The organism is Pseudomonas sp. 9.2(2024), assembly GCF_039695385.1.
Classification (GTDB): domain Bacteria; phylum Pseudomonadota; class Gammaproteobacteria; order Pseudomonadales; family Pseudomonadaceae; genus Aquipseudomonas; species Aquipseudomonas paraglycinae.
The window spans coordinates 1-111,988 of record NZ_CP155585.1 but is presented as its reverse complement, the minus strand read 5'-3'; the positions used below and the strand labels follow the sequence as shown (position 1 = coordinate 111,988).

At 60.1% G+C, this 111,988-nt stretch carries 108 protein-coding genes and 1 pseudogene (1 of these 109 cut by a window edge); 70 read left to right on the top strand and 39 right to left on the bottom strand.

Going from position 1 to position 111,988, the window contains the following annotated elements; all coding sequences use genetic code 11:
* The 4 genes from purE to ABFB52_RS00530 form a co-directional block, all read left to right on the top strand.
* On the top strand, window positions 1–127 hold the 3' portion of the coding sequence (gene purE, locus ABFB52_RS00545; RefSeq protein WP_007954291.1) for a 5-(carboxyamino)imidazole ribonucleotide mutase. Its footprint begins 365 nt before the window's first position; 127 of the gene's 492 nt are visible here — the last part of the coding sequence; its start codon lies off the left edge, out of view; its stop codon occupies window positions 125–127.
* 10 nt (window positions 128–137) lie between these two features.
* A complete protein-coding gene (locus ABFB52_RS00540) occupies window positions 138–1,220 on the top strand; it encodes a 5-(carboxyamino)imidazole ribonucleotide synthase (protein WP_085747949.1) in 1,083 nt (360 codons plus the stop codon).
* Between the two features lie 113 nt (window positions 1,221–1,333).
* Window positions 1,334–1,579, top strand: a complete 246-nt coding sequence (locus ABFB52_RS00535; RefSeq protein WP_003229635.1) for a GlsB/YeaQ/YmgE family stress response membrane protein — start codon at window positions 1,334–1,336, stop codon at window positions 1,577–1,579.
* A gap of 103 nt (window positions 1,580–1,682) precedes the next feature.
* Window positions 1,683–2,219 carry a DUF3299 domain-containing protein gene (locus ABFB52_RS00530; RefSeq protein WP_064379774.1) on the top strand — a complete coding sequence of 179 codons (537 nt, stop codon included), beginning with the start codon at window positions 1,683–1,685 and terminating at the stop codon, window positions 2,217–2,219.
* Between the two features lie 48 nt (window positions 2,220–2,267).
* On the opposite strand, the gene ABFB52_RS00525 is transcribed toward ABFB52_RS00530, so the two are convergent.
* Both ABFB52_RS00525 and ABFB52_RS00520 read right to left on the bottom strand, forming a co-directional pair.
* Window positions 2,268–3,167: a D-hexose-6-phosphate mutarotase gene (locus tag ABFB52_RS00525; RefSeq protein ID WP_085747948.1), complete on the bottom strand. Its 900-nt coding sequence runs from the start codon at window positions 3,165–3,167 to the stop codon at window positions 2,268–2,270.
* A 57-nt stretch (window positions 3,168–3,224) separates the two neighbouring features.
* Window positions 3,225–3,629 (bottom strand): acyl-CoA thioesterase, encoded by a 405-nt coding sequence (locus ABFB52_RS00520; RefSeq protein ID WP_003229628.1) that lies wholly within the window; start codon window positions 3,627–3,629, stop codon window positions 3,225–3,227.
* Window positions 3,630–4,007: 378 nt separating this feature from the next.
* Here ABFB52_RS00520 and ABFB52_RS00515 point away from each other — a divergent pair, with 378 nt between their 5' ends.
* The 8 genes from ABFB52_RS00515 to ABFB52_RS00480 all read left to right on the top strand — a co-directional run bounded on the left by ABFB52_RS00515 (window position 4,008) and on the right by ABFB52_RS00480 (window position 14,682).
* On the top strand, window positions 4,008–5,306 hold the full coding sequence (locus tag ABFB52_RS00515) for an MFS transporter (RefSeq protein WP_085747947.1): 1,299 nt from the start codon (window positions 4,008–4,010) through the stop codon (window positions 5,304–5,306).
* Between the two features lie 238 nt (window positions 5,307–5,544).
* Window positions 5,545–6,546, top strand: coding sequence for a phosphate ABC transporter substrate-binding protein PstS (locus tag ABFB52_RS00510; protein WP_007954316.1), 1,002 nt, complete (start codon window positions 5,545–5,547; stop codon window positions 6,544–6,546).
* Window positions 6,547–6,970: 424 nt separating this feature from the next.
* A complete protein-coding gene (locus ABFB52_RS00505; protein ID WP_170844920.1) occupies window positions 6,971–9,004 on the top strand; it encodes an ABC transporter permease subunit in 2,034 nt (677 codons plus the stop codon).
* Between the two features lie 16 nt (window positions 9,005–9,020).
* Window positions 9,021–10,691: a phosphate ABC transporter permease PstA gene (gene pstA / locus ABFB52_RS00500; RefSeq protein WP_129972439.1), complete on the top strand. Its 1,671-nt coding sequence runs from the start codon at window positions 9,021–9,023 to the stop codon at window positions 10,689–10,691.
* Window positions 10,692–10,791: 100 nt separating this feature from the next.
* A complete protein-coding gene (pstB, locus tag ABFB52_RS00495; protein WP_007954333.1) occupies window positions 10,792–11,625 on the top strand; it encodes a phosphate ABC transporter ATP-binding protein PstB in 834 nt (277 codons plus the stop codon).
* Between the two features lie 124 nt (window positions 11,626–11,749).
* Window positions 11,750–12,511 carry a phosphate signaling complex protein PhoU gene (phoU, locus tag ABFB52_RS00490; RefSeq protein ID WP_007954334.1) on the top strand — a complete coding sequence of 254 codons (762 nt, stop codon included), beginning with the start codon at window positions 11,750–11,752 and terminating at the stop codon, window positions 12,509–12,511.
* Between the two features lie 177 nt (window positions 12,512–12,688).
* Complete coding sequence (locus ABFB52_RS00485) at window positions 12,689–13,645, top strand: response regulator (RefSeq protein WP_064379783.1); 957 nt, start codon at window positions 12,689–12,691, stop codon at window positions 13,643–13,645.
* A gap of 140 nt (window positions 13,646–13,785) precedes the next feature.
* Window positions 13,786–14,682, top strand: a complete 897-nt coding sequence (locus ABFB52_RS00480; protein WP_085747943.1) for a M23 family metallopeptidase — start codon at window positions 13,786–13,788, stop codon at window positions 14,680–14,682.
* Between the two features lie 6 nt (window positions 14,683–14,688).
* Here ABFB52_RS00480 and ABFB52_RS00475 read toward each other — a convergent pair whose 3' ends face one another.
* From ABFB52_RS00475 to phoB, 3 genes are all read right to left on the bottom strand, one after another.
* Window positions 14,689–16,029 (bottom strand): hemolysin family protein, encoded by a 1,341-nt coding sequence (locus ABFB52_RS00475; protein ID WP_007954342.1) that lies wholly within the window; start codon window positions 16,027–16,029, stop codon window positions 14,689–14,691.
* Between the two features lie 111 nt (window positions 16,030–16,140).
* On the bottom strand, window positions 16,141–17,427 hold the full coding sequence (phoR, locus tag ABFB52_RS00470; RefSeq protein WP_236190588.1) for a phosphate regulon sensor histidine kinase PhoR: 1,287 nt from the start codon (window positions 17,425–17,427) through the stop codon (window positions 16,141–16,143).
* A 74-nt stretch (window positions 17,428–17,501) separates the two neighbouring features.
* Window positions 17,502–18,191 carry a phosphate regulon transcriptional regulator PhoB gene (gene phoB, locus ABFB52_RS00465; RefSeq protein ID WP_003229608.1) on the bottom strand — a complete coding sequence of 230 codons (690 nt, stop codon included), beginning with the start codon at window positions 18,189–18,191 and terminating at the stop codon, window positions 17,502–17,504.
* 151 nt (window positions 18,192–18,342) lie between these two features.
* Between phoB and ABFB52_RS00460 the strand changes: the two genes are divergently transcribed.
* A complete protein-coding gene (locus tag ABFB52_RS00460) occupies window positions 18,343–18,726 on the top strand; it encodes a hypothetical protein (protein WP_007954346.1) in 384 nt (127 codons plus the stop codon).
* Window positions 18,727–18,789: 63 nt separating this feature from the next.
* Here ABFB52_RS00460 and ubiA read toward each other — a convergent pair whose 3' ends face one another.
* Both ubiA and ABFB52_RS00450 read right to left on the bottom strand, forming a co-directional pair.
* Window positions 18,790–19,680, bottom strand: a complete 891-nt coding sequence (ubiA, locus tag ABFB52_RS00455) for a 4-hydroxybenzoate octaprenyltransferase (RefSeq protein WP_085747942.1) — start codon at window positions 19,678–19,680, stop codon at window positions 18,790–18,792.
* Complete coding sequence (locus ABFB52_RS00450) at window positions 19,680–20,231, bottom strand: chorismate lyase (protein WP_129972437.1); 552 nt, start codon at window positions 20,229–20,231, stop codon at window positions 19,680–19,682. The genes ubiA and ABFB52_RS00450 overlap by 1 nt, the downstream gene beginning before the upstream one ends.
* Before the next feature lie 199 nt (window positions 20,232–20,430).
* On the opposite strand from ABFB52_RS00450, the gene ABFB52_RS00445 reads away from it, so the two are divergent.
* The 3 genes from ABFB52_RS00445 (at window position 20,431) to ABFB52_RS00435 (ending at window position 22,231) form a co-directional block, all read left to right on the top strand.
* On the top strand, window positions 20,431–20,598 hold the full coding sequence (locus ABFB52_RS00445) for a rubredoxin (RefSeq protein ID WP_127800683.1): 168 nt from the start codon (window positions 20,431–20,433) through the stop codon (window positions 20,596–20,598).
* A gap of 18 nt (window positions 20,599–20,616) precedes the next feature.
* Window positions 20,617–21,765, top strand: a complete 1,149-nt coding sequence (locus ABFB52_RS00440) for an FAD-dependent oxidoreductase (protein ID WP_129972436.1) — start codon at window positions 20,617–20,619, stop codon at window positions 21,763–21,765.
* A 190-nt stretch (window positions 21,766–21,955) separates the two neighbouring features.
* Window positions 21,956–22,231 carry an HU family DNA-binding protein gene (locus tag ABFB52_RS00435; protein ID WP_003213368.1) on the top strand — a complete coding sequence of 92 codons (276 nt, stop codon included), beginning with the start codon at window positions 21,956–21,958 and terminating at the stop codon, window positions 22,229–22,231.
* Window positions 22,232–22,365: 134 nt separating this feature from the next.
* Here the strand turns inward: ABFB52_RS00435 and ABFB52_RS00430 are convergent, their stop codons facing one another.
* From ABFB52_RS00430 to tssI, 4 genes are all read right to left on the bottom strand, one after another.
* Complete coding sequence (locus ABFB52_RS00430; RefSeq protein WP_236187597.1) at window positions 22,366–22,614, bottom strand: hypothetical protein; 249 nt, start codon at window positions 22,612–22,614, stop codon at window positions 22,366–22,368.
* A gap of 233 nt (window positions 22,615–22,847) precedes the next feature.
* The gene (locus ABFB52_RS00425; protein ID WP_129972435.1) at window positions 22,848–23,519 is read right to left on the bottom strand and encodes a DUF2931 family protein; all 672 of its coding nucleotides are present in this window, start codon (window positions 23,517–23,519) and stop codon (window positions 22,848–22,850) included.
* A gap of 169 nt (window positions 23,520–23,688) precedes the next feature.
* Complete coding sequence (locus ABFB52_RS00420; protein WP_129972434.1) at window positions 23,689–24,357, bottom strand: DUF2931 family protein; 669 nt, start codon at window positions 24,355–24,357, stop codon at window positions 23,689–23,691.
* Window positions 24,350–27,709 carry a type VI secretion system tip protein TssI/VgrG gene (tssI, locus tag ABFB52_RS00415; protein ID WP_129972433.1) on the bottom strand — a complete coding sequence of 1,120 codons (3,360 nt, stop codon included), beginning with the start codon at window positions 27,707–27,709 and terminating at the stop codon, window positions 24,350–24,352. Before tssI ends, ABFB52_RS00420 begins: the two co-directional genes overlap by 8 nt.
* A 715-nt stretch (window positions 27,710–28,424) precedes the next feature.
* Here tssI and tssA point away from each other — a divergent pair.
* The 36 genes from tssA (at window position 28,425) to ABFB52_RS00235 (ending at window position 67,640) form a co-directional block, all read left to right on the top strand.
* A complete protein-coding gene (tssA, locus tag ABFB52_RS00410) occupies window positions 28,425–29,987 on the top strand; it encodes a type VI secretion system protein TssA (protein WP_102688427.1) in 1,563 nt (520 codons plus the stop codon).
* A 32-nt stretch (window positions 29,988–30,019) separates the two neighbouring features.
* The gene (gene tssB / locus ABFB52_RS00405; RefSeq protein ID WP_003229587.1) at window positions 30,020–30,523 is read left to right on the top strand and encodes a type VI secretion system contractile sheath small subunit; all 504 of its coding nucleotides are present in this window, start codon (window positions 30,020–30,022) and stop codon (window positions 30,521–30,523) included.
* 28 nt (window positions 30,524–30,551) lie between these two features.
* Window positions 30,552–32,027 carry a type VI secretion system contractile sheath large subunit gene (gene tssC, locus ABFB52_RS00400; RefSeq protein WP_011336600.1) on the top strand — a complete coding sequence of 492 codons (1,476 nt, stop codon included), beginning with the start codon at window positions 30,552–30,554 and terminating at the stop codon, window positions 32,025–32,027.
* A gap of 9 nt (window positions 32,028–32,036) precedes the next feature.
* Window positions 32,037–32,444, top strand: coding sequence for a type VI secretion system baseplate subunit TssE (tssE, locus tag ABFB52_RS00395; protein WP_064379801.1), 408 nt, complete (start codon window positions 32,037–32,039; stop codon window positions 32,442–32,444).
* A gap of 11 nt (window positions 32,445–32,455) precedes the next feature.
* A complete protein-coding gene (locus ABFB52_RS00390) occupies window positions 32,456–32,980 on the top strand; it encodes a PAAR domain-containing protein (RefSeq protein WP_102688425.1) in 525 nt (174 codons plus the stop codon).
* Window positions 32,981–32,991: 11 nt separating this feature from the next.
* Window positions 32,992–33,978, top strand: a complete 987-nt coding sequence (locus ABFB52_RS00385; protein WP_085747933.1) for a DUF6402 family protein — start codon at window positions 32,992–32,994, stop codon at window positions 33,976–33,978.
* Entirely contained in the window at window positions 33,975–34,361 is a 387-nt protein-coding gene (locus ABFB52_RS00380) for a hypothetical protein (RefSeq protein WP_129972432.1), read from the top strand. Before ABFB52_RS00385 ends, ABFB52_RS00380 begins: the two co-directional genes overlap by 4 nt.
* Window positions 34,362–34,625: 264 nt before the next feature.
* Entirely contained in the window at window positions 34,626–35,048 is a 423-nt protein-coding gene (locus ABFB52_RS00375) for a hypothetical protein (protein WP_102688424.1), read from the top strand.
* A gap of 69 nt (window positions 35,049–35,117) precedes the next feature.
* Entirely contained in the window at window positions 35,118–36,905 is a 1,788-nt protein-coding gene (gene tssF / locus ABFB52_RS00370) for a type VI secretion system baseplate subunit TssF (protein WP_011336593.1), read from the top strand.
* Window positions 36,869–37,876 (top strand): type VI secretion system baseplate subunit TssG, encoded by a 1,008-nt coding sequence (gene tssG / locus ABFB52_RS00365; RefSeq protein ID WP_039765146.1) that lies wholly within the window; start codon window positions 36,869–36,871, stop codon window positions 37,874–37,876. Before tssF ends, tssG begins: the two co-directional genes overlap by 37 nt.
* An 11-nt stretch (window positions 37,877–37,887) precedes the next feature.
* Window positions 37,888–40,545, top strand: a complete 2,658-nt coding sequence (gene tssH, locus ABFB52_RS00360; protein WP_129972431.1) for a type VI secretion system ATPase TssH — start codon at window positions 37,888–37,890, stop codon at window positions 40,543–40,545.
* A gap of 10 nt (window positions 40,546–40,555) precedes the next feature.
* Window positions 40,556–42,082, top strand: a complete 1,527-nt coding sequence (locus ABFB52_RS00355) for a sigma 54-interacting transcriptional regulator (protein ID WP_129972430.1) — start codon at window positions 40,556–40,558, stop codon at window positions 42,080–42,082.
* A 93-nt stretch (window positions 42,083–42,175) separates the two neighbouring features.
* On the top strand, window positions 42,176–42,316 hold the full coding sequence (locus ABFB52_RS00350) for a hypothetical protein (protein WP_003229566.1): 141 nt from the start codon (window positions 42,176–42,178) through the stop codon (window positions 42,314–42,316).
* 18 nt (window positions 42,317–42,334) lie between these two features.
* Window positions 42,335–43,528: a type VI secretion system-associated FHA domain protein TagH gene (tagH, locus tag ABFB52_RS00345; RefSeq protein WP_085747928.1), complete on the top strand. Its 1,194-nt coding sequence runs from the start codon at window positions 42,335–42,337 to the stop codon at window positions 43,526–43,528.
* 5 nt (window positions 43,529–43,533) lie between these two features.
* The gene (tssJ, locus tag ABFB52_RS00340; RefSeq protein ID WP_011336587.1) at window positions 43,534–44,034 is read left to right on the top strand and encodes a type VI secretion system lipoprotein TssJ; all 501 of its coding nucleotides are present in this window, start codon (window positions 43,534–43,536) and stop codon (window positions 44,032–44,034) included.
* A 2-nt stretch (window positions 44,035–44,036) separates the two neighbouring features.
* Window positions 44,037–45,368 carry a type VI secretion system baseplate subunit TssK gene (gene tssK / locus ABFB52_RS00335; RefSeq protein WP_039765155.1) on the top strand — a complete coding sequence of 444 codons (1,332 nt, stop codon included), beginning with the start codon at window positions 44,037–44,039 and terminating at the stop codon, window positions 45,366–45,368.
* Window positions 45,369–45,373: 5 nt separating this feature from the next.
* Window positions 45,374–46,249, top strand: coding sequence for a type IVB secretion system protein IcmH/DotU (gene icmH / locus ABFB52_RS00330; protein ID WP_011336585.1), 876 nt, complete (start codon window positions 45,374–45,376; stop codon window positions 46,247–46,249).
* A gap of 13 nt (window positions 46,250–46,262) precedes the next feature.
* On the top strand, window positions 46,263–49,802 hold the full coding sequence (tssM, locus tag ABFB52_RS00325; protein ID WP_129972429.1) for a type VI secretion system membrane subunit TssM: 3,540 nt from the start codon (window positions 46,263–46,265) through the stop codon (window positions 49,800–49,802).
* Window positions 49,802–50,530, top strand: a complete 729-nt coding sequence (locus ABFB52_RS00320; protein WP_039765158.1) for a PP2C family serine/threonine-protein phosphatase — start codon at window positions 49,802–49,804, stop codon at window positions 50,528–50,530. Before tssM ends, ABFB52_RS00320 begins: the two co-directional genes overlap by 1 nt.
* A complete protein-coding gene (locus ABFB52_RS00315) occupies window positions 50,527–51,528 on the top strand; it encodes a serine/threonine-protein kinase (RefSeq protein ID WP_129972428.1) in 1,002 nt (333 codons plus the stop codon). Before ABFB52_RS00320 ends, ABFB52_RS00315 begins: the two co-directional genes overlap by 4 nt.
* Window positions 51,529–51,556: 28 nt before the next feature.
* On the top strand, window positions 51,557–53,611 hold the full coding sequence (locus ABFB52_RS00310; protein ID WP_346836112.1) for a type VI secretion system tip protein VgrG: 2,055 nt from the start codon (window positions 51,557–51,559) through the stop codon (window positions 53,609–53,611).
* Window positions 53,612–53,662: 51 nt separating this feature from the next.
* Window positions 53,663–56,314: a pesticin C-terminus-like muramidase gene (locus tag ABFB52_RS00305; RefSeq protein ID WP_085746822.1), complete on the top strand. Its 2,652-nt coding sequence runs from the start codon at window positions 53,663–53,665 to the stop codon at window positions 56,312–56,314.
* Window positions 56,296–56,886 carry a lysozyme inhibitor LprI family protein gene (locus ABFB52_RS00300; RefSeq protein ID WP_085746821.1) on the top strand — a complete coding sequence of 197 codons (591 nt, stop codon included), beginning with the start codon at window positions 56,296–56,298 and terminating at the stop codon, window positions 56,884–56,886. The genes ABFB52_RS00305 and ABFB52_RS00300 overlap by 19 nt, the downstream gene beginning before the upstream one ends.
* Window positions 56,847–57,515: a hypothetical protein gene (locus ABFB52_RS00295; RefSeq protein WP_236192139.1), complete on the top strand. Its 669-nt coding sequence runs from the start codon at window positions 56,847–56,849 to the stop codon at window positions 57,513–57,515. Before ABFB52_RS00300 ends, ABFB52_RS00295 begins: the two co-directional genes overlap by 40 nt.
* Before the next feature lie 9 nt (window positions 57,516–57,524).
* On the top strand, window positions 57,525–57,986 hold the full coding sequence (locus ABFB52_RS00290) for a hypothetical protein (protein WP_085746820.1): 462 nt from the start codon (window positions 57,525–57,527) through the stop codon (window positions 57,984–57,986).
* A 20-nt stretch (window positions 57,987–58,006) separates the two neighbouring features.
* Entirely contained in the window at window positions 58,007–59,371 is a 1,365-nt protein-coding gene (locus ABFB52_RS00285) for a lysozyme inhibitor LprI family protein (RefSeq protein ID WP_085746819.1), read from the top strand.
* A 138-nt stretch (window positions 59,372–59,509) separates the two neighbouring features.
* Complete coding sequence (locus ABFB52_RS00280; RefSeq protein WP_129974246.1) at window positions 59,510–60,904, top strand: TIGR01777 family oxidoreductase; 1,395 nt, start codon at window positions 59,510–59,512, stop codon at window positions 60,902–60,904.
* A 9-nt stretch (window positions 60,905–60,913) separates the two neighbouring features.
* Window positions 60,914–63,364 carry an alpha/beta fold hydrolase gene (locus ABFB52_RS00275; protein ID WP_129974245.1) on the top strand — a complete coding sequence of 817 codons (2,451 nt, stop codon included), beginning with the start codon at window positions 60,914–60,916 and terminating at the stop codon, window positions 63,362–63,364.
* Entirely contained in the window at window positions 63,361–63,549 is a 189-nt protein-coding gene (locus ABFB52_RS00270) for a hypothetical protein (protein WP_256656692.1), read from the top strand. The genes ABFB52_RS00275 and ABFB52_RS00270 overlap by 4 nt, the downstream gene beginning before the upstream one ends.
* A 75-nt stretch (window positions 63,550–63,624) precedes the next feature.
* Complete coding sequence (locus ABFB52_RS00265) at window positions 63,625–63,870, top strand: hypothetical protein (protein WP_256656691.1); 246 nt, start codon at window positions 63,625–63,627, stop codon at window positions 63,868–63,870.
* 55 nt (window positions 63,871–63,925) lie between these two features.
* Window positions 63,926–64,375: a hypothetical protein gene (locus ABFB52_RS00260; protein ID WP_219733709.1), complete on the top strand. Its 450-nt coding sequence runs from the start codon at window positions 63,926–63,928 to the stop codon at window positions 64,373–64,375.
* Window positions 64,376–64,403: 28 nt separating this feature from the next.
* A complete protein-coding gene (locus tag ABFB52_RS00255) occupies window positions 64,404–64,949 on the top strand; it encodes a hypothetical protein (RefSeq protein WP_102685882.1) in 546 nt (181 codons plus the stop codon).
* Window positions 64,936–65,784, top strand: coding sequence for a tetratricopeptide repeat protein (locus ABFB52_RS00250; RefSeq protein WP_102685881.1), 849 nt, complete (start codon window positions 64,936–64,938; stop codon window positions 65,782–65,784). Before ABFB52_RS00255 ends, ABFB52_RS00250 begins: the two co-directional genes overlap by 14 nt.
* A 2-nt stretch (window positions 65,785–65,786) precedes the next feature.
* Window positions 65,787–66,596, top strand: coding sequence for a lysozyme inhibitor LprI family protein (locus tag ABFB52_RS00245; protein ID WP_129974244.1), 810 nt, complete (start codon window positions 65,787–65,789; stop codon window positions 66,594–66,596).
* Entirely contained in the window at window positions 66,593–67,192 is a 600-nt protein-coding gene (locus tag ABFB52_RS00240) for a lysozyme inhibitor LprI family protein (protein ID WP_129974243.1), read from the top strand. The genes ABFB52_RS00245 and ABFB52_RS00240 overlap by 4 nt, the downstream gene beginning before the upstream one ends.
* Before the next feature lie 22 nt (window positions 67,193–67,214).
* Entirely contained in the window at window positions 67,215–67,640 is a 426-nt protein-coding gene (locus tag ABFB52_RS00235; RefSeq protein WP_129974247.1) for a hypothetical protein, read from the top strand.
* 58 nt (window positions 67,641–67,698) lie between these two features.
* Here ABFB52_RS00235 and ABFB52_RS00230 read toward each other — a convergent pair whose 3' ends face one another.
* Window positions 67,699–68,058, bottom strand: a complete 360-nt coding sequence (locus ABFB52_RS00230) for a DUF6124 family protein (RefSeq protein WP_236192312.1) — start codon at window positions 68,056–68,058, stop codon at window positions 67,699–67,701.
* A 435-nt stretch (window positions 68,059–68,493) separates the two neighbouring features.
* On the opposite strand from ABFB52_RS00230, the gene ABFB52_RS00225 reads away from it, so the two are divergent.
* A complete protein-coding gene (locus ABFB52_RS00225) occupies window positions 68,494–68,880 on the top strand; it encodes an SCP2 sterol-binding domain-containing protein (protein WP_129973040.1) in 387 nt (128 codons plus the stop codon).
* Between the two features lie 114 nt (window positions 68,881–68,994).
* Here ABFB52_RS00225 and ABFB52_RS00220 read toward each other — a convergent pair whose 3' ends face one another.
* The 6 genes from ABFB52_RS00220 to exbB form a co-directional block, all read right to left on the bottom strand.
* Window positions 68,995–70,395 (bottom strand): aminoacyl-tRNA deacylase and HDOD domain-containing protein, encoded by a 1,401-nt coding sequence (locus ABFB52_RS00220; RefSeq protein ID WP_085696810.1) that lies wholly within the window; start codon window positions 70,393–70,395, stop codon window positions 68,995–68,997.
* 79 nt (window positions 70,396–70,474) lie between these two features.
* Window positions 70,475–72,550, bottom strand: coding sequence for an ATP-dependent DNA helicase RecG (gene recG, locus ABFB52_RS00215; protein ID WP_011336566.1), 2,076 nt, complete (start codon window positions 72,548–72,550; stop codon window positions 70,475–70,477).
* A 9-nt stretch (window positions 72,551–72,559) separates the two neighbouring features.
* Complete coding sequence (locus tag ABFB52_RS00210; protein WP_007954418.1) at window positions 72,560–73,489, bottom strand: hydrogen peroxide-inducible genes activator; 930 nt, start codon at window positions 73,487–73,489, stop codon at window positions 72,560–72,562.
* Between the two features lie 175 nt (window positions 73,490–73,664).
* The gene (locus tag ABFB52_RS00205) at window positions 73,665–74,411 is read right to left on the bottom strand and encodes an energy transducer TonB (RefSeq protein WP_129973039.1); all 747 of its coding nucleotides are present in this window, start codon (window positions 74,409–74,411) and stop codon (window positions 73,665–73,667) included.
* Complete coding sequence (gene exbD, locus ABFB52_RS00200; RefSeq protein ID WP_011336565.1) at window positions 74,408–74,836, bottom strand: TonB system transport protein ExbD; 429 nt, start codon at window positions 74,834–74,836, stop codon at window positions 74,408–74,410. Before exbD ends, ABFB52_RS00205 begins: the two co-directional genes overlap by 4 nt.
* A 6-nt stretch (window positions 74,837–74,842) precedes the next feature.
* Window positions 74,843–75,793 (bottom strand): tonB-system energizer ExbB, encoded by a 951-nt coding sequence (exbB, locus tag ABFB52_RS00195; RefSeq protein WP_085746806.1) that lies wholly within the window; start codon window positions 75,791–75,793, stop codon window positions 74,843–74,845.
* Between the two features lie 188 nt (window positions 75,794–75,981).
* Here exbB and ABFB52_RS00190 point away from each other — a divergent pair, with 188 nt between their 5' ends.
* Window positions 75,982–76,839, top strand: a complete 858-nt coding sequence (locus ABFB52_RS00190) for an SDR family oxidoreductase (RefSeq protein ID WP_129973038.1) — start codon at window positions 75,982–75,984, stop codon at window positions 76,837–76,839.
* Window positions 76,840–76,902: 63 nt separating this feature from the next.
* Here the strand turns inward: ABFB52_RS00190 and ABFB52_RS00185 are convergent, their stop codons facing one another.
* The 6 genes from ABFB52_RS00185 to ABFB52_RS00160 form a co-directional block, all read right to left on the bottom strand.
* Complete coding sequence (locus ABFB52_RS00185) at window positions 76,903–77,643, bottom strand: hypothetical protein (protein WP_129973037.1); 741 nt, start codon at window positions 77,641–77,643, stop codon at window positions 76,903–76,905.
* A gap of 72 nt (window positions 77,644–77,715) precedes the next feature.
* Window positions 77,716–78,096, bottom strand: a complete 381-nt coding sequence (locus tag ABFB52_RS00180; RefSeq protein ID WP_003229509.1) for a RidA family protein — start codon at window positions 78,094–78,096, stop codon at window positions 77,716–77,718.
* 24 nt (window positions 78,097–78,120) lie between these two features.
* Window positions 78,121–80,226: a bifunctional GTP diphosphokinase/guanosine-3',5'-bis pyrophosphate 3'-pyrophosphohydrolase gene (spoT, locus tag ABFB52_RS00175; RefSeq protein ID WP_007954439.1), complete on the bottom strand. Its 2,106-nt coding sequence runs from the start codon at window positions 80,224–80,226 to the stop codon at window positions 78,121–78,123.
* Between the two features lie 57 nt (window positions 80,227–80,283).
* Window positions 80,284–80,547 (bottom strand): DNA-directed RNA polymerase subunit omega, encoded by a 264-nt coding sequence (gene rpoZ / locus ABFB52_RS00170; protein WP_003229503.1) that lies wholly within the window; start codon window positions 80,545–80,547, stop codon window positions 80,284–80,286.
* Window positions 80,548–80,715: 168 nt separating this feature from the next.
* A complete protein-coding gene (gene gmk, locus ABFB52_RS00165; protein ID WP_003229498.1) occupies window positions 80,716–81,336 on the bottom strand; it encodes a guanylate kinase in 621 nt (206 codons plus the stop codon).
* A 13-nt stretch (window positions 81,337–81,349) separates the two neighbouring features.
* Complete coding sequence (locus tag ABFB52_RS00160) at window positions 81,350–82,213, bottom strand: YicC/YloC family endoribonuclease (RefSeq protein ID WP_007954440.1); 864 nt, start codon at window positions 82,211–82,213, stop codon at window positions 81,350–81,352.
* 267 nt (window positions 82,214–82,480) lie between these two features.
* On the opposite strand from ABFB52_RS00160, the gene rph reads away from it, so the two are divergent.
* Together rph and ABFB52_RS00150 are read left to right on the top strand one after the other, a co-directional pair.
* Window positions 82,481–83,203, top strand: a complete 723-nt coding sequence (gene rph / locus ABFB52_RS00155; RefSeq protein WP_003229494.1) for a ribonuclease PH — start codon at window positions 82,481–82,483, stop codon at window positions 83,201–83,203.
* Between the two features lie 29 nt (window positions 83,204–83,232).
* A complete protein-coding gene (locus ABFB52_RS00150) occupies window positions 83,233–83,601 on the top strand; it encodes a DUF4870 domain-containing protein (protein WP_007954441.1) in 369 nt (122 codons plus the stop codon).
* 63 nt (window positions 83,602–83,664) lie between these two features.
* Here ABFB52_RS00150 and ABFB52_RS00145 read toward each other — a convergent pair whose 3' ends face one another.
* Entirely contained in the window at window positions 83,665–84,444 is a 780-nt protein-coding gene (locus tag ABFB52_RS00145) for an exodeoxyribonuclease III (RefSeq protein WP_007920349.1), read from the bottom strand.
* Window positions 84,445–84,526: 82 nt separating this feature from the next.
* On the opposite strand from ABFB52_RS00145, the gene pyrE reads away from it, so the two are divergent.
* Window positions 84,527–85,171: an orotate phosphoribosyltransferase gene (gene pyrE, locus ABFB52_RS00140; RefSeq protein WP_007954442.1), complete on the top strand. Its 645-nt coding sequence runs from the start codon at window positions 84,527–84,529 to the stop codon at window positions 85,169–85,171.
* Window positions 85,172–85,240: 69 nt separating this feature from the next.
* Here the strand turns inward: pyrE and argB are convergent, their stop codons facing one another.
* The 4 genes and pseudogenes from argB to coaBC all read right to left on the bottom strand — a co-directional run bounded on the left by argB (window position 85,241) and on the right by coaBC (window position 89,474).
* Window positions 85,241–86,146, bottom strand: coding sequence for an acetylglutamate kinase (gene argB, locus ABFB52_RS00135; RefSeq protein ID WP_007954443.1), 906 nt, complete (start codon window positions 86,144–86,146; stop codon window positions 85,241–85,243).
* 24 nt (window positions 86,147–86,170) lie between these two features.
* Window positions 86,171–87,547 (bottom strand): annotated as a pseudogene (locus ABFB52_RS00130) (phosphomannomutase/phosphoglucomutase); the annotation flags it as partial.
* 257 nt (window positions 87,548–87,804) lie between these two features.
* Entirely contained in the window at window positions 87,805–88,260 is a 456-nt protein-coding gene (gene dut, locus ABFB52_RS00125; protein ID WP_129973036.1) for a dUTP diphosphatase, read from the bottom strand.
* A 5-nt stretch (window positions 88,261–88,265) separates the two neighbouring features.
* On the bottom strand, window positions 88,266–89,474 hold the full coding sequence (gene coaBC / locus ABFB52_RS00120) for a bifunctional phosphopantothenoylcysteine decarboxylase/phosphopantothenate--cysteine ligase CoaBC (protein ID WP_085606127.1): 1,209 nt from the start codon (window positions 89,472–89,474) through the stop codon (window positions 88,266–88,268).
* Between the two features lie 136 nt (window positions 89,475–89,610).
* Here coaBC and radC point away from each other — a divergent pair, with 136 nt between their 5' ends.
* Window positions 89,611–90,285 carry a DNA repair protein RadC gene (gene radC, locus ABFB52_RS00115; RefSeq protein WP_129973035.1) on the top strand — a complete coding sequence of 225 codons (675 nt, stop codon included), beginning with the start codon at window positions 89,611–89,613 and terminating at the stop codon, window positions 90,283–90,285.
* Window positions 90,286–90,417: 132 nt separating this feature from the next.
* Here the strand turns inward: radC and ABFB52_RS00110 are convergent, their stop codons facing one another.
* Window positions 90,418–92,004 (bottom strand): ABC transporter substrate-binding protein, encoded by a 1,587-nt coding sequence (locus tag ABFB52_RS00110; protein WP_102685871.1) that lies wholly within the window; start codon window positions 92,002–92,004, stop codon window positions 90,418–90,420.
* Between the two features lie 446 nt (window positions 92,005–92,450).
* On the opposite strand from ABFB52_RS00110, the gene rpmB reads away from it, so the two are divergent.
* A complete protein-coding gene (gene rpmB, locus ABFB52_RS00105) occupies window positions 92,451–92,684 on the top strand; it encodes a 50S ribosomal protein L28 (protein WP_003177273.1) in 234 nt (77 codons plus the stop codon).
* An 11-nt stretch (window positions 92,685–92,695) separates the two neighbouring features.
* A complete protein-coding gene (gene rpmG, locus ABFB52_RS00100; RefSeq protein WP_003177274.1) occupies window positions 92,696–92,851 on the top strand; it encodes a 50S ribosomal protein L33 in 156 nt (51 codons plus the stop codon).
* Window positions 92,852–92,935: 84 nt separating this feature from the next.
* On the opposite strand, the gene ABFB52_RS00095 is transcribed toward rpmG, so the two are convergent.
* The 3 genes from ABFB52_RS00095 to ABFB52_RS00085 form a co-directional block, all read right to left on the bottom strand.
* On the bottom strand, window positions 92,936–93,139 hold the full coding sequence (locus ABFB52_RS00095) for an I78 family peptidase inhibitor (protein ID WP_129973034.1): 204 nt from the start codon (window positions 93,137–93,139) through the stop codon (window positions 92,936–92,938).
* 170 nt (window positions 93,140–93,309) lie between these two features.
* Window positions 93,310–93,513 (bottom strand): hypothetical protein, encoded by a 204-nt coding sequence (locus ABFB52_RS00090; RefSeq protein ID WP_129973033.1) that lies wholly within the window; start codon window positions 93,511–93,513, stop codon window positions 93,310–93,312.
* Window positions 93,514–93,598: 85 nt separating this feature from the next.
* Window positions 93,599–93,961 (bottom strand): cupin domain-containing protein, encoded by a 363-nt coding sequence (locus ABFB52_RS00085; RefSeq protein ID WP_129973032.1) that lies wholly within the window; start codon window positions 93,959–93,961, stop codon window positions 93,599–93,601.
* A gap of 235 nt (window positions 93,962–94,196) precedes the next feature.
* Here ABFB52_RS00085 and ABFB52_RS00080 point away from each other — a divergent pair, with 235 nt between their 5' ends.
* On the top strand, window positions 94,197–95,690 hold the full coding sequence (locus tag ABFB52_RS00080) for an aldehyde dehydrogenase (RefSeq protein WP_007954454.1): 1,494 nt from the start codon (window positions 94,197–94,199) through the stop codon (window positions 95,688–95,690).
* Between the two features lie 184 nt (window positions 95,691–95,874).
* Window positions 95,875–97,020: an MFS transporter gene (locus ABFB52_RS00075; RefSeq protein ID WP_007954456.1), complete on the top strand. Its 1,146-nt coding sequence runs from the start codon at window positions 95,875–95,877 to the stop codon at window positions 97,018–97,020.
* A gap of 21 nt (window positions 97,021–97,041) precedes the next feature.
* Here the strand turns inward: ABFB52_RS00075 and ABFB52_RS00070 are convergent, their stop codons facing one another.
* Window positions 97,042–98,610, bottom strand: a complete 1,569-nt coding sequence (locus ABFB52_RS00070) for a phospholipase D family protein (protein ID WP_085746798.1) — start codon at window positions 98,608–98,610, stop codon at window positions 97,042–97,044.
* A 60-nt stretch (window positions 98,611–98,670) separates the two neighbouring features.
* The gene (locus ABFB52_RS00065) at window positions 98,671–100,092 is read right to left on the bottom strand and encodes a PLP-dependent aminotransferase family protein (RefSeq protein WP_102685868.1); all 1,422 of its coding nucleotides are present in this window, start codon (window positions 100,090–100,092) and stop codon (window positions 98,671–98,673) included.
* A gap of 179 nt (window positions 100,093–100,271) precedes the next feature.
* On the opposite strand from ABFB52_RS00065, the gene ABFB52_RS00060 reads away from it, so the two are divergent.
* Window positions 100,272–100,517, top strand: a complete 246-nt coding sequence (locus ABFB52_RS00060; RefSeq protein WP_007954481.1) for a DUF1127 domain-containing protein — start codon at window positions 100,272–100,274, stop codon at window positions 100,515–100,517.
* A gap of 34 nt (window positions 100,518–100,551) precedes the next feature.
* Here ABFB52_RS00060 and ABFB52_RS00055 read toward each other — a convergent pair whose 3' ends face one another.
* The gene (locus ABFB52_RS00055; RefSeq protein WP_102717314.1) at window positions 100,552–101,862 is read right to left on the bottom strand and encodes an FAD-binding oxidoreductase; all 1,311 of its coding nucleotides are present in this window, start codon (window positions 101,860–101,862) and stop codon (window positions 100,552–100,554) included.
* A 145-nt stretch (window positions 101,863–102,007) separates the two neighbouring features.
* Between ABFB52_RS00055 and ABFB52_RS00050 the strand changes: the two genes are divergently transcribed.
* The gene (locus tag ABFB52_RS00050; RefSeq protein WP_129973031.1) at window positions 102,008–102,361 is read left to right on the top strand and encodes a YkgJ family cysteine cluster protein; all 354 of its coding nucleotides are present in this window, start codon (window positions 102,008–102,010) and stop codon (window positions 102,359–102,361) included.
* A 114-nt stretch (window positions 102,362–102,475) separates the two neighbouring features.
* Here ABFB52_RS00050 and ABFB52_RS00045 read toward each other — a convergent pair whose 3' ends face one another.
* Entirely contained in the window at window positions 102,476–102,964 is a 489-nt protein-coding gene (locus ABFB52_RS00045) for an Lrp/AsnC ligand binding domain-containing protein (RefSeq protein ID WP_003177284.1), read from the bottom strand.
* Window positions 102,965–103,118: 154 nt separating this feature from the next.
* Here ABFB52_RS00045 and dadA point away from each other — a divergent pair, with 154 nt between their 5' ends.
* From dadA to ABFB52_RS00015, 6 genes are all read left to right on the top strand, one after another.
* Window positions 103,119–104,423: a D-amino acid dehydrogenase gene (dadA, locus tag ABFB52_RS00040; protein ID WP_007954487.1), complete on the top strand. Its 1,305-nt coding sequence runs from the start codon at window positions 103,119–103,121 to the stop codon at window positions 104,421–104,423.
* Window positions 104,395–104,748, top strand: coding sequence for a RidA family protein (locus ABFB52_RS00035; RefSeq protein WP_039765240.1), 354 nt, complete (start codon window positions 104,395–104,397; stop codon window positions 104,746–104,748). The genes dadA and ABFB52_RS00035 overlap by 29 nt, the downstream gene beginning before the upstream one ends.
* Before the next feature lie 95 nt (window positions 104,749–104,843).
* A complete protein-coding gene (alr, locus tag ABFB52_RS00030) occupies window positions 104,844–105,917 on the top strand; it encodes an alanine racemase (protein WP_129973030.1) in 1,074 nt (357 codons plus the stop codon).
* Between the two features lie 88 nt (window positions 105,918–106,005).
* On the top strand, window positions 106,006–106,554 hold the full coding sequence (locus ABFB52_RS00025; RefSeq protein WP_003229444.1) for a cupin domain-containing protein: 549 nt from the start codon (window positions 106,006–106,008) through the stop codon (window positions 106,552–106,554).
* A 181-nt stretch (window positions 106,555–106,735) separates the two neighbouring features.
* Window positions 106,736–107,152, top strand: a complete 417-nt coding sequence (locus ABFB52_RS00020; protein ID WP_085746794.1) for a c-type cytochrome — start codon at window positions 106,736–106,738, stop codon at window positions 107,150–107,152.
* Window positions 107,153–107,288: 136 nt separating this feature from the next.
* On the top strand, window positions 107,289–109,211 hold the full coding sequence (locus ABFB52_RS00015; RefSeq protein WP_129973029.1) for an acetyl-CoA hydrolase/transferase C-terminal domain-containing protein: 1,923 nt from the start codon (window positions 107,289–107,291) through the stop codon (window positions 109,209–109,211).
* Window positions 109,212–109,348: 137 nt separating this feature from the next.
* Here ABFB52_RS00015 and ABFB52_RS00010 read toward each other — a convergent pair whose 3' ends face one another.
* Window positions 109,349–109,921 (bottom strand): xanthine phosphoribosyltransferase, encoded by a 573-nt coding sequence (locus tag ABFB52_RS00010; protein ID WP_003229440.1) that lies wholly within the window; start codon window positions 109,919–109,921, stop codon window positions 109,349–109,351.
* A 57-nt stretch (window positions 109,922–109,978) separates the two neighbouring features.
* A complete protein-coding gene (gene rep, locus ABFB52_RS00005; RefSeq protein WP_085731399.1) occupies window positions 109,979–111,988 on the bottom strand; it encodes a DNA helicase Rep in 2,010 nt (669 codons plus the stop codon).

Genomic DNA, 111,988 nt, shown 5'->3' with positions numbered 1-111,988 from the left:
CAACGCAGCCCTGCTGTCGGCGAGCATCCTGGGCGCCAAGCATCCACAATTCCACGCGGTACTGAAAACCTTCCGTGCCGAGCAGACAGACAGCGTCCTGGACAATCCAGACCCACGTATTGCCTGAGGTTGTTGAGATGAAGATCGGTGTAATCGGTGGCGGCCAGTTGGGTCGCATGTTGGCCCTGGCGGGCACCCCGCTGGGCATGAACTTCGCTTTCCTCGACCCTGCGCCGGACGCTTGCGCCGCCGCGTTGGGCGAACACCTGCGGGCCGATTACGGCGATCAGGATCACCTGCGCCAGTTGGCCGATGAAGTCGATCTGGTGACCTTCGAGTTCGAAAGCGTCCCGGCGGAAACCGTGGCGTTCCTTTCGCAATTCGTGCCGGTCTACCCGAGTGCCGAAGCCCTGCGCATCGCTCGCGACCGCTGGTTCGAAAAGAGCATGTTCAAGGACCTGGGGATTCCGACCCCGGCGTTCGCCGACATCCAGTCGCAAGCCGACCTGGACGCCGCCGTCGCTTCGATCGGCCTGCCTGCTGTGCTGAAAACCCGCACCCTGGGTTACGACGGCAAGGGTCAGAAAGTCCTGCGCAAGCCGGAAGACGTGGTCGGTACGTTCGCCGAGCTGGGCAGCGTGCCTTGCCTGCTGGAAGGCTTCGTGCCATTCACCGGCGAAGTGTCGCTGATCGCCGTGCGCGCCCGCGATGGCGAGACGAAGTTCTATCCACTGGTGCACAACACCCATGACAGCGGCATTCTCAAGCTGTCGGTTGCCAGTTCCGATCACCCGCTGCAGGCCCTGGCTGAAGACTACTCCAGCCGCGTCCTCAAGCAGCTGAACTACGTCGGCGTGATGGCGTTCGAGTTCTTTGAAGTCGACGGTGGCCTCAAGGCCAACGAAATTGCCCCGCGCGTGCACAACTCCGGGCACTGGACCACCGAAGGCGCCGAGTGCAGCCAGTTCGAAAACCACCTGCGGGCCGTTGCCGGTCTGCCGCTGGGTTCGACCGCCAAGGTCGGCGAGAGCGCGATGCTCAACTTCATCGGCGTTGTTCCGCCGGTCGAGAAGGTTATCGCCATCGACGATTGCCACCTGCATCACTACGGCAAGGCCTTCAAGGCCGGGCGCAAGGTCGGTCACGCCAACCTGCGCTGCAAGGACAAGGCGACCCTCGAGCAGCAAATCCTCAAGGTCGAAGCGCTGATCGCCGAGTAACGACAGTTTCATCCGGCAGCGGCGGAACCATTGCGGGGCCGCCGTTCTCTGATGGCAGGATGCGAAAGTCTGGCTAGGCTTCATCGCATATCTACCATTCAGAGGGAAATGCCATGGGAATTATCGGAACCATCTTTATCGGCCTCATCGTCGGCTTGCTGGCGCGGTTCCTGAAACCGGGCGATGACAGCATGGGCTGGATCATGACCATCCTGCTCGGTATCGGCGGTTCGCTGGCAGCCACTTACGGCGGCCAGGCCCTGGGCATCTATCAGGCGGGTCAGGGCGCCGGCTTCATCGGCGCGCTGGTTGGCGCGATCGTGCTGCTGGTGATCTACGGCCTGATCAAAAAGAACTGATTCAAAGCGACAAAGTCCTCTCCGCCAATCCGGCGGGGAGGGCTAAAATGCTCGGCGATTCAGCGTCCCCTCCCTTTTCGAGCATCCTTTACCGAGCACCTTCATGCGCCGTCTTCTGTTGACTCTCCTTTTGCTGGGCAGCGGTCTGGCCCACGCCGGCGAACTGCCGGAAACCGACTGGCTGGAACTGATGCCCAAGTCGGACCAGAAAGCCCTCGAGGCCATGCCTGAAATCGACCACAACTCCCCGGAAGCCACCGGCACCTTCACCCAGAAAGGCGGGATGAAGCAGGCCAAAGGTTTGCCGGCGGTGATGTATTCGACCAAGACCGTGGCGTCGATGAACGACAAGCACATCCGCATCGGCGGTTATCCGGTGCCGCTGGAATCCGACGCCAAGGGCCGCAGCACACTGTTCTTCCTCGTGCCGTACCCGGGCGCGTGCATCCACGTACCACCACCGCCACCGAATCAACTGGTGCTGGTGCGTTATCCAAAAGGCTTGAAGCTGGATGACATCTACACGCCGCTGTGGGTGACCGGCACGCTGAAGATCGAGAAGGTCAGCAATGACCTGGCCGATGCGGCGTACGCGCTGGAAGCGGACAAGGTGCGGGTGGTGCAGGAATCGGATCTGTAATTCAGAGCCGCAAAAAAAAACGCAGCCTCAGGGCTGCGTTTTTTGTTTTCAGAGCGGCTCGCTGCCAATACTGACACCCATTGTGTGACCGGCATCCGGCGCCAGAGTCATCACATCACTCATCACGTTCGCCGTCTCGATGCACAGCATGCGCTGCCAGCCGTCGTTATCCATGTCGCTGAGCGCGGCGGCGCGGTCGATCCACGGGTTCCAGATCACCGCCGTGCGTGAACCGGTAGCGGTCAGCACGATGCGCCGTTCCCAGGCCGGATCGACAATGCTCAGTTGCGGCGGAACGTCGAGGTAGATACGGTCGGTTTCCCCGGCAAAACGCAGGTCGCCTTGCTGGGTGTGGGTTTTCCAGTCATCCAGAGTCTCGATGTAATCGAGGCCATCCACACCTTCGACGCGAACGTTGCGCACATCGCTGACGGCGAAATAGCTGTGCAATGCCTGGCTGATGCTGACGCTGTCTGTACCACGGTTGTGGCTGGTCAGGCTGATGTGCAGTTGATCGTCGAGGCGCAGGGTCAGGGTCAGATCGACCTGATGCGGCCAGCCCGGAAAACCGCCTTCAGGGTAGGGCAGCTTGAACTCCACCTTCAGGCTTTCACCTTCGGTTTCAATACCGCCCAGCTCCCAATCCATCGTCCGGACAAACCCGTGGGCGGCGGCCGGTTCTTCGCTGACACGCATCACCTGCACGCTCTGCGGGTTGCGTTCGAACTTGCCGAACCACGGCCAGCACACCGGCACGCCGGCGCGGATGCTCTGGCCGGTCTTGAACATGGCCTTGTCGTTCAGCCAGATGATCGGCGGCTGGCCGTCCACCTGATAACTGAGGATGTGCGCGCCTTGCTGGGCCACCAGCACTTCGGCCTGACCGTGGCGGATGCGCCAGCAGTTCAGTTCATCCAGTTTCACGGCTTCAACGTTGGGCGTGTTCATGGGACAACTCTCGATCAGCAACTTGGACGACTATCGACCGTGAAACGGCCGCGAGGTTTAACGTGCGCGTGGCGGAACCGAACGGGTGCGGCCGCTGCCATCGATGGCAACGAACACGAACACCGCTTCGGTCACTTTACGCCACTCGCTGGACAGCGGATCGTCGCTCCATACCTCGACCATCATCTGGATCGAGCTGCGGCCGATTTCCAGGGTCTGGGTGTAAAAGGACAATTGCGCGCCGACAGCCACCGGCACCAGAAACGCCATGCGATCGATGGCGACGGTCGCAACACGGCCGCCGGCAACACGACTGGCCATGGCAGTGCCGGCCAGGTCCATCTGCGCCACCAGCCAGCCGCCGAAAATATCGCCGAAGCCGTTGGTTTCGCGGGGAAGCGCGGTGATTTGCAGGGCCAGGTCGCCTTGCGGGATCGGATCTTCTTGTTCGAGCTCTATCATGCCGGGGGTGCCTCTGACCCGTGACTCTTCGTTGGGTATTGCTGGTGGTAGCCGTCTTCGGGAAAAACGATTCAGCACCGAACATACTACGTTCGTCACGTTTTCCATCAGGCGCCTAAGGAGAAACTCTGCGAAACCGGCTAATCCCGAGCAAGGGTCGGGCCAACGACGTTTTCGCACAGCAACCCCTTACAAACCGGAGCAAGGTTGCGAGTATATCGGTCGGTAGACTCCGCGACGACCGTCCGGTTCTGATTTCGACCGGCAAATACGCGCCTCTATGTGCTTTTTCGAACAATTTGCTATGGTGCCGAACCTGCCCGAGCCACAGCCAGCGTTGTTGTGGCGGCAGATCCGACTATAAGAGAAGACCTTGCCATGACCACAGCGCCCTCGAGCCTCGCGCAGCCCGACCAACCCGCACGACCGTTGACCCGCAATGACTACAAGACTCTGTCGCTTTCGGCCCTGGGGGGCGCGCTGGAGTTCTACGATTTCATCATCTTCGTGTTCTTCGCCACCGTGGTCGGCAAATTGTTCTTCCCGGCCGACATGCCCGAGTGGCTGCGCCTGATGCAGACCTTCGGCATCTTCGCCGCCGGCTACCTCGCGCGGCCGCTGGGCGGGATCGTGATGGCGCACTTCGGCGACCTGCTGGGGCGCAAGAAGATGTTCACCCTGAGCATTTTCATGATGGCCGTGCCGACCCTGATCATGGGCCTGCTGCCGACCTACGCCCAGATCGGCCTGTGGGCGCCGATTCTGCTGCTGTTGATGCGCGTCATTCAGGGCGCGGCGATTGGCGGCGAAGTGCCGGGGGCGTGGGTCTTCGTTTCCGAACACGTACCCGGCAAGCACATCGGCTACGCCTGCGGCACCCTGACCAGCGGCCTGACGGCGGGCATCCTCCTCGGTTCGCTGGTCGCCACCGCGATCAACAGCATTTATACGCCAACGGAAGTTTCGGATTACGCCTGGCGAATCCCGTTCCTGCTGGGTGGCGTTTTCGGTCTGTTCTCGGTCTACCTGCGCCGCTGGCTGCACGAAACTCCGGTGTTCGCCGAACTGCAACAGCGCAAGGCGCTGGCCGAAGAGGTGCCGTTGCGCGCCGTGCTGCGTGACCATCGCGGTGCAATCGCGGTGTCGATGCTGCTGACCTGGCTGCTGTCCGCCGGTATCGTTGTGGTGATCCTGATGACGCCGACCGTGTTGCAAACGGTCTATCACTTCTCGCCGACCACCGCGCTGCAATCCAACAGCCTGGCGATCGTGTTCCTGAGCTTCGGCTGCATCATTTCCGGCGCGCTGGCCGATCGCTTCGGTGCCGGTCGGGTGTTCGTGTTCGGCTGCCTGGGTTTGCTGGCCAGTTCCTGGACCTTCTATCACAGCCTCGCCGATCATCCGAACTGGCTGTTCCCGCTGTATGCGCTGACCGGTTTTCTGGTCGGCACCATCGGCGCGGTGCCTTATGTCATGGTGAAAGCGTTCCCGCCGGTGGTGCGCTTCAGCGGTCTGTCCTTCTCTTATAACGTCGCTTACGCGATCTTCGGTGGCCTGACGCCGATGGTGGTCAGCCTGCTGCTGAAAGAAAGCGCGATGGGGCCTGCCTACTATGTGGCGGTGCTGTGCGGGATGGGGATCCTGGTCGGCGCGTGGTTGTGGAGCAAAGGTCGCTAAGCCACCTCACACTGATCGTTCCCACGCTCCCGCGTGGGAATGCATCCTGTGACGCTCCGCGTCACGTCTTGAAGCGGACGCGGAGCGTCCATGGCGGCGTTCCCACGCAGAGCGTGGGAACGATCTGTCACGACATGCTGGCCTTTCATCCAATTGTCATATTTCAGCCATAGAGTGTTCACACGGCCTGCTGATACTTGGCCCCGACTTAACACACCCTATCTGCTAGGAGTAAGGCATGAAACTGAAGCGTTTGATGGCGGCAATGACTTTTGTCGCTGCTGGCGTTGCGACTGCCAACGCGGTTGCCGCTGTTGACCCTGCTATCCCGAGCTACACCAAGACCACTGGTGTGTCGGGCAACCTGTCCAGCGTCGGTTCCGATACCCTGGCCAACCTCATGACCCTCTGGGCTGAGAACTACAAAAAAGAATACCCGAACGTAAACATCCAGATTCAGGCCGCTGGCTCCGCCACCGCGCCACCTGCGCTGACTGAAGGCACCTCCAACCTGGGCCCGATGAGCCGCAAGATGAAGGACACCGAACTGGCTGCCTTCGAACAGAAATACGGCTACAAGCCAACCGCTATCCCGGTTGCCGTGGACGCCCTGGCTGTTTTCGTTCACAAGGACAACCCGATCCAGCACCTGACCATGGAACAGGTTGACGCGATCTTCTCGTCCACCCGTCTGTGCGGCGCCAAGACCGACGTGAAAACCTGGGGTGACCTGGGCGTGACCGGCGACCTGGCCAACAAGCCGGTTCAACTGTTCGGTCGCAACTCGGTATCCGGCACCTACGGCTACTTCAAAGAAGAAGCCCTGTGCAAAGGCGACTACAAGCCTAACGTCAACGAACAACCAGGCTCGGCTTCGGTCGTGCAGTCGATCAGCTCCTCGCTGAACGGCATCGGTTACTCGGGCATCGGCTACAAGACCGCCAGCGTGAAAACCGTTGCTCTGTCGAAGAAGGGCAGCACTGACTTCATCGAAGACACCGAAGAAAACGCCCTGAACGGCAAGTACCCGCTGTCGCGTTTCCTGTACGTGTACGTCAACAAAGCCCCGAACAAGCCTCTGGCCCCGCTGGAAGCCGAGTTCGTGAAACTGGTTCTGTCGAAACAGGGCCAGGAAGTGGTCGTGAAAGACGGCTACATCCCGCTGCCAGCCAAGGTCGCTGCAAAAGCACTGGCTGACCTGGGTCTGCAGGAAGGCGGCGCTGAAGTCGCAAAAAAGTAACAAACTGAGTCAGGGGTGAACCCCGCCTGACTCACGTGTGGGGCCCGGCCCGCAAGCGGCCCGGCCCCCACACTCCCCGAATTCTTCTATCCACTGCCAGTGCCCTGCTGGCGGCGGATTTGGTGCGTCACTGCATTGTCATCTTTCTGTCATACAGGATCGCTAGGGTGTGCGCATGAATGATCTGGCCAATTCCAAAATGACTACGAACCCTCCCAAGCGCATTGACTTCAATACGCCTGAGTTGCAACGCAAGCGCCGCATTCGCGCGCTCAAGGATCGCTTCACTCGCTGGTACGTCCTCGTCGGCGGTCTGGCGGTGCTGGCAGCCATCACCCTGATCTTCTTCTTCCTCGCCTACGTGGTCGCGCCGCTGTTCAAAGGTGCTGACCTGACTGCGAAAGATGCAATCACCCCGGCCTGGATGCAGGACGCCGGCAAGCCGCTGATGATTTCGCTCGAAGAGCAGAATCAGGTGGCCATGCGCGTTTCCGACAAGGGCCAGGCGCTGTTCTTCGACATCGACAGTGGCGCTGAATTGAAGCGCGTCGATCTGCCCTTGCCGGCAGGCGCCAGTGTGACCTCCATCGGCGAAGACCAGCCGGGCCATCCGCTGGTGGCCGTGGGCCTGTCCAACGGTCAGGCGCTGGTGTTCCGTCACACTTATAAAGTCAGCTACCCGGATGGCAAGAAGACCATCACTCCGGCCATCGAGTACCCGTACGGCGAGACACCGATCGCACTCAACGAAAGCGGCGGTGCGCTGGAGCATGTCAGCCTCAATGCCACCGATTCGACCCTGATGCTGGTCGGCTCCACCGGTTCGCAACTCAATGTGCTGTCGCTGACCAGCGAAGAAAACATGATGACCGGCGAAGTCACCAACGAGCAGAAGCGTATCGATCTGCCGCAGATGACTGAACCTGTGAAAAACATCTTCGTCGACCCGCGCCAGCAGTGGCTGTACGTGGTCAACGGGCGTGCGCAGGCCGACGTGTTCAGCCTGCGCGACAAGAGCCTCAACGGTCGCTACAAACTGCTGGAAAACGCTGACGCTGAAGTCACTGCGACCACGCAACTGGTCGGTGGTATCTCGCTGATCGTCGGTGACTCCAAGGGTGGCCTGGCCCAGTGGTTCATGGCCCGCGACACCGACGGCGAGCTGCGCCTGAAGCAGATCCGCACCTTCCAGATGGGCACCACGCCGATCGTTGAAATTTCTGCCGAAGAACGTCGCAAGGGCTTCCTGGCCCTGGATGCCAGCGGCAAGCTCGGCGTGTTCCACAGCACCGCGCACCGCACCTTGCTGGTCGATCAAGTCGTCGAAGGTCAGGGCCTGTTCGGTCTGTCGCCGCGCGCCAACCGTGTGATCGTCGAAGCCGGCGGCAAGCTGCAACCGTTGCTGCTCGACAACCCGCACCCGGAAGTCTCGTGGAGCGCGCTGTGGAGCAAGGTCTGGTACGAGAACTACGACGAGCCTAAATACGTCTGGCAATCGACTGCGGCCAACACCGATTTCGAACCGAAACTGAGCCTGTCGCCACTGACCTTCGGCACCCTGAAAGCCGCGTTCTACGCGATGCTGCTGGCTGCTCCGCTGGCCGTCGCCGCGGCGATCTACACCGCGTACTTCATGGCCCCGGGCATGCGCCGCAAGGTCAAACCGGTGATCGAGCTGATGGAAGCGATGCCGACGGTGATCCTCGGCTTCTTCGCCGGCCTGTTCCTCGCACCGTATGTGGAAGGGCATCTGCCGGGCATCTTCAGCCTGCTGATGCTGCTGCCGATCGGCATCCTGATCGCCGGTTTCACCTTCAGCCGCCTGCCTGAGTCGATCCGCCTGAAAGTCCCGGACGGTTGGGAAAGTGCGCTGCTGATCCCGGTGATTCTGTTTGTGGGCTGGCTGTCGCTGTACATGAGCCCGTTCATGGAGAACTGGTTCTTCGGCGGTGACATGCGCATGTGGATCTCCCACGACCTGGGCATCACCTACGACCAGCGCAACGCCCTGGTGGTCGGTCTGGCCATGGGCTTTGCGGTGATTCCGAACATCTACTCGATCGCCGAAGACGCCGTGTTCAGCGTGCCGCGCGGCCTGACCCTGGGCTCGCTGGCCCTCGGTGCCACGCCGTGGCAGACCATGACTCGTGTAGTGATCCTGACCGCCAGCCCGGGCATCTTCTCGGCGCTGATGATCGGCATGGGCCGTGCGGTCGGCGAAACCATGATCGTGCTGATGGCCACCGGCAACACTCCGGTCATGGAAATGAATCTGTTCGAAGGCCTGCGCACCCTGGCCGCCAACGTCGCGGTGGAAATGCCGGAGTCGGAAGTCGGCGGCAGCCACTACCGCGTGCTGTTCCTCTCGGCGCTGGTGCTGCTGTTGTTCACCTTCGTCATGAACACCCTCGCGGAACTGATTCGTCAGCGTCTGCGCAAGAAATACTCGTCGCTTTAAGCAAAGGTAGAAGTCTGTGAAACAGAACTCCCTGAAAGGATGGTTCAAGAGCGGCGCCCCCGGCGTCTGGATCAGCGGCGGCGCGGTGTCCATCGCGGTCATCATGACCATTGGCCTGCTGGCGGTGATCGCCGTGCGCGGTCTGGGTCACTTCTGGCCGGCGGATCTGATCCACGCCAGCTATGACGTACCGGGCCAGGGCCAGCATCTGGTCGTGGGCGAAGTGGTGCAGAAAGAAGAAGTGCCGCGCGCCCGTCTGAAGAGCGCCGGCCTGCCGGTGCCGGACGAAGGTCCGGAATTCATGACCCGCGAGCTGATCAAGGTCGGCAACCGTGACCTGAATGGCAACGACTTCACCTGGATCGTCGGCGAGTGGCTGACCAACCAGACCACGCCGGTGGAACTGATGGCGCTGGAGCGTCGTGAGTGGGGCAACTTCTACGGCTACCTGGTCAACGTCAAACAGGACGGCAAGGTGATCGCCGAAGGCGAAGCCGCCTGGCCTGAGCTGCAAGCGCGGATCGATCGCGTGAACAAACTTGCCGCCCAGCTCAAGACTCTGGAAAAAGTCGATATCGGTGCGATCAACGCCGGCCTCGAGCGCATCCGTCTGCACGGTCGCAAGCTGGAGCTGGAAGGCAAACTCGACGCCACCGCGCAAGCGGACATGGAATCCGAGCGCGTCGAGCTGAACGCCCGCTATCAGGACATCGAAGCCCGTCTGGCCGATCTGCACGCGCAGTTCAACCGTGACGCCTTGACCGCTCGTGATGCGAACGGCAAGGAAATCGAAATCGGCCTGGGCAAAGTGGTTCACGCCTACCAGCCGAACGCGATGGGTACGTTCACCAAGATCGGTTTCTACTTCAGCAAGGTCTGGGAATTCCTGTCCGACGACCCGCGTGAAGCGAACACCGAAGGCGGGATTTTCCCGGCGATCTTCGGCACCGTGATGATGACCCTGATCATGGCGATGATCGTGACCCCGTTCGGCGTGCTGGCGGCGGTGTACCTGCGTGAATACGCCAAGCAGAACACCCTGACCCGGGTGATCCGGATCGCGGTGAACAACCTGGCGGGTGTTCCGGCCATTGTTTACGGCGTATTTGGTCTGGGCTTCTTCGTCTACGTGCTGGGTGGTTCGCTCGACCGTCTGTTCTTCCCGGAAGCGCTGCCGGCACCGACCTTCGGTACGCCGGGTCTGCTCTGGGCTTCGTTGACTCTGGCGCTGCTGGCGGTGCCGGTGGTGATCGTGGCCACCGAAGAAGGTCTGGCGCGGATTCCTCGCACCGTGCGTGAGGGCTCGCTGGCTCTGGGCGCGACCAAGGCTGAAACCCTGTGGAAGATCGTTCTGCCGATGGCCAGCCCGGCCATGATGACCGGCATGATCCTCGCCGTGGCTCGCGCCGCCGGTGAAGTGGCGCCGCTGATGCTGGTGGGTGTGGTGAAACTGGCGCCGTCGCTGCCGGTGGACGGCAACTACCCGTACCTGCACCTGGATCAGAAGATCATGCACCTGGGCTTCCACATCTACGACGTCGGCTTCCAGAGCCCGAACGTCGAGGCCGCGCGGCCGCTGGTATACGCCACGGCGCTGCTGCTGGTGCTGGTGATCGCCACCCTGAACCTGTCGGCGGTGTACATCCGTAACCACCTGCGCGAGAAGTACAAAGCTCTAGACAGCTAAAGCCATTAGCCACAAGCGGCAAGCTACAAGCTACAAGCCGCTTTTGCTCAAACTTGCAGCTTGCAGCTAGAAGCTTGCAGCTACGAACGGAGTGAGACCCATGCAGCACGAAACACATACCCACGGCATCAACATGTCTGCCCTGGGCCGCGACAAGCAGAGCCTGAACCTCGAGCAGGAAACCGTGGCCATCGAAGTGCCGGGCCTGAGCCTTTACTACGGCGAGAAACAGGCGCTGTTCGATGTCAGCATGAACATTCCGAAACAGCGTGTGACCGCCTTCATCGGCCCGTCCGGCTGCGGCAAGTCCACGCTGCTGCGCACCTTCAACCGCATGAACGACCTGGTGGACGGCTGCCGCGTCGAAGGCGCGATCAACCTGTATGGCAACAATATCTACCGCAAGGGCGAAGACGTGGCCGAGCTGCGTCGCCGGGTCGGCATGGTGTTCCAGAAGCCTAACCCGTTCCCGAAAACCATCTACGAGAACGTGGTCTACGGCCTGCGCATCCAGGGCATCAACAAGAAACGCATCCTCGACGAAGCCGTCGAGTGGGCACTGAAAGGCGCGGCACTTTGGGACGAAGTCAAAGACCGTCTGCATGACTCGGCACTCGGCTTGTCCGGTGGTCAGCAACAGCGTCTGGTGATCGCCCGTACCATCGCCGTGGAACCGGAAGTGCTGCTGCTCGACGAACCGTGCTCGGCCCTCGACCCGATCTCGACCCTGAAGGTCGAAGAGCTGATCTACGAGCTCAAATCCAAGTTCACCATCGTCATCGTGACCCACAACATGCAGCAGGCGGCGCGGGTGTCCGACTACACGGCGTTCATGTACATGGGCAAACTGGTGGAATTCGGCGACACCGATACCCTGTTCACCAATCCGGCCAAGAAGCAGACCGAAGACTACATCACAGGGCGATACGGCTAGCCGTACAGCTGCAAGCGGCAAGCTTCAAGCGGCAAGTTAGAAGCGATGCGGCAGGGAACACCACATAACAGCTTGCAGCTCGTAGCTTGCAGCTCTTGGTTAAACGCTTTTTCGGAGCGAACGCATGATTTCCAAAGAAGGCCTCACTCATCACATTTCCGCGCAGTTCAACGCCGAACTGGAAGAAGTGCGCAGCCACCTGCTGGCCATGGGCGGGCTGGTCGAGAAGCAGGTCAACGACGCGGTCACCGCGCTGATCGAGGCCGACTCGGGCCTGGCCCAGCAAGTGCGCGAGATCGACGACCAGATCAACCAGATGGAACGCAACATCGACGAAGAATGCCTGCGCATTCTGGCCCGTCGTCAGCCGGCGGCTTCCGACCTGCGTCTGATCATCAGCATCTCCAAGTCGGTGATCGACCTGGAGCGCATCGGCGACGAAGCGACCAAGATCGCCCGTCGTGCGATCCAGTTGTGCGAAGAAGGCGAAGCGCCGCGCGGTTACGTCGAAGTGCGTCACATCGGCGACCAGGTGCGCAACATGGTCCGCGATGCGCTGGACGCCTTTGCCCGTTTCGACGCCGATCTGGCGCTGTCGGTGGCGCAGTACGACAAGATCATCGACCGCGAATACAAGACCGCCCTGCGCGAGCTGGCGACCTACATGATGGAAGACCCGCGCTCTATCTCGCGGGTCTTGAGCATTATCTGGGTGCTGCGTTCGCTGGAGCGGATCGGCGACCACGCGCGCAACATCTCGGAGCTTGTGATTTACCTGGTGCGCGGCACCGATGTGCGCCACATGGGTCTCAAGCGCATGAAGGAAGAAGTTGAAGGGACAAGTGGCGAAACCGCTAATGTTCCGGGCGATGCTGACGATAAGTAAGATTGCCTGAGAAAAGCGCCCGGCCCTTTGGCCGGGCGTTTTTGTTTCTGCTTTTCATGGGCAGAACCGAATTAAAAAGCAGCACCCGCGAACGAAAAGTCCCGGCGTGACTGAAGAGTTTTGGCAATGTGCCATCAGCCAGCGTTATGCTTGCCGGGATTTTAATAGGGGTGTTGGATGAGCAAGATCAGTGTGTTGGTCGTGGACGATGCATCGTTCATTCGTGACCTGGTGAAAAAGTGCCTGCGTAATTACTTCCCGGGGATCCGCACCGAGGACGCCATCAACGGCAAGAAGGCCCAGGCCATGCTGGCCAAGGAAGCCTTCGACCTGGTGCTGTGCGACTGGGAAATGCCGGAAATGTCCGGCCTCGAACTGCTGACCTGGTGCCGTGAGCAGGACAACCTCAAGACCATGCCGTTCATCATGGTCACCAGCCGGGGCGACAAGGAAAACGTCGTGCAGGCGATCCAGGCCGGTGTTACCGGTTACGTCAGCAAGCCGTTCACCAACGAGCAACTGCTGACCAAGGTCAAGCAGGCCCTGAACAAGGTCGGCAAGCTCGACACCCTGATGAACAGCGCCCCGACCAAGATGAACTCGGCGTTCGGCAACGACTCTCTGAGCGCGTTGACCGGCGGCAAGGCTGCCGTGGTTGGTTCCGCACCGACGGCTGCGGCAGTGAATCCGTTTGCCAAGCCTGCCGCTGCGGCCCCGGCACCTGCCGCCGCGCCACAGCGTGGCCTGCTCAACAGCCCGCCCGTGAAAGCCCCGGCAGCCTCCAGCGCTCCGGCCGGCGGTCGCGGTCAGGGTCAACTGCGCCTGCCAAGCGGCACCCAGCAATGCGTGATCAAGGCCCTGAGCATCAAGGAAGCGCTGCTGGTGGTGAAACGCACCGACACCCTGCCGCAGATCCTCGATAGCGCCGTGCTCGATCTGGAGCAGGGCGACAACGCCGAAATCGCCCGCCTCAACGGCTACCTGCACGCCGTCGTCGCACACGAGCCGAAACCCGACAGCGACTGGCTGCAACTGACCTTCCGCTTCGTCGACCAGGACGCGCAGAAGCTCGACTACATCTCCCGCCTGATTGCTCGCGGTACGGCGCAGAAGCACTTCGTTCCGGGCGCATAATCTTCGTCGCCTGACATTGATCGTTCCCACGCAAAGCGTGGGGACGATCATTCACGCCATTTTGAAACATCTGTCGACTAGCCTGGTCTGCTTCAGCTGCTAGGCTCATTCCCAGGCCTTACTCGACAGAACTTTTGCCCATGCCCCTGCGCCTGCTGTTTTTCTGTGGTCTGTTCATGGCCTCCACCTCGACTGTGGCCATGACGATCTACAAATCCACCGATGCCAACGGAGTGGTTTCGTACAGCGACCGTCCGAGCAAAGGCTCCCAGGTGTTCGTGTTTCAGGACCGGATGGTCGAGCGCCTCGAGCGCCAGGTCTATCTCGACATCAAGAAGCAGAAGGGCGCGGACGTGGTGTTCGTGCGCAACGACCTGTACGCGCCAGTCGAGGTTGCACTGGCGTTTACCGGGATGAGCAACGTGCGTGGCGCACCGGCGCAAACGATCCGCCGGGTACTGCCGGCGCGCAGCAATACGCGGCTGGCGTTGCTGACGGCGGTGTCCGGTGGCAAGCCGCTGGTGTATACGCCGATGTTCCAGTATTCCCTCGGTGACCCTGCTGGCGCGGCTCAGGGCTATCGCTATCCGTTTCCGTGGCGAGGCGGTCCGTTCCGTCTCAGCCAGGGCGCCAATGGCGATTACAGCCACTTCGGGCCGAAGAACAAATACGCGATGGACATCGCCATGCCGGTCGGCACGCCGATCATTGCGGCGCGCGCCGGTGTGGTGGTGAAGACCGAAAATTCCCAGAACGGGCGCGGCACCGATCCGTCCGGCAATTTCGTGCGGATCCTGCACGACGACGGCACGATGGGCGTGTACCTGCATCTCAAGCAAGGGTCGGTGAGTGTGCGTGAGGGGCAGCGGGTGACGGTGGGCAGTCCGCTGGCGCTGTCCGGCAACACCGGCAACAGCAGCGGCCCGCACCTGCACTTTGTGGTGCAGCGCAATACCGGGATGGGGCTGGTGTCGATTCCGTATCAGTTCAACCAGCCGCTGGGGGCGTTGCCCAACTTTGCGTTGGGCAAGCAGTAAACCCCGTCAGTCGAGCATCAGCACCTTGGCCAGAATGATCTTCGGACCTTTCATCTTCTTGATGATGATCCGCAGGCCTTCGACTTCAAGCACTTCTTCCTCTTCCGGCACCCGTTTCAGGGTTTCGTAGATCAGCCCGGCGAGGGTTTCGGCTTCGATGTGATCGAGGTCGATCCCTAGCAGGCGCTCGACCTTGAACAACGGCGTATCGCCCCGTACCAACAGTTTGCCCGGCTGGTAGGCGAGGATGCCGCGCTCGGCCTTGCGGTGTTCGTCCTGGATATCGCCGACCAGCACTTCCAGCACGTCTTCCATGGTCAGGTAGCCGATGATGTTGCCGTCGGCTTCTTCAACCACAGCGAAGTGCGAGCCGCCCTTGCGGAACTGCTCCAGCAGCTGCGACAGCGGCATGTGCCGGGAAACGCGCTCCAGCGGGCGGGTCAGTTCGGCGAGGTTGAACGACTCGGGAATGTGATCCAGCGCCGCCAGTTCCAGCAGCAGGTCTTTGATATGCAGCAGGCCGACGAATTCTTTGCGCTCGCTGTCGTACACCGGATAACGGCTGAACTTGTGGCGACGGAACATCGCCAGGATCTCTTTCAGCGGGGCGTTGAATTCGAGGGTGATCAGGTCTTCCCGGGAGTTGGCCCAGTCGACTACTTCCAGCTCGCCCATTTCCACCGCCGAGGCCAGCACGCGCATGCCCTGGTCGCTCGGGTCCTGACCACGGCTGGAGTGCAGGATCAGTTTCAGTTCTTCACGGCTGTAATGGTGCTCGTGATGCGGACCGGGTTCACCTTGACCTGCGATGCGCAGGATGGTGTTGGCGCTGGCGTTGAGCAGGTAGATCGCCGGGTACATGGCCCAGTAGAACAGGTACAGCGGCACCGCCGTCCACAGCGACAGCAGCTCGGGTTTGCGGATCGCCCAGGATTTGGGTGCGAGCTCGCCGACCACGATGTGCAGGTACGAAATGATGAAGAACGCAGTGAAGAACGAGATGCCTTTGACGACTTCGGCCGATTGCACGCCAACCGCGCTCAGCAGCGGTTCGAGAATATGCGCGAACGCCGGCTCGCCGACCCAGCCCAGGCCCAGGGAGGCGAGGGTGATACCGAGCTGGCACGCCGAGAGGTACGCATCGAGCTGACTGTGTACCGTGCGCAGGATGTGCCCGCGCCAGCCGTGCTGCTCAGCGATGGCTTCGACCCGGGTCGAGCGCAGTTTGACCATGGCGAATTCCGCCGCAACGAAGAAGCCGTTGAGCAAAACCAGGATCAGAGCGAAAAGAATCATGCCGAAATCGGCGAATATGGTTGCGAGGGACAAGCCAGGGGAAGGGTCCATGATGGAGTTTTGCGGGTTCCGTGTGATTCGAAAGAAAGAAAAATCCGCACCTGAAAGGCAGGCGCAAGTCAGCCAATGTAGCGGCTGACCTGGCGATTGCCTAGTCCGGCATTACTCAGCGGCGCTGATGACCCGTGCCTGGGCGACCTGGGCCGGGGCGAAATGGCAGGTGAAGGTGCTGCCATGACCGGGCACGCTGCTGATCTCCATACGTGCGCGATGGCGCAGCAGTACGTGTTTGACGATGGCCAGACCCAGGCCCGTGCCGCCGGTGTTGGAGTTGCGGCTGGAGTCGACGCGGTAGAAACGTTCGGTCAGGCGCGGCAGGTGTTTGCTGTCGATGCCGATCCCGGAATCCTGCACGCTGAGGTGCGCGCCTTGATCGTCGCCCCACCAGCGGATGCGGATGTTGCCCTCGGCAGGGGTGTATTTGACGGCGTTGAACACCAGGTTGGAAAACGCACTGCGCAGTTCCGCCTCGCTGCCCTTGAGCAGAATGCTGGTGTCGGCTTCCAGGGTGATGAGCTGATTCTTTGAGCCGGACAACTGCTGCGCGTCGCTCTTGATCGACTGCAACAGTGTGTCGATGTGCACCGGCTGGTTGTCCGACGGGTAATCGGTGGCTTCCAGCTTGGCCAGCAACAGCAAGTCGTTGAGCAGGGTCTGCATGCGTCCGCCCTGTTGCTGCATCTGCTGCAGGGCACGGCTCCAGCGCGGGTTCACTTCCTCGACGTTGTCGAGCAGGGTTTCCAGGTAGCCGCAGATCACCGTCAGCGGGGTGCGCAGCTCATGGGAGACGTTGGCGATGAAGTCTTTGCGCATCTGTTCCAGCTGATGGATACGCGTGACGTCGCGCACCAGCATCAGGTGTTCGTTGTTGCCGTAGCGCGTGAGGTACAGCTGGATGCGTACGCGATCGTTGGTCGGCGAGGGGATTTCCAGCGGTTCGGCGTAGCTTTCCTGCTCGAAGTATTCCTTGAAGCGCGGATGACGGACCAGGTTGGTTACCGGTTGGCCGCTGTCCTGTGGCGTCTTGAGGCCGAGCAGGGTTTCGGCGGCGCGGTTCCACCATTCCAGGTTGCCGTCGCTGTCGAGCATGATCACCGCGTCTTTCAGCGCGGCGGTGGACTCCTGAACGCGGTCGATCACCGCTTGCAGGCGTCCGCGTACCCGTTGGTCGCGGCGTTGCAGGTGGTAGATGCTGTCGAACACCTCGCCCCACAGGCCATAGCCGTCGGGCGGTGCTTCATCGGGTTGGTGCAGGCGCAGCCATTCGTGCAGACGCAGCAGTTGCTTGAGCGTCCAGGCCAGGTACAGGCCCAGTCCCGCCGCCAGACTCCAGCCGTAGTAGCCGGTGATCAGGCCGATCACCAGGCAGCCGGTGACCAGCAACAGCATGTGGCGAATCAGGGTGCCATGCCAGTTTTGGTTCACGGAAAATGCGGTCCTTGTCTACGGGGCTGGCGCTCGGCTCAGGCTTTGGTGGAGAACCGGTAGCCGGTGCCGCGCACGGTTTGTACCAGATTTTCGTAGGCGTCGCCGAGGGCCTTGCGCAGGCGCCGGATGTGCACGTCGACGGTGCGCTCTTCAACATAGACGTTGCCGCCCCAGACCTGGTCCAGCAACTGGCCACGGGTGTAGGCGCGTTCCTGGTGGGTCATGAAAAATTGCAGCAGACGGTATTCGGTCGGGCCCATCTCTGCCGGACGGCCATCGATGGTCACGCGGTGGCTGATCGGGTCAAGGAGCAGGCCGCCGACTTCGATCGGCGCTTCGCCATCGGTCGGGCCGGCGCGACGCAGCACAGCCTTGAGGCGTGCCACCAGTTCGCGTGGGGAAAACGGTTTGGTGATGTAGTCGTCGGCGCCGACTTCCAGGCCCTGGATCTTGTTGTCCTCTTCGCCCTTGGCAGTGAGCATGATGATCGGGATGTCCCCGGTCAGCTCGTCACGCTTGAGGCGGCGGGCCAGCTCGATGCCGGAGGTGCCGGGCAGCATCCAGTCGAGCAGGATCAGGTCCGGTTTGCGGTCGACGATGATGGCGTGGGCCTGCTGCGAGTTCTCTGCCTCGAGGCAGTCATAGCCGGCCATTTCCAACGCAACGGCGATCATTTCGCGAATGGGCGCTTCGTCGTCGACGATCAGAATGCTCCTGCCAACCATGCCTTAATCCTCTTGTCATTTAACTGTCTTGCGCCGCATTAGATAACGGAATTATTGCAGTCGTGTGACAGTATTTTAGTCCGGCGGCGATTGTGCGAATCCTGAACTAAGCTCTAAGTCCGAATCCTGACAACCACAAGAGAAGGTTTCCATGACTCAAATGACTGCTTCCTTTAAGGCTTTGCTGATGGCTGCCGCCCTGACTCTGCCTGGACTGGCGATGGCGGCCGAGCCGGCCATGATGAAAGACGGAATGATGGTCGACCACAAGGGCATGACGCTTTACACGTTCGACAAGGACAGTGGCGGCAAGTCGATGTGCAACGGCGATTGCGCCAAGAACTGGCCGCCGTTGATGGCGCCGGCGGATGCCAAGGCTGAAGGTAAATGGACGGTCATCAAACGTGATGACGGCATGATGCAGTACGCCTACGACGGCAAACCGCTGTACACCTTCGTGAAAGATGCCAAGCCGGGCGATATGACCGGCGACAAGATGAAGGACGTGTGGCACGTGGTTCACGAGCACAAGTAAGTCACCGGCAGTGAAGCAGGATCGCGGCCCGCAGGCATAGCCTCGGGCCGCGATTCCTTGAGATCAGCGCAACGCGTAATCCAGCACGATCCCGACAAAAATCGCCAGCCCGGCCCAGTGGTTGTGCAAAAACGCCTTGAAGCAGCGCATCCGGTCCCGGTCGCGGGTGTACCAGAATTCCCAGGCATAGCACCCGGCCGCCACCAGCAGGCCGAGGTGGAACCAGATCCCCAGCTCGAATTTCGACCCCGCCAGCAGCAGACAGCCCAGCGACAGTACCTGCAAGGTCAGGATGATCACCCGGTCGGCATCGCCGAACAGGATCGCCGTGGATTTCACGCCGATCTTCAGGTCATCGTCGCGGTCGGTCATCGCGTAATAAGTGTCGTAACCCACAGTCCACAACAGGTTGGCGATCCACAGCAGCCAGGCCGTTGCCGGCAGCTCACCGGTTTCGGCGGTGAACGCCATCGGCATGCCCCAGGAAAACGCCGCGCCCAGCACCACTTGCGGGTAGTAGGTGTAGCGCTTCATGAACGGATAAGTGAACGCCAACGCGAGACCACCCAGCGACAGCCAGATCGTCGCGGCGTTGGTGCACAGCACCAGCAGGAAACTCACGCCCATCAGCAGCGCGAAGAACACCAGCGCCTCTTTCGAGCTGATCTTGCCGGCAGCAATAGGCCGCTGCGCGGTGCGTTTGACGTGGCCGTCGACCTTGCGGTCGGCCCAGTCGTTGATCACGCAGCCGCCGGCACGGGTCAGCACCACGCCGAGGACGAAAATCACGATATTGGCCAGGGATGGCGAGCCTTTGCCGGCAATCCACAGGGCCCAGAGCGTCGGCCACAGCAGCAGGTAAATGCCGATCGGCTTGTCCATCCGGGTCAGCTGGATGAAGTCCCAGGCGCGCGGGTTCAAGCGATTCAGGGATTTGAGCAGGCTTTGGTACATCAGCAGTTCTCCGGACGGGCGCGGACGGCTTTCCACAGCGCAGGCAGGAAAATCTCCGCCACCAGTACGCTCAATGCCCCACGGTCGAAACGCGAACGCCGTCCCCACAGGCCGGCAGCCCGGGAACCTTCGGGCAGCCAGTGCTCAGGGTAATGACAGACTTCAATGGCGCGCCGCTGGAACGCGTGATCGCAGAACAGCAGTTCGCCCAGCGAGCGGCTGCCCAGTTCATCCATGTGCAAGCCGTCGCCCTGCAAGGCACTGCGCGACGCCACGCTGCGGGCGAACACCCAGGCCTGGCCATGCCCGCGCAGATACACCTCACGCACCCAGCCTTCGCTGCCTTCGGCCAGATCCAGCGCGGCGCATTCGTCGTCGCGCAGGGTCTGCCAGCCTTCGAACAGCGGCGTCACGCTGAAGCCGTCATCGGACAGGCGCGTCAGCCGGCGGGTCAGGGAGCCTTCGTCGAACAGCCAGTCGAGCGTGGATGTGTCGGGGAGGGGTGTCAGTTCGCTTTGCGGGCGCCACAGCGGAGCGTTTGTGTGTTGCACAATGAGTCATTATTGGCAGCAAATGAGGCGGCGAGCTTACCATGCTGCACCGCGAGTTTGATTGATCCGGGTCGCCGCTGCGCCGAACAGGCTTGCATCTGCCCGGCACGATCAGTACAAAACGCCCTGAGCCGGACGGCAGCGCTGCACCATCGACCGTCCGCGCCGGTTAAAGCCTGAACCCTGAGGAAGTACCTGAATGAAAAAGTGGCAATGCATCGTTTGTGGCCTGATCTATAACGAAGCCGACGGCTGGCCGGACGATGGCATCGCGCCGGGCACCCGCTGGGAAGACGTTCCCGCAGACTGGCTGTGCCCGGACTGCGGCGTCAGCAAGGCCGATTTTGAAATGATTGCAATCGATTAATAAAAAAGGGAGTAGGCAATGAGCGCACCTGTCGTAATCGTCGGTACCGGGCTTGCGGGTTACAACCTGGCTCGCGAGTTTCGCAAACTCGATGGCGAAACCCCGTTGCTGCTGATTACCGCCGATGACGGTCGCTCCTACTCCAAGCCGATGCTGTCCACCGGCTTCGGCAAGAACAAGGACGCCGACGGCCTGAGCATGGCCGAGCCGGGCGCCATGGCCGAGCAGTTGAAGGCCGAAATCCGCACCCACACCCGCATCAGCGGCATCGATCCCGGCCACAAGCGGTTGTGGATCGGTGAGGAAGCAGTGAGCTATCGTGACCTGATCCTCGCCTGGGGCGCCGAAACCGTACGCGTGCCGATCGAAGGCGATGGCGGGGATCTGGTGTTCCCGATCAACGATCTCGAAGACTACGCACGCTTTCGCGCAGCAGCGGCCGGCAAGCGTCGGGTGTTGCTGCTCGGCGCCGGGCTGATCGGCTGCGAGTTCGCCAATGACCTGATTCTCGGTGGCTACGAGGTGCAACTGGTTGCACCGTGCGAACAGGTGATGCCGACCCTGCTGCATCCCGCGGCGGCGGCTGCGGTGCAGGCCGGGCTGGAAAGCCTCGGCGCACGTTTTCATCTCGGCCCGGTGCTGACCCGCCTGCAAAAAGTCGCGGATGGGCTGGAAGCGCACCTGTCCGATGGCCAGGTTGTCCCGTGCGATGTGGTGGTCTCGGCCATCGGCCTGCGCCCGCGGATCGATCTGGCGGCGGCCGCCGGCATCCAGACCAATCGCGGCGTGGTGGTCGACCGTCATCTGCAAACCTCTCACGCCAACATTTACGCCTTGGGCGACTGCGCCGAGGTCGACGGGCTGAATCTTCTGTACGTCATGCCCCTCATGAGTTGTGCGCGAGCGCTGGCACAGACCCTGGCCGGCAACCCGACCGTGGTGAACTACGGACCGATGCCGATCACCGTGAAAACCCCGGTCTGCCCGCTGGTGGTTTCCCCGCCGCCACGGGGCCGCGAAGGCGTCTGGACGGTCGAAGGGCAGGGCGCCGACGTCAAGGCGCTGTGCCACGACGCCGAAGGGCAATTGCTCGGTTACGCCCTGACCGGCGCGGCGGTGATGGAAAAACTCGCGCTGAACAAACAGCTTCCGGCCTTGCTGGCGTAAATACCGGTCGTTCTGTCGGAATCACCCCGCTTTTGCCCCCACAAACGTCGCGGGGAGACTGGCGCCGCCCTTAACCGCGTGCCATCCTCACTCCCGTCTGCCGCAGAGTAGAGCCTGCGGCGCCTTGGGCGCTGTTCCAACGAGAACAGCACGGACATAACAACAAAAAACCGTCAAAGGGGCTTCACTAATGCGTAAACCAGAACTCGCCGCTGCAATCGCTGAAAAAGCGGATCTGACCAAAGAGCAGGCCAACCGCGTTCTCAACGCCGTTCTCGAAGAAATCACCGGCGCCCTGCACCGCAAGGACAGCGTCACGCTGGTGGGCTTCGGCACCTTCCTGCAACGCCACCGCGGTGCCCGCACCGGCAAAAACCCGCAAACCGGTGAACCGGTGAAGATCAAGGCCAGCAACACCGTTGCGTTCAAGCCAGGCAAATCGTTGAAAGACAGCGTCAATCCATAATCGCGGCGAACGCCCGGTCAGCCGGGCGCGCTGCATGAAAAATGGGCATACCGATTGCGGTCGGATGCCCATTTTTTTGGCTGATGGCGAGCCGAGCTGGTCTTGGTGGATCGTTATGGGATTCGTCTAGCCGGTTACCCGTAGGTGGCCAGCACCATTCTGGCGAACTCGTTCTTGCTTGGCTGGTGTCCATAAGATTTCAGGTATTTACGCCACTCGGACTCGAGTATGGGACTTTCGTATTCGCCCTCCGTCGCCAGATGCGCAGCTGCATCGTCTATCAAGGCTTGGGTGTAATGTTTCGAGGGGCCGTCCGAACTGGCGTCTGAAGTTGAAATGAACGGTCCAACCGTTGTGAATAGCAACCCGATCCCGGTCAGCATCGAGAACTCCAAGGGGCCACCGTTCAATAGGCATCCAAATCCGATGCAGCCCTCAGCACGAGCAGAGGTGCTGGTTGTGAGCGTTAGCATGACAACCAAAGCGCATCCAAACCCTGATATTGATCGTTTATTGTGTCTGCCGCTCATGATGGTTTAACGCTCCCTGACGTTACTTATGGATCCCTTTGTTCAGTGATTGCAGATTGGCAAGTGACTGGAGGGGGTGAGATGCCTTACCAGCTCCCGAAGGGGATGCCGTATTTTTCGATGTAGGTTTTGGACTCCGGTGAAAGAGGTAGCGCGTAGCGTCCTCCATTTTTCCCTTGATACGGCCCCTGCTTGACGATGCTCCCTTCAACCCGAGTTATCTCGACAGACTTGAGACAAGGCGCTCCCAGCCAGACCTTGGCGATGCCGCCGGGCGCCAAGCCAATACCTATGCGGTCGCGGTAGTCTGTGATCCATTTGCCATCCAGTCTGCAAAAAGCCTTTTCCGGTTTGCGCATGATTTCCCGCGCGGACTCGGGAATAACAATGTAGGCCTCGTAGGTTTGAGGCTCTGCCAATGATTGCCATCGCACATAGATCAAGCGGGGAAGATCGGCACCGGTGACGTCACGTCCGGCGCCGCTGCCGGGGCTGTCAGGCCATCCTGCGGGCTTGCCCTTGTTGTCGGCGGGGGTGTTCACCGAGGCAATCCCGGCGCCGGCGCGTTTGAATACACGTTCGCGGATATCCACCACGTCGGCCGTTTCAATCCAGACCTCCATGTAGGCGGGTGCACCGAAGCCAAGATACCAGGGCTGTTTGGTGATCGGCTGTGCATTGCTTGGAGTGCAGAGCAACAACAGCAATCCGAAGATGAAACCTGTTTTTTTTTTGATGGGACGAGTGGGTTTATTCATGGGGGGTGCACCACTCGTTGTTTGTCTTTTGTCGGTCGGTTTATGAAAACAATGCTCATGTCGCTGTTGTTGAAATCTTTGGCTGCGTTCCAGTGCGCAGATAGGTGGACATAGCGACTGCGTAACGAAAATGAACGGTCGCACCACTGAATGAAGGGGATGTGATGCCTTACCAGCTCCCGAAGGGGATGCCGTATTTTTCGATGTAGGTTTTGGATGCATCTTTGAGAGGGCGATGTTGACCTCCGGATTTACCGTCATAGGGACCTTTGGGATTGATAGTTCCTTCGACTCGGGTAATTTCGACTGGCTTCAAGCACGGCCCCCTCAGCCACACCTTGGCAATGCCGCCAGGCGCCAAGCCAATAGTTACGCGGTCGCGGTAATCCGTGATCCATTTGCCATCCAGTCTGCAGTAAGCCTTTTCCGGTTTGTGCATGATTTCCCGAGCAGATTCGGGAATCACAATGTAGGCCTCATAGGTTTGAGGCTCTGCCAAGGATTGCCAACGCACATAGATCAGGCGGGGGAGATCGGCTCCGGTGACGTGACGCCCCGAGCCGCTACCTGGGCTTTCTGGCCAGCCCGCAGGCTTGCCCTTGTTGTCGGCGGGGGTGTTTACCGAGGCAATCCCGGCGCCGGCACGTTTGAACACACGTTCACGTATATCCACCACGTCTGCTGTTTCAATCCAGACCTCCATGTAGGCTGGTGCTCCGAAGCCAAGATACCAAGGCCGTTTGGTGATTGGTTGTGCGTGGCTTTGACTGCAAAGTGCCAACAGCAATCCAAAGACCAACCCCGTGTTTTTTTTGATGGACCGAGTGAATTTATTCATGGGGGTGCACCACTCGTTGTTTGTCTTTTGTCGGTCGGTTTATGAAAACAATGCTCATGTCGCTGTTGTTAAAGGCCTTGGCTGCGTTCCAGTGAGCAGAAAGATGGATATAGCGACTGCGTAACAAAGCCCGTTCTTTGATGGTCAGTCTCTCAACGGATGAATTTCCAAGCGCATAAGCCTCAAGTTTGGTGTGGATCGGGATCAGTTCCTCAGGCAGCGAAAGTTTTGAATCATTTTTGTCAATCGCTTCAAATGGCACACCATGTCTGACCCCCAGCTCACGCATGATGCGTAAATAAACCAGCGACAACTCACCGTGTATCGGGCGTTCAATCATGGCCGCAGCATAAACCCGCTTCTGGGGATCCGATGTGGATCTGCCCCTTTCCAATCGTTGAATGACAGGGGCTTCCCAGAGTGCAACCCGCAGTTGATTGCCTGGAGCGTCATCTTCGATGACGCCTTTCGTATACCAGGCAAACGCCTCCTTTTCGGCAGCGACATAGGCTGCGCTGCGGGTCGCTTCCTTGCTTTGGCTGATGGTGCTGGTGATCGGACTGCTCAACAGAAGTTTCTCCCTGGCTCTGGGCAGATAACCACCTCCCAGATCCGAGTGGGCGCCGGGTAATACCAGATCAATCTCACCCAGGCTGTTAAGGGCAAAGTTCTCGCGATGTTCATCACGCGCCACCAAGTGCACCACTTTGTTGGCGCAACCCTCCGGCAGCTTCAAGTTCAGTCCCGGATTTCTGCTGTTGGCGCCAGTGAAGTCGAGCAACCATGGATTGGCGATTGCCGCGACGGTATCAAACAGACCAATGAAATTGATGCTGATACTGGATTGTGAAACCCAGTCAAAGCTACTGACCAAGAACGGAGAGCCCGCTGGCAACGCCTTTGCGAGAATGCTGCGCTTGCCTTTTAGCACCTCGTTTGCGAAGTGCCGTGCAGCGGCGGCGCCTCGACTGAAACCGAAAATATCGAATTCGATTCTTTCTATTAGCGTGTTGGGGTTGCTATCAATCAGTGACCGAATTTGCTCCATGATTTTTTCAGGGCTCTGCTCCACACGAGCCAGAACACCCGTTTCGCCTCGGCCGGTTGCCTGTGCGTAAAGTGAGTCGTCTCCGTCAGCGGTTGTACCGATGCCTTCGATGTATACGCGCAAAGAAGCCTGTTTCGTGTTCTCTGGTAATACGTCAAAGGCATGGTCTGTATACAGCTCATGCAACCGCACGATATTGCTTACATCATTGCCGTAGCTGTTATCCGGTGAGTTGCCATTTCCGTCATAGCCATAAGCGGCGCAGTGCTTCTGAATCTCTTCGGCTGCCTCCGCCAGATTGGCATCTGGCGCATAGCAAGCCGCGACCGTTTCGCTGTTGGCCTTGTTGTTCCCCGTCCCATCGAAAAACACGCCGATCCGCAAGGTGATGCCGGCAGGCATTTCATCTTCCAGTTCAACTTCTTCCTCCTCTTCTTCGAGTTCGGCGACTTCCGGGTCTTGAGTGGATGAGGCCGTCAGTCCGGCCGCCAAGGCTCCCGCCATTGCGGCTTCTGGATGATCAGCGGCTCCGCTGGCGGACGTCTTTCCTCCCGCCACCATCTCGGTACTGCTGAAGATCCCGCCGCTGTCGATCACGATGTTGTGACCGCCCGCCTTCAGCGTGATGCTGGCGCCGGCATCCAGCACCACGCTGGCGCCGGCCTTGATCTGCACCTGCTGGCCCGCCTCGACGGTAATGATTTTCCCGGCCGTCGTCTGGCTGCTGCCCTGGATGCTTTCCCAACGATCGCGCCCGACCGCCAGCCGGCTGTCATGGAGAACCTGCCGCTCCATGTCGCGCTGGGCGCGCAGGTAAACCAGTTCCTGACCGGCGCGGTCTTCAAGCGTCAGTTCGTTGTAGCCACCCGTGTCAGGCGAGCTGCGACTGCGCAGCACGGTTCGGGTTTTGTGCTCGGGAAGCTTGTACGGCGCGGGAGTGATCTTGTTGATCACGCAGCCGGTAATCAGCGGCTTGTCGGGATCACCTTCCTCGAAGGTCACCACCACTTCCATCCCGATGCGGGGGAGGGTGACGACACCGAAACCGTTCCCGGCCCAGCTCGACGAGACCCGCACCCAGCAACTGCTGCGCTCACTGTTTAATTCGGTCCGGTCCCAGTGGAATTCGACTTTTACGCGACCGAACTCATCGCAGTAGATCTCTTCGCCTTTGGGGCCGGTCACCCGGGCGGTCTGGCTGACCAGTGGTGGCCTGCGTGCGGGAAGCGGCGGACGGAAAACTACCTCGGCCGGAATGGCGTGGAAGGTGTTGCGATAGCCTTGGGTAAAACCGTCCGCCGATTGAGTTTCGCTGCTAACCGACTCTTCGAGCACTTGCGGCTGCCGCCCGGTGTGGGTGATCCCGAGCAGCAGCCACAGACTGTTGTATTTCTGGCGAGGGTGTTCGGTCAGTTCAAGCAGATGGCCGCAGCGCAAGGTAGGTTGGTTGCTTTGACCCTCTGCCATTTCATAGTCTGCGCGATGGCGCTCCAGGGCCTGACGGGCCAGTTGCTTGCCACGCTTTTCGTTGTCCAGCGGCAACGGGTATTGGTAGTCCTCAAGCGTCGGGGTGAATTCGGCGCTGAAGCGGCTTTCGATTAAAAGCGTCGGTCGCCTCAGGTCATAGTCGCGTCGCGTGACCCGGCTTGTCCGGGTGGCGGCGCGCAAGGAGAACCTGCTGACTACTGGATATTCCGGGACCATCCCGCTATCCCGGCGATAGGGTGTGGCACGCAATGTCGGGAGGAACACCGAGTCATCGGTGAACACCAGCAAATGGCCTTGTGCGGAGTGCTGGTGATGCCAGGCGATTCCGTCCTCGGCACACACGCGCTGAATGAACTCGAAATCGCTTTCGTCGTATTGGGTGCAGTAATCCCGTGCTGCTAGGGGCTGGACATGGAACGTGAACGCATCGGCGAGGATGCCGTGTCGCTTGAGTGTTTGCGTGATGATCTGCGGGACAGTCTGCCCCTGGTAAATCCGTTGATCGTGACTGAACTGCAAATAGTGCAGGCTCGGCACCAGAGTCAGGCGATAACGGGTCAGGCGTTTGTCGGATTCACCCGCCAACACATCGTCGATGCGTCCATGAATGCCTTCACCGTTCAGGCCGAACTGCAGGAAGGCAGGCTGACTGAGCAGGCCTTCCATATCGAAGTCGGGGTCTTCACTGACCAGTTCGACGTGGATGGCATAAAGGGTGCTGATGGTCTCGGTGCCTTCGAAGGCCAGCACCTTGAAGTCGTTGCGAACAGCGGGAATCTGCAGCGTAAAGCGCGCAGAACTGACAGCTCCAGACATACGCTTGTCCTTAAGCAGAGAGGGGAAGACGGCGTGATGTCGAAACCCTCCCTGGTCAGCGCACGCGAACATTGGCCGGCACGCTAACAAGGCGTTAAACAGATTTATGTAAGAAGGATCGCTTGTTTAAGTCGGAGCTTTCCGGGTTGTAAAACAACGTGGAAATTGTGGGAAATGGCTGTGAGAAACTGACGGCGAATGATTGGAATCCTGCGTAATAGTCTTATGCAGGCAAGGATCCAGGACTATTAAACATATAAATGCCATCAAATTGATGGCACTTTTAATGTTGTCTGTTGTCGCCAGTCATTTGTTAATAAATGGCGGTGTATTTTCGGAAGCGTCCTACTTCAAATTTTTTCGGGGTTTGTCATGCTTTCGCCGCTTACTTGTGGAACGAGCGTGCAGATGTTCTCGATGCCGCGCGCCGGCCGCTCTGGCCCAATGCTTTCGGAAGGGATAGGCTTAAAGGTGAAATATAAAGGGACATCAGGGAATCCCCTGTCACATATAGGGCGATCTCCTACAGCGCCCAATGAACAGTTCGTCTTGTTGTTTAATCGGATGCTTGCTAGTGGCCATCATAGTGATTACGATGCGCGCACTTGAAAGAGCAAGCACTCAATTGGATGAGTCTTCCGACTGCTCTTCGATACTGTCCCGCGCCGCTGCAACTCCAATAGGCGCACGACCGTAATCCTAATAAAGGCCATGGATGTCCTACTCAAGCAAACTTTCCGCCCATTACCTCGAACTCGCTAAAGTCTCTGTTTCCAAAGAGAATTTTGCGGGCGAAGACGTTCGTTTCTCGAGCGAATTCGAGGCCTTGGAAAGCGAGCTGGCCAAAGCCTCGTCGATGCACGAAAGCGGGCAGATCGACTGGCTGAAAATTCGCGAAAACAGCGAAAACCTCCTGCGTACCCAATCCAAGGATTTGCGTGTCGGCGCCTGGCTGACCTGGTCGCTGTACCAGCGTGAATCCTTCCCCGGCCTGCTGGCCGGCCTCGGTTTTCTGCACCATTTGTCGGAAAACCACTGGGCCGAGATTCACCCGCTCAAACCCCGCACCCGGGCCGCCGCCATCGGCTGGCTGGTGCCGCGTCTTGAGCAGGTGATCACCGAGAACATCGCGATCAAGGAACAGCTGCCGATGTTCCGGCAGTTGTCCGAGCATCTGTCCGGTCTCGACGCCGCCTGCACCGAGCACCTGGGCGATGATGCGCCGCTGCTGCTGCCGCTTTCTCGCCGCCTGAAAACCATGATCCAGCGTGCCGCTGACAATCAGCCGGCACCCGGCGTGGTGGGTGCGGCGGTGGCGCAGGTCAAGCAGGCCGCCAGCCAGTTACTGGCCCCAGGTGCGCCGATTGACAACGAAAAAGAAGCCCACAAAGCCCTGCGCGCCCAGCAGGAAAGCGCCCGCCCGCTGTGCGCCTGGTGGCTCAAGCAGAAAGCCACCGACCTGCGCGCGCTGCGCCTCAACCGCACCTTGCTGTGGATGACGATCGATGCGGTGCCCGAGCGCAACGCCGAGCAGATTACCGTGCTGCGCGGGTTGCCGGTCGACAAGCTCAAGCAGTATCAGGACCGCTTCGATCAGGGCAAATATGCCGACCTGCTGGTGGAACTGGAGGCGAGCCTGGCGAAGGCGCCGTTCTGGTTCGATGGCCAGAGGATGGTCTGGGAATGTCTCCAGAACCTCAACGCCGAGCTGGCCATGCGCGAAGTGGAAATCCACTTCGCGCTTTTGATTCAGCGCCTGCCCGGCATCATCGAGCTGCGTTTCCATGACGGCGCGCCGTTCGCCGATCCGTCCACCCGGGCGTGGATCGCCGGCAACGTCATGCCGCACCTGCAAAGCGCCAGCGCGCCGCGCAAGGTCGAGACCGAGAACGTCGAAACCCAGCCAGCCTGGGAAAAGGCCTTGGAGGAAGTCCAGCCGATCCTGCGCAAGGAAGGCCTCAAGCCTGCCGTGCAGATCCTCAAGCAGGGTCTGCAATCGGCGCACGGCGGGCGCGAACGCTTCTTCTGGCAGTTCGCCCTCGCGCGGCTGTGCTTTCTGGCCAAGAAATACGAACTCGCCAAGAACCAGCTCGAAACCCTCGATCAGACATTACAGGACTCAGGCCTGCACGCCTGGGAGCCCGATCTTGCATTGGAAGTGCTGCACCTGCTGCACAGTTGCTGCGAGTTGTTACCGCAGAACCATGCCGTACGTGAACGCAAGGAAGAGATTTATCGCAGGCTGTGCCACCTCGACCTCGAAGTGGTACTCGAATAGGCCCCAGGGCCACAACCGCAAGGAGAAAAGCCATGGCCAAAGAAGGCTCGGTAGCCCCCAAGGAACGCATCAACGTCACCTTCAAACCCGCCACCGGCGGTGCTCAGGAAGAGATTGAACTGCCGCTGAAGCTGCTGGCAATCGGTGACTACACCCACCGCAAGGACGATCGCAAGATCGAGGATCGCAAGCCGATCAGCATCGACAAGATGACCTTCGACGAAGTGCTGGCCAAGCAAGAGCTGGGTCTGACGCTGAGCGTGCCGAACCGTCTGCAGGAAGATGGCGAGGCCGACGAGCTGGCTGTGCAACTGCGCGTCAACTCCATGAAGGACTTCAACCCGGCCAGCCTGGTCGAGCAAGTGCCTGAGCTGAAAAAACTGATGGAACTGCGCGACGCGCTGGTGGCCCTCAAAGGCCCGCTGGGTAACGCACCTGCGTTCCGTAAAGCCATCGAAGGCGTGCTCGCCGACGATGAATCCCGCGGTCGCGTACTCGGTGAGCTGGGCCTGAACGCCGCAGCTCCGGACGCTTGAGACTCCAGCAGCCAAGGAAGCCAACACAATGAGCACTAGCGCAGCACAACAGAACGCCGCAGAAAACGGCGAGTACAGCATTCTCGACAGCATCATCGCCGAAACCCGCCTGACGCCGGACGACGAAGCCTACGACATCGCCAAGCGCGGTGTGTCGGCGTTCATCGAAGAGCTGCTCAAGCCGCAGAACAACGGTGAGCCGGTCAAGAAAGCCATGGTTGACCGCATGATCGCCGAGATCGATGCCAAGCTCAGCCGTCAGATGGACGAAATCCTGCACCACCCGGACTTCCAGGCGCTGGAATCGTCGTGGCGTGGTCTGCAACTGCTGGTCGACCGCACCAACTTCCGCGAAAACATCAAGATCGAAATCCTCAACGTCTCCAAAGAAGACCTGCTGGACGATTTCGAAGACTCGCCGGAAGTCATGCAGTCCGGCCTGTACAAGCACATCTACACCGCTGAATACGGCCAGTTCGGTGGTCAGCCGGTTGGCGCGATCATTGCCAACTACTACATGTCCCCAAGCTCGCCGGACGTGAAGCTGATGCAGTACGTGTCCAGCGTAGCCTGCATGTCCCACGCGCCGTTCATCGCCGCCGCCGGCCCGAAATTCTTCGGTCTGGAAAGCTTCACCGGTCTGCCGGACCTGAAGGATCTGAAAGATCACTTCGAAGGCCCGCAATTCGCCAAATGGCAGAGCTTCCGTACCTCCGAAGACTCCCGCTATGTCGGCCTGACCGTTCCGCGTTTCCTGCTGCGTAACCCGTACGACCCGGAAGAAAACCCGGTCAAGTCGTTCGTGTACAAGGAAAACGTTGCCAACAGCCACGAGCACTACCTGTGGGGCAACACCGCTTACGCGTTCGGCACCAAGCTGACCGACAGCTTCGCCAAGTTCCGCTGGTGCCCGAACATCATCGGCCCACAGAGCGGCGGCGCGGTTGAAGACCTGCCTCTGCACCACTTCGAAAGCATGGGCGAAATCGAAACCAAGATTCCTACCGAGGTTCTGGTTTCCGACCGTCGTGAATACGAACTGGCCGAGGAAGGCTTCATCTCCCTGACCATGCGCAAAGGCTCCGACAACGCGGCGTTCTTCTCCGCAAGCTCGGTGCAGAAGCCGAAGTTCTTCGGCATCAGCGCAGAAGGCAAGGCTGCAGAGCTGAACTACAAGCTCGGCACCCAACTGCCGTACATGATGATCGTCAACCGCCTGGCTCACTACCTGAAAGTGCTGCAGCGCGAGCAACTCGGTTCGTGGAAAGAGCGTACCGACCTCGAGCTGGAGCTGAACAAGTGGATCCGCCAGTACGTGGCCGACCAGGAAAACCCGAGCGCCGAAGTGCGTGGCCGTCGTCCGCTGCGCGCTGCGCAAGTGATCGTCAGCGACGTTGAAGGCGAGCCGGGCTGGTACCGCGTCAGCCTGAACGTGCGTCCGCACTTCAAGTACATGGGTGCCGATTTCACCCTGTCGCTGGTTGGCAAGCTGGACAAAGAGTAAGAGCGACTCATGGACGGATACGGCAGCCTTTTCGAGCGCCTCAACGGCGACGCGGAACAGCGCAAGGGCAAGAGCCTCGAGGCTTCGGCCATGGCGTCGGTGGCTGCCCATCTGGCCAAAATGCTCAGCACCCGGGCCGGCAGCGTGCAAACGCTGTCCGACTACGGGTTGCCCGATCTCAATGACATGCGCCTGAGCCTGCACGACTCCCTGAGTCAGGCCCGCCTGGCCATCGAAAGCTTCATCGAAGCCTACGAACCGCGCCTGAGCAACGTGCGTGTCATTTCCCTGCCGCGTGACCACGACCAGCTTCGCCTGGCCTTCAGCATCGAAGGCCTGCTGGAAGTCGAGGGTTTCAAGCGTCAGGTCAGTTTCGCCGCGCGCCTGGATGGCAGCGGTCAAGTGAAGGTCAACTAAGGAGAACCCCGATGTCTGGCAAACCTGCAGCACGCGTATCCGACCCCACCGCTTGCCCGCTCCCCGGCCACGGCACCAACCCGATCGCCGCCGGTTCCGGCGACGTGTTCTTCGACGGCCTCCCGGCCGCTCGCCAGGGCGATGCCTCGGCGTGTGGTGGTGCGTTGGTCGGCGATCTGGCGACGACGGTTCTGATCAATGGCAAACCGGCCGCCACGGTCGGTTCGGTTGGATCTCATGGCAATAAAGTCACGGCTGGATCCGGGACGGTGATTATCGGCAATTCGCATTCGCCGGCGCCGTTTGTGCCGCCGTTGCCGGTGGAAATTCAGTGGCCGTTTAGTCAGCACTTTGTGGTTCGTAATCCTAGAACCGGCGCACCGGTTGCTGACCGGCCGTACACCTTGCGTACAGCCTCCGGTAAAGAGGTCAGGGGCGTTACTGATGCACAAGGTCGAACGAGACCTATTGCTTCCCACCTCGCTGAAAGTGTCACGCTTATCGTCGAAGAACAGACTTCGCTCGTGATTGCTTAAGGGACTATCACATGCCGGCACCCACTCCTGTAACAGCTCAACTCACCCCTTCCTCTGACAAGAAGCCAGCGGAAGCGGCCGTCGATCATTTCCAGATCACAGATATTCCAGGTGTGATGAGAAAAATGGGCTGGAAGGAAAGCGCTCGAATCATGCAGCGTTGGTTCGACGGTGCGCCTTTCGTGATGTCCTCAAGTGAGAAGCGGGGACGTCTTGCCGTTGACAAGATCACCCAAGAAAAACTGTTTGATGATTTGGATTTTGAATGGCTTACCTCCTCCTCGCCCCACACAGGTGAAACCATCAAAGAGCTTATTGCGAAGGCCGCAAGCCCCAGTCAATACAATGAGCTTATTGGCCGTCAAAAGGGACTGACGCAATTAGCACCGGGGCTTTTGCAATTTATGACTTGCATGAGAACGCTTGGAGTTCTTGATGAGGCTAACCAGGACCTTGCTAGGGGTGCTCATGACTACAGTGCCCTGAGTGCAAGAATGCTGGAGTCTGCTACGCAATATAATTTTCGATCTATCGGGATTACCACTTCGGAAAAGAAGAATAATCCATTGGATGATGTGTACGGCACATTGGGTGGATTTGTTATTAAATTTGCAGTCACAAAATTCAGCACTACACCCAAGACGAAAAAAATGGCTGCTACATTAACGATTGAAGAAATTGGTTGTTATGTACGTGATACATATGAGTTTCTGAATGAAGATGGCAGCGACCAACTGCTTGGGTATTGGAATCACGACGGCGTTGTCAGGCCGAGCATTTTTGCATATTTAACTTCGCCAGAAACATATGAATCTGAGGGGAAGGTTTACTTCAAAGTGACCAACGATAGTTACAATAATTACCGCAGCAAGCTTGGCAAGGGTGGTGATTTGTTTGTTTACTCTACGGTCAAGAAAATTCCTGTATCCATTCATCATCGTTTTACCTCTGCAGATTTTGCAGAGTTTTCGCAACGATCAGCTAAGGCAATGCCATGAAAGCGTCCCTTAGAAAGTGCTTTTTACTTTTTTCGTTGTGCGTGCTTGTGCCAGTTTTGGTTCTTTTGGGCTTGAAGGTGCTTAGCTCAAAGGCCGCGGAGCCTCTTTTCATTGACTGGAATGACTCAGGAAGCTGCTATATCGCAACGTATTCACCGAATTACAATTTTTTGGGTGTAGTGGCTGGTCGTGCGTTTAAGTACTTTAGCAGCCCGTATTTTTATCGCGTTTATACAAAAAATAACGATCTACTAAAAACATCAGAATGGTATCTCTGGCGGGATGAGGGGAGTCCCGGCATTGCACCCGAGTTTCGCGGAGAGATGATTGTTTATCCAGGCTCTGAAGGCTGGGAAAGTTGGATAGTTTCAGAGTGTCGTTGATGCCTGATTTAAAGGCGGCCTCGCTACCTGAGAAAGTTGGAGAGCGTTATTCATGCACGCAATGAGTTTGCAGGGGTATCTGGCCAGTGTTGCTGACAGTGATCTGTTTGGCTGCCTGGCCTTGTTGAGCTTTGTATTGCTCCTGACTGCCTCACATCGGGCGGCTCGAAATTCACGCCTTCACCGCGCACTAACGCTCTCGGTTTTGGCTGCTGTTGTAGCTATCCATGGCCTTGGATCGTGGTACGGAAATCTGAGACCAGCATGAGCAACTACTACCGTATCGCCATGTGCCTGTTTGTCCATGCCTTCGGATGTGTGGCCTACGTGTTTTTGAATAATGCAGTAGTACATGCCTACAAGCATCTGAACGGCGGGTTCACCACGCGTGGGGTCGCGATCGGTATTGCCAGCTACGCGATGTTTTACATTTTTCTCGGTGTCAATTTTATTGCTGCGCTGATTCCAAGCCTCGTTGCCAAACTGGTGATTCTGAGCCTTATGGTGGGCTTCATCCTGCTTTGGATGCTCCCCGACAACCCATTGAGAGCCTTGTTTTATGGCGTCGCTCAAGGTTGCGTCACCTTGCTGGCAATCCTCGCTTCTCAAGTCATCGAGTTGCGCTGGGTATTAAGAAACATCGCTGGACGCATCCAGCCGAACCAGCCTGAGAGTGCCATCCAATGATCAGGTCAGGTATCGAGCGTAATCCACAGGACAGTTATTCCATGAGTTCCACTACCAGGCAGGTAACCCGTGTCCTTTAACCACTACTACCAAAGCGAACTCACCGCACTGCGCCAGCTGGGTCGCCGTTTCGCCGAGCGTAGTCCGGCGTTGGCGCCGTTCCTGGGGCAGGCCGGGCGGGATCCGGATGTGGAGCGGTTGCTGGAAGGCTTTGCGTTTCTGACCGGGCGGCTGCGCCAGAAGCTCGATGACGAGTTGCCGGAGCTCAGCCATTCCCTGATGCAGTTGTTGTGGCCGAACTACATGCGGCCGCTGCCGGCGTTCAGCATTCTGCAGTTCGACCCGCTCAAGCGTTCCGGGCCGGCGCTGAAGGTCGAGCGTGACACGCCGATCGAAAGCGTGCCGATCGAAGACGTGCGCTGCCGCTTCCGCACCTGCTACCCGACCGAAGTCATGGCGCTGGATCTGGCCGCGCTCAACTACTCGGTGAAGGGCGACGGTTCGCTGCTCAGCCTGCGCCTGGAGATGAGTGCCGACGGCCACCTCGGCGAGCTGGAGCTGAGCAAACTGCGCCTGCACTTTGCCGGCGAGCGCTACATCAGCCAGATGCTCTACCTGAGCCTGCTGCGCAACCTCGACGGCATCGAACTGATCCCGCTCGACGGCGCCGGCAAGCCGATCGATGGCGTGAGCGGCAAGCCGATGGCGTTCAAGATCCCGGGTGACCGGGTCAAACCAGTGGGCTTTGCCGAAGAAGAAGCGTTGATCCCGTATCCGCTGAACACCTTCCGCGGCTATCGCTATCTGCAGGAATACTTTGCCTTCCAGGACAAGTTCCTGTTCGTCGATGTCCACGGTCTGGACATTCTCAAGGCACTGCCGGAAGACACCCTCAAGCAGATGCGTGGCCTGGAATTGCGCTTCGACATCCGCAAGAGCGGCATCATGCGCATGCGTCCGACCCTGGATAACGTGAAGCTGTTCTGCACGCCGATCGTCAACCTGTTCAAGCACGACGCACTGCCGATCCGCCTCGACGGCAAACAGGATGAATACCTGCTGCTGCCGGCTGAATACGATCTGGAAAACTGCGGCGTGTTCTCGGTGGAAACCGTGACCGGCTGGAAGCCCGGCGGCCTCGGCTATCAGGAATACGTGCCGTTCGAATCCTTCGAGCACGATCCGAGTTTCGACGTGCCCAACAGCCGTCCGCATTACAGCATCCGCCAGCGCTCGTCGCTGCTGCACGACGGCCTCGACACCTACCTGAGCTTCGGCATCCGCCACACCGAAGCCCATGAAACCCTGTCGATCGAGCTGGTCTGCACCAACCAGAACCTGCCGCGCAAACTCAAGCTCGGGCAGATCTGCATGGCCTGCGAAGAGACCCCGGAGTTCCTGAGTTTCCGCAACATCACCCCGGCCACTTCGAGTTTTGCGCCGCCGCTGAACCGTGACTTCCTGTGGAAGCTGATCAGCAACATGTCGCTTAACTATCTGTCGCTGGCCGACGTCAATGCACTGAAGGTGATTCTCGAAACCTACGACCTGCCGCGCTACTACGACCAGCACGCGGAGAAGGTCAGCAAACGGCTGCTGGGCGGCCTCAAGCACATCAAGCATCACCACGTGGACCGCTTGCACCGTGGTCTGCCGGTACGCGGTTTGCGCACCGAACTGACCATCGACCCGGAAGGGTATATCGGCGAAGGCGATCTGTTCGTCTTCGCCTCGGTTCTCAACGAGTTTTTCGCGCTTTACGCCAGTCTCAATTCATTCCACGAGCTGCGGGTAAAAAGCACACAGGGAGAGGTGTACCAATGGACACCACGTATGGGCCTGCAGCCCCTGCTTTAAGCGGGCTGACGAAGGTAATACGCGAGTACTCGCTGTTTCAGGCCGTGCTGCTGGTGATCGACCGGCTGCGCGATGCGCACCCGTACCTGAGCGAAGACGATTTGTACGACCAGCTGGAATTCCAGGCCAACCCGAGCCTCGGATTTCCGCGCAGCGACGTCGATCGCGTGGAGTTTTTCGAAGAGCACGGGCAGATGCGCGCGCGCCTGCGGTTCAACCTGATCGGCCTGGTCGGTTCCGGCTCGCCGCTGCCGGCGTTCTACGGCGAGCAAGCTTTGGGCGACAGCGAAGACGGCAACCCGACGCGCAATTTCCTCGACTTGTTCCACCATCGCCTGCAACGGCTGATGCTGCCGATCTGGCGCAAGTACCGCTATCGCGCGAGCTTCCAGAGCGGTGCGGTCGACCCGTTCTCGTCGCAGCTGTTCGCCCTGATCGGCCTCGGCGGCGACGAGATCCGCAAGGCCAAGGAACTGAACTGGAAACGCCTGTTGCCGTACCTCGGCCTGCTCAGCTTGCGGGCGCACTCGGCGGCGTTGATCGAAGCGGTGCTGCGTTACTACTTCAAGCACGAAGACCTGGTCATCGAGCAATGCATCGAGCGCCGCGTGGAAATCCTCGAAGAACAGCGCAACCGCCTCGGCTTCGCCAACAGCGTGCTGGGTGAAGACCTGGTGCTGGGCGAACGCGTGCGCGATCGCAGCGGCAAATTCCGCATTCACATCACCGAACTCGACTGGGAACGCTTCCACGAATTCCTGCCCATCGGTTTCGGTTACCAGCCGCTCTGCGCGCTGGTGCGGTTCACCTTGCGTGACCCGCTCGATTACGACATTCGCCTGGTGCTGCGTCCGGAAGAAATCCGCGAACTGCGCATTGGCGAGAAGAACGACTGTCGCCTGGGGTGGACCAGTTGGCTGGGCTGCGAGAAAGCAGACGGCGTGGTGACCCTGGGCAGCAAAATTCATTAAGGACGTGAGCCATGATCAACGTAGACCTGCAACAACTCATCCAGGCGCTGGACGCCGAAACCCGTCGCGATCTGGAGCGTTCGGCCGAGCGCTGCGTGGCCCGTGGCGGCAGCAAGATTCTGGTCGAAGACTTGCTGCTCGGCCTGCTGGAGCGCCCGAACGGTCTGCTCTCCCGCGCGCTGCAGGATGCCGATGTTGATGCCGGCGAGCTGAGCGCCGCCCTGCAATCGCGGGTCGAGCACAGCGCTTCGCGCAACCCGGTGTTCGCCCCGGAACTGGTGCAGTGGCTGCAGGACGCGCTGCTGGTGGCCAACCTTGAACTGGGCCAGACCTCGGTCGAAGACGCGGCGCTGATCCTCGCGCTGCTGCGCAACCCGATGCGCTACGCCGGCAGCCGCTACCAGCCGTTGCTGGCCAAACTGAACATTGATCGCCTGAAGGAATTTGCTCTGTCGCAACAGCCTCAGGCAGCGGCCAACGGCAAACCGGCCGCCCAGGGCGAATCGCTGCTCGAGCGCTTCACCCACAACCTGACCCAACAGGCCCGCGACGGCAAACTCGACCCGGTGCTGTGCCGCGATGGCGCGATCCGCCAGATGGTCGACATCCTCGCCCGTCGTCGCAAGAACAACCCGATCGTGGTCGGTGAAGCCGGTGTCGGTAAAACCGCCATCGTCGAAGGCCTGGCCTCGCGCATCGCTGCCGGTGAAGTGCCGCAAGTGCTCAAGGGCGTCGAGCTGCTGTCGCTGGACATGGGCCTGTTGCAGGCCGGTGCCAGCGTCAAAGGTGAATTCGAGCGTCGTCTGAAAGGCGTGATCGACGAGGTCAAAGCCTCGCCGAAGCCGATCATCCTTTTCATCGACGAAGCCCACACCCTGATCGGCGCGGGCGGCAACGCCGGCGGTTCCGACGCGGCCAACCTGCTGAAACCGGCACTGGCTCGGGGCGAACTGCGCACCATCGCCGCGACCACCTGGGCCGAGTACAAGAAATACTTCGAGAAAGACCCGGCACTGGCCCGTCGTTTCCAACCGGTTCAGCTGCACGAACCGACCGTGAGCGAAGCCGTCACCATCCTGCGTGGCCTGGCGCAGGTCTACGAGAAGAGCCACGGCATATACCTGCGCGATGACGCGGTGGTTTCTGCAGCGGAACTGTCCGCCCGTTACCTCGCCGGACGCCAACTGCCGGACAAGGCTGTCGACGTGCTCGACACCGCCTGCGCCCGTGTTCGCATCAGCCTCGCTGCCGCCCCGGAAAGCCTGGAGCGCCTGCGTGGCGAACTGGCTGAAGGTGGCCGTCAGCGTCAGGCCCTGCGCCGCGATGCCGAAGCCGGTCTGCTGATCGACCACGAAGCGCTGGAGGCACTGGAAGCGCGTCTGGACGAAGCCGAAGCCGAAAGGGTCGCACTGGAAACCCAGTGGACCGAGCAGAAACAACTGGCCGAGCGCCTGCTGGAACTGCGTCAGCAACTGGCCAAGGCCCGCGAAGCCGCTGCGGTCGAGCCGGTGGTCACCGTTGAGGAAGACGCCGAAGGCACCGTGATCGAAACCCACGCCGCCGACGTCGACGAAGCCCTCAGCGTTGAAGCGCTGGAAGCGCAACTCAACGAAACCCACAGCGCCCTGACCGCCGCACAGGTCAAGGAGCGTCTGGTCAGCTTCGAAGTCTGCCCGCGTCTGGTGGCCGAAGTGATCAGCGCTTGGACCGGCGTGCCGCTGGCGCAACTGGCCCGCGAACACAACGCCAAGGTCGCGAGCTTCGCCACCGACCTGCGCACCCGCATCCGTGGTCAGGAACAAGCCGTGCACGCACTGGATCGCTCGATGCGCGCCACCGCTGCCGGCCTGAACAAGCCTGACGCACCGGTCGGCGTGTTCCTGCTGGTCGGCCCGAGCGGTGTCGGCAAGACCGAAACCGCCCTGGCACTTGCCGACCTGCTGTACGGCGGCGATCGTTTCATCACCACCATCAACATGTCCGAGTTCCAGGAGAAACACACCGTTTCCCGCCTGATCGGTGCACCGCCAGGCTACGTCGGTTACGGCGAGGGCGGCATGCTCACCGAAGCCGTGCGCCAGAAGCCGTACTCGGTGGTGCTGCTCGATGAAGTCGAGAAGGCCGATCCGGACGTGCTCAATCTGTTCTACCAAATCTTCGACAAAGGCGTGGCCAACGACGGCGAAGGGCGCGAGATCGACTTCCGCAATACGTTGATCCTGATGACCTCGAACCTGGGCAGCGACAAGATCAGCGACCTCTGCGAAGACGGTGCGCGTCCGACCGCCGAAGTGCTGGAAGAAACCATTCGCCCGGTGCTCAGCAAACACTTCAAGCCAGCGCTGCTGGCGCGGATGAAAGTGGTGCCGTACTACCCGGTCGGCGGCCCGGTGCTGCGCGAGCTGATCGAGATCAAGCTCGGTCGTCTGGGCGAGCGTCTGAACCGTCGCCAGCTGGATTTCACCTGGTGCCAGAACCTCGTCGATCACCTGTCCGAGCGCTGCACCCAAAGCGAAAGCGGTGCGCGCCTGATCGACCATTTGCTCGACCAGCACGTACTGCCGCTGGTGGCCGACCGCTTGCTCGACGCCATGGCCACCGGTGAGAGCCTCAAGCGCGTGCATGCGACGCTCGACGGTGAAGCCAGCGTGACCTGCGAGTTCGCCTGAGGTGAGTGTGATGTTCACTCAAGTGCCGCAGCCACTGCTCTATGCCGAAGCCTTGCTGGCGCAGTTCGCCAGCCTGTCGCGCGCGGCGGACGGTGCTGCGCTGCTGGGTGACTTCGTGCGCGGTCTGGCCGGGCTGAGCGGTTGCGAACTGACGCAGCTGTACTTGCTGGACGCCACGCACACGTCGCTGGGGATGAACGCCGAATGCCTCGACGGCGTGCTGCAACCGCGCAGCGCGGCGAGCCTGCCGGCGGACTACAACGGCGAGCAACTGTTGCAGTTCGCCCTGTGCCAGAACCGCGTGGTGAGCTTCGACGACCTGGGCGGCAGCCTGCACGAAACCAGTTTCCTGCCGGCGTCGTCCACGCCGTGGCAGTCGCTGTTGTGCGTGCCGCTGGTCAATCAGCAGAAGGCTGTCGAAGGCCTGTTGCTGTGCGCCAGCCGTCGCCATATCAACCTGCAAGGCTTCGCCGATTCTCTCGGCCAGCTCGGCTCGTTCGTGCTTGGTCAGTTGCACTTGCTGCAACGCCTGCGCCAGCCAGTGGATGCGGCCGCGCCGGTCGTGCGCAGTCTGCCGAGTGCCAGCGGCTACGGCCTGATCGGCAAGAGCGCGGCGATGCGTCAGACCTACTCGCTGATCAGCAAAGTCCTGCACAGCCCGTACACCGTGCTGTTGCGTGGCGAGACCGGCACCGGCAAGGAAGTGGTCGCACGTGCGATCCACGATTGCGGCCCGCGCCGGTCCCAGGCGTTCATCGTGCAGAACTGCGCGGCGTTCCCGGAAAACTTGCTGGAAAGCGAGCTGTTCGGCTATCGCAAAGGCGCGTTCACCGGGGCCGATCGCGACCGCGCCGGGCTGTTCGACGCGGCCAACGGCGGCACTCTGTTGCTCGATGAAATCGGCGACATGCCGCTGTCGCTGCAAGCCAAGTTGTTGCGCGTGTTGCAGGAAGGCGAGATCCGCCCGCTGGGTTCCAACGACACCCACAAGATCGACGTGCGCATCATCGCCGCGACGCACCGCGATCTGTCGGTGCTGGTCAGCGAAGGCAAATTCCGCGAAGACCTGTACTACCGTCTCGCGCAATTCCCGATCGAGTTGCCGGCCCTGCGTCAGCGCGAAGGCGACATCCTCGACCTGGCCAAACACTTCGCCGACAAGGCCTGCAGCTTCCTGCAACGCGATCCGGTGCGCTGGTCGGAAGCGGCGCTGGAGCACCTGTCCGGTTACACCTTCCCCGGCAACGTGCGCGAACTCAAAGGCCTGGTCGAACGCGCAGTGTTGTTGTGCGAGGGCGGCGAGTTGCTGGCCGAGCATTTCTCGCTGCGCCTGGAATCGGCGCCGGCGTCGGAAGACCACTGCGGCCTCAATTTGCGCGAACGACTGGAAGCGGTCGAACGCAATCTGCTGCTCGATTGCCTGCGCAAGAACGACGGCAACCAGACGCTCGCCGCCCGGGAACTGGGCTTGCCGCGACGCACGCTGCTGTACCGGCTCGGTCGCTTGAACATCAATCTGGGAGATTTCGATGGGTAGGCAAAAGTCCGTCGGATTCACCTCGAAAACCTATTTCAGCGCCGCCCGTGAGGGTCGGCGCTTTGTGCTTTGTCTACACCTGGAGACCCTCTGATGTCTGTTCGTCACTGGCACGCTGTCCTGCTGACCCTCGTCGTTCTATGCGGCCTCGGCGGTTGCAGCGGCAATTACAAATTCAACGATAACGATTACCGCCCGTTGGGTGATCCGCAGGCGGTCAATCGCGGCAAGTGACCGCAAGGAGCATCAAACATGGAATTGGTTTTCGAAATGCTGAACACCAAGCAGTTCGTGCCCACCGAGCTGTGCCAGCGGACCTTCAAACAGGCCGGTGGCGTGATCGGGCGGGGCGAGGACTGCGACTGGATCATCCCTGACCGCAAGCGTCACTTGTCCAATCACCACGCGATTGTCAGCTATCGCGAGGGCACGTTTTTCCTGACCGACACCAGCAGCAACGGTGTTCAGGACGGCGACAGCGGCGCACGCCTGCACAAGGGCGAACCGGTGCGCATCGAGCACGGCAGCACCTACGTGCTGGGCGACTTCGAGATTCGTGCGCGACTGGTGCGCGACCCGGCGACGTTCGACGGTGAAGTCGGCCAGCCACGCGCCGCCGGCACCATCATCCCGGACGACGCGTTCCTCGACCTCGACCCGCTGAAGTCGCTGGAGCAGCAAGAGCGCGTGTACTCGGAATTCGAGGAGATGCTCGCGCCGGTTACCGATCCTGAAGACTCCCGTCAGCGCGCCGACTACGCGCGCATCGACATGGAAAGCCTGATGGTGCCGGAGCTGATCGTCGAGCCCAAGCCTGAGCCTGCGCCGGCACCGAAAGCGGTCGAGCGTCAGAGCGAAACCTTCTGGGATAAATTCGGCGCGGCCCTCGGTGTCGATCTGAAAGGCCTGAGCCATGACGAGCGCGAAGCACTGGCGGTCAATGCCGCACGTCTGCTGCGCCAGAGCATCGGCGGTCTGCAACAGAGCCTGCGCACCCGTTCCGAGCTGAAGAACGAGCTGCGTCTGGCCCAGACCACCGTGCAAGGCACCAACAAGAATCCGCTGAAATTCGCCGTCGATCCGAGCGAAGCGCTGGACATCCTGTTGCAACCGCACAAGCCGGGCCATTTGCCGGCCGAGCAGGCGATCTCCCGGGCGTTCCGCGATTTGCAGGCGCATCAGGTGGCGCTGCTGACCGCCAGCCGCGCGGCGGTGCGCGGCACTCTGGAGCACTTCTCGCCGGAGCAGTTGACCCTGCGTTTCGAGCGCGACAACAAGCCGTTGCTCGCCACCGCCGGCGGCCGCTGGAGAGCGTTCAACCGCTACCACCATGCGCTGCGTCAGGACGACGACTGGAGCGAGCGCCTGCTGGCCCGCGACTTCGCCCAGGCCTACGAAGAACAGATCCGCCTGATCTCCACCCTCCACACCGACCACCAAGGATGATGCGCATGTCTCGCCGCTCGACCGCTTTTTTCAAGACGCTGACCGCGCTCACCCTGTTGGTGCTGCTCGCCGGTTGCTCGTCGCTGTCGCCGTATTCGAAAGTGACCAAGATCAACCTGAAGCTGACCGGCAGCGATCAGTTGAACCCGGACCTCAACGGTCGTCCGTCGCCGATCGTGGTGCGCCTGTTCGAACTCAAGCACCCGGTGACCTTCGAGAACGCCGATTTCTTCAGCCTCTACGAGCGCGCCAAGGAATCCCTCAACCCGGATCTGGTGGCCAGCGAAGAACTCGAACTGCGCCCGGGTGAAACCGTGGAACTGAAACTCAGCGTGGAGGAGGGCAGCCGCTTCATCGGCATCCTCGCCGCGTACCGCGACCTGCCGGAAACCAAATGGCGCCACACGTTCCCGATCACACCGCTGGAAGTCACCGAAGCCGATCTGACCCTGGATCAGGCCGGTATCCGCAAGACCAACGAAGTGCTCGCCAAGGCGGATGACTGATCATGAATACCCATAAAGTCATCTGGCAGGAAGGCATGCTGCTGCGTCCGCAGCACTTCCAGCACAACGACCGCTACTACGATCACCAGATGAAGACCCGCACCCGGTTGCTGGGCGGTTACACCTGGGGTTTCCTGAACCTTGAGATCGACTTGCAGTTCCTCAACATGGGCAAACTGGTAATCAGTGAAGCCTCGGGGATCCTGCCGGACGGCAGCCTGTTCGAACTCGGCGGCAACACCGAACCGCTGGCCCTGGACGTGCCGCCGAACACCGGCAACACGCCGATCTACCTGGCGCTGCCATTGGTCACCGGTAACCACATCGAGGCCCGTCGCCCGGAGCAGTCCGACGTTCTTGCGCGGTACACCGCGTATGACGCCGAAGTCGCCGACTCCAACGCCGGCGATGATTCCGCCAGCCAGGTCAGCTGCGGCCGTCCGGATTTCAAGCTGTTGCTCGGCGAGCAGCAGAGCGACCAGGCCTACGTGAAGCTGAAAATCTGCGACGTGCTCGACACCACACCGGACGGCGTGATCAGCCTCGATCCGGATTTCGTGCCGACCTACATTCAGGCCCACGCCTCCAGCTACCTGCTGTCGTGCCTGAAAGAAGTGATCAGCATGCTCGGTCACCGGGGCGACACCATTGCCGAGCGCATCCGTTCGAACGGCAAGGTCGGCGGCGCGGAAATCGGCGACTTCATGATGCTGCAACTGATCAACCGCACCGAACTGCTGCTGCGCCACTACCTGGGTCTGGAGCAGGTTCACCCGGAAGAGTTGTACCGCACGCTGCTGACTATGCTCGGCGATCTGGCGACCTTCTCCAGCGACAGCAAACGCCCGCGTCTGGACAGCCGTTACTCCCACGCCGACCAGGGCGCGAGCTTCCGCAAACTGATGGAGTCGATCCGTCAGGTACTGTCGATGGTGCTGGAACAGCACGCCATCGAACTGATCCTGCAAGCGCGTCAGTACGGGATCATCGTGTCGCCGCTGCACGACCACAAACTGCTGGGCTCGGCGTCGTTCGTGCTGGCAGCCAGTGCCAACTGCGACTCCGAAGAACTGCGCAATCGCTTGCCTGCGCACCTCAAGGTCGGCCCGGTGGAGCGCATCCGCCAACTGGTCAACCTGCACCTGCCGGGGATCAAGGTCAAACCGTTGCCGGTGGCCCCGCGGCAGATCGCGTTCCACTCCAACAAAACCTATTTCATCCTCGAACTCAGTTCCGAAGACCTGGCACAACTCGAGCGCTCCGGCGGCTTCGCGTTCCACGTGTCCGGCGAATTCGCCGAGCTTGAACTGAAATTCTGGGCCATCAGGAACTGACCGACATGATCAAGGACATGGAACACAACCAGGACGACAAAACCGTCCTGCTCGACCGTCAGGGCCATGGCCCTGCGGCGAGTCCGCTGACCGACTTCGCCGCGCCACCGCGCTTCGAACAACTGGAAGAACGGATGATCTACGCCGCGCGCCTGCGCCCGGCGGAAGCCTTCAACATCAGCCTTAATTCGCTGGTGGCGGCGTCCTCCGAACTGCTGTCGGAAGTGGTGCGTCTCAAGCACAGTGAAACCCGCGAAGACCTCTACGCGCTCAACGAGCGCCTGACCGCCGGGCTCAAGCTGTTTGAAGTGCGCGCCCTGCACAACGGCGCCGAAAGCAGCCAGGTGATGGCCGCCCGTTACGTGCTCTGCACCGTGGTCGACGAAGCCGTCGTGACCACGCCGTGGGGCAACGAAAGCGAGTGGTCGCAGATGAGCCTGCTCAGCAGCTTCCACAACGAAACCTTCGGTGGCGAGAAGTTCTTCCAGCTGCTCGATCGGCTGTCGAAAAACCCGGTCAAGCACCTGCCGATGCTGGAACTGATGTACCTGTGCCTGTCCCTCGGTTTCGAGGGCAAGTACCGCGTGCAGGCGCGCGGCATGCTGGAACTCGAAGGCATCCGTGACGCCCTGTACCGGCAGATCCGTCAGTTGCGTGGCGACGTGCCGCGCGAATTGTCGCCGCAGTGGGAAGGCCTCAACGATCAGCGCCGCAACCTGGTGCGCATCGTGCCGGCGTGGATGGTGGTGCTGTTCACCTTCGTCTGCCTGGTGATGATGTATTCGGGCTTCGCCTGGGTCTTGGGCGAGCAGCGCGACACCGTTCTGCAACCATATCAGCCGCTTGATCCGGCCGCGGCCCAGCCGCAGTCGCAGCCGTAAACAGGGACGTGTGATGAAAAAGTTTTTCAAGAAAGTCGGCGCCTTCCTGCGCCAGACCTGGGTCTGGACCCTGCTGCTGGTGCTGTTCGTGGCGCTGCTGGTGTGGTTCGTCGGCCCGCTGTTGGCAGTGGATGACTACAAGTTCTGGGAAAGCGCGACTTCGCGCCTGCTGACCATCAGCGTGCTGTTCCTGATCTGGGGCCTGACCATGGTCTTCGTCAGCTGGCGCGCCGGTATCCGCAAGAAAGCCGTCGAAGAAACCGAAGACGGCCAGGACCGTATCCGCCGCGAAGAGTTGATCGACGAAGAGCAGAAAGAGTTGAAGGAGCGTTTCAAGGACGCCCTGAAAACCCTCAAGACTTCGAGCCTGTATCGCGGCCGCAGCGAGCGCTGGCGCAATGACTTGCCGTGGTACTTGCTGATCGGCCCGCAGGCCAGCGGCAAGACTAGCCTGCTGGACTTCTCCGGGCTGGAATTCCCGATCAACAAGATCGACCGCAAGCTGACCCGTGATACCCACGGCACTCGTCATTGCGACTGGTACTTCGCCGATCACGGTGTACTGATCGACACCGCCGGCCGCTATCTGACCCAGCCGGATGCGGAAGTTGACGGCAGCGCCTGGACCACCTTGCTGGAGCTGCTGCGCAAGCGTCGTCGCGGTCGTCCGCTGAACGGCGTGCTGGTGACCATTCCGGTGGAAACCCTGACCGGTGGCAGCGAACAGGACATCGAAACCCTGGCCCGTCAGGTGCGTGCGCGTCTGCAAGACGTCTATCAGAAGCTGCACGTCGATGTGCCGGTGTATCTGGTACTGAGCAAGGCCGACAAGCTGCTGGGCTTCGACGAGTTCTTCGATCAGCTGACCCGCGAAGAAAGCGATCAGGTGCTGGGCACCAGTTTCCGCAAGGATCAGGTCGGCACCGACGTGACGGTGCTGCGCAACGAGTTCGAAGAGTTGCTGCGTCGCCTCAACAGCCAGGTGATCATGCGCATGCACTCCGAGCGCGACACCCAGCGCCGTGGCCGCATCCTCGACTTCCCGCACCAGATGGGCCAGATCGGCGAGCGTCTGTGCCTGCTGGTCGACATGGCGTTCACCGGCAACCGCTACCAGCGTGCGACGCAACTGCGTGGTTTCTACCTGACCAGCGCACCGCACCTGACTCAGGAAATGGATTCGACCACCGCCGGCATCGGCGCGAGTCTGGGCATGAGCGCCGGCGTGCTGCCGACATTGCGCAGCGGTCGTTCGCGTTTCATCCATCACTTGCTCAGCCGGGTGATTTTCCCCGAGGCCGATCTGGCCGGTCTGGACAAGCGCGAGCGCAGCCGCATCCACTGGGGGCAGCGTGCGTTGTACGTCGGCGCACTGGGTGCGCTGGTCCTGTTCGGCATGCTCTGGGCCGGTGGTTTCTCGGCCAACTACGAGCGTCTGGAAAACCTGCGCAATCTGGCGCAGAACTGGACGCAGCAACGCACGGCACTGTCGCCGCGCGATGACGCCATGGGCGCACTGAAAACCCTCGACACCAGCTACGCTGCCACCCAGGTGTTCCCGAAAAAAGGCGACGCGGCGTACCACGAACGGATGGGTCTGTATCAGGGCCAGGACGTCAATCCGGTGGTCAAGGAGGCTTACGAGCACGAGCTTGAAAAGCAACTGCTGCCGCGCGTTGCAACGATGCTTGAAGGCCAGATCCGCGCCAACATGAAGGACCGCGAAAAGCTGATCAACAGCCTGCGCGCGTACCTGATGTTGAACATGAAGGATCGTCGTGACGCGGCATGGCTCAAGGACTGGATCGCGGCGGACTGGTCGCAGCGCTACACCGGCAACACCGCGGTGCAGAACGGTCTGAACACGCACCTCGAGCGTCTGTTGCAGCAGCCGTTTATCTATCCGCTCAACGAGCAACTGGTGGCCCAGGCGCGTCAGATCCTGCGCAGCGAGTCGCTGGCGACCGTGGTTTACCGCATGCTCCGCGAGCAGGCGCGCAACCTGCCGGATTACCGTTTCAGCCAGCACCTCGGGCCGCAAGGCTCGCTGTTCATCGGTACCGAATACGTGATCCCGGGCTTCTACACCCAGACCGGTTATCAGCAGTATTTCTCGGTACAAGGCGCGTCGCTGGTGACCGACATCCTGCGTGACAACTGGGTGCTGGGCGAAGGCGCCGGCATCAGCGACATGGACTTGCGTCGCCTGATGGTCGAGCTGGAGCAACTGTACTTCCGCGACTATGCCAACTACTGGAGCGAGGCCGTTGGCCAGGTGGCGCTGCCGCCGATCAGCGATGCCGGTGAAGGCGCAGAGCAACTGGCGGGCCTGACCTCGGCCAACTCGCCGGTGCTGGCGCTGCTGACCGAAGTGCGTGAGAACACCCGCTTTCCGGCAGCTCCTGAACCGGTGGATGAAGCCGGTGACGCTGCCGATGCGCTGGCGGGGCAGAAGGGCAAACTGGGCAAGGTCGGCAAACTCGCTTCGGCGTTGACGGACAAGGCTGCGGCCATGAACGTGGCGAAGAACCTGCCGGACACGGCCAAGAAGTCCCTGCAACGTCGCTTCGAGCCGCTGCATAAACTGCTCGACGACAACAACGGGCCGGCCGCTGACCTGACCCCGGCCTTTACCGCGCTCAACGACCTGCAACTGCAACTGGCGGGCCTTGCCCGTTCCAGCACATCGGAGCAAGCCGCGTTCGAACTGGCCAAGACCCGCATGAGCGGCCAGCGTGATGCGCTGACCAATCTGCGCAATGCGTCCGGTCGTCTGCCGCGTCCGCTGAGCGTGTGGTTCAACGTGCTGGCCGAAGACTCGTGGCGCCTGGTGCTCAACGATGCCTACCAATACCTGAACGGCCGTTATCAGAACGAGCTGTACAGCGTGTATGGCAAAACCATCAACAAGCGTTACCCGTTCAGCGCCTCGAGCACCAGCGATGTGGCGATCAGCGATTTCCGCGAGTTCTTCCGGGCTCAAGGCACCATCGACCGCTTCTTCGACAGCTACATGCGTCCGTTCGTCAGCGGTGATCCGGGCAACTACCGGATGCGCAGCGTCGACGGCCGCAGCCTGCCGGTATCCAAGGTCTTCCTCGATCAGATGGCGGCGGCCCTGAACATTCGCCAGAGCTTCTTCTCGATCAACCCGGCCGAGCCGACCGTGCAGTTCAAGCTGGAACCGTACACCCTCGATCCGGCGGTCAGCCGTTCCGAGTTCAAGTTCGGCGACAAGACCATGGAGTACCGCCACGGTCCGATCCTGCCCATGAGCTTCAAGTGGCCGACCGATGCTGAAGACGGTCGCACCAGTCTGGTCATGGACAAGATGGCCGGACGCCCGATCGGCATCGAGAAAAACTCCGGCCCGTGGTCGCTGTTCCGTCTGTTCGACCTGATGCAGACCGAGTACCTGACCGGTCGCGACGTGCTGGTGCTCAAAGCCGACGTGGGTGGCCTGCGCGCCAACTACCTGCTGACCAGCCAGCGCACGCCGAACCCGTTCGACATGGGCGTGCTGCGTACCTTCCGTATGCCGGTGCAGCTCTGATGCTGGTGGCCAGTCCCTGGCGCAGCGCGGCGCGAACCGACCCGGGCAAGGTGCGGTCGCGCAACGAAGATGCCTTCCTCGACACCCCGCAGCATGGGCTGTGGGTGGTCGCGGACGGCATGGGCGGTCATCAGGGTGGCGACATCGCCAGCCAGTTGATCGTCGCCAGCCTGGCTGAACTGCCGCAGCACGAAGACTTCGACGAACGTCTCAAAGCCATCCGCCAGTGCCTGCACTGGCTGAACCGGCGCCTGGGGCAGGAGTTGACCGTCACCGCCGGGCGTCACGACAGCATCATGGGCAGCACCGTCGTGGCGCTGCTGGTGGAAGGCAATCGCGCGGCCTGCATCTGGGCCGGCGACAGCCGTTGCTACATGTGGCGCGGGCAGCGGTTGTATCAGCTGTCGAAGGATCACTCGCTGCAACAGCAACTGATCGATGAGCAGCAGATGAGTGTCGAACAGGCGGCGGCGCACCCGGCAGCCCAGGCGTTGACCCGGGCGGTCGGCGCGGCGGAACAGTTGACCCTGGATGTGCTGGAACTCGAGGTCTATCCCGGTGATGTGTTCCTGCTGTGCAGCGATGGTTTGTATCAAGGCCTGAGCAGCGATGCCCTCGGCAACGCCCTCAGCCTGGCGGCGCCGCATGTGGCGCTGGAACGTCTGTTCGACGGCGCCCTGCGTGGCGCCGCCCGCGACAATCTGACGGCCGTGGTGATCCGCCAATGACTGAAATCGAATCCTCAGTCGATGACTTGCTGATGAGCGAGGAGCAGGCCAACAACCTGACCTATTTCGCTTTTGCAAAGCAGCACAACGCCGAACCCGCGCTGGCGCCAACCAAGGCCAGCGTCGGCGCACTGCCGGATGTTCTGGCAGGCCGCTACCACCTCGAGCGCCTGCTCGGGGCCGGCGGCATGGGAGCGGTTTACCGGGCCCGGGATCTGCTGCACGAACAGTTCGGCGATCCCGATCCTTACATTGCGCTGAAAATCCTCAGCGAAGAATTTGCCGAGTCGCCGGACGCCAGTGCCTTGCTTTACAGCGAGTTCGCCCTGACCCGACGCCTGCGCCACGACAACGTGCTGCGACCGCACACGTTCGAAGTCGACACCGATTGCCAGCAGGCCTTCATCACCATGGAACTCATGCGTGGCCTGACCCTGGACAAACTGCTCTGCGAGCGGCCGCTGGGCCTGCCGTGGAAAGAACTGCGCGACATCGCGCTGCCGCTGCTCGACGCGCTGGCCTACGCCCACCGTCGCGGGGTGCTGCACGGTGACATGAAACCGAGCAACGTCATGCTCAGCGAAGACGGCGTGCGCCTGTTTGACTTCGGTCTCGGGCAGGCCGAGGAGGGCATCCTGCCCGGCCTGCCGCACCTGAGCCGCGAGCGCTTCAACGCCTGGACTCCGGGCTACGCCGCCCCCGAACTGCTTGAGGGCCAACCGCTGTCGGCCAGCGCGGACGTGTACGGCGTGGCCTGCGTGATCTATGAACTGGCGGGCGGCAAACACCCGTTCCGCCGCTTGCCCTCGACCCAGGCCCGTGACGAACACCTGGATCGCGAACTGCAAGCCCCGGCAAATCTGCCGACACACTGCTGGCCCGCGCTGCGCACCGCGCTGGCCTTTGACGCGGCGGAGCGCAACATTTCTGCCGAACAATTGCGTGACGCCTTGGGCGCCACTTCGTCCTGGCTGCAGCGTTTGCGGCTGAGGGCGTAACGGATGACATTCGAACAGGGAGCACTTTATGTTCAACCCAGCTAACGAAACGCACTTCAGCCTGACTGTTGAAGATTACGTAGGCGACCTGCAAGTCCTGTCGTTCACCGGCACCGAAGGCATCAGCCAGCCGTTCCGTTTCGACCTGGAACTGGTCAGCGAAAACCCGGATCTGGACCTGGAAAAACTCCTGCACAAACAGGCCTTCCTCGCCCTCGATCCGCAGGGCTCGGGCATCCACGGCCAGATCTACCGCGTGGCCCAGGGCGATGCCGGCAAGCGCCTGACCCGCTACAAGGTTTCGCTGGTGCCGCAGCTGCAATACCTGCATCACCGCACCAACCAGCGCATCTACCAGCAGATGTCGGCGCCGAAAATCATCGCGCTGATCCTCGACGAGCACGGCATCAAGGGCAACGCCTACAGCTTCCAGCTCAGCCAGCCGTGCCCGGATCGCGACTACTGCGTGCAGTACGACGAAACCGATCTGCACTTCGTCCAGCGCCTGTGCGAAGAAGAAGGCATTCACTACCACTTCCAGCACAGCCAGAAAGGCCACCTGCTGGTGTTCGGCGATGACCAGACGGTTTTCCCGAACCTCGGCCAACCGACCGCGTACGTGCAAGGCAGCGGCATGGTCGCCGAAGAACCGGTGATCAAAGGCTTCAAGCTGCGCCTGGAAACCCGTACCAGCCGCACCACCCGCCGCGATTACGACTTCGAGAAACCGCGCCTGCAAATGGAGGCCGCGTACAAACCGGACGGCGCTCTTGATAGCAAAGACGCTGAACCGGATCTGGAAGACTACGACTACCCCGGCCGCTTCATCGACCGCGCCCGCGGCAAGTTCCTCAGCCAGCGCGCCCTCGAACGCCACCGAGCCGACTACCGTCAGGCCGAAGGTCGCGGCGACCAGACCAGACTGGTCAGCGGCCACTTCATGGAAATGTCCGACCACCCGCGCAGCGAGTGGAACGACCTGTGGCTGCTCACCGAAATCTTCCACGAAGGCAAACAACCGCAAGTCCTCGAAGAGTCGGTAACCAGCGACACCACCGACAACAAGGATGACTTCCACCAGGGCTACCGCAACACCTTCCTCGCCACCCCGTGGGACGTGTTCTACCGCCCCGCGCTCGAACACCCGAAACCCCGCGTGCTCGGCAGCCAGACCGCGATGGTCACCGGCCCCAAAGGCGAAGAAATCCACTGCGACCAGTACGGCCGCATCAAGGTGCAATTCCACTGGGACCGCGAAGGCCAGGCCGACGACAAGACCAGCTGCTGGCTGCGCGTCTCCAGCTCCTGGGCCGGCGACCGCTACGGCGCCATCTCCATCCCGCGCATCGGCATGGAAGTCCTCGTCACCTTCCTCGAAGGCGACCCCGACCAGCCACTGGTCACCGGCTGCCTGTACCACAAGGAAAACCCGGTGCCGTACGCCCTGCCGGCGAACAAAACCCGCAGCGTCTTCAAAACCCTCAGCTCCCCGGGCGGCGGTGGCTACAACGAACTGCGCATCGAAGACAAAAAAGGCGCCGAACAAATCTTCATCCACGCCCAGCGCGACTGGGATGAAAACGTTGAGCACGACCAGAAGATTCGGGTCGGCAATGAACGCCACGACACCGTGGTGAAGAACACCTACACCGAGCTGAAGGCCGAAGAACACCGCACCACCATCAGCGACCGCAAGATCGAAGCACGGATGGATGACCACCTGACTATTGGCGAGAGCCAGCATGTGAAGCTCGGGACTGCGCAACTGACGAGTGCAGGGAAAGAGATTCACATCAAGGCTGGGGACAAGATTGTCATTGAGGCTGGGACTGAGCTGACGATTCTCGGCGGTGGCAGTTTCATCAAGCTGGATGGCGGTGGTGTGACGGTGGTTGGGCCGGTGGTGAAGATTAATGCTGGCGGGTCGGCTGGGTCGGGGACCGGGATCGGGATCAAACCGCCGGTGCTGCCGGGGGCGGCGGATAAGGATAAGGCGGGGAGTTTGATGGATCAGGCGTTGTTGAATGCGCCTGAAGAACAGGTCAAACGCAAGCCAAAACGCATGCTCAATTTTTCTGGGTAATACATCGACGGCAATCCAAGCCACCAGGGATCAGAATTCAGGTAATTGGTAATGACAGAGACAACCAGCAAGAAAGTAGAAAAATGGTCGTATCCATTGAAGGTGGGAGCTGCAGAAGCTACGGATCCGCAGCAGTTTTATAAGGCGTTAGCCAAGGCGAAAGATGGTTACTACCCGTTGGGGGCGAATGGCCTCTGGCACGGAGGGGTACATTTCGATGAGGCATCTGGTTTGGTGCAGGATTTGGCGGAAGTCAGGTGCATCGCGGACGGGGAAGTTGTCGCTTATCGTATTGATAGTACTTATCCAAAGTCAGCTTTTGATACCAATGGGGCGGTGTATTCAACGGGTTTTGTACTCGTTAAACATCGTTTAGAGACGCCTGTTCCTCCTGCACCCGCCCCTGCGGCTGGGGGAACACCAGCTGCAGTAACTCCGGGGCCTAGTCTGACTTTCTTTAGTCTTTACATGCACCTCCTGCATTGGGACACGTATGAAAAAACTCCTGCATTGGGTCGGCCTTCATTTTGGAGTGGTGGCACATGGCAGGTGATGGCTACGGCAAAGGATGAAATTCTGGGCTTGAGAGTTCGACAGGAAAGGCGCGGAAAACCGGGATATAGCACGGTGTTGACTGTTTTGCCTCGCGGCACAGTTGTCGAAACTGCTGAAGAAGAAAACGGTTGGCTCAAAGTGGTTAGTGTTACGCCTCCGGATGCCAACCTCCCCGCTGGGAACGGCTGGGTGTTTAAGCGAGAGTTGACTGCAGGGGCCACACCAAATAGCTATAAGGTGGGCACTGCAGCAAAAGATCCGATGACTCCCCCTAAAAAAGGGCTGGCGGTACACGCTTCTCCTAATCAATCCAGTACGACGACCGCTATTTTGCCGATTGGAACTCAGGTGAAAATTGGCAGTGATGGGACGCGCGGTAAATACCAAAAGCTATTGGAAATTTTGGGAGGAAACGCTGTACCTCCGTTGGCAGCAGCGGAGGTTCTTGGCTACGTTTGGGAGGGCCTGCTTGAAACCAAGAGCGAGCCAGCCGAAAAAGACGCTGTCCACGTGTTGGCTACTCCTGTTTTCATAAAAGCAGGGAGTTTGGTGGGGCACGTCGGCAAATATCAGAGCTACTCAGACTCTGCTCCAAGAAATCTTCTGCACTTGGAGGTTTTTAGTTGCGAGGACGTCAAGGCTTTTACTGAGCTAAGTAAACAGAAGGCATCAGGTCTGCCAAAAGCCGAGAAAACTCTGCTTAAAATTCCAAAAGACAGTCTATTAATCACTCATGTTGAAGGCATGAGTGCGAGTAATCCGCCTAGGGTGACTGATCCCCATAAAAAAGTTGGGTACGATTTCATGGTCCCGGTCGGGGTACTGGAAGCATTGCCGGCGGACAGAAAAATCAAGGTTCCTGTCGTAATGGGCGGAACGACAAGTTATACGCTTTGGTGGCGCCTGGATGGTCTTCTTGGTGACGAAAATGGCAATGAAATTGGCGGATGGTTTTCGGAGCCGGACGTGACGTTGTCTCGTCATTCGCCCTTTGAGTGGGAGGGATTCCGTTTTATTGAGGAGACCGTCAGCAACGTGGATCATCTGGCTGCCTCTCTCCATGCTCAAGAAAACCTGACTGAGGAGGAGAAGGCAAGTTATACGCCTAACGTGGGAGCTGCCAATGACGGCCCTGCCAAGCAGCATCTGTTCAAGATGCTGGATAAAAATGGTGATAATAAACTTACGCCTTCGGAGATAAGGGAAGCGTTAGAGAAACCTTGGTTCTCGCAGCCGATATCTCAGATGGTTACACGTTACGAAAGTGAGTGGCAGTACAAGGGGGAGAAATGGAGCGCCCTAGATGAGTTGATGGGGCATAGTGACGCCGATCCGCATAAACAATGGGTGGAAGAGAAACTTCGAATCGAGCGACTCGGTTGGTGGGATAAGCTAGTCGGAAAATTCGGAATAACTGGTGATGCTAACGTCCAGCATATCCATCCCCTAGGGTTGTTGGGGGGGTTCTTATCGGGCTGTCCTGAAAAGTGTAAGGCGGAAGTTTATACTCTGGACACAACTGTCGGTCCTTATGTCGTTTCCAAAAAGCTGTTTGAGTTTTTATTGGCAATTGAAGCGTATAGAGAACATCCGTATGCGCTTCCTGATAATAATAGCGGCATAACAATTGGCTATGGCTATGACTTGGGGCAGCAGACTGCCGCCAGGGTCGATGCGGAGCTTAAAGACCTTTATACGCCTCAGGAAATCGAAAGCTTGAAAGGGGCGTTAGGCAAAAAAGGTCAAGATGCAAGAGACTATGTTCATAATGTCAGCTCAATATCTATAAGCAAAGATAACGCTCTTAAGTTGGCCGTGATTATGAAGAAGAGATATGCACAACAAGTTGTTGATGTATATCCCAAGGCTGTCAATCTACATCCGGATTGTCAAGGTGTATTGCTTTCTCTTGTTGTGAACCGAGGCAACGCGTTAACCGGTAATACCCCGGCTAAAGCTCAGAAGCGCTTAGAGATGAAGCAAATAAAAGAAGATTTTGATAACGATCAACCCGAACTGATACCTTCACGTCTTCGCAGTATGAAGCGCTTGTGGGAAAACGATCCCAGCACGGCTGGGGTGGCGACAAGACGTGAAAAGGAAGCGGTATTTTTTGAGGAGGCATTAAAATGCAACTGCTGGAAGTAATTAGCAAGTCACTGATTGCGTTATCAGTTGTTTGGATATCTATAGGCGGTGCATCGGCGGACGTCAGTTGTAGCTCTGCCACCTTGGCGGCCCCTGATATTATCAACTGCTCACAGAAATCATTTGAAAAAATTGATAAGGTGCTTAATGAGCAATACAAGGCGCTGTCAATTGAGCTGGATGCGTCGACAAAAGCAGAGCTGATATCTGCGCAGAAGAAATGGATTAAATTAAAAGATAGTTATTGCAGAGATGATGGTGACGAAGGTGAAGAGTCGCCTATCGAAAAGCTTTCATGTGTAAAGCAGTTCACTAGTTTTCGGGTGAGTGAGCTCATTTATCTTCGTACTGGCGTTATAGGCGATGGCTTTTACAAGGCAGTGTCGTTAGTGAACGAAAAAGCTACATCTATGAACTACCCAAAAGCTATTGAGTTTGTTGGTGGAAGCGAAAATTTTGGTTCAGCTTGGAAAGAATACGCAGATGGAAATTGTGCTATGACTTCTAAGCTGTTTGGCGAAGATGTGGACCGATGCATGGCGAGGATGCGATTTCAGATTCCAATTTACTAGCTGTTTTCCTGTGTGGATATATTTTCAGATTTATCAATTTGGCTGAAATGGCGGGCGGATTTATTTGTTGGAGTGAAAAGGGAGGTTATTTATGCTATTTGAATAGATCTGTTCCTTTTTTGAATAAATCTGTCGGTAAGTTGGTGGCGGCATTATATTGGCTGCTTGAGGGGGCGTCTGTGGTTAACGGGTTTTTCATAACTATGAAAAGGTCATGTTTTGGTTTTTTGGCGTTATTTCCTTTCGCCGCCCACAGCGCAGTCACCAGCGAATCACTCTGCTTCGAACTATCTGAAACCAGTCCGGTGAAGTTCGAATTCCATACCTTTTACGACGTCTCCAGCAAATGGTCAGGCGGGTTCGTAAAGTACGCCAAGTCCAGTGAGCCAATTTCCATTGTGTTGACGGATACCCAGAACGAAATGCTCGGCGCCGATGCCCCTTGGCAGAGCACCAGAAGCTGGTCTGAAGTCATCAGCGGCAAGGTCTCAGGGACCTACGAGCTCGTGACTCAAGGAACGCAGGTCGTCTCGATGACGTACACGAAGAAGTCCAACGGCAAGGTTTACTATTTTGGAAATAACACCAGCGTCGATTCCTCTTTGGAGTCCGGATGCAAGTGGGAGTAGGGCGCGCACATGAGATCAAAAACTCTAGCAGCATCATTGCTCGGCCTGCTGTGGACGATGCCGGTGTTAGCCGAAACCACTACGTTCAGCCCAACCAAAGACGTCGAAGCAACACTGGTTCTCGAAGGCTCCACGCTGAACATCGCGATTAAAGGCGAAACGAATAACGAGTCGCGGACAATCGATTTTCAAGCTGAAAACGAACTCCATGTGCAGGTCGATGATTTCAATTTTGACGGAGTAAAGGATTTCGCGATCTGGCAGCTTGATGACGGAATGGGCACTTACGACTACTACCGGGTGTTCATTTACCAAGTCAAAACCGGCACGTTCGAAGAATTACAGCCGGACTGTGGCGATGGTTTCGTTAATTTGCGCGTCGACAAAAAGCGTAAAGCGTTGCTCAGCACCTATTGGGAAATGAACATAGCCAAGCAATGCGTCACTCGGTTCGCCAAACGCAAAGCTTGAATGACTCAAGGAAGAACACAGTGAAACGTTTTGTTTTTACCCTGCTGGCCGTGCTGCTGCCTGTTTCAGCTGTGTACGCGGAGGATGACTGTAGTCATGTCACCTCAAGCCTGGAAATGGTGCCCTGCTCGGAGGCGGCGAAGAAGGCTGCCGACACGCAGTTGAACCTCAGCTACAAGCAATTGATGGCGCGGCTTGAGTCTGATTATCGAGCGGATCCGGCATTGGGCGCGGATTACGCGGCGAAGGTCAAAGAATCGCAACGTGCATGGCTGAAGTTGCGCGATGCGAATTGTCCGTTGGAAGCATTCGAGATCGAGACGGGGATGCCGGCGCATGTGTTCGCGGTCAACTCGTGCATCGCCAGAATGAGTCGCGAGCGCTCGGCGTACCTGGACAAGATGGTCCCTGCTCTTGCATCCGACAAGAGCACTTCGACAGCGCCGGCCAACGGCGCTTGTCCTTCGGAGGAATTCCCTGCTTTCCTGACAGCGTTTTCCGCCAGCAGTGAATTACAGCGCCGTCTCACTGCGATGACGGTCAAGTCGCTTGTTTTGAAGCCGGTAGCAGGCAAGGACCGTAGTACCTTTGAGCCTTCGACCTCGGGCGTCAGCGGAGCTTCCTTCACCTACCCGCTGATGGCCGCCATCACACCCGGCAAGACACCTGGAGTCGAGATTGAAGAGGTCGATGACAGTCACGTCAACGTGGTCGATAAGCGGGCGGGCAACAGCAATGTGAAAATCTTCAACTTCTCTCGTCAGGCATGTTGGGTGCTTGAGGGGATTGAGGATTGGTCAGTGAGTGAGAAGGATCTTGTCGCAACTCGTAACCCCGGAATGAGCCGCGCTGAGAATTTCTGCGAACAACGTGCTGAAGCTTTAGGAGGGTTAGGTTTTCTTGAGCAATACCCTCTGACTGGGGAGTTGATTGAAGCGTCTCTGGAAAACTATGTCTGTGCAGCAGAGTCGGGTGACCCACAGGCGAGTCTCTCAGCGGCAAGCTTGAGCCTTTCGCAGATGGCGTCTCAGTTGGAAACGAGCAAGGTTGAGGCGTTGTTCAAAGCGGCCTCGAAAATACCGAGTGGTGCGTTGGGCTATGCCACGTTTCTTTGTTCAGGAAACTCCACCGACTATAACGGTCCTTGTCTTCATCCCAAGCAGGCAGAAGAGCAGGTCATTCGAGCAATCAACATGGGCTCCATAGAGGGAATGAGTTATCTGGCTTCTACCTTTGAGGGTGGCGAGTTGGGAACAAAGGATATGTCCCGAGCGTTAGCCTGTTATCAAATGGCGGCTGATAAAGGTCACCGGCTGAGCATCGACAACGTGGCGCGATTGAAGTCGCAAGGTCCAGAGCCGATCAAGGCGAGCCACTGCATTTGAAGTTCGGGGTCGTGCTTGATGCGCTTCCGCACTTGTTGGGCGTGGGCCCGTCACGGTAAGCGTTTAACGCTTGTGCATCTGACAACCCCCATTTTCCTTTAAACTCCCCGCCCTCAAGGAATGCGCTCAGGACACGGAATGCCAGCCCCCTCTTTCTCTCTTCGCCCCGCGATGGTGCTGTGGCTGTATGCCGCGGCAATTGTGCATGTGCTCGCCGGTCTCACGCTGACCTGGGCCGGTCATTCCGGATTACTCGACGGCTATTTGCACACCCTCGAACTCGCATTCTGGGGCGCCGACCCGGTCCCTGCCGCCGGTCACGAGCAGCAGGTGTGGTGGCTCGCACTGTTCGGTGCGACGCTACAAAGCTATTCGCTGTACATGCTCGCGTTGGTGCACCTCGGCAACCGCCTTAAAGCTCCTGCAATTTGGGGCTGGTTGATGGCGGGCGTCCTGTTATGGGCACCGCAGGACATGTGGTTTTCCGCGCAAAAACAGGTCTGGTCGCATCTGTGGCTCGACGGTTTTGCGCTGCTGGTGCTGTTGCCGCCGCTGGTCTGGTTGCTGCGCCATGATCGTCGGAAATCCTCGCCAGAAAGGACCGTGAGCAAGTCCAACCCCTTTGTCGGCGGCGCCTACAAGCGCGTGCTGATCACTGGTGGCACCGGGTTTATCGGTGAAGCCGTGGTCAATCAGTTACTCGACGCTGGCCACACCGTCAGCTTGCTGGCGCGGGATCCGTTGAAAGCGGCGAACCTGTTCGATGGTCGCGTTCGTTGTGTGCGTTTGTTGAGCGAACTTGGCTGCGACGAACCCTTCGACGTGGTGATCAATCTGGCTGGCGCACCGGTCGCCGGGCCGCGCTGGAGTCCTAAGCGTCAGGCGCAACTGCTCGCCAGTCGGGTCGATACCACCGAAGCCTTGATGACCTGGCTGAAGTGCACGAGCCATAAACCGGCGCTGTGGATTCAGGCCTCGGCCATCGGTTTCTACGGCGTGCGCGATGCCAGCGAAAGCCTCGATGAACAAGCCAGAAAGGGCGACGGTTTCATGGCCGAACTCTGTGCGCGTTGGGAGGCTTCGGCGAAACCCGCCACGCAGTTTGGCGTGCGCCAGGTGGTGCTGCGCCTCGGCGTGGTGTTCGGGCCGGGCGGTGCGTTGTTGCCATTGCGGATTCCGTTCCGTCTGGGTTTCGGCGGGCGGATGGGCGACGGTCAGCAGATCATGAGTTGGGTGCATCGCGACGATGTGATTCAGGTGATCGCTCGATCCTTCCACGATGAAAATTTGCGCGGCACCTACAACATGGTCGCTCCCGAAACCGTCAGTCAGGCAGCGTTCGCCGAGAACGTCGGCAAAGTCCTCAAGCGTCCGGTGTGGTTCCACATTCCAGCCGCGCCAGTGCGTGCGTTGGCTGGGGAAATGGCTCAGCTGTTTTTCGACGGTCAGCGCGTGGTGCCGCAGCGTTTGAGCGAGGCGGGCTACACGTTCCGCTATCCGACCCTCGACGCCGCGCTGCGCGATCTGGCCTGAGGATCGCCCATGAGCAAGCCCCTGATGTACCTGCTGGCCGGCAACGGTAGCGCCGCCGATTGGTGGGATGATGCGCTGCCGCATTTTCAGCGTTACGACGTGGTGCCGCTGGAGCTGCCGGGCTTCGGCGCCAACCCGCAGCCGCCCTGCGAGGATCTGGCGGCTTACGCCCAGACCTTGTTGGCGATGACGCAAAAAGGCAGCGCGATCATGGCCGTCGGGGTCAACGCGTTGCTGGTGCTGCATGCGCTGCAATGTCGGCCCGGGCACTTTTCTCGCAGTGTGTTGCTGGCGCCGGTGGGCGCCTTTTTGTGGCAGCGCCGATTGCCGGCGCTGATGTCACCGCTGCCGATCCGCAAGACCATTCACTGGCTGCTGTCGAACAAGCCCACGCTGTTCGCGCGCAAGTTCTCCAATCAGACCTGGACGCCCGCGCAGTACCAGCGCATGGGCGCCGGTTATGCGCGTTGCCGTGCGTTTGTGCCGCACTGGGATCTGATCCGTGCCGACACCGCGCTGCCATTGCTGGAGTGGATCACCGACCCGGTCGAACTGGTCTGGGGCGATCAGGACAAGGTACTGGGCATCGAGCAAGCGGCGGCATGGTCGGCGATTCTTGCGCGCGCAGACCTGACCATCAGCCTGAAACCCGGTTGGGGTCATTACCCGTGGATCGACGCGCCCGCGCAGTTTGCGCAGTGGCTGGAGTCGGGCGAGCGCGGCTTCGTCGCGCACACCAAGGGTGGGCGTTTGCGTCTGGCGGAACTGGCCCGGCAACCGGTGCCGGCGGCGCTGACCCTCAACGATTGCAACGACCCGCGACTACCGACCTTCCTCGCCAGCCAACCACAGGCGACCTGGGCGGTGCGTTCTTCCAGTTATGGTGAAGATCAGGCCGACTCGGCAAATGCCGGTTTGAGCACGACCTACCTGCGCGAGCCGGCCGCCAACGTGCCGGCGCGCATTGCCGAGCTGACTGCCGAAGGTGTCGAGGAAGTGGTGGTGCAGCGCTTCATCACGCCGCAGGTGTCGGGCATCGCGTTTGTGCGTCATCTGTCGGTGGAACTCGAATGGGTTGAAGGTCATCTTGAGTCCCTTGCCGATGGTCAGATCAGCCCGGAACGGGCGACGCTTTCGCGGCTCGGCGATGCCTGGCGCAGTGGCACGTTCACGGCAACCCATGGTTTGACCGAAGACGTGCTGTGGTGCTTTCTCCAGGATGTCTTGCGGGTGTTCCACTATGTGCCGGGCGATGTCGAATGGGCCTGGGACGGTTCGCAACTGTGGCTGCTGCAATATCGGCCGATCAGCGACTACGGCTGGCGCCGGCACCTGACGGCCGCCAACATCGCCGAGATCCTGCCGCCGCAACCCAGCGTGCTGGTGGAGTACGCCCAGCGCCGGGCCGCCGCGAGCATTCCGGCGATCATGGCTCGTTGGGATGCGCGGGTGTTGCAGGACAACGAGCCGTTCACGGCGGTGTTTGGCGGCGCGTCCTACATCAACAATGACCTGTTTCTCGCACGGTTGGCCGACTGGGGCATCAGCGCCAGCAACTATGCCGGTGAAGTCGGCGGCGCGACCCCGCATTTGCCGTGGCGACCGCTGCGGATGTTGTGGTCGCTGCCATTGTTTCTGCGCATGCAGCGCATCGCTCGCGGGCATTTGCTGAGCTTTGAGCACGGCTTGCAGCGCTTCGACAAAGAGCTGGCCGACCTCGTCGCCCAAGGTGCTGACGGTCAGCAACTGGCCGACTGGTTCACCCGGTTCTATGTGTTCGTGGTGCAGGGCAATCTCTGTATCGCCACGGCGCTGGCCAGCAGCGGCGGGGACTGGCTGGGCCGACCGCCCACCGCTTACGACAACCTGGAAAACAGCCCTCATCGGCTGCCGTGGGAGACCGATCCGGCCACACCTCGACCCGCGTCGAGCGCGTTGCCATTACAGGCGTTCCCGCAATGGTCAGGGCTGATCCGCCTCGCTCATTCGACCGGCCTGCCGGGCCTGCGTGGTTACTACCTGCAAGTGCGCGAGTGGTATCGCGACAACCTGATGCGCATCTTCTTCCGCCTGCATCACGCCATGCCACTGGCGGATCGCGAACACTGGTTTGCGCCGCACCCGGACATCCGCACGCGCGACGGCAGCTTCTGGCAGGACGGCCGCGAAGGTGCCGAACAAGCCACCGGATTCATGATTTACCCGGGGCAGGTGCGGGGCATCCTTGGCGAAGACATCTTGCTGGAAGACACCCTCGATCCGGGGCGCCACGCGCACTATCAGGCAGCGCGGGCGGTGATTGCGCGGATGGGCGGGCGGTTGTCGCATGGTTCGACGTTGTTGCGGGAACTGCGCAAGCCTTCGGCGGTGATGCCGCAGGTGGATCTGGCGTGGGTGGGGTGCGAAGTGTTGTATCGGGATGGGGAATTGGAATTGATGAATTCGAAGGATGTGAAGTGAAACGACTGCTGGTGTTATGCATGAGCTGGTTGCCGATGGCAGCGATGGCGTCGGATATCTGCAACGAGAAAAGCGATACCAAGACTTTTCTTACGCAATGGAAAGACAGTGGAGAAAGTGTCGAAGACATACATTCTGGCTTCTACGATGACGGATTTTCTCTAGAGCGTGGCAAGGTGGTGTAGCAAGGCGATCTCAACGGCGATGGCCGAGACGACTTCATCTTCCTCTCCTATTCAAGTGACGGCTCGGCCGGCGACATGACGTACGCCTTCCTGATCCAGTGCCGTGGTTACTTGAAGCATACCGGTGGTGATTACTTTGCCGGGATCAAGGTTCTGGACGGTCCGCCCAAGAACGGCGGCGACGTCAAAGACATCGAGATCTATTCCTACATCAGGGATAAGCGCGGGCAGATTCGCTACAAAAAAAATGTAGCCATGACCCGGCCACATCTGTGGCAGTTCAACCCACAGACACAGCGTTATGAAGGTCAGTCCGAATAGATTTCAGTTACGGAGTTACAGCGTGAAAGGATGCTCAGTTCTACTCGGTTGCCTCTTGGCCATTGCCACCTCCGTGGCTTTCGCCGCTGACCCGGATTTCAAGGATTACACCGTCACCCCAGTGTTTACCGGCATCAATCATGAACCGGTGCCGCAAGAACACAGCAACCCGATGATGGATATGGATCGTGCACAGGCACTCAAAGGCAAGGTCAACTTTGCCGGCCACTACATCCTGTACCGAGTCGGTTGTGGTGGCAGTGCCATTTGCGGCGAAGTGCTGGATGCGCGCACGGGGGAGGTTGTCGGCGGACTGCCGAACGCATACGACGGCAATGCGTTAAGTCTGTCAAACCGGCCTGATAGCCGTCTGCTCATTGTTTCCGGCATTGCGGCCGATACGGAAGAGGACGCGCAGGGTAATGAGCTGGAAAGCCGCTTCAGAACCCGCTACTTCGAGTTTGTGAACAACGAGTTCCGGCTGCTGACGTTCAAGGATTTGTGATCGCCGTTGTTTGATTAAGGATGATTGGATGAACCATTTTCTTGCGAGCAGCCTTTCGCTGTTGCTCTCGCTTCCAGCTTTCGCCGCTCCGAAGGACGCCTACACCCAACGCGATGTCATGCAATGTGGCGGTGTTGAAGTGGTGATGGTGTCGTCGTGCCGATCCGTGACGGTGGATGACGCAGAAACCCACCTCATCCCGGTCTGCTCCGACCAGACGATCAACATTGGCGGCAAAGTGTTGCGCCGCAACATCGACAAGGTTTTACAGCTCACGTCTGACGGTAAGAAAGCAAAGATGCTGAGTAACGTTGTCGTGGCGATGGATTGTGTGAAAGGCACCAAGGGTAGCCTTGTTTCGATAGGCGGTTATGGCGGTTGTGGTGCCTGTCCTGAATGGCGCGGGTATTACTCGACAGCGGGGCGATTGGAGCAATACAGCTTCGATAACAATCAGCGCTCATTTGGTTCGAAGGGTTCCTGGGAAGAGCTGATCAAGGCTTATGGCGTGACGAAGAGGCAGTTACAGTCGGAAAGTCCGTCAGTGAAAAGGATCGACTATGGGCAGCCTTAAGTGGGTATTGATGATCGGCAGTCTGTGCAGCGCTATGGGCGCGTTTGCCGAGGACCCGTCAATAGTTGGTATCAGCGGGCACACGGTGTCGTTTCGGGCTACAGAATGGACGATGCCCGGTGTGGATTCGGCGACTGCATGGTTCGCCGCCAATGGCAAAACCTTCCCGCTCTTTGGCGCCGATATTGGCGCCGATGGGCACTCCAATATGCTCAGTCCTGACAAGAAAACCTTGCTGCTCGACCCTGTGATTTTCGGCATGTTGTCGGACGAAAACGGTGAAGAGAAGCTAGTGTCGCAACAGCATTGCACGGTTATCTCAATGGAGACCGGTTGCGTGCTGGCTGATCGTTCGGCCACTTTTTGTGTCGGCCAGTGGAAGGGCAATCAATGGGTTACCGACGACGGCGAAGTGCTCACTCCCGCCTTGGAGACGAGGTCTCCAAAGGACTTGCTGAAACATGTCTCAAGTAACGAACTGGCGCAGTCCCGCGCAGAGTTCATCGAATGGGGTCTGGTCTTTTTAAGTCCAGAGTCTTACATGGCGTGTCACCCCCCGGCGCAAAATGTTCAGGCCTATAACGACTTGGGCTTTTACCTGGCCGAGGGCGGCAAAGATGAGCTGGCGCTGAAGTTCTATCGCGGCGTTGAGGCCGTCGGTAAACGCACAGTGCTGATGTTGAACATCGCCGACTCACTCTGGCGCCTTGATCGCAAAGACGAAGCGCAGCGCTATTACAGCCAGTACCGCGACGCAATGAGTGCCGACGGCAAGGCGCAGAAAATACCTCAACGCGCAGTTGAGCGATCCGTCATTCAGGGAATGAAAAATTGACCATGTTTGTGCGCTTTATCGCGTTGTCCTTAGGCCTGCTGTCCGCTTCAATCGCGCTCGCGGAGGACAACTGCAAAGTCATCACAGTGAACTGGCAATACGACCAGTGCGTGGAAGCCGACCGCAAGAGTGCCGATGCAAAACTCAATGCCAGCTACAAACTATTGATGACTCGATTCGAGTCTCAATGGAAGCGTGAGCCTGAGCAAGCGAAGGCATACATGGCCATGGCCAGAGACTCGCAACGCGCGTGGATCAAGTTGCGCGACACCACATGCCCTCTAGAAGCCATAGAGACTGAAACCGGATCCAAGGCATACACCACGCTGACCAATAACTGCATCGCCAGAATGAGTCTGGAGCGAGCCGCTTATCTGGACGCCGTCGCACCGGATGATCCGAGTGAAGTGGTCGATGTCGCCAAGGTTTCCAACTCTGCTTCTCAACGCTTTGGTGATGTTGTTGCTCGTTACGTCACCACGTTTGGTAGTCCGTGCCTCGATGTGCAAATCCTTGCGCCAGAGGGTAATTGGAGGGTGTTGGCTTCCAAGCGCTTTTGCAGTTTTGACGGTAAGTCGTTCAGGTCGGTTTATAGCTATGCCGGGTTCGAAGATCACGTATTTGCGGACGACGGTTTGCACGTGACGCTTAGCCTGACAGATCTACGTCCTACCGGCGAAAAGCGCCTTGCCTGTGTAATTCCGATTCAAAACGAGCAGATCAAAGAACTGAAGTGCGGCGCATCCGAGCCCGGTGCCTCGAAGACTTCTGGGCGGGTAGCTGAGCGCAGTGCCGGAGTGTCCGGATCATGATCAAACTCAAGGCGTTTTTTGGGCTGGTCGCGGGTGTTTCTTTGGCTGCTTTGCTGGTTCCTGCGCATGCCCAGGAAACCTGCAATCCCGACAGCTTTTCCAATCCCGATATGATCATTTGCGGTCAACAGACTTTCGAAAAAGTCGATGCAGTGCTGAATGAGCAATACAAGAAAGCGCTGGTCAGTTTGGCGCCCGCCGACAAGAAGCAACTGACTGATGTGCAAAAGAAGTGGGTGCGCTTCAAAGAGGCGTATTGCGAGGATATCTATAAGTCGGCTTTACCCGGTGCAGAAGCGCCCATCGAAAGGCTTGCGTGTCTGGTGCAAACAACCAATGCCCGGTTGGGAGAGTTAATCGCTCTACAGACTGGGTTACCCCTGGACGGCTTTTACAAAGCTGCGTCGGTCATGGCGGGGCAGGATCGAGAAAAAGGTCTGACGGCTTCCATGGCGCGATTGGGGGGTGACAACTTTGACGAACCGTTATGGAGGCAATACGTCGATGGGCACTGCGAAATGAGTGAGCGTGTGTTCCGGGAGGACATCGCTAACTGCGCAGTGCGAATGCGTTTTCAGTTACCTCTGAATCGTTGAAGGAATGATCAGATTGAAATCAATGCGAGTTTTATCTGCTGCACTGTTTGTTCTCTTTCCTATGGCGGCGCACAGTGAGGTCTCGACGGAGATTTATTGCTTCCGTTCGCAAGATAGCGCCAAAAGCATCAGTTTCGAACTCAGAACTTATTACGACTCCTTCTCCAAATGGAGCGGAGCGGCTGTCAGGTACAGCAAGTCGAAGAAGGCCATTTCTCTGGTGCATCGGAATACCGAGCAAGAAATTCTGGCAGGGGATCGTCCGTATCAGTTCACGACGACTTGGGTTGAGGTTTCGGAGGGCGCGCTGACGGGTGAGTATGAAATGGTCAGTCAGGGTGCCCGGATCTATGGCATGACTTATACGAACTACAAAACCGGGAAGAAGTACTCCTTCGAACACGATTTCAGTATGGATTACTCACCGGATACGGGCTGTCAGTGGTGAGTAATTGGTTAGTTGGAAAAGGGGACTCAACGTCCCCTTTTTTCCGCCCGCGATTCAGCTAAGGCTTGGCCTGATACTCCCGAAACTCAATGTGATCGAGCGTCCCTTCCACCATCAACCGCACGCCGTCCGCCATTCTGCTCAGGCCCAGTGCCATCGAGCGGCGGGGGCCGTCGAGGTCGTCGGCCAGGTTGGCGGCGAAGGCGCTGATGGACAGGAGGTCTTCGGAGGCGTTGGCCATGAGGGCTTCGGCGTCGGCGTTGGGGCAGAGGGCGAACAGGCCACCCAGGCGTTTGGGGCGTGGGGCGGTGGGTTTAAAGTGGTGGTCGAGGGCGCGTTCGGCGGCTTCGTGGAGTTTCTTTGAGTCTGGGAATTCGTAAGGGGAAACTTCTTCGTCAGTGAAGGTTGGGTCGATCATCGGTGTAAATCCTTTTGAGTTGGAAAGATTTGCTCCGGTTTTCGGACTTGCACATCCGGTCACCGATTTTGCGGTGACGGAAAGAGGTTATCGATGAACTCCGAGCACGCCTAGTTCACGGACAGCGCCGCAGTTTGAAGGACATTTCCCAAGGATTTGCGGGGTAGAGGAACAAGAAATCACTGCTATCGGCAGCTCCTACAGGAATGTGTTTCTTCAGGTGTAGGACGGGGGGATGGTGTGACGCGGAGCGTCACGGGATGCATTCCCACGCAGAACGTGGGAACGATCGGGTTCAGGGGTTGGAAATCGTGACTTGGTAGTCATCTGGCAGGAAAAGCGCTGCATCGTCTTCTATCAGTCTTGGATAGTGGCGAATCCGTCCGAATCCCTTACACTCCCCCAGCCGTTCACTTTCCTTTTGAGGCTGTGCGCATGAAATTTCGTTTTCTTCTGTGGATGATGGGTCTATTGATGGGTAAGGCCAGTCGGACAAATCCTGCGTTCCAGCAGCAGTTGGGTGACAAGGATCTGGTGTTTCAGCTACAGACTCTGGACGGGAAAGTGGCGCGGCATTTCGTGGTAAAGGATCAGCGCATTACCAGCAAGTCCGGGGTGGTGGCGGAGCCGGCGTTTGCGATTGCCTTCAAGGATGCGGCGTTCGGGTTTGCCACGATGCAGGCGAAGAACAAGCAGTTGGCGTTCATGCAGGGGATTCAGGACAAGTCGATCCAGCTCAAGGGCAATCCGGCGCTGGTGATGTGGTTTCAGGGGTTGATGAAGTATTTGAAGCCGAGGAAGGCCAAGCCGAAGGCTGCTTGAGTCTGGGGTGAGGCTGTGAAGCGGAGCGTCACGGCTGCATTCCAGAGCGCGGGAACGATCAAATACAAAGGCCCCACACTCGGTTGAGTGTGGGGCCTTTTTTATGAGCGCAAATCAGGCCTGGCTGAACTGCGAAGCCAGTTCCCGCAGCAGCACTTCAGCCTCAAGCACTTTGCTGACCACATCATTGGCCTTATCGCGAGTCAGGCCAACACGCTCCAGCAGCGCATCCGGAATGTCTTCATCCGGCCCGGAGCCGATGCCGCGACTGCGCAGCAGGCGCACGGCCAGGCAGACGAGGTTCGGGTATTCGGCGTAGGCGCCGTCGTAGTTCGGGTCGTGCTGGAAGCGCAGGGCGGTGGCCAGTTCGTCCGGCATGTCCCAGTAGCGCATCAGCCAGGAGCCGATCTGTTCGCGGCTGATGCCCAGCAGGTGTTGCTCGACATAGCTGTGGCACAGGTGCGGGTTGACCTCCAGGTGGCGGCAGATCAGCGAGAAGTGCGGCGGGAACACGTGGGCCAGCAGCAGGTAGCCGAAGTTGTGCAGCAGGCCGGCGAGGTAGGTCAGGCCGGATTCCGGGCGCTGGGCACGCGGCATGGCGCGGGTCAGGCCTTCGATGACGGCGGCGGTGTAGATCGATTGCTGCCAGTACGGCGTGGTGTGTTGCGGATGATCTTTCGGCAGGCTCAGGGTCTTGCCGAGGGCCAGGCCCAACGCCAGGTTGATCACAAGATCGAAGCCCAATACGCGGACGATCGCGTCTTCCACCGAACGGATCTTGCCCGGCGAGGCGTAGTACGGCGACGCCGCCCAGCTCACCACTTGCGCGGCCAGCGCCGGGTCGGTTTCGACCACGCCGGTGATGTCGTCGATGGTGGCGTTGGGGTCGACGCGCAGCTTGATGATTTTTTGTGCGGTTTCGGCCAGCGGCGGAATCTCGATGGTCGCTTCCAGACGCTGCTGGATGCGCCGCGCGGTGAACGCCTGCACGGCCTGGGTGATTTCCTCGCGGTCATCGTCCGGGCGGTCGAGGTTCGGGCGGATGCTGCTCAGGGCTTCGCCGAAGTTGGCGGCGCTTGCCTTGGTCAGCATGGTCTTGAAGTCTTCGCTGGCGATTTCCAGCAGCAGGCCCGGCTCGCCGGAGTTGATCAGCAACTTCGGCTCGCGCAGCAGGCTTTCTTCGTAGAGGCACGGCGAACTGGTCAGCGCCGGCAGGCCCGGCAGCAGGCTCAGGCTGTGTTTGCCGAGCATCTTTTCCAGGCGCTCGGTGGACACGGCGGTCAGGCGACGGCCAGTCAGTTCGGCGAGGCGGTTGAGATCCAGCAACTGGCTCTGTGGAAACAGCACCATCAGCGCACCGACCGCGTCGTCCAGCAACACGGCCTGCACTTTGCGCGAGGCATTGAGGCCGTGGTGGTCGAGCACTTCTTCGTAGGCGACGCCCAGCTTGTTGAGCAGCAGCCGAATAACAGACGGAGCGTGCGGTGATTCGGGGGCGAGAGCAGCTTCGGTCATGGTCTGTATCCGTTTTTGAAACAATTGCAGGAGTATAACCAGCTTGGTTGGAACGAGCTGTCAGAAACTGCGACGGTGCTCACACTTGGCCGTATTGCTGCCCGTGTCGCAGCCAGCGGTCGAGCAACGGGCTGACGTGGGTAGGCCAGCGTTCGAGCAAGGCCTGGGCGGCATCGCGCACGGCGGGCAGCAGATCGGCGTCGCGCATCAGGTCGGCGACCTTGAATTGCAGCAGACCGGTCTGGCGGGTGCCGAGCATTTCGCCGGGGCCGCGCAGTTCAAGGTCTTTTTCGGCGATGACGAAACCGTCGTTGGTCTCGCGCATGATGCCCAGGCGCTGGCGGCCGATCTGCGACAGCGGCGGATGGTAGAGCAGCACGCAATGGCTGACGGCGCTGCCCCGGCCGACGCGACCGCGCAACTGGTGCAGTTGCGCAAGGCCCAGGCGCTCGGGGTTTTCGATGATCATCAGGCTGGCGTTGGGTACGTCCACGCCGACTTCGATCACGGTGGTGGCGACCAGCAGTTGCAGGTTGCCGGCCTTGAATTCGGCCATGACGGCGGCTTTCTCGGCGGGTTTCATGCGGCCGTGGATCAGCCCGACCTTCAGCTCGCCGAGGGCGGCGGTCAGGTCTTCAAACGTGGTTTCGGCGGCCTGGCAGGTCAGCTCTTCGGACTCTTCGATCAGCGTGCACACCCAATAGGCCTGACGGCCCTCGGCGCAGGCGCTGCGCACCCGCTCGATGACTTCGACGCGGCGGGTGTCGGTGACCAGCACGGTGTTGACCGGAGTTCGGCCGGGCGGCAGTTCGTCGAGGATCGAGGTGTCGAGGTCGGCGTAGGCGCTCATCGCCAGCGTCCGCGGAATCGGCGTGGCAGTCATGATCAGTTGATGCGGGCACATGCGCCCGCCGACGCCTTTCTGCCGCAACGCCAGACGCTGCTGCACGCCGAAGCGGTGTTGTTCGTCGATGATCACCAGCGCGAGGTTCTTGAACTGCACTTCGTCCTGGAACAGCGCGTGGGTGCCGACCACCATCGGCGTGCCGCTGGCGATCTGCTCCAGCGCGGCGACGCGGTTCTTGCCCTTAAGCTTGCCGGCCAGCCACGCCACGTCGATGCCAAGCGGTTCGAGCCAGCGTTTGAAGGTGATGAAGTGCTGCTCGGCGAGGATCTCGGTCGGCGCCATCAGGGCGACCTGATAACCCGCCTCAAGCGCTTGCAGCGCAGCGAGGGCGGCGACCACGGTTTTGCCCGCACCGACGTCGCCCTGAATCAGTCGCAGCATCGGTTCGTGCTGACTGAGGTCGTAGGCGATTTCGTTGCCGACCCGCTGTTGCGCGCCGGTCGGGTTGAAGCCGAGGTTGGCCAGGTATTTCGCCGGCAGCTTGGTGGCTTTCGGCATCGCCGGTGCACGCAGGGAACGCATACTTTCTCGCAGGCGTTGCTGCGATAGCTGGTGAGTCAGCAGTTCTTCGAAAGCGAGGCGATGCTGGGCCCAGTGATGACCGAGGGCGAGTTCGTCGACGTCGGCATCGGCGGGCGGGTTGTGCAGGTAGCGGATCGCGTCGGCCAGTGGCGCCAGTTGATAGTCGCGGGCCAGTTCGGTCGGCAGCCAGTCGGGCAGGGTGGCCGGTTTGAGCAGGGTCAGGGTCTGCATGCACAACTGACGCAGACGCGCCTGGGTCAGGCCTTCGGTCAGCGGGTAGACCGGGGTCAGGGTTTCATCCACCGGCGGCGGTTCGTCGCCGTTGATGGCGCGGTATTCCGGGTGGTAGATCTCCAGCCCCGAGGCGCCGGGCCGGGCTTCGCCGTAGCAGCGAATCCGCGTGCCGCGCTTTAGGCCTTCTTTCTGCGCGTTGCTGAAGTGATAGAAGCGCAGGCTCAGTCCGCCGGTGCCGTCCTGCAAGCGCACGACGAGGCTGCGGCGTCGGCCCATGACCACGTCGGCGCCGCTGACGGTGCCTTCGACCACGGCGTCCTGCCCCGGCCGCAACGCGCCGATCGGCACCACGCGGGTGCGATCCTGATAACGCAGCGGCAGGTGGAACAGCACGTCCTGAAGGTTTTCCAGGCCGACCTTGGCCAGTTTCTCGGCCATGGCTTCACCGACACCCTTGAGTGCGGTGACCGACACCTGCGACAGCTCCGTCATGACGCTGGCTTAACCGGCCGTAACCGGCGCGGCAGGCTTGGCGACCGAGCACAGGCGAATGGAGTCGGCGAGGATCTCGATGGCTTTCGGCCGTGGGAAGCTGGCGCGCCAGGCGATGGCCACGGTGCGGAACGGCACCGGTGCCGACAGCGGGCGCACTTCGATCACGCCCGGGGCGTAGTGATGGCTGTCCACTGCCGACAGCGGCAGGATCGAGATGCCCAGGCCGGACGCGACCATGTGGCGGATGGTTTCCAGCGAGCTGGATTCGACCGTGGTGTGCTTGGCGCCGTCGTTGCCCTTGGTCAGGGTCGGGCAGGCTTCCAGCACTTGATCGCGGAAGCAGTGGCCTTCACCAAGCAGCAACAGGCTCTTGTCGTTGAGCAGCGCGGCGTCGATGGATTCTTTCTGGGTCCACGGGTGCTGGGCCGGCATCAGGACGTAGAACGGCTCGTCGTAGAGTTGCAGGGTCAGCACGTCGGCTTCGTTGAACGGCAGGGCGATGATGATCGCGTCCAGTTCGCCGTTGCGCAATTTGTCGCGCAGCACGTGGGTGAAGTTTTCTTCGATGTACAACGGCATCTGCGGGGCGACCCGGTGCAGTTGCGGAATCAGGTGCGGGAACAGGTACGGGCCGACGGTGTAGATCGCGCCGACTTTCAGCGGGGCGGTCAACTGGTTCTTGCCGGCCTGGGCCAGTTCGCGAATGCCTTGGGCCTGCTCCAGCACTTTCTGCGCCTGGGCGACGATACCTTCGCCGACGGGTGTCAGGCGTACGGCGCTTTTGCTGCGCTCGAAAATCAGCACACCGAGTTCGTCTTCAAGCTTTTTCACGCCCACCGACAGGGTCGGCTGGCTGACGTGGCAACGCTCGGCCGCGTGGCCGAAATGCTGCTCTTGGGCGAGGGTAACGATGTAGCGTAATTCTGTGAGAGTCATAGCAAGCGTCCATGAAGATGCGGGCCAAGCATACCGGCTGCAATCGATAGACGCACGTTATCAGACTGAGTGATGAATGCGACACCGGGCAATGCCGGTTTGCCGTGGATGGATAAGCAAAAGGCACCTTTCGGTGCCTTCTGGGCTGGATCAGGCCGGGATCCGCGAGTGCGGATCAGCGGCGGCGTTCCAGCGAGTACACAAACGGCGCAACGATTTCGATCGCGCCATTGGTCAGCATGTCGGCCGGCGGCTTGGGCAGCGGTTGGGCGCGGCGGATCATTTCCAGGGTGGCCCGGTCCAGATCGGCGTTGCCGGAGCGGCCCACCAGTTCGAACGACAGCACGTTGCCTTCGCCATCAACCACGAAACGCAACCGGTTCAAGCCTTCCTTGCCCCGTGCCTGAGCGCTGGCCGGGTACTTCTTGTACTTGGCCAGATGCGCGAGCAGGGTACCTTGCCAGCTGGCCTTGGCGGCCAATTGTGCAGGCGACGGGCCCGGTGCAGGCTGGACTGATTTCTCCGTCGGGGCCTGAGTCGGCTGGGTATCGGCCGGCTTCTCTTCGGACGGTTTCTCCTTCGGCGGATCGGGCAGTTTCTTCTCGATCGGCTTCGGCGGTTTGGGTTTCGGCTTGGGTTTCGGTTTCTGCACCGCGATCTCGGCTTTCGGCGCTTCGGCCAGTTTCGGGATCGGCAGTTCTTCAACCGGAGCCGGTGGCTGCGGTGGCGTGACGACTTTCGGCGGTGCGGGCGGTGGTGGGGCCGGAACCGGTGCCAGCTCGACCATCATTGCCTGCGGCGGCAATTCGATGGGCGGGCGGGCGGTCCAGTTCAGCGCCAGCGCGATGGCCAGCGCGTGAACACCCAGCACCACGGCCAGGCTACCGCTGTAACGCGTCAGCTTATGGCGCGTCGTGATCATTTCTTGACTGCGCTCTCGAGTCCGACCAGACCGACCTTCAGGTAACCGGCGGCGCGCAGGTTATCCATCACGCTCATCAGGTCGCCGTAATCCACGCCTTTGTCGGCCTGGAAGAAGATCGTCGTGTCTTTCTTGCCCTGGGTCTTGGCGTCGAGTGCGGCGCCGAGGGTTTCGGCCTTCACTTCGTCATCGCCCAGGAACAGGCGCTGGTCAGCCTTCACGCTGAGGAACACCGGTTTCTCCGGCCGCGGCGCCGGTTTGGCGGTCGAGGCAGGCAGGTCAACCTTGATGTCCACGGTGGCCAGCGGCGCGGCCACCATGAAGATGATCAACAGCACCAGCATCACGTCGATGAACGGCGTGACGTTGATTTCGTGGTTCTCGGCCAGATCGTCGTCTGCGCCTTCTTTCAAATGCAGGCCCATGGCCGATTACCCCACTTTCACCATGTGCGGTTGCGAGCTGTTGCGCTCAGGCTGGTGGTCGAGGTCGCGGCTGACCAGCAGCAGCACCTGAGCCGACGCATCGGACACCTGAGCCTTGTAACCGGCGATGGAGCGGGCGAAGACGTTGTAGATGACCACGGCAGGAATCGCGGCTACCAGACCCAGTGCGGTAGCCAGCAGCGCTTCAGCGATACCCGGTGCTACGACGGCAAGGTTGGTGGTCTGGGTTTTGGCGATGCCGATGAAGCTGTTCATGATGCCCCACACGGTACCGAACAGACCGACGAACGGTGCGGTGGAACCGATGGTGGCGAGGACGCCGGTGCCGCTGCTCATGTTGCGGCCACAGGCGGCAACCAGGCGCTCGAGGCGGAAGCTGACGCGTTCCTTGATGCCTTCTTTCTCGCGGGCGTTGGTCGACAGGCGCATTTCTTCCAGCGCGTCGTGTACCAGCAGGTTGGCGAGGGTGCCTTCCTTCGCGGCGGTGGCGCTGGCCTCTTTGAGCGTGGCGGCTTTTTTCAGGGCGGCAATCTCGCCGCGCAGACGACGCTTGGCGCCCATCAGCTCGAAGCCCTTGGCGATCCAGATGGTCCAGGTGATGATCGAGGCGATGGCCAGGCCGATCATCACGGCTTTAACGATCACGTCGGCGTTCTGGTACATGCCCCATGGCGACAGGTCGTGGGCCATGCCCAGAGTGTTGTCGGCTTCGAGGACTTCCGGCGCGTCGGCGGCGCTGGCCTCTACGGCCTGCACCGGGTCGGTCGCGGGTGCGGCGGCCGGAGCGCTTTGCTCGGTGGCGGCTGGCGCGGCCGGGGCCTGGGCGTCAGCGAATGCGGCGACTGGCGCCAGCATCAGGCTGAGCAGCAGGGCAGCCACGGCGCTCCAGGCGCGAGGTCGGTTGGTTGGCGAAGCGGAGTTTTGAATGCGTGTCATGCTGGCCGGACCTGAGATAGAAAAACGGTAATGCTCTTCCAGGCCTCGTGAGGCCGAGAACAAAAGTGGCGTGCATTATTGCAAGTAATTCTTGTTAACAGAAGTAATAGAGTTGCTTTTTTTCCTTCATTGCTAGCCGCTCGTCCCTTGTCGAGGCTAGTCTGTCGCTTTCCGATGGGAGATTTTTGATGTCCGCGCCTTCTGTTTTGATCGCCGGTTGCGGTGATGTCGGCAGCCGTCTGGCCACGCAATTGCTGGCTGCCGGCTTCCAGGTCTACGGCCTGCGCCGTGATATTTCACGTTTGCCGGACGGCGTTATCGGTGTGGCCGGTGACTTGTTCAATGAGGATTGCCCCGAGACGTGGCCGGTGGGCGCTATCGATTACCTGGTGTATAGCGCGGCGGCCACTGATCACGATGAGGCCGGTTATCGCGCGGCGTATGTGCAGGGTTTGCAGCATGTGCTGGGTTGGCTGAACGATTACGGTCAGGAGCCGGAGCGGCTGCTGTTCGTTTCCAGCAGCAGTGTTTACGGGCAGCAGAACGGCGAATGGGTCGATGAAAAATCCGAAACTGTCGCTGCGGGTTATTCCGGTCGATTGATGCTGGAGGCCGAGCAGGTTGCGCTCAACTCTGGCATCCCCGCGAGCATCGTGCGCCTGACCGGCATTTACGGCCCCGGCCGTGAGTGGCTGCTGACCCAGGTGCGTCGGGGTTATCGGGTGGCGGTCGATCCACCGCTGTATGGCAATCGCATCCATGCCGATGACGCGGCGGGGTTGATGGCGTTCTTGCTGGAGGCGGATCGCAAAGGCGTGACGCTGGATGACATCTATATCGGCGTGGACGATGCGCCGGCGCCGCTGGCCGAGGTGGTGGCGTGGTTGCGTGAGTATCTGGGTGTCACCGAATGGTCGGAAGACGAGAGCGTGCGTCGCACCGGCAGCAAGCGTTGCAGCAATGCCTGGGCGAAGGCGCTGGGTTGGGTGCCGAAGTATCCGAGTTATCGCGAGGGCTATGCCGCGATTCTTGAGGGGCGCTGCTGATCTTCGGGCGTAAAAAAGGCAGGAGCAAATGCTTGCTCCCGCCTTTTTTGTCTCAAGCGCCGATCACTGCTTCTCAAGCAACCACTTGCGTTCACCCGGGGTGAACTGCGGTTGTTCGTCCGCCAGCGCGGTGTTCACGGCATGCAGGATTTCCAGCTCTTTGCCCTTGCGCACAAAGATCCAGTTATTGCCCTGACCGTTCTGCTGCAACCACATGCTGTCGTTGCCGCTGCTCATCGATGCGCAATCGCCTGCGAGGCACAGCGCATAGCGGTCGGCGCCCGGCAGGCCGGAGACTTGTCCGTCAGCCTGGAATTGCACGGTGGCGCCTTCGCCCTGGCCGCTGGTGATCGTCCAGTTGCCGCCCAGATACGCGGAATACAGTGCGCGTTCGAAGCTGGCGCCGATCGGTGCGCCTTCCGGCACCGGAATCTGTGCGCGGTCGAAGACCTGTTCCGGTTCGTTTTCATTGGCGGCTTGTTGCAGTTGACCACCATCACGTTTCAGCTCGCTGGCGGAGCTGCCATAGAAATCGACTTTCCAGGCACCGGACTGTTCGCCGAGCAGGCGACCTTCGACGTTTTCGAAACCGTTGGTGTAGCGGGCCTGACCGGCCTTGGTGTTGACGTCCCACTCCAGGTTCGGGCCGTAAGCCTGAAGCGCTTCGCGCAGGGGGCCGCCCTTGGCAGCGGCATCGATGGCGACCTGATTGATCCAGGTACCGCTGATGTCACGGTCGGCAGGGTTGCTGGCGCAACCGCCGAGGAAAATGGCGAGCAGCGAGAGAGCAAGCGCTTTGCGCATGGTGGAATCCTTTCAAAACCTTTTCTTTACCGCAGAGCAGTCGGCGCGGTGTATTAGACCGCGCCGTGCGCATTACTCGATGACCAGAATGGCATCCATTTCAACCTGCGAACCCTTTGGCAGGGCTGCCACGCCGATGGCGGCGCGCGCCGGGTACGGCTGGTCGAAGTACTTGCCCATGATCTCGTTGACCTTGGCGAAGTGGCTCAGGTCGGTGAGGAAGATGTTCAGCTTGACGATGTCCTTGAACGAACCACCGGCGGCTTCGGCCACGGCTTTCAGGTTCTCGAACACCTGGACGGTCTGGGCTTCGAAGCCTTCGACCAGCTCCATGGTTTTTGGATCGAGGGGAATCTGACCCGACATGTAAACGGTGTTACCGGCCTTGATCGCCTGGGAGTAAGTACCGATGGCGGCCGGGGCCTTGTCGCTGGTGATAACGGTCTTGGTCATGTATGACTCCTTGTAATGTTTGAGTTATGCACGCATGCGGGTGATGCGGATCACCCCGGTCAGGGCGCGCAGTTTCTTGATCACGCGGGCCAGGTGCACACGGTCGTGGACGCTGACCACCAACTGGACAACGCTGATGCGGCCATCGCGTTCGTCCATGCTGATTTTCTCGATATTGCCGTCGGCTGCGTTGACGCTGCTGGCCAGCAGGGCGATCAGGCCGCGCTGGTGTTCCAGCTCGACGCGCAGTTCGACGTTGAATTCGCCGGTGACATCCTTGGCCCACGAGAGCTGGATGCATTTTTCCGGGTTGTGACGGATTTCGCTGATGTTGCGGCAGTTGTCCAGGTGCACGACCATGCCTTTGCCCGCCGACAGGTGACCGACAATCGGGTCGCCCGGGATCGGCGTGCAGCATTTGGCGTAGCTGAGGACCAGGCCTTCGGTGCCGCGAATCGCCAGCGGGCCTTCCGGGCTTGGCAGTTGTTCGCCTTCGCCGAGCAGGCGGCGCGCCACGACATAGGCCATGCGGTTGCCCAGGCCGATGTCTTCGAGCAGGTCTTCGATCAGTTCGAGGCGGTACTCGGTGAGCATCGCCTTCACGCGTTCGGCCGGAATCTGTTCCAGCGCGCTGTCGAAGCCGTTGAGCACCTTGTTCAGCAGGCGTTCGCCGAGGCTGATGGATTCGGAGCGGCGCTGCAGTTTCAGCGCATGGCGGATGTGTGTGCGCGCCTTGCCGGTGACCACGAAGTTGAGCCACGCCGGGTTCGGCCGCGCGCCGGGGGCGCTGACGATCTCGACCGTGGAGCCGCTTTGCAGCGGTTCGGACAGCGGTGCGAGACGACGGTTGATCCGGCAGGCGATGCAGCTGTTGCCGACGTCGGTGTGTACCGCGTAGGCAAAGTCGACCGCCGTGGAGCCTTTGGGCAGCTCCATGATCCGGCCTTTGGGCGTGAACACGTAGACCTCGTCCGGGAACAGGTCGATCTTCACGCTCTCGATGAATTCCAGCGAGTTGCCGGCACGTTGCTGCATCTCCAGCACGCCCTTGACCCACTGGCGAGCGCGGGCATGGGTGCCTTTCGGCTGTTCGTCGCCGCTGGATTTGTACAGCCAATGGGCGGCGATGCCGTTGTTGGCCATCTCTTCCATTTCGCGGGTGCGGATCTGGATCTCGATCGGTACACCGTGCATGCCGAACAGCGTGGTGTGCAGCGACTGATAGCCGTTGGCCTTGGGGATCGCGATGTAATCCTTGAATCGCCCCGGCAACGGTTTGTACAAATTATGTACGGCACCCAGCACGCGGTAGCAGGTATCGACCTTGTCGACGATGATCCGGAACGCGTAGACGTCCATGATCTCGTTGAAGGCCCGACGCTTGCCGCGCATTTTCTTGTAGATGCCGTAGAGGTGTTTCTGGCGACCGCTGACTTCACCCTGGATGCCGTCGATGGCGAGGCAGTGGCCAAGGGACTCTTCGATCTTGTTGACGATTTCCTTGCGGTTGCCCCGGGCGCGTTTGACGGCCTGGTAGATCCGCGCGGAACGCATCGGATGCATCGCCTTGAAGCCGAGGTCTTCGAATTCGATGCGGATCGCGTGCATGCCCAAGCGGTTGGCGATGGGGGCGTAGATCTCGAGGGTTTCCTTGGCGATGCGTCGGCGTTTTTCGCCGGACAGCACTTCCAGCGTACGCATGTTGTGCAGACGGTCGGCGAGCTTGACCAGGATCACGCGAATGTCGCGCGCCATGGCCATGGCCATCTTCTGGAAGTTTTCCGCCTGGGCTTCAGCCTTGGTTTCGAAGTTCATCTGGGTCAGTTTGCTGACCCCGTCGACCAGTTCGGCCACGGTTTCACCGAACTGCGCTTGCAGCGCTTCCTTGGCGATACCGGTGTCTTCGATCACGTCATGCAGCATCGCGGCCATCAGGCTCTGATGGTCCATGTGCATGTCGGCAAGAATATTGGCCACGGCAAGAGGATGCGTGACGTACGCCTCGCCGCTACGGCGGCGTTGGCCGTCGTGGGCTTGTTCGGCGTAGAAATACGCTCGGCGGACCAGGTTGACCTGGTCATTGCCGAGGTAGGTCGATAAGCGATCGGCGAGGGCGTCTATGCTCGGCATGATGTCTCCTGCCGTAGGCTGTGATCCCGCGCCGTGCTACGTCGACCAGGCATAGGCTTAGACGGCCTCGTTGGACTCGTCCTCGAACGCAGCGAAGACAGGGTCTTCGTGAACGATTTCCTGCTCGGCGATGAACTCGTAGCTCATCAGGCCTTCAGCGATTTCACGCAGCGCAACTACGGTCGGTTTGTCGTTTTCCCACTGAACCAGGGGCTCTTTGCCGCCGGTGGCCAGTTGACGGGCACGCTTGGTAGAGAGCATGACCAGCTCAAAGCGGTTTTCCACGTGTTCTAGGCAGTCTTCAACGGTTACGCGGGCCATGGTATTCCTCGGAGCGAATGCAATATGCGCGCTGCCCGGTTGGGCGAGCGGACTCAACAGTTTAAAAAATCACCAGCGATTAGGGAAGCGCTGATTTTTTGACCAGACTCTTCAACGCGCTGCAAGTGCCAATGTAAAGCCCTTGCAGCGGTTTTGGGAAGTGCTGTTTCAGCCCAGCAATTCCGCCAGCAATTTGCCGAAACGCACTTGTTGGCGTTTCTGTTGCAGCTGATTGGCGCGGAAAATCGCTTTCAGATCGTCCAGCGCGTGGGCGAAATCATCGTTGATGATCAGGTAGTCGTACTCGACGTAGTGGCTCATCTCGCTGACCGCTTCACGCATCCGGCCGTCGATGATCTCGTCGCTGTCCTGGCCACGGTTGGTCAGGCGCTGGTGCAGGGCCTGCAGCGAAGGCGGCAGAATGAAGATCGAACGGGCCTGCGGCATCAGCTTGCGCACTTGCTCGGCGCCTTGCCAGTCGATCTCGAGAATCAGGTCGTGACCTTCGTCCAGGGTCTGCTGCAGGCGGCTTTGCGAGGTGCCGTAGAAGTTGCCGAAGACTTCGGCGCGTTCCAGGAAGTCGCCGTGCTCGCCCATCTTCACGAACTCTTCGCGGGTTACGAAGTGATAGTTCACGCCGTCCACTTCGCCCGGGCGCATGGCGCGGGTGGTGTGGGAAATCGAGACGCGGATTTCCGGGTTGGCGTCGGTCAGGGCCTTGACCAGGCTGCTCTTGCCCGCGCCCGAAGGGGCGGAAATGATGTACAGGGTGCCGGTGCTGTGGGTCATGTCGGGGGTAGCCTTACTCAATATTCTGCACTTGTTCGCGCATCTGCTCGATCAACACCTTGAGGTTGACCGCCGCCTGGGTGCTGCGCGGGTCGAAGGCCTTGGAGCCCAGTGTGTTGGCTTCGCGGTTGAGCTCCTGCATCAGGAAGTCCAGGCGCCGGCCGGCGGCACCGCCGGACTTGAGCACCCGGCGAACTTCGATGATGTGGGTGCTCAGGCGATCCAGTTCTTCGGCCACGTCGCTCTTTTGTGCGAGCATGACCATTTCCTGTTCCAGACGCTGCGGGTCCATCTCGGCCTTCATGTCGGCGAAACGGTCGAGGACTTTCTGGCGCTGGGTAGCGAGCATCTGCGGAACCAGTTCGCGCAGGGTCACCACGTCTTCCTCGATGGAGGTCAGGCGGTCGTTGATCAGGCGGGCCAGCTCCGCGCCTTCGCGTTCGCGGCCGGCCTTGAGGTCTTTCAGGCCTTGATTGAACAGAGCCAGCGCCTCGGCGTTCAACGCCTGCGGGTCGGTGGCGTCGGCGACCAGTACGCCCGGCCAGGCCAGCACTTCCAGCGGGTTCAGCGCGGCCGGGTTCTTGATCAGGCCGGCAACGGTTTCGGCCGCGGCGACCAGTTGCGCGGCGCGCTCGCGATCCACTTGCAGCGGCTTGCCGGTGCTTTCCTCGGTGAAACGCAGGGTGCATTCCAGTTTGCCGCGCGACAGGCCCTGGCGCAGGGCTTCGCGGACGGCGCCTTCGAGGTCGCGAAACGACTCCGGCAGGCGCAGGTGGGGTTCCAGGTAGCGGCTGTTGACCGAGCGCAGTTCCCAGCTCAGGGTGCCCTGAACGCCGGCTTTTTCGACGCGGGCGAAGGCGGTCATGCTGTGCACCATGGGGTGACCTCGCGATACAGATCGGCGCGAATGGAAGCTCCGCAGCTCGATATCAATGAATTTAAGCCGACTGGCAGCAAAGGCGCAGGATTGTAGCGCAGTGCGGCAGATGCGCCCAAACACACGGTGTGACAAAGGGCTGCAGGCCGTCGGCGAAGCGCGTTTCAGGGCCTTCGGTCGTCGGCCGGATTTTTTAACGAGTGCCCAGGCGCGGTGCGCGGCTCTATAATGCTCCGCAGTTTTCCGTCCCCAGTACAGGTATCTCCTATGAAACGTCCAAGTGGTCGCGCTGCCGATCAGCTCCGCTCGATCCGCATTACCCGCAACTACACCAAACACGCCGAGGGATCCGTACTGGTCGAATTCGGTGATACCAAAGTCATCTGCACCGTCAGCGTCGAAAACGGCGTGCCGCGTTTCCTTAAAGGCCAGGGCCAGGGTTGGCTGACCGCCGAATACGGCATGCTGCCGCGCGCCACTGGCGAGCGTAACCAGCGTGAAGCCAGCCGTGGCAAGCAGGGTGGTCGTACCCTGGAAATCCAGCGCCTGATCGGCCGTTCCCTGCGCGCTGCGCTGGACATGTCCAAGCTGGGCGACGTCACCCTGTACGTCGACTGCGACGTGATCCAGGCCGATGGCGGTACCCGCACCGCGTCGATCACCGGCGCCATGGTTGCGCTGGTCGATGCACTGAAAGTGATCAAGAAGCGCGGCGGCCTGAAAGGCGGCGACCCGCTCAAGCAAATGATCGGCGCCGTTTCCGTGGGCATGTACCAGGGCGAGCCGGTGCTGGATCTGGACTATCTTGAAGATTCCGCCGCCGAGACCGACCTCAACGTGGTGATGACCAGCACCGGTGGTTTCATCGAAGTGCAGGGCACTGCCGAAGGCGCCCCGTTCCAGCCTGAAGAGCTGAACGCGATGCTGGAACTGGCGAAGAAAGGCATGAACGAAATCTTCGAACTGCAAAAGGCTGCACTGGCCGACTGAGCAGGTTCGTAACCCGCAAGGAGGACGCAATGAGTGATGAGCAAGAGTTGCTGCCCAAACCGAGCCAGGAGGTTCGCCAATGGGCCATGTTTTGTCACTTGTCCGCCTTGCTGGGGATCTGGATTCCGTTCGGCACGCTGATCGGGCCGCTGGTTCTGTGGCAGATGAAGCGCGAGACCGATCCGTTCATCGACGCCCAGGGCAAGGAAGCGCTGAATTTTCAGATCACTGTGGCGATCGCTTCGATGATCTGCTTCGTGCTGATGCTGTTGCTCATCGGGTTCGTGCTGTTTGGCCTGCTGGCCATCGCGGCGCTGGTGTTGACGATTATCGGCGGGGTGAAAGCCAACGAAGGTTTCCCGTACCGTTATCCGTTCACCTGGCGGTTGATCAAATAACGAACGATCGCCCACAAAAAAACCGACAGTGATGTCGGTTTTTTTGTGTCTGCGAAAGGCCGCTTAGATGGTCAGCGTCCAGTCGTAGTCGACGATCAGCGGCGCATGCTGCGAGAACCGTGGCTGACGTGGCAGGCGTGCGCTGCGCACGAAGCGCCGCAGCCCTGGAGTCAGGATCTGGTAGTCGAAGCGCCAGCCCAGATTCAGCATCTCGGCCTGTTCGTTGTCCGGCCACCAGCTGTACTGGTCGCCTTCGCGGCTGACTTCGCGCAGGGCATCTACGTAGCCCATGTTGCCGACAATCTCGTCCATCCAGGCGCGTTCCGGCGCCAGGAAGCCCGGTGATTGCTGGCTGTCGCGCCAGTTTTTGATGTCGAGCTTCTGCTGCGCGACGTACAGCGAGCCACAATAAATGTACTCGCGACGTTTGCGCCGCTGTTTGTCCAGGTACTTGCCGAAGTCGTCCATGAGCTTGAACTTCTGGTTCAAGTCCTCATCGCCGTTCATCCCCGAAGGAAGCAGCAAGGTGGCAATACTGACTTTGTCGAAATCTGCTTGCAGGTAGCGCCCGTAGCGGTCGGCCGTCTCGAAACCGAGACCGCTGATGACAGCCTTCGGTTGCAACCGCGAATACAAAGCCACGCCGCCTTGGGCAGGGACTTCAGCATCGCAGGCATAAAGGAAGTAGCCATCCAGTTGGAAGGCTGGGTCGTCCAGTTCAAAGGCGGAGGCACGGGTGTCCTGCAGGCAGATGACGTCGGCATTCTGTGCCTGCAGCCAACTGAGCAAACCGCGCTCGACTGCAGCCTGAATACCATTGACGTTCACACTGATGATCCGCATAAATGGCCCCAAAAATCGCGTGCGTGTATGATACACGGCGTCAAGCTAATTAGCTAAATCCGTGGTATTTGGGGTTTTTTTCATGCAAGCGTATCAGCGCGATTTCATTCGTTTTGCCATCGATCGCGGCGTTTTGCGCTTCGGTGAGTTCACCCTGAAGTCCGGGCGCACCAGTCCTTACTTCTTCAATGCCGGCCTGTTCAACTCGGGTTCCGCGCTGGCGCAGCTGGGGCGTTTCTACGCCGCAGCCATCGCCGAGAGCGGCATTCCGTTCGACGTGCTGTTCGGCCCGGCCTACAAAGGCATCCCGCTGGCGGCAACCACTGCCGTGGCGCTGGCCGAACACCACAACCGTGATCTGCCATGGTGCTTCAACCGCAAGGAAGCCAAGGCCCACGGCGAAGGCGGCAGCCTGGTCGGCGCACCGCTGACCGGTGAAGTGCTGATCATTGACGACGTGATCACTGCCGGCACCGCGATCCGTGAAGTGATGCAGATCATCGCTTCCCAGGACGGCGCCAAGGCCGCCGGTGTGCTGATCGCCCTGAACCGTCAGGAGCGCGGCAACGGCGAGCTGTCGGCGATTCAGGAAGTCGAGCGTGATTTCGGTATCCCGGTCATCAGCATCGTGTCGCTGAACCAGGTGCTGGAATTCCTGGCTGACGATCCGCAGCTCAAGCAGCACCTGCCAGCCGTTGAAGCATACCGCGCCCAGTTCGGCGTCTGATCGCAGCTTCAGGCAAAAAAAGACCCCGCTCAGCCAGGCTGAGCGGGGTCTTTTTGTTTGCGCGAGCGCTTATGGACGCTTGCGATTGCTGATCAGCGTACCCACACCGGTGTCGGTGAAGATTTCCAGCAGGATCGCGTTCGGCACGCGACCGTCGATGATCAGCGAACTGCCAACGCCGCCCTGTACCGCTTCCAGCGCGCAGCGGATCTTCGGCAGCATGCCGCCGTAGATGGTGCCGTCGGCGATCAGGTCGTCGACCTGCTGGGTGCTCAGGCCGGTCAGTACGGTGCCCGACTTGTCCATCAGGCCGGCGATGTTGGTCAGCAGCATCAGCTTCTCGGCTTTCAGCGCTTCAGCAACCTTGCCGGCCACCAGGTCCGCGTTGATGTTGTACGACTCGCCGTTTTCACCCACACCGATCGGTGCGATCACCGGGATGAAGTTGCCTTTGACCAGCAGGTTCAGCAGTTCGGTGTTGATTCCGACCACTTCGCCCACATGGCCGATGTCGATGATTTCCGGCTGGGTCATCTCCGGGGTCTGGCGGGTGACGGTGAGCTTCTTCGCGCGAATCAGCCCGGCGTCTTTACCGGTCAGGCCGATGGCGCTGCCGCCGTGACGGTTGATCAGGTTGACGATGCTTTTGTTGACCTGACCGCCGAGGACCATTTCCACCACGTCCATGGTCGCGGCATCGGTGACGCGCATGCCGTCGACGAAATGGCTTTCGATCGACAGGCGTTTGAGCAGATCACCGATCTGCGGGCCACCGCCGTGCACGACCACCGGGTTGATGCCCACGGCCTTCATCAGCACGATGTCGCGGGCGAAGCCGGTTTTCAGCTCCTCGCTTTCCATCGCGTTGCCGCCGTATTTGATCACCAGGGTCTTGCCGACGTATCGGCGGATGTAAGGCAGCGCTTCGGACAGGACCTTGGCAGTGTTGGCGGCGGCATCGCGTTCGAGGGTCATTCAGGGCTCCGGGTGAATCAGCAATCAGAACGGTAGTTGGAGATCAGGTGCAACGCGTTTCAGTTGGGCATGGAACACAGCCTTGATGCGCTGCAGTTCCGCCTCGTCATCGGCCTCGAAGCGCAGCACCAGCACCGGTGTGGTGTTGGACGCGCGCACCAGGCCCCAGCCTTTGGCGTAGTCGACCCGCACGCCGTCAATGGTGGTCAGGTCGGCGCCTGGGCCCCACTGCGCATCGTGCAGTGCATCAATGATGCTGAATTTGCTCTCTTCGGTCACATGGATATTGATTTCCGGCGTGGAAATATCGTTCGGGAAGGTCGCGAACAGCTCCTCGGCCGAAGATTTTTCCTTGCTGAGGATTTCCAGCAGCCGTGCGGCGCTGTAAATGCCGTCGTCGAAACCGAACCAGCGTTCCTTGAAGAAAATGTGCCCGCTCATTTCGCCGGCCAGCAGTGCGCCGGACTGTTTCATTTTCTTTTTGATCAACGAGTGACCGGTCTTCCACATTAGCGGCCGACCGCCATATTCCTTGATCAGCGGGATCAGGCGACGGGTGCATTTGACGTCGAAGATGATTTCCGCGTCCGGGTTGCGCGCCACCACGTCACGGGCGAACAGCATCAGCAGACGGTCCGGAAAGACGATGGTGCCGGTGTTGGTCACCACACCGACGCGGTCGCCGTCACCGTCAAAGGCCAGGCCGATGTCAGCTTGGGTTTCCTTGACCTTGGCGATCAGGTCGACGAGGTTCTCAGGCTTGCCCGGATCCGGGTGATGGTTCGGGAAGTTGCCGTCGACTTCGCAGAACAGCGGGATGACTTCGCAGTTCAGCGCTTCGATCAATTGCGGGGCGATCACGCCGGCCGCGCCGTTGCCGCAATCCACCACGACTTTCAGGCGCCGGGCCAGTTTGATGTCCTGGACGATTTCGGTGTTGTAGCGGTCGAGGATCTCGACCTGGGTCACGCTGCCCGTGCCGCTGCTCAGGTTGCCGGTTTTGAGGCGCTCGTGCAGGGCCTGGATCTGTTCGTTGGCGAGGGTGTCGCCGGCGATCACGATCTTGAAGCCGTTGTAGTTCGACGGGTTGTGGCTGCCGGTGAGCATCACGCCGGATTTGCCGGCCAGCACATTGGCGGCGTAGTAGAGCGCCGGGGTCGGCACCAGGCCGACGTCGCTGACGTGGCAGCCGCTTTCGGCGATACCGCGGATCAGTTCGGCAACCAGTTCCGGGCCGGACAGGCGGCCGTCACGACCGACGGACACGTTCGGCTCGCCCTGGGCCAGGCTCTGGGAGCCGATGGCGCGGCCGATCCAGTAGGCGGTTTCGGCATTTAGGAATTCCGGCACGGTGCCGCGAATGTCGTAGGCGCGGAAGATGCTGTCGGGAAGCTTCGGGGCGACTTGGGCGGGGGTGCTCATCTGCGAAAATGCTCCATCTCGAAAGTGGCTGGACACACCGACGATTCATTCGACGGCAAGCTCAAACTGAAGGGTATGACGGCGGTTTTCACAGAGAGTTCGTGGTGTGAAAGGGCCATGACGCCTTGTACGGCGTGGCTTTGGCCTGTCAATGCCTTGATTTTCAGCGGTAAAGCTTGCAGATGATTCTGCGTATTTTTATGGCGAAGGAGCAGGCTCCCTCGCTATAAAGCCAATCACTTGCTGCCGGAATGGCCGAAACCGCCAGCGCCGCGTTCGGTTTCGACGAACTCTTCAACCATTTCGAAGTGCGCCTGAACCACCGGGACCAGCACCAGCTGCGCCAGGCGCTCGCCGACCGGCATGGTGAATTCGGTCTGGCCACGGTTCCAGCAGGAGACCATCAGCGGGCCCTGGTAGTCGGAGTCGATCAGGCCGACCAGATTGCCCAGCACGATGCCGTGCTTATGGCCCATGCCCGAGCGCGGCAGGATCAGCGCTGCGAGGTTCGGATCGCCGATGTAGACCGACAGACCGGTCGGAATCAGCACGGTTTCACCCGGTTTGATCACGATGTCCTCTTGCAGCATGGCGCGCAGGTCGAGGCCGGCGGAGCCCGGTGTGGCGTATTGCGGCAGCGGGAATTCGGTACCGATGCGTGGGTCGAGGATCTTGGCTTGCAAAGCGTGCATGTAAATTAAACCTGGTTCAGACGTTCGGCGATAAAAGTGACCAGTTGGCGAGCGATCTTGCTCTTGCTGGTCTGGGCGAAAACCGTGGCGTGCAGCGCACGGTCGATGACGCTGCAGGCGTTTTCTTCGCTGTTGAAACCGATGCTCGGGTTGGCGACGTCGTTGGCGACGATCAGATCGAGATTCTTGTCCTTCAGCTTGCGTGCAGCATAGTCGAGCAGGTGTTCGGTCTCGGCGGCGAAGCCGACACTGAACGGACGGTCGGGACGGGTCGCGATGGTGGCCAGGATGTCCGGGTTACGCACCATTTGCAGGACGAAGCCGTCGCCGCTCGTAGGGTCTTTCTTCAATTTTTGCGGGGCGACGACTTCCGGACGGTAGTCCGCGACCGCCGCCGAGGCGATGAAGATGTCGCAAGGGATCGCGGCTTCACACGCGGCGAGCATGTCGCGGGCGCTGACCACGTCGATGCGGGTGACGCGATCCGGCGTCGGCAAATGCACCGGGCCGCTGATCAGCGTGACGCGGGCGCCGGCTTCCACCGCCGCTTCCGCCAGGGCGAAACCCATTTTGCCGGAGCTGTGGTTGGTGATGTAGCGCACCGGGTCGATGTTTTCCTGGGTCGGGCCGGCGGTGATGACCACGTGCTTGCCGGTCAGCGCCTGACGCTGGAAACAGTCCGCCGCGAGCTGGGCCAGATCGGTGGCTTCCATCATGCGGCCCATGCCGACGTCGCCGCAGGCCTGGCTGCCGGAGGCCGGGCCGAAGGTCTTCAGGCCACGGCTTTCAAGGAGTTGCAGGTTGGCCTGGGTCGCCGGGTCGCGCCACATGGCCTGGTTCATGGCCGGGGCGACCGCGACGATGGCGTCGGTGGCCAGCACCAGCGTGGTCAGCAGATCGTTGGCGATGCCTTGGGCCAGACGGGCCAGCAGGTCGGCGGTGGCCGGGGCGATCAGCACCAGATCGGCCCATTTGGCCAGTTCGATGTGGCCCATCGCCGCTTCGGCGGCCGGGTCGAGCAGGTCCAGATGAACCGGGTGGCCGGACAGCGCCTGCATGGTCAGCGGGGTGATGAATTCGCTGCCGCCGCGGGTCATGACCACGCGCACTTCGGCGCCCTGGTCGATCAGGCGGCGCACAAGGTCGGCGCTCTTGTAGGCAGCAATGCCGCCGCCGACGCCCAGAACGATGCGTTTCCGATACAGCCGCTGCATAGGTCTGCCTTTACATTTCGTTGGTGACATACGTGGCGAAACCCTCTCCCCAGAGTGAATTCGCCCGCAAAAAAGATGGGCTACGATATCACAGCGACCGCTACGGAACAGCGGCGCCCACAGACAAGGAAGGTGTATGAGTATTCGCGATTGGCCGGCGGCGGAAAGGCCGCGGGAGAAGCTGTTGGAACAGGGCTCGGGAAGTCTTTCCGATGCCGAATTGCTGGCGATTTTTCTACGGACTGGCGTATCCGGTAAAAGCGCGGTGGATCTGGCGCGACACTTGTTGAGTCAGTTCGGCAGTCTGCGTGCATTGCTGGAGGCTGATCTCGGGGCGTTCAGCGAGCAATTGGGCCTGGGGCCGGCGAAGTTTGCCCAACTGCAAGCTGTGTTGGAGATGGGGCGGCGACATCTGGCCGAGCGCATGCGCCAGAAAACGGCGCTGGAGAATCCACAGGTGGTACGTGATTACCTCAAAGCCATGCTGCGCCACGAGCCGCACGAGGTGTTCGGTTGCCTGTTTCTCGACTCCAAACATCAGGTGCTGACCTTCGAGACGCTGTTTCGCGGCTCGATCGACAACACCGCCGTGCATCCCCGGGAAGTCGTGAAGCGTTCGCTGGCCAACAACGCGGCGGCGGTGATCCTGTGCCACAACCATCCGTCGGGGAACAGCGATCCGAGTCAGGCTGATCGATTATTGACCAAGCGCTTGCAGAAGGCTTTGGAGTTGGTCGATGTGCGGGTGCTCGATCACTTCATCGTTGGCGATGGCGAGCCGTTGTCGATGGCGGAGTGTGGCTGGATGTAGATCCGAGGGGAGAATGCAAAACCCTGTGGGAGCTGGCTTGCCAGCGATGACGGCGGCACATTCAGCACAATGTTGGCTGTCAGTCCGCTATCGCTGGCAAGCCAGCTCCAACAGGTTTTGTGTTGTGGCGGGTTATTTGAGGGTGACTTTGGAATAGTCTTGCCGACCGAACGGGGAGACCGAGTAACCCTGAACGTCCTTACGCGTCAGCGCATACGCCGTAGGATGCGCCAGCGGCAGCCACAACGCCTGCTGCTGGATCTGCGCCTGTGCCTGTTCGTAGAGCTTGGTGCGTACGCCTTGCTCGCTGGTGGTCTTGCCGGCGCTGATCAGTTTGTCCAGATCGGCATTGCAATAGCGGGCGAAGTTGGTGCCGGACTTCACCGCCGCGCAGGAAAACTGCGGGGTCAGGAAGTTGTCCGGGTCGCCGTTGTCGCCAGCCCAGCCCATGAACAGCAGGTCATGTTCGCCAGCCTTGGCGCGACGAATCAGCTCGCCCCATTCGATCACGCGGATTTCTGCCTGAATGCCGATTTCCGCCAGATCCGATTGCAGCAGTTGTGCGCCGAGGCTCGGATTCGGGTTCAGCAGGCTGCCGGACGGGCGGGTCCAGATGGTGGTCTGGAAACCGTCCTTCAATCCGGCCTTGGCCAGCAGGGCCTTGGCCTTGTTCACGTCGTGGGCGTAACCCGGCAGGTTCTTCGCGTAGCTCCAGGTGTTCGGCGGATATGGACCGTTGGCGGCTTCGGCGGTGTCTTCGAATACAGCCTTGAGGTAGTTGGCCTTGTCGAACGCGAGGTTGATCGCCTGGCGCACTTCCGGTTTGTCCAGCGGCGGATGCTGGCTGTTGATGCCAACGAATGCGGTCATGAACGCGTCAGTTTTTTCGACTTTCAGCGTCGGCTCCTGCTTCGCGGCCTGTACGTCCAGCGGTTTTGGCGACAGGGCAATCTGGCACTCGTTGCGCCGCAGCTTTTGCAGGCGCACGTTGGCGTCCGGAGTGATGGCGAAAATCAGTGGGTCCACCGCAGGCTTGCCACGGAAGTAGTCCGGGTTGGCCTTGTAGCGGATCGAGGCGTCTTTCTGGAACCGGGTGAACACGAACGGACCGGTGCCGACCGGCTGGCTGTTGAGCTTGTCGGTGGCATCGGCCTTCAGCAGCTTGTCGGCGTATTCAGCAGAATAAATGGAGGCGAAACCCATGCTCAGGGTCGCGAGGAACGTCGAGTCCGGGTGGTCGAGGGTGAAACGAACGGTCAGCGGATCCAGCGCGTCGATCTTCTTGATCAGGCTCGGCAGCTGCATCGACTGGGCGTGTGGGAAGCCGCTCTGGGCGACTTTGTGCCACGGGTTGGCCGGGTCGAGCATGCGGTCGAAGCTGAATTTGACGTCTTCGGCAGTCAGTTCGCGGGTCGGCTTGAAGTAGTCGGTGCTGTGGAACTTCACCTGCGGGTGCAGCTTGAACACGTAGGTAAGGCCGTCAGTGCTGACTTCCCAGCTGTCGGCCAGGCTAGGGACGACCTTGCCGCTGGCGGTGTCAAAGTCCACCAGGCGATTCATCAGCACGTCCGCCGAGGCGTTGGTGGTGGTCAACGAGTTGTATTGCACCACGTCGAACCCTTCGGGGCTGGCCTCGGTGCAGACGCTCAGGGCGGCGGCCTGGGCCAGTGGACTCAGTAACAGCGGGGCGAATAGCAGGGGGAGGGCAGCGAGGCGCATGGTCGGCTTCCTTTACAGATCGAAGGCCCATCTGCAAGTGCAGTCTGGAAAAGGTCTACCCTAGTGGTCGCGATTGCAAATGACTATCCCCTTTTTGCATTTTCGGGGCTGCGCGGCTGAGGATTTGTCGGAAGAGGCGATGGGAAAAGTCCCGATCGCGGGTATGATCGGTTTTCTTCGACGAATGGTAAAAATTGCCGGCAGCCTTTGCCCAAAGCGCTTTCAGCCGGAAAAAGCGGCTTTTTAGCCATTCTTTCCACACGGAAAGTTGTTGCTCCGTGGTCTTTCTGGTATAAAGCAGCGCTCTTTTCTAGGGGCCCGGTTCCTTCGCTTGTAGGTGTAGCCGGTAAGACCTCTAAAGAATCGCGGCGCCTGGCGCCACAATGACTAGAGATTAAGCGGCCAACCCATGCCGGGTTGGGCATGTGGTTTTAGAGGGCTGAGGCATGTCTAGAGTATGTCAAGTTACCGGTAAGGGTCCGGTGACTGGGAACAACATTTCCCACGCAAACAACAAAACCCGTCGTCGTTTCCTGCCGAACCTGCAGCATCACCGCTTCTGGGTTGAAGAAGAGAAACGTTTCGTACGCCTGCGCGTTTCCGCCAAAGGCATGCGTATCATCGACAAGCGTGGCATCAGCGTTGTGCTGGCCGAGCTGCGTCGCGACGGCAAGGTTTAAGGGAGCTAATCATGCGTGAATTGATTCGTTTGATCTCGAGCGCCGGTACTGGTCACTTCTACACTACCGACAAGAACAAGCGTACTACCCCGGATAAAATCGAGATCAAGAAATATGATCCGGTTGTCCGCAAGCACGTGATCTACAAGGAAGGCAAAATCAAGTAATTGATTTTTCCCGACTTACGAAAAAGGCCCGTATCTCACGATACGGGCCTTTTTTGTGCCTTCGATTATAGATTTGCCAGCCGTTTAGCCAAAGTTGAATGATTCGATATTGCCTGCCTCATTGACCCCGATGACTATACGCTCGCGATTCCACTCGCGACTCACCAGATCCCTGGGGCCAAACACTTGCATGCGCTCGGTCAACTCAGTGATGTAACGTTTGACGCTCGCTACGTAGCGGCTACCTACCAAATGCCTGATTCGTTGCTGGACCTGTTCGTTGGTCATTTTCTTTCATCCTTATGATTGAGTGACGAGTCCATCCGGACCACTCGATAATCCGCCTGGGCAGATTGCACGGTGCGGTACTCATGTATTTTTTGCTCAAGTTCCACACAAGCGCCAAGGGCCTGCACGATGCTGTGCAGACCCTTGGTACAGGCTTCAAACTTCGATCGTTATTGGAAGATTTCGAACCACACAATCTCGTCGTCACGAGTGACGATTTGTACGAGTTGATTTTTTTTCAAGAGATTGTCCGGACCAAGTCCCCGCTTTTCGACACGCAGTCCGGTCAGCTCATTGATGTAGGCTTTTACGGAGTCGACGTACGGCGTGCCGATCAGATGGTGAATTTGGTTAAAGATTTCTATGTGCAGCATGCTTGCATTTCCTTATGTGTGGTTGAAATGTCCTCATGGACGAGCCGATTTTCAATCCACCAACACTTGGGCGTGCATTACATAATTATTTTTTTTCTTCGAAAATCACGTACACCTTGCGGCAGGCTTCCAGCACTTCCCAGGTGCCACGGAAGCCGGCCGGAATCACAAAGCGGTCGCCGACACGCAGGGTCTTGGCATTGCCTTCACTGTCACGCAGCACCGATACGCCCTGCAGGATTTCGCAGTATTCGTGCTCGGTGTAATTCACCGTCCACTGACCTACCGCACCTTCCCACACGCCGACACCCATTTGCCCGCAAGGGCTGTCGTACTGATTGAACACCGCTTGCTCGGGATCACCCTTGAGCACTTTGGCCGGGTCCGGGCGATAGCGTTCGGCTTCGGTTGTGGTCAGGCTGATGTCGACGACGTTCTGGATGTTCATTGTTGTTTTCTCCCGTGATGACGGCGCGATGGCGTGAAAGGGCCAAAGTCTATGTTGATTAAATTGAACGCCGCAAGGCCGTATGGCGAGCTTATGTCAAATATATTGAAACAACCCCGGCCGCTGGTTTAGGGTGGCGGATGCCTTGGGCCGAAAAGCAGGCTGGCCGGGCAGTATTCCTGAGGACGACCGCGACGATCGCGGCGCTCGTATTGAACAAGAGGAGGACACTCGAATGACCACCCTGACTCGTGCCGACTGGGAACAACGCGCCCGCGACCTGAAGATCGAAGGCCGCGCCTACCTTAATGGCGAGTACACCGATGCCGTCTCCGGCGAGACCTTCGAGTGCATCAGTCCGGTCGATGGCCGTCTGCTGGGCAAGATTGCCAGCTGTGACGCCGCCGACGCTCAGCGCGCCGTGGAAAACGCCCGCGCCACGTTCAATTCCGGCGTCTGGTCGCGCCTGGCGCCGACCAAACGCAAAGCCACCATGATCCGTTTCGCCGGCCTGCTCAAGCAGCACGCCGAAGAACTGGCCCTGCTCGAAACCCTCGACATGGGCAAGCCGATCAGCGATTCGCTGTACATCGACGTGCCGGGCGCTGCGCAAGCCCTGAGCTGGAGCGGTGAGGCGATCGACAAGATCTACGACGAAGTCGCCGCTACGCCGCACGATCAACTGGGTCTGGTGACCCGTGAGCCAGTGGGCGTAGTTGGCGCTATCGTGCCGTGGAACTTCCCGCTGATGATGGCCTGCTGGAAACTCGGCCCGGCCCTGTCGACCGGCAACTCGGTGATCCTCAAGCCGTCGGAAAAATCCCCGCTGACCGCCATCCGCATTGCCGAACTGGCCGTTGAAGCCGGCATTCCGAAAGGCGTGCTGAACGTACTGCCAGGTTACGGCCACACTGTCGGCAAGGCGCTCGCTCTGCACAATGATGTCGACACTCTGGTGTTCACCGGTTCGACCAAGATCGCCAAGCAACTGATGATCTATTCCGGCGAATCGAACATGAAGCGCGTCTGGCTGGAAGCCGGCGGCAAGAGCCCGAACATCGTGTTTGCCGATGCTCCGGATCTGCAAGCCGCCGCCGAATCCGCCGCCAGCGCCATCGCCTTCAACCAGGGCGAAGTCTGCACCGCAGGTTCCCGTCTGCTGGTCGAGCGTTCGATCAAGGACAAGTTCCTGCCGATGGTGATCGAGGCGCTGAAAACCTGGAAGCCTGGCAACCCGCTGGATCCGGCCACCAACGTTGGCGCGCTGGTCGATACCCAACAGATGAACACCGTGCTGTCCTACATCGAGTCGGGACACACCGACGGCGCCAAACTGGTGGCCGGCGGCAAGCGCATTCTTCAGGAAACCGGTGGCACCTACGTCGAGCCGACGATTTTCGACGGCGTGAGCAACGCGATGAAGATTGCCCAGGAAGAGATCTTCGGCCCGGTGCTGTCGGTCATTGCGTTCGATACCGCTGAGGAAGCGATCAACATCGCCAACGACACGCCTTACGGCCTGGCGGCAGCGGTCTGGACTCAGGACATTTCCAAGGCGCACCTCACCGCCAAGGCCCTGCGTGCCGGCAGTGTGTGGGTCAACCAGTACGACGGCGGCGACATGACCGCACCGTTCGGCGGCTTCAAGCAGTCGGGCAACGGTCGCGACAAGTCGCTGCACGCCTTCGACAAATACACCGAGCTGAAGGCGACCTGGATCAAGCTGTAAATCGTTGACGGGAGCCTGAGTGAATCAGGCTCTCGAATCGAACAGAGATCCCTGTGGGAGCGAGCCTGCTCGCGATAGCGGTGTGACAGTCGACATCAATGTTGAATGTGACACCGCTATCGCGAGCAGGCTCGCTCCCACATTGGTTTTGTGTGAATAAAAATTATCCACAGGAGCGTGGACCATGCGTTGGGCGACTTATTTCGCCGTGTTGGCGTCTGTCTTGAGTGTTGGCCTGGCCCTCGGTGTCAGCATGCCGCTGGTGTCGTTGCGCCTGGAAGGTTGGGGCTACGGCTCGTTCGCCATTGGCGTGATGGCGGCGATGCCGGCCATTGGCGTGTTGCTGGGGGCGAAGATTTCCAGTCATCTGGCGGCGCGTTTCGGCACGGCGAACCTGATGCGCCTGTGCCTGTGGGCCGGGGCACTGTCCATCGGTCTGCTGGCGCTGCTGCCGAGCTACCCGATCTGGCTGGTGCTGCGGCTGATGATCGGGGTGATCCTGACCATCGTGTTCATCCTCGGCGAGAGCTGGATCAATCAACTGGTGGTCGAGCACTGGCGCGGTCGATTGGTGGCGCTGTATGGCAGCAGTTATGCGTTGAGCCAACTGTCTGGTCCGTTGCTGTTGGGCGCACTGGGCACCGATCACGATTACGGTTTCTGGGTGGGTGTCGGTCTGCTGATCGCTTCGCCGTTTCTGCTGCTGGGTCGCAGCGGCGCGCCAAGCAGCGAGGCCAGCAGCGTGACCTTCGGCGATTTGTGGGGCTTTGCGCGCGAACTGCCGGCCATCGCCTGGGCGGTGTCGCTGTTCGCCGCGTTCGAAGCGATGATCCTGACGTTGTTGCCGGTGTATTGCCTGCAACAGGGCTTCACCGCCGAAATTGCGCTGGCGATGGTCAGCACCGTGGTGGTGGGCGATGCGCTGCTGCAATTGCCCATCGGTGCGCTGGCCGACTACCTGTCGCGGCGGACTTTGTTCACCGGCTGCGCTGTGGTGTTGATGCTGTCGAGTCTGGCGATCCCGATGTTGCTGGACACCTTGCTGATCTGGCCGCTGTGGGTGCTGTTCGGCGCCAGTGCCGGTGGCTTGTTTACGCTTTCGCTGATTTTGATCGGCGAGCGCTACCGCGACGATGCGCTGGTGCGGGCAAATGCGCATGTTGCTCAGCTGTGGGGTGTCGGTTGTCTGATCGGGCCGTTGATGGCGGGGGCTGGCAGTCAGTGGATCAGCGGGCACGCATTGCCGTGGCTGATGGCGGCCGGGGCGTTCGGGCTGGTGATTCTGCTGTCGCGGCAAGGGGCGTTCGGCAAGGTGCCGGAGCCCGCCTGATATGCCGGCTGGAGCGGGCTGTTACAGCATCCGCTCCAGTCCCACGGTGGTGCTGAACCACGCATTGAAGCGCCGCCACCAACTCCCCGGCTCCTTGGTCAGCGTGTGCATCTGACCGTTGTCCTCGGTGACCCACACCACTTTTCCGTCCTGCAGTTTCGCTTCGTAGCTGAGCGCTGGCGCCATGCCTTGCAAGGCCAGTTCGCGTACGTGGGCTGCCAGTTCGGGACTGTCCACCAACACCCCGACTTCGGTGTTCCACAGCACCGAGCGCGGGTCGAAATTGAACGAGCCGATGAACGATTTTTTCCCGTCGAAGATCATCGCCTTGCTGTGCAGGCTCGAATCCGAGCCACGATAGGACTTGCTGTAAAACAGGTGCGGGCCGCTGCCATAGTTATCCCCAGGCTGGCGCCGCAGCTCAAACAGCTTCACGCCATGTTCCAGCAGCGCCTTGCGGTACGGCGCATAACCACCGTGCACCGCCGGCACGTCAGTGGCTTCCAGCGAGTTGGTCAGCAAGCTCACCGACACGCCGGCATCAGCGCGACCGGTCAAGTAGACCAGTCCCGGCTGTCCCGGCACGAAGTAGGCAGAAATCATCACCAGTTCTTTGCTGACACCCGTGAGCTCCGGTGCCAGTTGGGTCGTCAGCAGCAATTGCGGTTCGGGTTCGCCCTTGGCCAGTACCTTGCTCGGCGCATCCCACAGCGCCTGGTTCCAGGCCCAGATCAGCTCTTTGCGCCAGATATCCATGCGCGGGTCGGTGCGGTAGGTCATCAACTGCTGATACAGCGCGTGATTCTGTTTGCGGGTTTCTTCGAGGGATTCTTCCAGGCGTGTGCGGGTGTTCTGCAGGTCTTTGGCCGAGGGTTTGCTGGAGAGGAATTCGTCGATCGGCTTGCTCAGGGCACTGTTCCAGTACTGGTCGAAACTGTGCCCGAGCTGTTCGGCGACCGGCCCGACACTCAGCATGTCGATATCGGTGAAATTCAGGTTGGGCTCGGCATCGAAGTATTCGTCACCCAGATTGCGCCCGCCAACGATGGCCGCGCTATTGTCCGCCAGCCACAACTTGTTGTGCATCCGCCGGTGTTGCAGCGACAGGTTGAACAGCCGCCCGGCCGCCCGGGTCACGCCGGTGCTGCGCCCCAGGTGCAGCGGATTGAACAGGCGAATCTGGATCTGCGGATGTGCCGCCAGGGTGGCGATGATCAGGTCGAGGCCGTCGCTGGTGGTGTCGTCCAGCAGGATCCGCACCCGCAAGCCACGATCGGCGGCCTTCAACACTTCCTCCACCAGCATTCGCGTACTGATGCCGTCATGGACGATGTAGTACTGCAAGTCGAGGCTGCGTTGTGCGTTGCGGATCAGCTCGGCGCGAGCGGTAAAGGCTTCGGTGCTGTTGGACAGCAGGCGAAAGCCGGACTGGCCCTTGTAGGGCGCCGCCTGGGCCTGGATCGAACGGCCGAACGCGGAGTCGGCCGCCGGCAACGCCTGGCTCGGTTCGCGCGGTACGTCGATAGACGCACAACCGCCAAGGAACGTGGAGAGTACCAGCAGAGCGAGTAGGGGATGTCTGAAGCTCACGTGGGATCGTTCCGGTTGGCGGCAGGGTTGGGCATATGGACGCTGTTTGCTCGTGAAAAGTCAGTCGGCTTCGGCCAGCAGTCTGATCGCTGCCGCACCGACCTTGCGCACTGCCTCTTCGATCAAAGCTGTCGGTTTGGCAGCGTAGTTCATGCGCAGGCAATTGCGGTACTTGCCCGAGGCGGAAAAGATGCTGCCGACGGCAATCTGTACGCCCTGATCGTGCAGCGCACGATTCAGTTTCAGCGTATCGAAACCTTCCGGCAGTTCGACCCAGAGCATGAAGCTGCCTTGCGGACGGCTCGCGCGGGTACCGGCCGGGAAGTAACGCGTCACCCAGTCGATCATCACGTCGCGATTGCGCTGGTATTGCGTGCGCATCCGCCGCAAATGCGGTTCGAAGTGCCCGGCCTTGAGAAATTCGGCGATGGCGATCTGCGGCTGGGGCGCGGTGGAGCCGGTGCTGATGTATTTCATGTGCAGCACGCGTTCGAGGTAGCGACCGGGCGCGACCCAGCCGATGCGCAATCCCGGCGCGAGCGTCTTGGAAAATGAACTGCAAAGTAAGACTCGGCCATCTTCGTCGAAGGATTTGATCGTGCGCGGACGCGGATAGGTGTAGGCCAGTTCGCCATACACATCGTCCTCGATGATCGCCACGTCGAAGCGCTGGGCCAGGTTGAGCAGGGCACGTTTGCGCGACTCCGGCATGATGTAGCCGAGCGGGTTGTTGCAGTTGGGCGTGAGCTGGATGACCTTGATCGGCCATTGCTCCAGCGCCAGTTCCAGCGCTTCGAGGCTGATGCCGGTGAGCGGGTCGGTGGGGATTTCCAGGGCTTTCATGCCCAGCCCTTTGAGGGTCTGCATGGCGCCGTGGAAGCTCGGCGAATCCACCGCGACGATGTCACCGGGCTCGCAGATTGCGTGGATGCTGGTAGACAGCGCTTCATGGCAACCGGTGGTGACCACCAGATCGCTGGCGCTCAACTGGCAGCCGGAATCGAGCATCAGCCGGGCGATCTGTTCGCGCAGTTCGAGGGTGCCGTGGATGTTGTCGTAATACAGACCGGGCATGTCCTGACGGCGACTGATACGGGCCAGTCCGCGCAGCAGCGGCTTCATCGTCGGCGACGAGATGTCCGGCATGCCGCGACCGAGTTGCACCACGTCCTTGCGCGGCACCGCGCGAATCAGTTCCAGCACCTGATCCCACTGGGAAATCTCCACCGGCCGTTGCGCGGGGCGCCCGACTGCCGGCAGTTCGGGCAACTCACGCCCGACCGGCACGAAGTACCCGGATTTGGGTTTCGGCGTGGCCAGGCCGCTGTCTTCCAGCATCCGATAGGCCTGCTGCACCGTGCTCAGGCTGACTCCGTGTTCTACGCTCAAGGCGCGCACCGAGGGCAGGCGATCACCAGGACGGTAGAAGCCTTGTTCGATGCGGGTGCCGAGCAGTTCGGCGAGATTCACATAGAGAGTCATGGCACTGCCTCGATGCAGATGATTCGTTAAACCAGTACAGATGCGGCGTAAATCGACAATTCAGTCTCAGGAACAGCAAATCTGTATGGAAATAATACAGATGTGTTGAATCTGTAATGCTTTTGCTCGCCCGCGCATCATGGAATCTCTGGCTACCCAAGTAAACAGGAGCAATGAAAATGAACGGTTTGAGCGATGTGCGGCTGACGTTACACAGTCAGGAACTGGAGGCAGGGCAACAGGACAACGCGCGCAACGAGATCATGCGCAATGCGCCGTCCGGCCTGAGTCGCTGGGGCCTGTTCTGGCATCGTCTGCACACGCGCAAGGCGTTGTTGCGCCTGACGCCGGAACAGCTCAAGGACATCGGGCTGACCCGCGAGCAGGCGCTGGAGGAAGGGTTGAAGCCGTTCTGGCGGATTTAGAGGGATCGTTCCCACGCTCTGCGTGGGAACGATCTCAGACCAACTCTTTAAGCCGGTGCCACAGCATCCCCAACGCCAGCAGCGGCGAGCGCAGATGCTTGCCGCCGGGGAAGGTGATGTGTGGCACTTTGGCGAACAGGTCGAAGCCACCGCTGTGCTGGCCGCTGATAGCCTCGGCCAGCAGCTTGCCCGCCAGGTGCGTGGCATTCACGCCGTGACCAGAATAAGCCTGGGCGTAATACACATTCGGCTGATTCGCGAGCCGGCCAATCTGCGGCAGACGGTTGGCACCGATGCCGATCATCCCGCCCCACTGATAATCGATCTTCGCCGAGGCGAGCTGCGGGAACACCTCCAGCATCTTGGGCCGCATGTAGGCGCCGATGTCCTTTGGATCACGCCCCGAGTAATGGCAGGCGCCGCCGAACAACAGACGACGATCCGCCGAGAGCCGGTAGTAATCAAGCGCTACACGCTGGTCGCAGACCGCCATGTTCTGCGGCAGCAGGGCGTGGGCCTGTTCTTCGCTCAGGGGTTCAGTGGCGATGATGTAGCTGCCGGCTGGCAGCACCTTGCCGCTGAGTTGCGGATTCAGATTGTTGAGGTACGCGTTACAGCCCAGCACGAGCGTCTTCGCCCGTACCGAGCCTTGCGCCGTGTGCACCCTTACTTCGGGGCCATAGTCGATGCGGGTGACCGCCGATTGTTCGAACAGTTTGACGCCCAGTTGTTGCGCCGCTGCGGCTTCTCCGAGTGCCAGGTTCAGCGGGTGCAGATGCCCGGAACCCATGTCGATCAAACCGCCGACGTAGCGGTTGGAGCCGACTACGGTGTGCATCTCGTTCGCTTGCAGAAGGCGGGTTTCGTAGCGGTAACCGAGGCTGCGCAGCTCTTCGGCGTCTTCGGCAAAGCCTTCCAGATCGGAAGGTTTGTTGGCGAGGTCGCAGTAACCCCAGGTCAGGTCGCAGGGAATCTGAAATTTTTCGACGCGCTGGCGGACGATTTCCACCGCTTCCAGGCCCATGAGTTTCATCTGACGCACGCCGTCGGCGCCGATCACGTTGGCGAACTGATCGAGGCCGTGACCGACCCCGCGAATCAGCTGCCCGCCGTTGCGACCGCTGGCGCCCCAGCCGATCCGGTGCGCCTCCAGAAGCACCACGCTCAAACCCCGTTCAGCCAGTTCCAAAGCGGTGCTCAGCCCGGAGAAACCGCCGCCGACCACGCACACGTCCGCAATCAGTTCACCTTGCAGCACCGGATGGTCGGGTTGCGGCAGGCTGCTGGCGGCGTAATAAGAGGCAACGTGGGGTTGGCTCGCGGTGGCTTGGGCGCGGGCATTCATGGGCGTCATCCTGAGCGGGTGTCGAGAAAATTTGACGGAGCATAAGCCGCAGGCCCGAGGCCGGGCAACATTGGTCGGCCCGTGGTGTCTGGATCACGGCTTTTGCGGCACAATTGCCGCCTATTTCGCTCCGGTTACCGCTGCAATGAGCTGCAAAAGTCAGAAAATCCGCACCCTGCGTCAGCAGATTCCCACGTTCGAATGCGTGCCGGGCTGCCATGACTGTTGCGGGCCGGTGACCACCTCGCCCGAGGAAATGTCCCGCCTGCCGCGCAAGACCCGCGCCGAGCAGGACGCAGCGATGGAAGAGCTCAACTGTGTGCACTTGGGACCGAATGGCTGCACGGTGTATGACGAACGGCCGCTGATCTGCCGGTTGTTCGGCACCACCCAGACCTTGCCGTGCCCCAACGGCCGGCGACCGGTGGAACTGATTCATCCACGGGTCGAGAAGCAGGTGTTCGAGTACATGGCCGAAAACCGGCAGGTGCTGGTCTGACTCTGATCGTTCCCACGCTCTGCGTGGGAATGCAGCCCGGGACGCTCCGCGTCCCTTCCAAAGCCGAACGCGGAGCGTGGGAACGATCCAGTGGGCAGGTACTGGTCTGAGCGATCAGTCCGGAATCGGCAGGCTCAGGCTCTCTTTCACTTCTTCCATCACGATGTAGCTCTTGGATTCACGCACGTGCGGCAGCTTGAGCAGGATGTCGCCCAGCAGCTTGCGGTACGAGGCCATCTCGGAAATCCGCGCCTTCACCAGATAGTCGAAATCCCCTGACACCAGATGGCATTCCAGCACGTGGGGCAATTTCAGCACCGCACGTCGGAACTCTTCGAAAGTATCGCCGGATTTGTAGTCGAGGCTGATCTCGACGAACACCAGGAGACTACCCTTCAAGTGCTGCGGATTCAGGCGGGCGTTGTAGCCCATGATGATCCCCTCGCGCTCCAGGCGCCGCACCCGCTCCGTGCAAGGCGTGGTGGAGAGCCCGACCTTCTCGCCCAGCTCGGTGAATGAAATCCGCCCGTCCGCCTGCAGGATCCGCAAGATGTTGCGGTCGATCTTGTCCAGCTCACGTTTGGTCTGAGTGTTGGTACGCATAGGGGATGCGCCTCCGTGAAAAGGGTTTTTGCCGAGAATTGTCGCCAAATATAGGCGCTTATACAGTGAAAAGCACTGGCAAATCTTTTTTACACTGCGCGCATCATTGCTCTAACAACAGACGTACGCGGCACGCCGCGATGAGGGATACAAAATGCGCGTTATGGTCTTGGGTAGCGGCGTCATCGGTACCGCCAGTGCTTACTATCTGGCCCGTGCCGGGTTTGAAGTGGTGGTGGTCGACCGGCAGCCCGCCGCGGCCATGGAGACCAGTTTCGCCAACGCCGGCCAGGTCTCGCCGGGCTACGCCTCGCCGTGGGCCGCGCCGGGCGTACCCCTCAAAGCCATCAAGTGGCTGCTGCAACGCCACGCACCGCTGGCGATCAAGGCCACCGCCGACATCGACCAGTACCTGTGGATGGCGCAGATGCTGCGCAACTGCACTGCCAACCGTTACGCGGTGAACAAGGAGCGCATGGTGCGTCTGTCCGAGTACAGCCGCGACTGCCTCGACGAATTGCGCGCCGAAACCGGCATCGCCTACGAAGGCCGCAGCCTCGGTACGACCCAGTTGTTCCGCACCCAGGCGCAACTGGATAACGCCGCCAAGGACATCGCTGTATTGAAAGAGTCCGGCGTACCGTTCGAAGTGCTCGATCGTGCCGGCATTGCCCGCGTCGAACCGGCTCTGGCCGGTGTCACCGACATCCTCGCCGGTGCCCTGCGCCTGCCGAACGACCAGACCGGCGACTGCCAGATCTTCACCACCCGCCTGGCCGAAATGGCCACCAAGCTCGGTGTGGAGTTCCGTTTCGGCCAGGACATCCAGCGGCTCGACTTCGCCGGTGACCGCATCAACGGCGTGTGGATCGACGGCAAGCTGGAAACCGCTGACCGCTACGTGCTGGCCCTCGGCAGCTACTCGCCGCAACTGCTCAAGCCGCTGGGCATCAAGGCCCCGGTGTATCCGTTGAAGGGCTACTCGCTGACCGTGCCGATCACCAACCCGGCGATGGCCCCGACTTCGACCATTCTCGACGAGACTTACAAAGTCGCGATCACCCGTTTCGATAACCGCATCCGCGTCGGCGGCATGGCGGAGATCGCCGGTTTTGACCTGTCGCTGAACCCGCGTCGGCGCGAAACCCTGGAGATGATCGTCAACGACCTTTATCCTCAGGGCGGCAATCTGGCCGAAGCGAGTTTCTGGACCGGCCTGCGTCCAACCACCCCGGATGGCACGCCGATCGTCGGCGCCACCCCGTTCAAGAACCTCTTCCTGAACACCGGTCACGGCACCCTCGGCTGGACCATGGCGTGCGGCTCCGGTCGCTTGCTGGCTGATTTGATGGCGAAGAAAAAGCCACAGATCAGCGCCGAAGGTCTCGATATTTCCCGTTATGGCAACACCACCCAGGAGTCCGCAAAGCATGGCAATCCAGCGCCAGCTCACCAATGAGCGCATGAGTCAGATCGTCAGCCACAACGGTACGGTGTATCTGTCCGGGCAGGTCGGCGATGACTTCAACGCCGGTGTCGAACAGCAGACCCGCGACGTACTCGCCAATATCGAGCGCCTGCTCGATCTGGCCGGCACCGACAAACAGCACCTGCTGTCGGCGACGATCTACCTGAACGACATCGAGGCGCACTTTGCCGGCATGAATTCGGTGTGGGATCAGTGGCTGCCCAAAGGCGCCGCCCCGGCCCGTGCCACGGTTGAAGCGAAAATGGCCAAGCCGAGCATCCTGGTCGAAATCTCCATCGTCGCCGCGTTGCCGTAACCCGTTGTAAAGATCCCTCTCCCGGTGCTGTTGGCGGTTCACGCCGTCAGCCAGCGCCGGTTTTTATTCCCATGACCGCCAAGAAGTCTGCTGCCATGCGTCCTGCCCGTGCCCTGATCGACCTTCAAGCCCTGCGTCACAACTACCGTATCGCCCGTGAAGTCACCGGTGCCAAGGCACTGGCGGTGATCAAGGCCGATGCCTACGGCCATGGCGCAGTGCGTTGCGCCCAGGCGCTGGAGGCTGAAGCGGACGGCTTCGCGGTGGCGTGTATCGAAGAAGCCCTGGAACTGCGTGCCGCCGGGATTCGCGCGCCGGTGCTGTTGCTCGAAGGCTTTTTCGAGGCCGATGAGCTGGCGCTGATCGTCGAGCACGACTTCTGGTGCGTGGTGCATTCGCTGTGGCAGCTCGAAGCGATCGAGCAGGCGACGTTGAGCAAACCGATCACCGTGTGGCTGAAGCTCGATTCGGGCATGCACCGGGTCGGCCTGCATCCGAAGGATTACCCGGCGGCTTATCAGCGTCTGCTGGCCAGCGGCAACGTAGCGAAAGTCGTGCTGATGAGCCACTTCGCCCGGGCCGATGAGCTGCACGAGCAGAGCAGCGCCGAGCAGGTTGCCGTGTTCGAGGCCGCGCGTCAGGGCCTGGCCGCTGAAGTCAGCCTGCGCAATTCGCCGGCGGTGCTGGGCTGGCCACAGATTCACAGCGACTGGGTGCGTCCGGGCATCATGCTCTACGGCGCCACTCCGTTCGAAGAAGCCAACGTCGTGGCCGAGCGCCTGCAACCGGTGATGACCCTGGAATCGAAAGTCATCAGCGTGCGCGAGCTGCCGGCCGGCGAACCGGTGGGTTACGGTGCGAAATTCATCACCGACAAACCGATGCGCATCGGCGTGGTCGCCATGGGTTACGCCGACGGTTATCCGCGTCAGGCGCCGACCGGCACTCCGGTGCTGGTGGCCGGCCAGCGCAGCCGCATTCTTGGCCGGGTGTCGATGGACATGCTGTGCATCGACCTGACCGACGTGCCGCAAGCCGGCCTCGGATCGACTGTCGAGTTGTGGGGCAAGAACATCCTCGCCAGCGACGTGGCGAAGTGGGCGGACACCATTCCGTACCAGATCTTCTGCAACCTGCGCCGGGTGCCAAGGCTCTATTCCGAGGGTTGAAGCGCTAGCGGGGCCCAAGTGTTGTAAATACTGAACGCTGTCGCCATGATAACGCTCAATATTTCTACAACATCAGGAGGCTCCAGCCTTGGACGTCGGTGAACGACTGCAATCGATCCGCAAGCTCAAAGGGCTTTCCCAGCGTGAACTCGCCAAGCGCGCGGGCGTCACCAACAGCACCATTTCGATGATCGAAAAGAACAGCGTCAGCCCTTCGATCAGTTCGCTGAGGAAAGTTCTTGGCGGGATTCCCATGTCCATGGTCGAGTTCTTTTCCGAAGAGATCCTGCAGGAAAAACCGACCCAGATCGTCTACAAGGCCAACGAGCTGATCGACATTTCCGACGGCGCCGTGACCATGAAACTGGTCGGCCGCGCGCACCCGAGCCGGGCCATCGCGTTCCTCAATGAAATCTACCCGCCGGGCGCGGATACCGGCGAGGAAATGCTCACCCACGAAGGCGAGGAAACCGGAATTCTGGTGGAAGGGCGCCTGGAGCTGGTGGTGGGCCTTGAAACTTTTATCCTCGAAGCCGGCGACAGCTACTACTTTGAAAGTACCAAGCCGCATCGTTTCCGTAATCCGTTCGATGCACCGGCGCGACTAATCAGCGCAGCCACGCCGGCGAATTTTTAAACAAAGAGGCGCCAGGCCATACCGGCGAGGCACCCGAAACGTTTTTCCACAGCGCGATATAACCCCTTCGACTTTGGGGTTGTTTCAGTGAAGCGGGCTAACCGCTATACTTGCGCCCGCCTGCGAACCGTGGCCGCAGGCGTGAATAGCCACCATTGAGGGTGAACGCGTGAACCTAATTATGAAAATGCTGGCTGCACCAGCAACCGTACTGGCCCTCTGGGCTGTCAGCGCTCAAGCTGCGACGAATGACGACATTGCCAAACGCCTTGAGCCGGTCGGCCAGGTGTGTGTTCAAGGGCAAGAGTGCAAGGGGATGGAAGTCGCTGCTTCGGCAGGCGGCGGTGGCGGCGCCAAGACGCCGGACGAAGTGATTGCCAAACATTGCAACGCTTGCCACGGCTCCGGCCTGTTGGGCGCGCCGAAAATCGGTGACACCGCAGCCTGGAAAGAGCGCGCCGATCACCAGGGCGGCCTCGACGGCATCCTGGCCAAGGCCATCACCGGCATCAACGCCATGCCGCCGAAAGGCACCTGCGCCGATTGCTCGGACGACGAGCTGAAGGGCGCGATCCAGAAGATGTCCGGCCTGAAATAAGCCGCGCTTCTGACGAAAAAAACCGTCTTCGGACGGTTTTTTTGTGCCCGCGATTCGGGCCTGAGGCTGTTCTTTGCAGCAAACAACCGGCAATCTCGGTCGTACCTCTATTCACGGAACGGGCAGGAGGCTTCAGATGGTGCAGTTGTGTTCGATCGAACAGGCAGTGGACGACGTGCTGGCGCGGTTGCCGGCGCACATCCACATGGGCCTGCCGCTGGGGCTGGGCAAACCCAATCCCTTCGTCAACGCGCTGTACCGGCGTATTGCCGGATTGCCCGAACGGCAACTGACGATTTACACCGCCTTGTGCCTCGGCCGTCCGGCCTTGGGCGATGGTTTGCAGAAGCGCTTCATCGAACCCTTCGTCGAGCGGGTGTTCGGTGATTACCCGGAACTGGAATTTTTCGCCGACCTGCACCGTGACAGCCTGCCGTCCAACATCCGCATCGAGCAATTCTTCATGCAGCCCGGCAGTCTGCTCAACAGCGCGCCGGCCCAGCAGGATTATGTCAGCAGCAATTACAGCCACGCCGCCCGTGATATCAACGCCGCCGGCCTGAACCTGGTGGCGCAGTTGCTCGCCAGCAGCAGCGAACACCCGGATCGTCTGAGCCTGAGCTGCAACCCGGACATCACCCTCGACCTGTTCCCGATGATCGCCAAACGCCGGGCAGCGGGGGAAACGATCCTGCTGGTCGGCCAGGTGCACAGCGAGTTGCCGTACATGCCGGGTGACGCCGAAGTCGACATCGATACCTTCGACCTGCTGATCGACGAGAAAGACAGCAGCACGCTGTTTTCCACGCCGAACATGCCCGTCGGGTTTCAGGATCACTTCATCGGGTTGCACGCCAGTACGTTGATACGCGATGGCGGTACCTTGCAGATCGGCATCGGCTCTATGGGCGATGCGTTGACCGCTGCATTGCTGGCGCGTCAGGCCGACAACGCCGGATACCAAGACTTGCTGGCCGATGTGAACCTCAGCCAGTGGGCGCAGTTGATCGAACGCGAGGGCGGCATCGAGCCGTTCGCCAAAGGCCTTTACGGTTGCAGCGAAATGTTCGTCAACGGTCTGCTGGTGCTGGCCGAGGCCGGGATCATCCGGCGCAAGGTTTACCCGGATGTACAGACTCAGGAGCAGGCCAACGCCGGAATCCTCGACGAAGCGGCGCAAACCGACGGCCTGTCGATCCACGGCGGTTTCTTCCTCGGGCCGCGCAGTTTCTATGAACGCTTGCGTGAGTTGCCGCTGAGCAAACGGCTTGAATTCAACATGACCCGCATCAGCTACATCAACGAGCTGTACGGTCAGGAAGAACTCAAACGTCTGCAGCGTCTGGATGCGCGGTTCATCAACACCGTGTTCACCATGACCCTGCTGGGTGCCGGGGTGGCGGATCAACTGGAAGACGGGCGGGTACTCAGCGGCGTCGGCGGGCAATACAACTTCGTTGCCCAGGGGCATGCGTTGCACGATGCGCGCTCCATCCTGCTGCTGCGCAGCTGGCGCGAATCCGGTGGCGATGTCAGCTCGAACATTGTCTGGGAATACGGCCATTGCACGATTCCACGGCACCTGCGCGATATCGTGGTCACCGAGTACGGCATCGCCGATCTGCGCGGCAAGTCGGATGCGGTGGTGATCGAGGCGTTGCTCAATATCAGCGATTCACGCTTCCAGCAGGGCCTGATCGAGCAGGCGCAGAAGGTCGGCAAGCTGCCGAAGGATTTCCGTCTCGATCCTCGTTTTGCCGACAACACCCCGCAACGCTTGCAGGCGATTGCCGCGCGGCATCCGAACCTGTTTCCGGAGTATCCGCTGGGCTGCGACTTCACTGAGGTCGAGAAGGATCTGTTGCGGGCGCTGAACTGGCTCAAGAGCAAATTCAAGCTGACCGAGATTCTGGAGCTGGGCAAGGCGGCGCTGGATGCGCCTGAGGCTTCGCTGTATCCGGAGCATCTGGCGCGCATGCAGCTCACTGATCCGGAAGGTCTGAAGGAAGACCTGTTTCAGCGGTTGTTGCTAACGGGCCTGAAGGCCACCGCGCAATAACAAACAACAAAAAACCTGTGGGAGCGGGCTTGCCCGCGATGGCGGTTTATCACTCAACTAGGATGTTGAAGGATATGGCCCCATCGCTGGCAAGCCAGCTCCCACAGGTATTGCAGTGTGTTTGCGCCTATCAGCGATTACTCGATGAAAGTCACCACGCCATCCTTCAGCGACTTCACGCGAGCCAGCGACTCGACGCGGTAACCCTGCGAATCCAGTTCCGCACGGCCGCCCTGGAACGACTTCTCGATCACGATGCCCAGGCCCGCGACGGTGGCGCCGGCCTGCTTGATGATCGAGATCAGCGCCTGGGACGCCTTACCGTTGGCCAGGAAGTCGTCGATGATCAGCACGCGGTCGCTGCTGGTCAGGTGACGCGGGGAGATGGCCACGGTGCTTTCGGTCTTCTTGGTGAACGAGTAAACGGTGGCCGACAGCAGGTTTTCAGTCAGGGTCAGGGACTGTTGCTTGCGGGCGAAGATCACCGGCACGCCGAGGTTCAGGCCGGTCATGATCGCCGGGGCGATGCCAGAGGCTTCGATGGTGACGATCTTGGTGATGCCCGAATCCTTGAACAGCGTGGCGAATTCGTCGCCGATCAGCTTCATCAGGGCCGGGTCGATCTGGTGGTTCAGGAAGGCGTCGACCTTCAGGACCTGGTCGGAAAGCACAATGCCTTGTTCGCGGATTTTCTGGTGCAATGCTTCCATGAAGCTGTCCTCATTTGACGCTTTGTGCGTCGAAGGTCTAGTAAAAAGTGGTCAATTCTAGCGCTTTAACATCGCGCGTATATCAGCCAATGCGCTGTTGCCCCGCACGGCTTTGACTTCGGTCGGTGTGTCGTCGTTGCCTTCCCAGGCCAGGTCGTCCGGCGGCAGCTCATCGAGGAAGCGGCTTGGCGCGCAGTCGATGATCTCGCCGTACTGTTTGCGCTTGGCGGCGAAAGTAAACGCGAGGGTCTGGCGCGCGCGGGTGATGCCCACGTAAGCCAGGCGGCGTTCTTCTTCGATGGTGTCGGCTTCGATGCTGGAGCGGTGCGGGAGGATTTCCTCTTCCATGCCCATGATGAACACGTAAGGGAATTCCAGGCCCTTGGACGCATGCAGGGTCATCATCTGCACGCCTTCGGCGCCGTCTTCCTCTTCCTGCTGACGTTCCAGCATGTCACGCAGGACGAGTTTGCCGATGGCGTCCTCGACGGTCATTTCGCCGTCTTCGTCTTTTTCCAGGGTGTTCTTCAAGGCTTCGATCAGGAACCAGACGTTGCTCATCCGGTAGTCCGCAGCCTTGTCGCTGGAACTGTTGGTGCGCAGCCAGTTCTCGTAGTCGATGTCCATGACCATGCTGCGCAGGGCGGAGATCGGGTCTTCGCCGGCGCATTGCTCGCGCACCTTGTCCATGAAGCGCTTGAAGCGCGACAGGCGATCAGTGAAGCGGCTGTCCAGATGCTCGCCCAGGCCGAGTTCGTCGGTGGCGGCGTACATCGAGATCTTGCGTTCGGTGGCGTAGTTGCCGAGTTTTTCCAGGGTCGTCGAGCCGATTTCACGGCGCGGCACGTTGATCACCCGCAGGAAGGCGTTGTCGTCGTCCGGGTTCACGATCAGGCGGAAGTAGGCCATCAGGTCTTTCACTTCCTGACGCCCGAAGAAGCTGTTGCCGCCGCTCAAACGGTATGGCACTTGATGGTGCTGCAGTTTCAGCTCGATCAGCTTGGCCTGGTAGTTGCCGCGATAGAGGATCGCGAAATCGCTGTACGGGCGGTCGGTGCGCAAGTGCAGGCTGAGGATTTCCATGGCCACGCGCTCGGCTTCGGCGTCCTCGTTGCGGCAGCGGATCACGCGGATCTCGTCGCCGTGGCCCATTTCACTCCACAGCTGCTTTTCGAATTCGTGCGGGTTGTTCGAGATCAGCACGTTGGCGCAGCGCAGGATGCGGCTGGTGGAGCGGTAGTTCTGCTCCAGCATCACCACTTTCAGGGACGGGTAGTCGTCCTTGAGCAGCATCAGGTTTTCCGGCCGCGCGCCACGCCAGGCGTAGATCGACTGGTCGTCGTCGCCCACCACGGTGAACTGGTTACGCTTGCCGATGAGCATTTTCACCAGCAAATACTGGCTGGCGTTGGTGTCCTGGTATTCGTCGACCAGCAGGTAACGCACCTTGTTCTGCCACTTTTCGAGGATGTCGGCGTGCTCTTCGAAGAGTTTAACCGGCAGCAGGATCAGGTCGTCGAAGTCCACCGCGTTGAACGCCTTGAGCGTGCGCTGATAGTGGGTGTAGACGATGGCGGCGGTCTGTTCCTTGGGGTTACGGGCGTTTTCCAGGGCCTCGGCCGGCAGGATCAGATCGTTTTTCCAGGCGCCGATCATGTTCTTGATCTCGTCGACGCCGTCGTCGCCTGCATATTCCTTCTGCATGATGTCAGTCATCAGCGACTTGACGTCGGTTTCATCGAAGATCGAGAAACCGGGTTTGTAGCCCAGCCGTTCATGTTCCTTGCGGATGATGTTCAGGCCCAGGTTATGGAAGGTGCAGACCGTCAGGCCGCGACCTTCGCCTGCACGCAGCAGGGTGCCGACCCGTTCCTTCATCTCGCGCGCGGCCTTGTTGGTGAAGGTCATGGCGACGATGTATTGGGCACGGATGCCGCAGTTCTGGATCAGGTGCGCGATCTTGCGCGTGATCACACTGGTCTTGCCGGAGCCAGCACCGGCGAGCACCAATAGAGGGCCGCCGACGTAGTTCACGGCTTCTTGCTGCCGGGGATTGAGTCGGGACAT

What these genes read in the sequence shown, in the direction of transcription:
- ABFB52_RS00540 (WP_085747949.1), top strand. Translation starts at nt 138, where the DNA reads ATGAAGATCGGTGTAATCGGTGGCGGCCAGTTGGGTCGCATGTTGGCC.
- ABFB52_RS00535 (WP_003229635.1), top strand. Translation starts at nt 1,334, where the DNA reads ATGGGAATTATCGGAACCATCTTTATCGGCCTCATCGTCGGCTTGCTG.
- ABFB52_RS00530 (WP_064379774.1), top strand. Translation starts at nt 1,683, where the DNA reads ATGCGCCGTCTTCTGTTGACTCTCCTTTTGCTGGGCAGCGGTCTGGCC.
- ABFB52_RS00525 (WP_085747948.1), bottom strand. Translation starts at nt 3,167, where the DNA reads ATGAACACGCCCAACGTTGAAGCCGTGAAACTGGATGAACTGAACTGC.
- ABFB52_RS00520 (WP_003229628.1), bottom strand. Translation starts at nt 3,629, where the DNA reads ATGATAGAGCTCGAACAAGAAGATCCGATCCCGCAAGGCGACCTGGCC.
- ABFB52_RS00515 (WP_085747947.1), top strand. Translation starts at nt 4,008, where the DNA reads ATGACCACAGCGCCCTCGAGCCTCGCGCAGCCCGACCAACCCGCACGA.
- ABFB52_RS00510 (WP_007954316.1), top strand. Translation starts at nt 5,545, where the DNA reads ATGAAACTGAAGCGTTTGATGGCGGCAATGACTTTTGTCGCTGCTGGC.
- ABFB52_RS00505 (WP_170844920.1), top strand. Translation starts at nt 6,971, where the DNA reads ATGCAGGACGCCGGCAAGCCGCTGATGATTTCGCTCGAAGAGCAGAAT.
- pstB (WP_007954333.1), top strand. Translation starts at nt 10,792, where the DNA reads ATGCAGCACGAAACACATACCCACGGCATCAACATGTCTGCCCTGGGC.
- phoU (WP_007954334.1), top strand. Translation starts at nt 11,750, where the DNA reads ATGATTTCCAAAGAAGGCCTCACTCATCACATTTCCGCGCAGTTCAAC.
- ABFB52_RS00485 (WP_064379783.1), top strand. Translation starts at nt 12,689, where the DNA reads ATGAGCAAGATCAGTGTGTTGGTCGTGGACGATGCATCGTTCATTCGT.
- ABFB52_RS00480 (WP_085747943.1), top strand. Translation starts at nt 13,786, where the DNA reads ATGCCCCTGCGCCTGCTGTTTTTCTGTGGTCTGTTCATGGCCTCCACC.
- ABFB52_RS00475 (WP_007954342.1), bottom strand. Translation starts at nt 16,029, where the DNA reads ATGGACCCTTCCCCTGGCTTGTCCCTCGCAACCATATTCGCCGATTTC.
- phoR (WP_236190588.1), bottom strand. Translation starts at nt 17,427, where the DNA reads ATGCTGTTGCTGGTCACCGGCTGCCTGGTGATCGGCCTGATCACCGGC.
- phoB (WP_003229608.1), bottom strand. Translation starts at nt 18,191, where the DNA reads ATGGTTGGCAGGAGCATTCTGATCGTCGACGACGAAGCGCCCATTCGC.
- ABFB52_RS00460 (WP_007954346.1), top strand. Translation starts at nt 18,343, where the DNA reads ATGACTCAAATGACTGCTTCCTTTAAGGCTTTGCTGATGGCTGCCGCC.
- ubiA (WP_085747942.1), bottom strand. Translation starts at nt 19,680, where the DNA reads ATGTACCAAAGCCTGCTCAAATCCCTGAATCGCTTGAACCCGCGCGCC.
- ABFB52_RS00445 (WP_127800683.1), top strand. Translation starts at nt 20,431, where the DNA reads ATGAAAAAGTGGCAATGCATCGTTTGTGGCCTGATCTATAACGAAGCC.
- ABFB52_RS00440 (WP_129972436.1), top strand. Translation starts at nt 20,617, where the DNA reads ATGAGCGCACCTGTCGTAATCGTCGGTACCGGGCTTGCGGGTTACAAC.
- ABFB52_RS00435 (WP_003213368.1), top strand. Translation starts at nt 21,956, where the DNA reads ATGCGTAAACCAGAACTCGCCGCTGCAATCGCTGAAAAAGCGGATCTG.
- ABFB52_RS00430 (WP_236187597.1), bottom strand. Translation starts at nt 22,614, where the DNA reads ATGCTGACCGGGATCGGGTTGCTATTCACAACGGTTGGACCGTTCATT.
- ABFB52_RS00425 (WP_129972435.1), bottom strand. Translation starts at nt 23,519, where the DNA reads ATGAATAAACCCACTCGTCCCATCAAAAAAAAAACAGGTTTCATCTTC.
- ABFB52_RS00420 (WP_129972434.1), bottom strand. Translation starts at nt 24,357, where the DNA reads ATGAATAAATTCACTCGGTCCATCAAAAAAAACACGGGGTTGGTCTTT.
- tssI (WP_129972433.1), bottom strand. Translation starts at nt 27,709, where the DNA reads ATGTCTGGAGCTGTCAGTTCTGCGCGCTTTACGCTGCAGATTCCCGCT.
- tssA (WP_102688427.1), top strand. Translation starts at nt 28,425, where the DNA reads ATGTCCTACTCAAGCAAACTTTCCGCCCATTACCTCGAACTCGCTAAA.
- tssB (WP_003229587.1), top strand. Translation starts at nt 30,020, where the DNA reads ATGGCCAAAGAAGGCTCGGTAGCCCCCAAGGAACGCATCAACGTCACC.
- tssC (WP_011336600.1), top strand. Translation starts at nt 30,552, where the DNA reads ATGAGCACTAGCGCAGCACAACAGAACGCCGCAGAAAACGGCGAGTAC.
- tssE (WP_064379801.1), top strand. Translation starts at nt 32,037, where the DNA reads ATGGACGGATACGGCAGCCTTTTCGAGCGCCTCAACGGCGACGCGGAA.
- ABFB52_RS00390 (WP_102688425.1), top strand. Translation starts at nt 32,456, where the DNA reads ATGTCTGGCAAACCTGCAGCACGCGTATCCGACCCCACCGCTTGCCCG.
- ABFB52_RS00385 (WP_085747933.1), top strand. Translation starts at nt 32,992, where the DNA reads ATGCCGGCACCCACTCCTGTAACAGCTCAACTCACCCCTTCCTCTGAC.
- ABFB52_RS00380 (WP_129972432.1), top strand. Translation starts at nt 33,975, where the DNA reads ATGAAAGCGTCCCTTAGAAAGTGCTTTTTACTTTTTTCGTTGTGCGTG.
- ABFB52_RS00375 (WP_102688424.1), top strand. Translation starts at nt 34,626, where the DNA reads ATGAGCAACTACTACCGTATCGCCATGTGCCTGTTTGTCCATGCCTTC.
- tssG (WP_039765146.1), top strand. Translation starts at nt 36,869, where the DNA reads ATGGACACCACGTATGGGCCTGCAGCCCCTGCTTTAAGCGGGCTGACG.
- tssH (WP_129972431.1), top strand. Translation starts at nt 37,888, where the DNA reads ATGATCAACGTAGACCTGCAACAACTCATCCAGGCGCTGGACGCCGAA.
- ABFB52_RS00355 (WP_129972430.1), top strand. Translation starts at nt 40,556, where the DNA reads ATGTTCACTCAAGTGCCGCAGCCACTGCTCTATGCCGAAGCCTTGCTG.
- ABFB52_RS00350 (WP_003229566.1), top strand. Translation starts at nt 42,176, where the DNA reads ATGTCTGTTCGTCACTGGCACGCTGTCCTGCTGACCCTCGTCGTTCTA.
- tagH (WP_085747928.1), top strand. Translation starts at nt 42,335, where the DNA reads ATGGAATTGGTTTTCGAAATGCTGAACACCAAGCAGTTCGTGCCCACC.
- tssJ (WP_011336587.1), top strand. Translation starts at nt 43,534, where the DNA reads ATGTCTCGCCGCTCGACCGCTTTTTTCAAGACGCTGACCGCGCTCACC.
- tssK (WP_039765155.1), top strand. Translation starts at nt 44,037, where the DNA reads ATGAATACCCATAAAGTCATCTGGCAGGAAGGCATGCTGCTGCGTCCG.
- icmH (WP_011336585.1), top strand. Translation starts at nt 45,374, where the DNA reads ATGATCAAGGACATGGAACACAACCAGGACGACAAAACCGTCCTGCTC.
- tssM (WP_129972429.1), top strand. Translation starts at nt 46,263, where the DNA reads ATGAAAAAGTTTTTCAAGAAAGTCGGCGCCTTCCTGCGCCAGACCTGG.
- ABFB52_RS00320 (WP_039765158.1), top strand. Translation starts at nt 49,802, where the DNA reads ATGCTGGTGGCCAGTCCCTGGCGCAGCGCGGCGCGAACCGACCCGGGC.
- ABFB52_RS00315 (WP_129972428.1), top strand. Translation starts at nt 50,527, where the DNA reads ATGACTGAAATCGAATCCTCAGTCGATGACTTGCTGATGAGCGAGGAG.
- ABFB52_RS00310 (WP_346836112.1), top strand. Translation starts at nt 51,557, where the DNA reads ATGTTCAACCCAGCTAACGAAACGCACTTCAGCCTGACTGTTGAAGAT.
- ABFB52_RS00305 (WP_085746822.1), top strand. Translation starts at nt 53,663, where the DNA reads ATGACAGAGACAACCAGCAAGAAAGTAGAAAAATGGTCGTATCCATTG.
- ABFB52_RS00300 (WP_085746821.1), top strand. Translation starts at nt 56,296, where the DNA reads ATGCAACTGCTGGAAGTAATTAGCAAGTCACTGATTGCGTTATCAGTT.
- ABFB52_RS00295 (WP_236192139.1), top strand. Translation starts at nt 56,847, where the DNA reads ATGCATGGCGAGGATGCGATTTCAGATTCCAATTTACTAGCTGTTTTC.
- ABFB52_RS00290 (WP_085746820.1), top strand. Translation starts at nt 57,525, where the DNA reads ATGAGATCAAAAACTCTAGCAGCATCATTGCTCGGCCTGCTGTGGACG.
- ABFB52_RS00280 (WP_129974246.1), top strand. Translation starts at nt 59,510, where the DNA reads ATGCCAGCCCCCTCTTTCTCTCTTCGCCCCGCGATGGTGCTGTGGCTG.
- ABFB52_RS00275 (WP_129974245.1), top strand. Translation starts at nt 60,914, where the DNA reads ATGAGCAAGCCCCTGATGTACCTGCTGGCCGGCAACGGTAGCGCCGCC.
- ABFB52_RS00265 (WP_256656691.1), top strand. Translation starts at nt 63,625, where the DNA reads ATGACGTACGCCTTCCTGATCCAGTGCCGTGGTTACTTGAAGCATACC.
- ABFB52_RS00255 (WP_102685882.1), top strand. Translation starts at nt 64,404, where the DNA reads ATGAACCATTTTCTTGCGAGCAGCCTTTCGCTGTTGCTCTCGCTTCCA.
- ABFB52_RS00250 (WP_102685881.1), top strand. Translation starts at nt 64,936, where the DNA reads ATGGGCAGCCTTAAGTGGGTATTGATGATCGGCAGTCTGTGCAGCGCT.
- ABFB52_RS00245 (WP_129974244.1), top strand. Translation starts at nt 65,787, where the DNA reads ATGTTTGTGCGCTTTATCGCGTTGTCCTTAGGCCTGCTGTCCGCTTCA.
- ABFB52_RS00240 (WP_129974243.1), top strand. Translation starts at nt 66,593, where the DNA reads ATGATCAAACTCAAGGCGTTTTTTGGGCTGGTCGCGGGTGTTTCTTTG.
- ABFB52_RS00235 (WP_129974247.1), top strand. Translation starts at nt 67,215, where the DNA reads ATGCGAGTTTTATCTGCTGCACTGTTTGTTCTCTTTCCTATGGCGGCG.
- ABFB52_RS00230 (WP_236192312.1), bottom strand. Translation starts at nt 68,058, where the DNA reads ATGATCGACCCAACCTTCACTGACGAAGAAGTTTCCCCTTACGAATTC.
- ABFB52_RS00225 (WP_129973040.1), top strand. Translation starts at nt 68,494, where the DNA reads ATGAAATTTCGTTTTCTTCTGTGGATGATGGGTCTATTGATGGGTAAG.
- ABFB52_RS00220 (WP_085696810.1), bottom strand. Translation starts at nt 70,395, where the DNA reads ATGACCGAAGCTGCTCTCGCCCCCGAATCACCGCACGCTCCGTCTGTT.
- recG (WP_011336566.1), bottom strand. Translation starts at nt 72,550, where the DNA reads ATGACGGAGCTGTCGCAGGTGTCGGTCACCGCACTCAAGGGTGTCGGT.
- ABFB52_RS00210 (WP_007954418.1), bottom strand. Translation starts at nt 73,489, where the DNA reads ATGACTCTCACAGAATTACGCTACATCGTTACCCTCGCCCAAGAGCAG.
- ABFB52_RS00205 (WP_129973039.1), bottom strand. Translation starts at nt 74,411, where the DNA reads ATGATCACGACGCGCCATAAGCTGACGCGTTACAGCGGTAGCCTGGCC.
- exbD (WP_011336565.1), bottom strand. Translation starts at nt 74,836, where the DNA reads ATGGGCCTGCATTTGAAAGAAGGCGCAGACGACGATCTGGCCGAGAAC.
- exbB (WP_085746806.1), bottom strand. Translation starts at nt 75,793, where the DNA reads ATGACACGCATTCAAAACTCCGCTTCGCCAACCAACCGACCTCGCGCC.
- ABFB52_RS00190 (WP_129973038.1), top strand. Translation starts at nt 75,982, where the DNA reads ATGTCCGCGCCTTCTGTTTTGATCGCCGGTTGCGGTGATGTCGGCAGC.
- ABFB52_RS00185 (WP_129973037.1), bottom strand. Translation starts at nt 77,643, where the DNA reads ATGCGCAAAGCGCTTGCTCTCTCGCTGCTCGCCATTTTCCTCGGCGGT.
- ABFB52_RS00180 (WP_003229509.1), bottom strand. Translation starts at nt 78,096, where the DNA reads ATGACCAAGACCGTTATCACCAGCGACAAGGCCCCGGCCGCCATCGGT.
- spoT (WP_007954439.1), bottom strand. Translation starts at nt 80,226, where the DNA reads ATGCCGAGCATAGACGCCCTCGCCGATCGCTTATCGACCTACCTCGGC.
- rpoZ (WP_003229503.1), bottom strand. Translation starts at nt 80,547, where the DNA reads ATGGCCCGCGTAACCGTTGAAGACTGCCTAGAACACGTGGAAAACCGC.
- gmk (WP_003229498.1), bottom strand. Translation starts at nt 81,336, where the DNA reads ATGACCCACAGCACCGGCACCCTGTACATCATTTCCGCCCCTTCGGGC.
- ABFB52_RS00160 (WP_007954440.1), bottom strand. Translation starts at nt 82,213, where the DNA reads ATGGTGCACAGCATGACCGCCTTCGCCCGCGTCGAAAAAGCCGGCGTT.
- rph (WP_003229494.1), top strand. Translation starts at nt 82,481, where the DNA reads ATGAAACGTCCAAGTGGTCGCGCTGCCGATCAGCTCCGCTCGATCCGC.
- ABFB52_RS00150 (WP_007954441.1), top strand. Translation starts at nt 83,233, where the DNA reads ATGAGTGATGAGCAAGAGTTGCTGCCCAAACCGAGCCAGGAGGTTCGC.
- ABFB52_RS00145 (WP_007920349.1), bottom strand. Translation starts at nt 84,444, where the DNA reads ATGCGGATCATCAGTGTGAACGTCAATGGTATTCAGGCTGCAGTCGAG.
- pyrE (WP_007954442.1), top strand. Translation starts at nt 84,527, where the DNA reads ATGCAAGCGTATCAGCGCGATTTCATTCGTTTTGCCATCGATCGCGGC.
- argB (WP_007954443.1), bottom strand. Translation starts at nt 86,146, where the DNA reads ATGACCCTCGAACGCGATGCCGCCGCCAACACTGCCAAGGTCCTGTCC.
- dut (WP_129973036.1), bottom strand. Translation starts at nt 88,260, where the DNA reads ATGCACGCTTTGCAAGCCAAGATCCTCGACCCACGCATCGGTACCGAA.
- coaBC (WP_085606127.1), bottom strand. Translation starts at nt 89,474, where the DNA reads ATGCAGCGGCTGTATCGGAAACGCATCGTTCTGGGCGTCGGCGGCGGC.
- radC (WP_129973035.1), top strand. Translation starts at nt 89,611, where the DNA reads ATGAGTATTCGCGATTGGCCGGCGGCGGAAAGGCCGCGGGAGAAGCTG.
- ABFB52_RS00110 (WP_102685871.1), bottom strand. Translation starts at nt 92,004, where the DNA reads ATGCGCCTCGCTGCCCTCCCCCTGCTATTCGCCCCGCTGTTACTGAGT.
- rpmB (WP_003177273.1), top strand. Translation starts at nt 92,451, where the DNA reads ATGTCTAGAGTATGTCAAGTTACCGGTAAGGGTCCGGTGACTGGGAAC.
- rpmG (WP_003177274.1), top strand. Translation starts at nt 92,696, where the DNA reads ATGCGTGAATTGATTCGTTTGATCTCGAGCGCCGGTACTGGTCACTTC.
- ABFB52_RS00095 (WP_129973034.1), bottom strand. Translation starts at nt 93,139, where the DNA reads ATGACCAACGAACAGGTCCAGCAACGAATCAGGCATTTGGTAGGTAGC.
- ABFB52_RS00090 (WP_129973033.1), bottom strand. Translation starts at nt 93,513, where the DNA reads ATGCTGCACATAGAAATCTTTAACCAAATTCACCATCTGATCGGCACG.
- ABFB52_RS00085 (WP_129973032.1), bottom strand. Translation starts at nt 93,961, where the DNA reads ATGAACATCCAGAACGTCGTCGACATCAGCCTGACCACAACCGAAGCC.
- ABFB52_RS00080 (WP_007954454.1), top strand. Translation starts at nt 94,197, where the DNA reads ATGACCACCCTGACTCGTGCCGACTGGGAACAACGCGCCCGCGACCTG.
- ABFB52_RS00075 (WP_007954456.1), top strand. Translation starts at nt 95,875, where the DNA reads ATGCGTTGGGCGACTTATTTCGCCGTGTTGGCGTCTGTCTTGAGTGTT.
- ABFB52_RS00065 (WP_102685868.1), bottom strand. Translation starts at nt 100,092, where the DNA reads ATGACTCTCTATGTGAATCTCGCCGAACTGCTCGGCACCCGCATCGAA.
- ABFB52_RS00060 (WP_007954481.1), top strand. Translation starts at nt 100,272, where the DNA reads ATGAACGGTTTGAGCGATGTGCGGCTGACGTTACACAGTCAGGAACTG.
- ABFB52_RS00055 (WP_102717314.1), bottom strand. Translation starts at nt 101,862, where the DNA reads ATGAATGCCCGCGCCCAAGCCACCGCGAGCCAACCCCACGTTGCCTCT.
- ABFB52_RS00050 (WP_129973031.1), top strand. Translation starts at nt 102,008, where the DNA reads ATGAGCTGCAAAAGTCAGAAAATCCGCACCCTGCGTCAGCAGATTCCC.
- ABFB52_RS00045 (WP_003177284.1), bottom strand. Translation starts at nt 102,964, where the DNA reads ATGCGTACCAACACTCAGACCAAACGTGAGCTGGACAAGATCGACCGC.
- dadA (WP_007954487.1), top strand. Translation starts at nt 103,119, where the DNA reads ATGCGCGTTATGGTCTTGGGTAGCGGCGTCATCGGTACCGCCAGTGCT.
- ABFB52_RS00035 (WP_039765240.1), top strand. Translation starts at nt 104,395, where the DNA reads ATGGCAATCCAGCGCCAGCTCACCAATGAGCGCATGAGTCAGATCGTC.
- alr (WP_129973030.1), top strand. Translation starts at nt 104,844, where the DNA reads ATGCGTCCTGCCCGTGCCCTGATCGACCTTCAAGCCCTGCGTCACAAC.
- ABFB52_RS00020 (WP_085746794.1), top strand. Translation starts at nt 106,736, where the DNA reads ATGAAAATGCTGGCTGCACCAGCAACCGTACTGGCCCTCTGGGCTGTC.
- ABFB52_RS00015 (WP_129973029.1), top strand. Translation starts at nt 107,289, where the DNA reads ATGGTGCAGTTGTGTTCGATCGAACAGGCAGTGGACGACGTGCTGGCG.
- ABFB52_RS00010 (WP_003229440.1), bottom strand. Translation starts at nt 109,921, where the DNA reads ATGGAAGCATTGCACCAGAAAATCCGCGAACAAGGCATTGTGCTTTCC.
- rep (WP_085731399.1), bottom strand. Translation starts at nt 111,988, where the DNA reads ATGTCCCGACTCAATCCCCGGCAGCAAGAAGCCGTGAACTACGTCGGC.